The sequence below is a fragment of the Granulicella aggregans genome (assembly GCF_025685565.1).
Lineage (GTDB): Bacteria > Acidobacteriota > Terriglobia > Terriglobales > Acidobacteriaceae > Edaphobacter > Edaphobacter aggregans_B.
This window is the reverse complement of the sequence record NZ_JAGSYE010000005.1, coordinates 115,343-203,004: the sequence shown is the minus strand read 5'-3', so window position 1 is coordinate 203,004 and position 87,662 is coordinate 115,343. Positions and strand designations below refer to the sequence as shown.

The following is an 87,662-nucleotide window of genomic DNA, read 5'->3' as shown; positions in this document are numbered from 1 at the left end:
ATGTTCTTGATGTAGTCGGCGTGGCCTGGGCAGTCAACGTGCGCGTAGTGGCGGTTCGGGGTCTCGTACTCGACGTGCGAGGTCGAGATCGTGATACCGCGCTCGCGCTCTTCCGGAGCGTTGTCGATCGTGTCGAACGAGCGGAAGATGTTGTGCGGGTTGTGCTTGGACAACACCTTCGTGATCGCCGCCGTCAGCGTCGTCTTGCCGTGGTCGATGTGACCCACCGTTCCAATGTTTACGTGAGGCTTAGACCGGTCAAACTTTTCCTTACCCATGATTCTCTCCGTATATCGCTACTTCTAATTCGTTATTACTGCTATCTCGTTTCGCTCAACCAGAGCGGCCTACTTGTCGTCCGAATCCTTGCCCTGAACCTTGGCGATAATCTCTTCCGAGACCGACCGAGGCGCTTCCTCATACTGCTTGAACTGCATCGAGTAGTTCGCGCGGCCCTGGGTCGCTCCACGCATGTGCGTCGCATAGCCGAACATCGTCGACAGCGGCACGCTGGCACGAATCGCCTGCGTATTGCCCACCATCTCCATGCCCTCAATGCGGCCACGGCGAGAGTTCAGGTCTCCGATGATCGTTCCCATGTAATCCTCGGGAACGGTCACTTCGACAGCCATAATCGGCTCCAGCAGAACCGGCTTCGCCTTCTTCGCGGCTTCCTTGAACGCCATCGATCCGGCGATCTTGAATGCCATTTCGTTCGAGTCGACATCGTGGTAGCTGCCGTCGTACACCGAAACCTTGATGTCCACCATCTCGTAGCCAGCCAGAATGCCGCGCTGCATCGCATCCTGAATGCCCTGGTCGATCGGCTTGATGTACTCCTTCGGAATCGCGCCACCCTTGGTGTCGTTCGTGAACTCGTATCCCTTGCCCGGTTCGTTCGGCGAGATGCGGATCTTGCAATGTCCGTAGTTACCCGAACCACCCGTCTGCCGGATGTACTTGCCTTCCGCCTCGGCGTTCGAGCGGATCGTCTCGCGGTAGTTCACCTGAGGCTTACCGACGTTCGCCTCAACCTTGTACTCGCGCATCATGCGGTCGACGATGATCTCAAGGTGAAGCTCACCCATACCGGCGATGATCGTCTGGCCCGAGTCCACGTCAGTACGCACGTTGAAGGTAGGATCTTCCTGCGCCAGCTTGGCGAGGGCCATGCCCATCTTCTCCTGGTCAGCCTTGGTCTTCGGCTCTACAGCAACCTCGATAACCGGCTTCGGGAAGTCGATCGACTCAAGCACTACAGGCGCCTTGTCAGTGCAGATCGTGTCGCCGGTGATCAGGTTCTTCAAACCAACCGCCGCGCAGATATCGCCAGCAAGGATCTCGGTGATCTCTTCACGCTTATTCGCGTGCATCTTCAACAGACGGCCAATGCGCTCCGTCTTGCCGGTACGCGGATTGAGCACCGAGTCGCCGGTCTTCAATACACCCGAGTAGACACGGATAAAGATCAGCTGACCGACGAAGGGGTCGGTCATGATCTTGAAGCCGAGCGCCGAGAACGGCTCGTTGTCATCAGCCTTGCGAATGATCTTCTCTTCCGGGTTGTCGATGCTCGAACCAATCATCGGAGGAATATCGAGCGGGCTTGGAAGGTAGTCGACCACTGCGTCGAGTAGCGTCTGCACACCTTTATTCTTGAACGAAGAACCGCACAGCACCGGGAAGATATTCATCGCGATCGTCGCCTTGCGGATACCCGCCTTCAGCTCTTCGACCGTCGGCTCTTCGCCTTCGAGGTACTTGTTCATGATGACGTCGTCAGAGTCCGCGACCGCCTCGATCAGCACGGTACGTGCCTTCTGGGCCGTTTCGAGCAGGTTCGCCGGAATCTCTTCCACCGAGTACTCAGCGCCCATCGTCTCGTCATGCCACAGGATCGCCTTCATGGTGACCAGGTCGATCACACCAAGGAACTTCGCCTCTGCGCCAATCTGAATGTTGATCGGAATCGCACGCGCGCCCAGGCGATCGACGATCGTCGAGGTCGCATAGACAGCGTCCGCTCCGGCCTTGTCCATCTTGTTGATGAAGCAGACCCGGGGAACCTTGTACTTGTCGGCCTGACGCCACACCGTCTCCGACTGAGGCTGCACGCCGGCAACTGCGTCAAAGCAGGCCACCGCGCCGTCGAGCACGCGAAGCGAGCGCTCTACCTCAGCGGTAAAGTCCACGTGGCCCGGTGTATCGATGATGTTGATGCGGATGTTTTTCCAGGTGCAAGTCGTCGCAGCCGACGTAATCGTGATGCCGCGCTCCTGCTCCTGCTCCATCCAGTCCATGGTCGCAGTTCCTTCGTGCACTTCTCCAATACGGTGCGTGATGCCCGTATAGAAGAGAATGCGCTCGGTCGTCGTCGTCTTGCCGGCGTCGATGTGCGCCATGATTCCGATATTCCGGCAACGATTCAGAGGTATAGTGCGTGCCACAGTCTTATCTCTCACTCTGCGGACTTCCGTCCGCGGTTACTTACATTGATCCCAAACTTGCGGGAGCAGGGAATGTCTTTCTATTCCCTGCTCCCTTATCCCCGCACTTACCAGCGATAATGCGCAAACGCCTTATTCGCTTCAGCCATACGATGAACGTCTTCCTTCTTCTTCATAGCGGCACCACGGCCATTCGCGGCATCGAGCAGCTCAGCGGTCAACTTATCGACCATGCCCTTTTCGCCGCGAGCGCGGCCATACGTCACCAGCCAGCGGATCGCGAGCGAAGTACGGCGCTCCGGCAGAACTTCGATCGGCACCTGGTAGTTCGCTCCACCAACGCGGCGGCTCTTCACTTCCAGAAGAGGCTTGCAGTTCTCAATCGCCTTCTTGAACAGCTTCAGGGCCTCGTCGCCACCCTTCTGCTCGAGGTTCGTCATGGCGGTGTAGAAGATGCCCTGCGCGGTCGACTTCTTGCCGCCCCACATCATGCTGTTCACAAACTTCGTCACCAGGGTCGAGTTATAAACCGGGTCCGGTGAAACTTCACGCTTAGCGATGTAGCCTTTTCTTGGCATTGCTCTCTCTTCTCGTCTTCCTTCAGGGCCGTTGACTTCTCAAGACCTGAACCTGTTGTTACTTCACTGAAAACCTAGAACTACTTACCCGCAGCAGCCTTCGGACGCTTCGCGCCGTACTTTGAGCGGCTCTGCTTCCGGTTCGCCACGCCAACCGAGTCCAGCGTTCCACGCACAACGTGGTAGCGAACCCCCGGCAGGTCCTTCACACGGCCACCGCGGATCAGCACAATCGAGTGCTCCTGCAGGTTGTGGCCGATGCCCGGGATGTAGGTCGTAACTTCAATTCCGTTGGTGAGGCGGACACGCGCAACCTTGCGGAGAGCCGAGTTCGGCTTCTTCGGGGTCTGCGTGTAAACGCGGGTGCAGACGCCACGGCGCTGGGGCGAACCCTGAAGCGCGGGGCTGGCGGTCTTATAACGTGTCGGCGTGCGGCCTTGCTTGACGAGCTGATGGAACGTAGGCACTGAAGCTCCTTCGAAAAAACCGTGAAACAAAACTTGTTTTCAAACGTGCAGAAGGGTGAGGGCTTCGCTCTTCGGCGGCGCATTTGCGCGCACACGCGAAAAAATGAGAACGCTGATGCGTCTCTTACGAAGATCTTCCCTGCTTCACGCCTGTACATCGGTACAACAAACCAGACGAAAACAGTCGACGGTGGTCGAGCGTCTTCCATTTGAAGGCTTTCTCAAGCCCGACTGCCGGAAGAGCCGACTCCGTTTCGCTGTCCCGGCCCGCATAGCCCATCCAAGGTGGAGGGTGGTCGCAGGCACGATTGCGATAGGCCCCGAACATTTGGCGTGCTTACGCACACCTTGCCGGGGTGAATCTCTTGTATCCAGTGTAAAGGAAGTGCTGATCGAAGGCTATTCGCCGTCCAGATCAAGATTCACTTTCAGGCCAACTTTCAGCCCACCACGCTGCGGGAACACCCGACGGCGCGCTCCGGATACTCGCGGAACCTTCTAACAATATCAAGCCGTACCCGCAGAGTCAATAAATTTGGTGGAAATTGTCTCCCACCTGAGCCAGATCTCCGCATTTTCACTCATCTGACTAAAAATTCGCGGGTCGGCCATTGAAAATTAGCCAGTCAGTGATTGAAAGCGCCGTCGCCCCCGACTCGTCATTCCCTGGGAGCGATCATCGTCTCGACCGAAGTCCGCGCCTTTGCGGACGCAGTCGATAGCCCCAGCATTTCGCTTTTCCATGAGGATAAAGCGCGTCACTCACATCCGTGCCCCATTCATCGCGCCTCTGTTTCACGCGATGAGTGGGACCGCCACCAAACCCCATGCCGGCTGCCCCATCCATTCAGTTTCATCGCATGGGTGCCCCCCCCCCGCGCCCCAGATGCCCATGCTAGCCTTTTCCTCATGTCCGCACGTCTCCCTTGCCTGGCCGCCCTAGCCCTCCTCGCCGTCGCCACCACCGCCCTCTCCCAGAGCGGCACTCCCGCCCCGATGGTTCCGCTCGCCAAGCACGATCCCCGCCTCGAAAAGGTGACCGAGGCCATGCACGCCTCAAAGTCCCCGACCTACGTCGCCCTCTCCCCCGACGGCGCAACCGTAGCCTGGACCCTCCGCCGCTCCGAAGGTACGCAGATTCATCTGGTCCCGGTCGCCGACCCCGCAAAGGACACCGTCCTCAAAGTCGAGGGCCGTGAAGACTGCGCCAGCGAAGCCCCCGTCTGGTCACCCGACGGCACCACTTTCGCCTTCACCTCCACCTGCACTCCTAAATCCGAGAAGGCCGGACAAGAACAGATCTTCCTCTGGACTAAATCCACCGGCAAGTTCAAGCAGCTCACCCACCTCACCGGCAACATACAGTCGCTCGCCTTCTCGCCGGACGGCAAGTCCCTTGCCTTCCTCTTTGTCGAAAACGCCACCCGCTCCGCCGGAGCCCTCGCCGCCATGAAGCCCTGGTCCGGCGTCATCGGCGAAGACGGCATCGAAATCCAGCGGATCTACGGTATCAATGTCAGCGACGGCGGAGGCGAATTCCTTACTCCCAGCAGTCTCCATGTGTATGAATTCGACTGGTCTCCTAACTCGAAGCAGCTTGCATTCATCGGCGCTAACCCACCAGGGGAAAATAATTGGTGGGTAGCAAAGCTTTACACGATCCCGGCGGATCGAGACGATAAGGGGAGGATTTTTGACAGTTCGCGCGCCCTTGACAGCAGGATGTGGTCTCCGCCGCCAGTAGTTCTCGACCCCACCACCGTCTCCGGCCCGCTCCACGGCCTCCAGATCGCCGTCCCACGCTTTTCCCCTGACGGCTCGCAGATCGCTTTCATCGGCGGCATCATGTCCGATCAAGGTTCCACCGGCGGAGACATCTACACAATCCCCTCCACCGGCGGCGAGCCCAAAGACATCACCCCCAACCGCGAAGCCACCCCCGCCTGGTTCTCCTGGGTCAACTCCGACACGCTCGGCGTATCCGAGTCCGCCCGCGGCAACACCCACCTCTTCGCCTACGACATCAGCTCCCAAAAAGACATCCCGCAATACGACCTCAGCGTACCCGAGACGCTCCGCGCCGGCGGCCTCTCCATGCGCGTCTCCCTCTCCGCTGACAGCCAATCCATCGCTTACATCCGCAGCTCCTTCAGCACCCCGCCCGAGGTCTACGCAGGCCCCTTCGGCTCCGTCAAACAGATCACCCACCTCAACGACAACGTCAAACCGGTCTGGGGTAAATCCGAATCCGTCGAGTGGGACAACGAAGGCTTCCATGTTCAGGGCTGGCTCCTCTACCCCGCCGATTACGATCCCGCGAAGAAGTATCCCCTCATCGTCAGCGTGCATGGCGGCCCATCCGCCGCCACGGCCAACTCCTGGGCAGGCGGCGGAGCGCTCTTCTCTGCCATGGGCTACTTCGTCTTCTCGCCTAACCCCCGCGGCAGCTACGGCCAGGGCGAGCGCTTCACCCAGGCCAACGTCAAGGACTTCGGCTACGGTGACCTCCGCGACATCCTCAAGGGCATGGATACCCTCGAAGCCACCCTCCCCATCGACAAAAATCGCGAAGGCATCACCGGCTGGAGCTACGGCGGCTTCATGACCATGTTTGCCGTCACCCAGACCAACCGCTTCCACGCCGCCGTCGCCGGGGCAGGAATCTCCGACTGGAAGAGCTACTACGGGGAAAACTCCATCGACCAGTGGATGGTCCCCTTCTTCGGCAAGACCGTCTACGACGACCCCGCCGTCTACGCTAAATCCTCCGCCATCGAGTACATCAAAAACGTCAAGACCCCCACCCTCGTCCTCGTCGGCGATCGCGACGGCGAATGCCCCGCCCCGCAGAGCTTCGAGTTCTGGCACGCCCTCCGCGCCGAAGGCGTCAAGACCCAGCTCGTCGTCTACCCCAACGAGGGCCACGGTTTCCGCGATCCCGCCCACATCCAGGACCGGGATGAGCGCATGTTGAACTGGTTCGCCACCGAAATGCCCTGAAGGCAAGGGTGTAGGGGATAGGGTTTAGGGTGTAGGGAAAACAACGGAGCGAAGCAATTCCTCCCAACCACTACGCCCTATATCGATCCGTCATCTCGACCGGAGCGAAGCGGAGTGGAAAGCCCCCTCATTGGTCTTAGCCATTGCATGTACTCGCCTACACCCCAACCCTACCCCCTATACCCTTCTACCTGCTCCACCCGTCTATCCCCTGTACGCCGTTTTCCATTACACTGAAGTCTCGGTAATTCAGCGTCTGCGGTAGCACCGTTCAGCTAGGGTTCCGGTTGGACGGGGAGGTTCAATGCGTCGGTTTGTCTCGGTATTCGCTCTACTCTTTTTCGCCATCCCTTTTGGCATCTCCATCAATGGCTGCGGCAAAAAAACGGCCATCACGTATTGCTCTGGCGACTCCGGCGTCTCCGTCGGGCAGGTAGTCTCGATCACTCTCCAGCCGAAGATCTACGGCATCTCGATCAATCAGGCTGAGATCTCGCAGACGTCGTCGCCCTCAGGCATCGACTGCAAAGGCACTGCCGTCTCCTCCGCCAGCTACACCTACGCCTCGAGCGACACCACGCGCACCCTGCTCGACATCCAGCCCACCACCGGCAAGCTCTGCGGCGGCACATGGAACCGCAACAGCGGCGGCGGCATTCCCGACTACACCACCTGCACCTCAACGGGCATGACAGGCATCGCCTACGTCACCGCAACCGCGAACGGAGTCACCAGCAACCCGCTGCCCGTCTACGTCCACCCTGTCGTGACGAGTGTGGTGCTCGGAGCCCCCTCCACCGACTGCCTCAACGACCCCGCCACCAACTGCAGCCCCGCCGCCACAAACGCAGACAGCTCTTCCACCTCCGCGATCGCCTGCCCGGTCGCCTACTCGAACGGGTGCTGCAATATCGCCACCGTCGTCGTTCCCAATCCCGCGCCCGCAAACTACGACCAGAAGAGCTGTGTCTCGCAGACCTACAATGCGCAGCTTGCCGCCCGCGTCTACGCCGGGACCGGCACAAACCGGACCAACGTCAGCTGCCAGGTCGGCCACGTCACCTACGCCGCCCAGTCTGCCGGCATTGTCACCATCGACCAGAACGGTCTCGCCACGGCAGAGCAGCCCGGCGCTACCATCGTGACCGCGACCGTCGCCCTGACCGGAAGCTCGGCCGGCTTCTTCTCCACCTGCCCGCCCGCCGACATCGCCCTCAGCTACCCCGGCAGCACCACGGGAACCACCAACATCGTCGTCAACCAGAACAACACCCAGCCCATCTCGGCCACTGTCACCGATACCCTCGGCAAGCCGATGACCGGCCTCGCCCTCGAGTACGTCTCGACCACGCCCATCACCATCCCTGCCTCGTCGAACGGAACCGTCACCCCGGTCTTCCCTGGCCAGGCCGCCATCACCGCCATCTGCCAGCCCCCCACCTGCAACACCGCCCCGCAGAGCGAACTCGGCGTCTTCGGCAACGGCAAGTCCGTCACCTCGAAGCCCGTCAACATCACGACCCCGGGAACCAACAGCACCGTCCTCTACATCGCCAGCACTGACTCGCAGTACATCGTCCCTGTGGACTTCACCCAGACCCAGCTCGGCGCTCCCGTCCGCCTGCCCTTCGTTCCCAACTCCATCGCCCTCAGCAACGACCTCACCAGCATCTATCTGGGCAGCGACACCGAGTTGATGGTCGTCAACGCCACCTCGCTCGCCATCACCAAGCAGGACACCACCGTCCACGGCGTCGTCCTCTCCGTCTCCCCGGACAACAGCACCGTCGTCATCAGCGACCCGGTCCGCCAGCAGATCTATCTCTATAACTCCAGCGGCACCGTCTCCACCACCTACGGCGGAGTAGGAACCCACGCCGCATGGAGCCCGGACTCGCAGACCGTCTACATCGCGGCAGGAAACCAGATCCTTGTCCACTCCTCCTTCAGCGGATGGAAGCAGCTCTCGCCCGCAACCTCGGGCGGCACCGCGGTCAACGACGTCACGGTCACCGTTCCCGCCGTCGGCGCTTACTTCTCAGGCCCCGTCACCACCGCCCGCGGATACTGCTCGGCCACGACCTCCGACACCTCCACCGCGCCGCCCACCGTCAGCAACATCTTCTACCCCACTGCCGACTCGGTCGCTGCTCTCACCGATCGTCTGGCGGCCACCAACGACGGCTTCCATATCCTCGGCGCAAACGCCTCCGCCGCGACCCTCAACGACATCCAGGTCAACCTCGCTCCCGTCGCCGCCACCACCAACGGCCCAGGATCGCTCACCGCCTCAGGCGGGATCACCTGCCCCACCAACGGCGCCGGCCTTACCTTCTCGAGCGTCGTAGCTCCCATCGCGCTCACCGGCATCGTACCGACCGCCATCACCGGCGTCCTTCCCACCTCGGACTCGAAGGTAGCCTTCGTCACCTACACCGGCACCGGCGGAGTTCTTCCCTACTACGTCCCGCCCACCTTCGGGTCAGGCGGCAACACCTCAGGCGTCGGCATCCCCGGAACCTACAACACCATCCCGCTCACCGCTCCGGCCATCGCTCCAGTTGCCGGAATCATCAGCGCCGACAATACCACTCTCTACGTCGGCACCTCGGGCGACGCTCTCGTCCACCTGATCAATACCGGCACCTTCACCGACACCAAGACCATCGCCCCGAACCTGCCCAGCGCCACCGGCGCAACCGGCACCTTCGCCATCCCCAACCTGCTGGTCCAGAGGCCCCGCAAGACGACCTAAAGACACGGTGTAGGGTACAGGGTTTAGCGTGCAGTGAGAACCAAGGCCCGAGCCACAATAAAGCAGAAACGGAAAAAGCCCCTCGCAAGAGGGGCTTTGCTATTGCCGTTCTACTCCCTAAACCCTGTCCCTTACACCCTGCTTCTACGAAAGCCTCTGCTTCAACAGGTCCCGCGCAATCGCATCCAAAACGCCATTCAAGAAGTGAATCGACTCCGGCGCGGCATACCGCTTCGCCACCTCCAGCGACTCGTTAATGATGATCGGCCCCGGCGTGTTCGGATAAGCCAGCATCTCCGCAATCGCCGTCCTCAGCAGATTGCGATCGACCACCGGCATCCGCTCAATCCGCCAGTTCTGCGAGTGGTCCTCGATGATCTTGTCGATCTCCGCCTGCCTTGAGGTCGCAACACGGTGCAGGTCCTCGGCGAACCCTCGTGTCTCTTCATCCACATCGTCGCGCGAAGGCCAAAACAGCTTCCGTACCTCCTCCGGCGTCTGCTTCCCAAGATCCCCTTGGAACAGCATCTGCATCGTCAGCTCGCGAGACTTACGCCGCGTGCCCACTATGCCTTCACCGCAATCTTCCGCTGGATCGAAACCATCTCGATCGCTGCAATCGCCGACTCAAATCCCTTATTCCCGGCCTTCACGCCCGCGCGATCGAGAGCCTGCTCCAGCGTCTCGCAAGTCAGTACGCCGAACGCATGCGGCACGCCGGTCTCCTGCTGCGACTGCCCAATCCCGCGTGCGACTTCGGTATAGATCGCCTCGTAGTGAGCCGTCTCTCCGCGCAGCAAACATCCCAGCGTAATCACCGCGTCAAACCGCTTCGACTCAGCCAAGGTCCGAGCTGCGGAGGGAACCTCCCACGCACCCGGCACCCGAACAATCTCAATGTCCGCCATCTTCGCGCCGCTCCGCGTCAGCCCATCAAGAGAGCCCTGCAGCAGCCGGTCCGTGATCACCGCATTCCATCGCGCCGTCACGATCGCAAATCGCATCCCTGCCGCGGAAAGATCGCCTTCAATCGCCACCGGCTTGCCATGCAGCGGATTCTCTGACTCCCAGAACCCAACCTCCAGCCCATCGCCCAGATCGACCCTCACCAGCCGCGAGTTCCAGTGCGTGGCCGCAGCTTCACTCAGCTTCGCCGCGACATCCTCGCTGCGAAAGTTCGCGATCATCCAAGAGTGAATCGCCGCCCGAACAGCATCGAGCTGTGTCACCTCGACCAGCAGCTTCGGCACGCCGGGCATCCTGCCGGCCACCAGCTCGATGTTCCCCACCGGCGCAAGAAACGCCGCGCCCTTGCCATCCTTGTCTTCCCAACCCTTACCCGGCTCGAATCCCAACGCCGCAAACAAGCCACCCAGCTTGCCGAACGCTTCCTCGGATCCAACTGCCTGCACCAACGTAATTCCCTTGATCATCCCTTCATTGTATCCAGTCCGTTGTTCGTTCTACGCTCTACGTTGTTCGTTAAACGTACTCCGTCATCCTGAGCGAAGGTTGGCGCGCTTTTTGCGCCAACCGGAGTCGAAGGACCCCGATGCCGCTTACGTCGGCACAGCCGCTTGCACCTTTCTGCCAAGAATCGCTCAGCCGCGACTGCAGAACCGTCCATTGAGGCAAGACACCGGTCAAGCCGTCCTGCTCACTGCTCCCTGTTCCCTACCCCTTTCACCCTGCCCTTGCGCTCTCCCCCGTCCCGGTCTACCGTCTCCATGGGAGACCACCATGCACTTTGAAACCCTGCTCTACGACTGCCAGCATCACGTCGCCACCGTCACCCTGAACCGCCCCAAGGTCCTCAACGCCCTCAACGCCAAGGTCCTCAACGAACTCGAAGAACTCTTCGCCCAGATCTCCGAAAACTCCTCCATCCGCGCCGTGCTCATCACCGGCTCCGGCGATCGTGCCTTCGCCGCCGGTGCCGACATCAACGAGCTCGCCAAAGCCGGCAAAGCCCCCAACTCCCCCACCGGCGAGCAACTCGCTCTCCGCGGCCAGAACGTCTTCTCCCTCATCGAAACCTGCGGCAAGCCCGTCATCGCCCTTATCAACGGCTTCGCCCTGGGAGGCGGCTGCGAACTCGCCCTCGCCTGCACCATGCGCCTGGCCGCCGACACCGCCAAGCTCGGCCAGCCCGAGATCAAGCTGGGCATCATGCCCGGCTACGGAGGCACCCAGCGCCTCCCACGCCTCATAGGCACCTCCCGCGCCCTCCGCCTCATCCTCACCGGCGACACTATCGACGCCACCGAGGCCCTCCGCATCGGCCTAGTCGATGAGGTCCACCCCGCCGCCGACCTTCTCGCCAAGGGCCACGCCCTCGCGACTCAGATCGCCTCCGCCGCCCCACTCTCCATCACCGGCTCGCTCGAAGCCGTCCGCCGCGGCAGCCACCTCGACCTCCACGACGCTCTGCGCGTCGAAGCCGAGATCTTCGGCGAACTCTGCAACTCCCAGGACAAGACCGAGGGCACCGCCGCCTTCCTCGAAAAGCGCAACCCCCGCTGGCACGGCCACTAAACCGTCGCTATCAGCCATCTCTCGCTACGGATACGTCATCTCGACTGAAGCATCGCAGTATCATCGCGATGCGCAGTGGAGAGATCCGAGCATTTGTCTTTGACGTTGCATTTGCCGGGTGCCCCATATCTGGCAGCTTCACGACCAGATGTGGGATCCTGCTGCGACAAAATCCATCATCCCGAGCTCCACGCCCCAAAACCACCCCGGCGAACCCACTCCCCTTTCCCATTTCTGCAACCACCTCCCATCCCCATACCCACAATTCCGTGCAAACCTGCATCAAACCCATAAGCTGGAAAAGACGCAAAAGGGCCCGATGACGACCCAACAAACAACATCTCAAGCGTTCTTCCCCGGGACGCTCGTCCTGGTCCTTGCCCTGTGCCTCATCGGCTGCGGCTCCGGCACCAACGCCACCAGCCCTCCGCAGGACGTCATACCCGACTTCAGCCTCACCGTCACCCCCACCGCGCTCACCGTCACCACCGGCACCAGCGGAGCCGCAATCGTCATCCGCGCCACCGGCACCACCACCTTCTCCGGCTCCGTCGCCCTGGCCATGGACGGCCTCCCCTCCGGTGTCACCGCCTCCCCAGCCTCCATCTCGCTCACCCCCGGCAGCGACCAGACCGTAACCCTTCAAGCCTCCGCGCAGGCTCCCACCGGCACAGCAAACGTCACCCTGACCGGAACCTCCGGCACGCTCAAACACACCGCGATGGTCGCGCTTACCGTAGCCGCCCCGGCCACCACCCCGCCTCCCACGACCACCGGCATCGACGTCACCACCTACCACTACGACAACGCCCGCGACGGCCTCAACGCGCAGGAGACCACCCTCACCCCGGCAAACGTCAACTCCTCCTCCTTCGGCCTCGTCGGCCTCTTCCCCGTCGACGGCAAAGTCGACGCACAGCCCCTCCTCGTCAGCAACCTCACCCTCCCCAGCTCCACCACCGCCAACATCCTCTACGTCGCCACTGAGCACGACTCCGTCTACGCCCTCGACGCCGCCACCGGCGCGCAAATCTGGAAGACCTCCATCCTCAGCTCCGGCGAGACCACCAGCGACATCCACAGTTGCAGCCAGATCACCCCTGAGATCGGCATCACCGCCACGCCCGTCATCGACCGCGACCTCGGCCCCAACGGCACAATCTTCGTCGTCGGCATGTCGAAAGACAACGCCGGCAACTACCACCATCGCCTCCACGCCCTCGACCTCGCCACCGGCGCCGAACTCTCCGGCAGCCCCACAGAGATCGCCGCCACATATCCCGGGACCGGCGCGGGCAGCGCCAACGGCACCCTCACCTTCGACCCTGGCCAATACGCCGAACGAGTCGGCCTTCTTCTCCTCAACGGCAACCTCTACACGACTTGGACCAGCCACTGCGACATCGCTCCCTACACGGGCTGGGTCATCGGCTACAACGAGACCACCCTCCAGCAATCGAGCGTCCTCAACCTCACCCCCAACGGCAGCGACGGCGCCGTCTGGATGAGCGGCTTCGGCCTTGCCGCCGACGCCTCCAACATCTACCTCCTCGACGCCAACGGCACCTTTGACCCCGGCTACACCCCCGACGGCTTTCCCAGCAAATCCGACTACGGCAACGCCATGCTGAAGATCGCCACCACCCCGAAGCTCACCGTCACCGACTTCTTCGAGCCCTGGAACACGACCGCCGAATCGGCCATCGACCAGGACCTCGGCTCTGGCGGAGCCATGCTCCTGCCCGACACGCAGGACAGCACCGGCAAGACCCGCCACCTCGTCGTCGGAGCTGGAAAAGACGGCAATATCTATCTCGCCGACCGCGACGACATGGGCAAGATCAACCTCTCCTCGCCCGACAACTCCAACGTCTACCAGCAGATCCCCAACGGCGTCGCCAGCGGAGCATGGTCCGGCCCGGCCTTCTTCAACAACACCCTCTACTACGGCGGCCGCGGCGACAACCTTCGCGCCTACCCGGTCGCCAACGCCCTCATAGCCACCGCGCCATCCAGCAAGTCCGCTGTCACCTTCCCCTATCCCGGCACCACGCCCGCGATCTCCGCCAACGGCACCAGGAACGGCATCGTCTGGGCAGTCGAGAGCTCACAGAACTCCGCCGGCGTACTCCACGCCTACGACGCCTCCAATCTCGCCACGGAGCTCTACAACAGCAACCAGGCCGCCAACAGCCGCGACTCCTTCGGCAACGGCAACAAGTTCATCACCCCCATGGTCGCCAACGGTCGCGTCTACATCGGCACACAGAAGGCGGTAGCCGTCTTCGGCCTCCTCACCCAGTAGAACGATTACTCCGTCGTTCTGAGCGAAGCGAAGAATCCCCGCATTTATCCGGCCACCGACTCCACATGCACCGCGTCTTTGTCTCGTGGGTGGGACATTACTGTAAAGCACGAACCGTTCTCCTTTCCCTACACCTAATTCAACAAAATCCCACCCCCATCCGTCCCTCGATAAGTTGATATGCTTACCTCTGTGCGCCTCACCCGCCGTCTCCCAACCTCTCTCTCTGCGATGCCGCTCTTGCTCTGTCTCGCCCTCGCGGCGGGCTGCAACCGCTCCGCCGTCGTCCCCGACTCCGACGCCCGCGTCAACGCCTCCGAAAAACAAGCCCAGACCGAACTCATCCGCCAGCAACTCGACCTCATCCCCCCGCCCTCGAAGTCGCGCTACATGGCCGTCCACGCCCTCACCTCGTGGGAGAACCCCTACCTCACCGTCCAGGGCAACATGCTCACCCTCCACGTAACGGTCGCCGACGCCAACACCAGCGACCTAGGCGTAGGCGGCATCCTTCGCCCTGTCGGAGCCCGCCGCCAGGACCTCAACATTCGTACCTCCGACCTTCCCGGAGCCCTCAACGCCGTCCCCCAGACCGCCTGGCCCTACGGTCGCGTCGTCGCCGTCGAAGAGGCCCACGACACCCCCGCCAAGGCACGCCCCCAGGTCCGCCGCAACATGGAGACCGCCATGCAGCTCCTCAACGACCTCGGCATCGTCGTCTACGAGTGGAACGAATCCGGCAACCCGATCAAGTAGCGTCGCCTTATCCAGCGCACAAGAACCACGTCATCCCCAGACTTGGTCATAAACTTCAACCTTGTCATCCTTCGCGAACCGGGGCATCTGCTTTTGTTCTTGCACTTGCCGTCATTCTGAGCGAAGCGAAGAATCCCCGCATTTGCCGTTGCAGTTGCATTTGCTCTTGCCTCTAGGTAAGCCGAGGCTTCAGCCTCGGCAATCAATCCAGCCAAGGAATCGGGGCTTCAGCTCCTGGGGTATGTCTTCCTCAATCCCGCCCCTCCCGCCTGGAAACCAAATACCGCACAAAGCTCCCAAGCCCCGCAAACCGATACCCCGGATCGACCCACCTCTCGATCACATAAAACGCAAAATAGTACAGCCGACAAGAACACCACACCGCCACCGCCAACAAAAATGCGCACTTCAGCGTGGGGCGATCCGTCAAGATCAACCCACATGCCGTGCAGCCAGCAACCAGAAACATCACCGCCTTCACGCGGTACAACAATGGAATATGCGGCCGACTCTCCTCCATAATTTGCCTCCGTCTCCGTTCTTTGACCTCCACACAGAAAAATTGGCTTGTAAAATCCACCGCATGATCTCGATCCTTCACGAGAAAGACTACGAGTTGCTCGGCGACGTCGAGATTCGCTGTGAGGACTGGCAGAGGATCAGAAAGTTAGGGGCAGTCCGCTTTGCCACACAGTACTGTAGGGCCACTTTAGGAGTTAGACTTGGCGGATTATTGCTTCTGACAACGGCAGCGAGCCTCCATAACCTCCACGAAATCAGTACAGATTTATGGATATTTTTGGCGTATTTTCTCTTCGCCCTAGTTGCTGGCCTGGTCCACGCAGCCCGCGCATGGTTGAGGCTGGAACGTCGATTCAACCGCGACGCTCCTCAAGGGCCCTGATCTCTCCTCCGTTACACTCCTAGAAGTGCACCCCCTCACCAAGCTCGCCCTCACCGCCGCCCTGCTCAGCCTCACCGCCTGCCGCCGCTCCGACTTCCCCGACGTCCCCTCCGGCTACCGCGAGTTCGCCTACGTCTCGAACGGCGGTGCCAACACCGTATCCGTCCTCGACCTCGTCTACCTCCGCCCCGACCGCACCCTCCAAGTCGGCCCCAACCCCTCCGGCATGGCCGTCAACCCCGTCAAGAACGAGGTTTATGTCGTCAACGCCGGTCCGGCCAACGGCAACGGCTCCATCACAGTCATCGACGCCCGCACCAACAAGGTCGTCTACACCATCGGCCTCCATCGCCAGCCCTACTTCATCTCCGTCGACGCCGCCGGCCGCCGCGCCTACGTCGCCAACTCCGGCTCCAACACCGTCTCCGTCGTCGACCTCGACCTCCGCCGCGAGATCGCCGTCGCCGGCACCGGCGAAGCCCCCGGCCTCGCGCGCATCGCCCCTGACATGCGTTCGCTCGTCGTCACCAACCGCGCCAGCGGCAGCGTCTCCATCTTCGCCGTCGACCCCACCCCGGCCCTTGATCCGAACGCCCCCGCCAAACAGCAACCCCAGCCGCTGCACTTCCGCGCCTCCTTCGATCACTGTCCCGGAGCCACCGACGCCGTGATCCTCCCCGACTCCTCCAAGGCCTTCATCGCCTGCTCCGGCGGTCATCAGGTCATGTCGATCAACCTGGCCGCCGCACCCGACTCCTGGGCCGCCAAACAAAACCCCTCGTTGCTCAATGACTCCGTCCTCGCGTTCTTGGACGTCGGCGAAACCCCCGTCGACCTAGCCATGAAGCCCGATGGAGGTGAGGTCTTCTCCTCCAACTTCGCCTCCGGCTCTATCTCCGAGATCTCCACCTACACCAACGAGGTAGGCGGCACCTACCCCATCGGCAACCACCCCGTCCACGGCATCGTCACAGCGGACAACTCCGCCCTCTGGGTCTCGAACTTCGGTGCCGACTCCCTCTCGCTCTACAGCATCGACGACGGCAAACTCGTCAGCAGCCTCCGGACCGGCTCCGCACCCGACTTCCTCGCCTTCTCCGCCGACGAGCATCTTTTATTGGCAGCCGACGCCCACTCCGGCGACGTAGCCGTCATCCGCACCCTCGGCAAACTAGGCCCTAACCTCTTCACCATCCTGCCCGCGGGCCCCTCACCCAACGCCATCGTCGTGAAAGCCATCACCGCCAACAAATGATTCTTGCGACCAACGCGAAGCGGTATGAAAGTCACGTTGTGACCGCCCCACGCGCAGTGTGCCCGTCCGTCAGGACATCTATTCGCCCCGAACCAACGCCTTCATCCTCAGACTCTCTACCGTCCCAATGTCCTCAAGCGCACCGACCACCGCCGCCCTATCGCGTTCGCTCCGATTCTGGCTCACCTTCCACTTCCCCTCGAGCCTGCGAATCGGCAGCTCAAACCCCACAATCCCCCGCATCTGCGAAGCGATAAACTCCGCCGGAGCGTCCGTCACCTTCCAAGGCACCGCCGACGATGCCTCATGCGTATCCGTAAGGCTTGTGAGGTGTTCTAACAGCCATGCCGCATCCTTCACCACCCGCAGCGGCCCATAAGCATGTACCGTCACGTAGTTCCAAGTCGGCACCACCTTGCCATCCTCAGCCTTACCCGGATACCACCCTGCCGAAACATAATGCTGAGGCCCTGCAAAGATCGCCAGCGCATCCACACCCTCCGCTAGGTCCTTCCACTGCGAATTGGCCCGCGAAACATGCCCCTTCAGAACGCCAAACTCTGATCCTTCAACTTCCTCATAGACCAGCGGAATATGCGAAGCCACCAGCCCCTCCGCACCCATCGTCACCACCGCCGCCAGCGGGTGCGCCCGCATCATTGCCACAAGCACCGGCAGCCGCGTCTCCAGATTTGCCTTCGGAATATACATACGCTCTACACCTGCCGCGCCAGCACCAGCGTAATGTCATCCGGCTGCTCATCTGCCCCAATCCAGGCATCCAGCGCCAGCATCACCTGCGCCGAGATCACATGCAGCGGCTCATCCCGGTACCGCGCCACCACCTCCATCAGCCGGTCCTCGCCGAAGTCGCCAAAATCGTTCTCCGGCTCCGTCACGCCATCCGAATAAGCCACCATGATGTCCCCGGTCTGCATCTGGAAGCCATCCTCCTCGTAGCTCATCCCATCCATCAGCCCAACGACGGTCCCACCCTTGTCCAGCCTTCGGATGCTCCCATCCCGGCTCAACACCAGCGGAGGCAACTGCCCCGCATTCGAATAGGTCATCCAGGAACTCTTCGCGTCGTAGTGAGCCAGGAACAGCGTCGCGTACTTCTCCGGCTGCGTGCTCCGATAAAGATGCCGGTTCAGCAGCGACATGATCCTACCGGGCGACTGAAACAGCTCCCCAGCATCCTCGCCCACCTCCTCGCGGCTCACCGTCAGCCCCGACACCGCGTCTTTCGCGTACAGCACCTCTTCGCTCGCGAACCGGTATGCCCGCACCGCCGAATGCAACGTCGCCATCAGCAGCGCCGCCGAAATCCCCTTCCCGCTGATGTCCCCCAGCGCGATGCCCACGCCCGTCTCCGTCCGCAGCTTGCCCGTCAGGTTCGCCTCGCTGTGGAACAGGATGAAGTCGTAGTAGTCTCCGCTCACCGACCGCGCCGGGCGGCACACACCGTGCAACTGCAGATTCGCCAGATCGCAGTCCGCATGAGGAAACAGATTCGCCTGCACCTCCTGCGCAATCGACAACTCATTCTGCAGCCTTTCCTTCTCCTTCTGCTCTACCAGCAGCCGCTGCAGCGATCCCGTCATCGCATTGAACGACCGCCCCAGCTCCGACAATTGGTCGACACCCTTCACCGTGATCCGATGGCTAAAGTCCCCGCGGTCAATCGCCTGCGTCGCCTCGTACAAATTCGCCACCGACCCCGTAATCGTCCGCCCCAACCTCACCGCAAGGTACAGCGCCAGCATCTCGAGCAGCCCGAACACCACGATCAGCACTCCTAATGCGATCCGATAGGCGCTTGTGATCGCCCCCGAAAGCGACCCTCCGAACAACTGCCGATACAGCAGAGATGGTCGCGAATCCACCCACATGGGAATGCTATCCAGTTCCCCTGTGTCCCAGTTTGTTACCGCCATGGTCGATAAGAATCGGACCTGAAGATCTGCGATATTCACCGGCGAAGGCGACGTTCCGCCAGAGACCGAGGGTGGTCGTTTCCGGTTCTTCGAGCTCGTCAATTCCTCAAACAGCTCGGCTCTGCCTAAGCCCTCGGCCACCAGATCCATCAGGCGTTCGTCCACCTCCACGCTGGTCAGCAGGCTCAAAATGCGATTGTCCGCCATCTTCTCCTGGTTGATCGCTACCAGATAAAGATCGTTCCCATCCAGCACGAGCCCCGCGAACCGGCCGTCCGGCAGCGTCGCCGCCCAGGGCGGCAGCCCCAGCGGCGTCCGCACAGAACTCGCATCCGCCGAATTCTGACTGAACCCCACCGGCACTCCATCCAGAAAGAGCCTGCTCTGCCGATGCAGCAGCGTCGTCCGCACCTCATCCAGCGAGCTTCCCGTATTGTCATCCGGCAGCGACGCCACCAGGTCTTGCCCCTTAACTCCTCCCGGCTGCAATCCCGCCGCCTGCAGCATCCGCCCAAAACGGTTGCCATTCTGGCCCGCCAGCCGGTCGTGTACCCCCAGCAGACGCGTATCCACCAGGTGAATCGCGAACTGTCCTGCGGCAAAGTACGCGAACACGCCCACCAGCGTCACGCCGAGCACCACCGGCGTCAGCCCAAACAGCAGGTAGGTCAGCACCAGCCGCCGGCGCAGACTCCATAGCAGCCGCGCCCGGATAAACCGCAGCGCCAGCGGAATCCCCACGCCAAAGAATGTGATCGCCGTAAGCACCTGCAGCACCGCGAACAGCCCGTTCCACTCGCTGTTGCCCAGCCGGAAGAGCCCCAGCAGAAAGAACTGCACTGCCATCCAGAACGCAGCGCCCTCTAGTCCCTTGGGAGGCCGTTTGATCCTATCTATCAACCGCTGCAGCGGTTCCATCGCCATCCCCGCCTAACCCTCCCGCTCGGCTTCACGTGCCAGCGCCAGAGTATATCGAGTCGCCGAAAAGTGCGCTCCCGCCAGCAGCATCAGCCCCGACAGAAACGCCCACATCATCAATCCCACCGAGATGTAAAACGGCCCATACACCGACTGAAAGTCCAGCCACGGCAGCGCCAGGATATACAGAAACTTCGCCACCTCCCACATCAGTCCCACCACGATCGCCGTCGGTATCACCGCCCGCGCCGGCACCTGCCGGTTCGGAAGCACCCAATAGATCAGGAAGAACAGCAGGATGCTTACCAGCCCGCCCACCACATGCAGAAACGAGCCCGCCACAAACCGGAACACCACATTGTCCGTATGCCCGAAGAACATCCACCCCACCACCGACTGCTGTCCCGCCGACAATGCCACCGAGATCATCGAAAGCGCCCCCACCGCAAACGCCAGCCCCAGCGAAACCGCCTGGTTGTGCAGATAGTTCCGGTTTTTCGTCACTCCCCAAACGTTATTCAGCGCCACCTCCAGCGGCAAAAACACACCCGTCGAGGTCACCAGCAACATCACCAGCGAGAACAACTGCGTTCCCTTCTTGGGATGGGCCAGTATCTGCATATTGCGAATGATAAAGTCCTGCCCCACAGGCAGGAAGCTTCGCATCATGTCCCCCACCACGCCCTCCATCGCCTGCGAATGGAAGATCTGTCGCGTGATCGTCAGCAGCAGCACGATGAACGGAAACAGCGACAGAATTACATTCGCCGCCACGCTGAACGCATAGGTATGGACCTCCGTCCGAGCCATATACCGCGCCAGCTCGACTACCTGCCGCCAGCCGCCGCTCGGCACCTTCGGCCGCAGCGTCTCCATCGGCTCTGGCTCCTTCTCTCCCTTCAGCGCATCACCCGGATCGAGACGCACCCCCTCAGGCATGATAACCTCCGCCCCGCGCCGCCGGTCCTCCGGATCTTCCGTCTTCATAGGCAAAATCGATGGCATCTCTTTAGATCATTCCCGCTGCTTCGTCATTTGCTTCGTCATTCCCGGAGGGAATCTCTGCGTTTGCTTCTGCCGTTGTTCTTGTTCCTGCCGTCAGCCCAACCCTGAGCAAGCGAAGGGAAGGGCCCCAACGAACCCGTACCACACCCAAACCACCCGAACCCTTCACCCCAAACTGCTGGCCCTTCTTCCTTTTCACTTCTCCCTATCCTGTCCTACACCCTACACGCTACCTCCTACACCCTGCTGCAACGCCCAAAGCGCCGCTTCGGCCAGCGCCTCATCCTCCCCATCCGCCCATTCAACGAGCTTCGGTCTAAACTCCTCTAACCCACTGTTTCCCATCGCGATCGCCACGTTCCGCTGCAGCCGCTTCCGTCCCGTCCGCTCCAGTGGCGACCCCTTGAACCACCGCTTGAACTCCTTGTTGTCCATCCCGCCGAGCCACGACAATGAAGGATTAACCAGCTCCCGCCGCACCTCCATCCCCGGAGTTACGGCAACCACCCCGCCCCCGTTCCTCGCTTTCGCATTCCACGGACAAACATCCTGGCAGATATCGCACCCAAATACCTGTCTTCCCATCCCTTCCCGCAGCTCCTCCGCAATCACGCCCTTTTTCTCAATGGTCAGATAGGCGATACACCGCGAAGCGTCCATCTCACGCGGAGCGACCAACGCGTCCGTAGGACAAGCCTCAATACACCGGGTACAGCTCCCACATCGGTCCGCCGCCGCAACCGCGAGCCTACCCTCCGCCGGCATCTCCAGCGAAGTCACCACCACCCCAAGCAGCAGCCACGACCCCACCCCCTGGTTGATGACACACGTATTCTTTCCCACCCACCCCACACCCGCCCGCGCCGCCAAACCCCGCTCCACGAGCGGCCCCGTGTCCACATAGCACCGCGTCTCGCACTCGATTCGCCCCCGAATCGCCGATTCCACCACCCTTAGCCCCGTCAGCATCTCCGAGTGATAATCCGTAGCCGTCAACTCAGGAGCCTCATCCACACCCTGAACCCTACCCCCTACACCCTGTTCTGGCTGCCGTCCCGACCACGCATACCTCCCGATCCACCCCGCCCCCTCCGGCGCGTCCTCCACCGAAAACACCTCCTCCGACGCATAATTCAGCGCACATACCACCACCGACCGCGCCCACGGAATCGCCACCCGCACTCCCTCTCGGATCAGGGTGCCCGCCTCGTCCCGCCGCTTCAGATACTCCATCTCCCCGGCTCGTCCCGCCTCCACCCAGGCGGCAAACCGCTCCGCTTCAATCTCTGTCCCATCCGCCCCCGCAACTCCACAGAGATGAAACCCGGCCCCAAGCGCAGCTTCGCGGATATCCGCCTCCAACTCCACCGTCCATCGCGAGCCAACTTCGATTCTTGTCAAGCCCCTGAACCTTCGAAAAGCAAGATAACCTTCATGGAATCAGCCACTTGTGGAAGCAAAAAATCTGCCCAAAGGATGAATTCAACCTGCTATCCTTGTAACAGAAGTAAAAACTCGAAGAGACGGTAAATGTAGCTAACGCGCCCCGATACAAAGCAAGCCCTCCCTGTTTCCGATGGATCACCCCGCGCAAGCCTTTTCTTTACAGGAACTTACAAAACGGCCTCTCCAAAATTGATCCACCGAAGCCCTTATGAATCAGGAACTTGTCCCCTGAAGTAGGACTGAGATATACCCCCCCCCCGCGATTTTTATTTCGCCCGTCCGGCTAAAATGAGCGAAGCCATGCCCACCGACACCCGCTCCGCCCTGCTCGACCTCATCGCCACACACTCCTTCAAGCTCGGCGACTTCACCCTCGCCAGCGGAGCCAAGAGCGACTACTACATCGACTGCCGCGTCACCACCCTCCACGCCGAAGGCGGCCGCCTCTCCGGCCTCGTGCTCTACGAGATGATCCGCGAGCAAATCCCCAACGCCGACGCCATCGAAGCAGTAGGCGGCCTCACCATGGGTGCCGACCCTCTCGTCTCCAACATCGCCAGCGCCAGCGCCTGGGCCCTCGCCGACCACCGCGAGATCCTCGAACTCTCCCTCGCCATGGCCGACGACCCCGACTTCCCCTCCGAAGAAGACCCCGGCCCCGAACCCACCCTCATCCACGGCTTCCTCGTTCGCAAATCCGAAAAGGCCCACGGCACGGGCCGCAAAATAGAAGGCTTCCTCAAACCCGGCGCCCACGTCGTCATCGTCGACGACGTCTGCACCACCGGCGGCTCCACCATCACCGCCATCGAAGCTGCCCGCGAAGCCGGCATGATCGTCGCCGGCATCCTCTGCCTGGTCGACCGCGAACAAGGCGGCCGAGCCAAAATCGAAGCCGCCGCCCAGGGAGCACCCTTCCTCGCCGCCTTCACCGCGCAAGACGTCCGCAAGGCCCACATCGCCCTGCGCTGAGTCAGCCAGCCAGTACGGAGGATTCGCGAGCAGCGGGGGCGGATGGAGTACGCATCTGCGCTCTCCGTCTTCGCTGCAGCTTCAACTCTTGCATCCATCGCCGATTCCCAGTCACACCCTTGAGCAACCCCTCAACGGACAGATCAAGATCAAGCTGCGGCCAATGCAGCGCGGTCCCAAAGTTCTCGATCTCCACCTCCGCAACCTGCTTGCGCGGCGCACTAGCCAGAACCTGTATCTCTTCACGCGGAATCGCCACGCGCTGTCCACTCTTCATCACCATCAAGAGCAGGTCCGGCGATGGAAGATATCGCACTTCGACCGCGGTCGGAGCGTCGGGTTCATTTGCCGCGCGCTCGAGAGCGGCTGCGATCTCTGCGTCTGTCGTTCTTAGTCTGTCTCCCACGCGCTTCCTCCCAGAGGTTCCATAGCTCATCCACATGCCGTTCTGCCGCAAGCAATACCTTCTTGACATCGGCAGCCTTCATATTCGAAGGGACGATGGCCCTCTTTCGCCCCGACAGCCCTACTGTTCTGTCCCGAAAGATATCGATGATGATCGTCCCACTGCGATACTCGCCATGCACATGAGGCGGAGCTTGGTCATTGGGAAAGGCCGCGAATCGGACGCCGTCGACACGAATCGATCCCACGTCATCATCCTAACCCCAAGCATCCATCCCTTCGCGATAAACTAAAGACACATGATTCCCACCCTTGAATGGCTTCCCACCGGCGTCAACTTCCTCGACCAGACCAAGCTCCCGCTTGAAGAGACTTACGTCCTCGCAACCGACTACAAGCAGGTCGCCACCGTCATCCGCGACATGATTGTCCGCGGCGCTCCTGCCATCGGCGTCTCCGCCGCCATGGGCATGGCCATCGGCATCGAGCGCAGCACAGCCACCTCGCTCGACGAGCTGACCAAAGAGGTCGCCGAGATCGACGCCCACCTCGCCGCCACCCGGCCCACCGCCGTCAATCTCTTCTGGGGCATCGCCGAGATCCGCAATCTCTACAACGATCTCGCCGCCAAAAACACCCCCATCCCAGAGATCAAGTCGGCTGTAGTAGACCGCGCCCGCCAGATGTACGACGAAGATATCGCCGCATGCAAGCAGATGGGCGCAAACGGCGCCTCTTTGCTGCCGAAGCAAGGCACAGTCCTCACCCACTGCAACGCCGGCGCTCTAGCCACCTGCGGATACGGGTCCGCTCTCGGCGTCATCCGTGCCGCCATCGAGCGCGGCCACAAGATCGACGTCTTCGCCGACGAGACCCGTCCCTTCCTGCAAGGCGCGCGCCTCACCGCGTGGGAGCTCATGAAAGACGGCATCCCGACCACCGTCCTCTGCGACAACATGGCCGCCTCGCTCATGTATCAGGGCAAGATCCAGGCCGTCATCGTCGGTGCAGACCGAATCGCCGCAAACGGCGACGTCGCCAACAAGATCGGCACCTACGGCGTCGCAATTCTGGCTAAAGAGCACGGCATTCCCTTCTACGTCGCCGCTCCCTGGTCCACGATCGACATCGAAACCGCCCACGGCGGCCTCATCCCGATCGAACAGCGCTCGGCCCTCGAAGTCACCCACTCCAACGGTAAGCAGATGACCCCCGACGGCGTCGGCATCGAAAACCCCGCCTTCGACGTCACCCCAGCCAAATACGTCACCGCCATCATCACCGAGCGCGGGGTCCTCACCGCCCCCTACAATCAGTCCATCGAAGCCCTCGCCGAAGTCACGCAACCCGCGCTCGTCGAAGTCTAGCCTTGTGACCCTCTTACCTCCGACGGTGAGAGGGTCAAATCTGCCATCCCCAAAGTTCATCCTCCGCAACTCACCGCAGCAATCCAACCTAAGGCATCCACGCCGGGCGGATAATCAACGAGTGCTGCCCGAGATCTTCAATCCGCGCCACAAGTCCCTTGTCCGCGGAAACATCCTTGTGATCGCCAGCCTTCTAGCCGCCTTCCCACTCTCCGGCTTCCCGCACAATCGAGCCACCCTCTACCTCGTCATCCCTGCGCTCCTCGCCGTCGCCGGCACCGCAGACACGGTCCGCTGCATCCGCCGCCGCTGGAGCTTCTATCACGCCGGCGTGCTCCTTTGCATCTACATGGACCTGATGGCGGTGACGCTCATCCTCGTCTTCCTGCTTTACCCCTACGCTCTCTGGATGACCGGCACCCACTAAGACCACGCTGGCGAACGTCTACATCCCCGCCAAATCCGCGGGCCCGTTGCACCACGCTGCTATACTCAGCCGCATCATAGAGTGCATCAACCTCACCACCGGGAGATTCGCCAGTGCTCAAAGGTTTTCGTGACTTCATCCTTCGCGGCAACGTAGTCGACCTCGCCGTCGCCGTCATCATCGGTGCAGCCTTTGGCTCCGTCGTCACCGCGCTCACGACCGACATCATCACCCCCTTCATCGCCGCCATCGTCGGCAAGCCCAGCTTCGGCGACCTCTTCGTCTTCGTCCATGGCGGCAAGATCCTCTACGGCGACTTCCTCAACGCCATCATCGACTTCGTCCTGAAGGCCTCGGTCGTCTACTTCTTCATCGTCGTGCCGCTCGGCTATTTGCTCACCAAAGTGAAGGGCCCAGTGCCTGATGCGCCACCCGCCACCAAAGCCTGCCCCGAGTGCCTTTCCGACATCCCCGTTGCCGCCAAGCGCTGCAAGTTCTGCACCTCCGTCCTCGCCGCATAGTCATCCCGGGTGCCCCATCCATGACGGTTTCATCGTCATGGGTGGGACATCGAGCGAAGCTCGACCGCCTTCTTCCCCCATCCTCATCGATCAAACCGTCATTCTGAGCGGAGACGTGTGCAGCTTCATCGCACGCCTCGAAGTCGAAGGACCTGCACCGCCATCCCCTCACCACACTGCTCGAACCTTTCAGCCCGGAATCTCCCTGTAGAATTCAATCACTTCGAATCTCACCGCTATTACAAGGCCAAACTTGAACCTGACTCGATTTGCCTGCCTGCTCCCCTTTGCCGCCTCCGCGCTCCTATCCCAGCAACCGCAGCAGGTCTTCGGCTATCGCGACTTCACCCAGCAGGCGAAGTGGGATGCCGCCTTCCTCGCCGTCCCTGACGCCGCACTCGCCGGCCAGCACCTCAAGATCCTCACCGCCGAGCCCCACTGGGCAAGCTCGCCCGAGGACTACAAGACCGCGCAGTACGTCGCCGAAAAGTTCAAGACCGCCGGCCTCTCGACGAAGATCGTCCCCTACAGCGTCCTGATGAACAAGCCCATCAGCATCGCCATCGACGCCCACGACGCCTCCGGCAAGATCCTCATGTCCGGCCCATCGCCCGAACATGTAGACCCCACCAAGGACGGTGGCGATCCCTTCCAGGACGATCCCCGCGTCACCCCCGCCTTCAACGGCTCCAGCCCCTCCGGCGACATCACCGGCGAGGTCGTCTATGCCAACTTTGGCACCCTCGCCGACTTCAAGAAGCTCGCCTCCCTTGGCGTCAGCGTCAAGGACAAGATCGTCCTCGTCCGCTACGGCGGCAACTTCCGTGGCGTGAAGGTCTACATCGCTCAGCAGTACGGCACCAAGGGCGTCCTCATCTACTCCGACCCCGCGGACGACGGCTACGTGAAGGGCGACATGTACCCCAAGGGCCCCTACCGCCCGGAGTCCGGCGTCCAGCGCGGGTCGACCCAGTTTCTTCCCATCTATCCCGGCGACCCCGAGACCCCTGGCATCGCCTCCACCCCTGACCTGCCCGATTCGAAGCGCATTCCCGCCGACCAGCTCCAGAAGAATCAGCCCAGCATACCGGTCAACCCGCTGTCCTACAAGGACGCCGCCCCCATCCTTCAGGCCCTCGGCGGCCCGCAGACCCCGCATGAATGGCAGGGCGGCCTTCCCTTCACCTATCACCTCGGCGGAGCCTCCGGCGCGGCCGCGGTGACCGTCCACATGCACCTCGAGCAGGAGACCAAGCTCCGCACCATCTGGGATGTCATCGGCACCATCCCCGGTACCGATCCGCAGCAGAAGGACGACTGGGTCGTCGCCGGAAACCATCGCGACGCCTGGGTCTACGGCGCGGTCGACCCCAACAGCGGCACCGCCGCCATGCTCGAGACCGTCCACGGCCTCGGCGACCTCCTCAAGCAGGGTTGGAAGCCGAAGCGCACCATCGTCATCGGGTCATGGGACGCCGAAGAAGAAGGACTTATCGGCTCAACCGAGTGGGTTGAAGACAACGCCGAGCACCTGAAGCACGCCGTAGCCTACTTCAACACCGATGTCGGCGTCGCTGGCCCAGACTTCAACGCCTCCGCCGTCCCGTCCCTGAAACAGTTCGTCCGCGAGGTCACCCAGGGCGTCGCCAGCCCCCAGGGCGGAACCGTCTACGACACCTGGAAGAAGTCCCAGGAGGAGAGCCGCGGAAAACGCGGCCAGTCCGCATTCGGCGAAGGAGAGGAGAGCAAATCGCCCGAGGTCCGTGTCGGCAACCTCGGCTCCGGCTCCGACTTCACGCCTTTTATCCAACATATGGGCGTACCCTCCACCGACATCGGCTCCGAAGGCCCCTACGGCGTCTATCACTCCGTCTTCGATAACTACAACTGGTTCATCAAGTTCGCTGACCCCACCTTCGTCTACGAACAGCAGCAAGCCCGTGTCTTCGGCCTTGAGATCCTGCACATGGCCGACGCTGACGTCCTGCCCTACGACTACCGCCCCTACGCCAAGGAGATCGAGGGCTACATCCGCACCGCGCAGCATAAGTCCGAAGCCACAAAGCTGAACCTGGACTTCAGCGCCGCCACCAAGGCCGCAGCCCGCTTCTCCGCCTCAGCCCAGACCGCCTACGGGAGGCAGACCGTAGCTACGACCGACCTCGCCGCTCTGAATCACGCCCTGCGCAACGCCGAGTCCGCCCTGCTCGATCCGGATGGCCTTCCCCGCCGTAGCTGGTACAAGCACACCATCTATGCGCCGGGCGAGTTTACCGGTTACGCTGCAGTTGTCATACCGGGCGTGACTGAGGCGATCGATGAACCGGACGCCGCCCGCGCCCAGGCCCAACTCGCACGCCTCACCGAAGCCGTCAATCGGGCCGCCGCCTCGCTGGAGTTGGCGAAGTGAGAATTGACAAGAAGGGCACTTTGCACCACCCATGATGCAGATCGCCAGGGCGAACGCCTTGAAGCCTGTATTTGTGTGCAAATCTCGCACATTTCTGTTGATTTACCCGGCTACATGTACCAGAATCGATTTCATTGCAACCAACCAGTGACTGACCCATGTGCAACGTTCGCGGCATGGGATCGATCCCGGAAGTGTCATTCCCAAGTTGGGATGTGTCTTCCATCCTGTAAACGAATGCGGTCCCACTCTCCCAAGGAATTTGCCTCGCATGTTGATCAATGATCTGTTTCTTGCTCTCGCATTCGTCGTTACCGTTATCGGGCCAGTCTTTATACTGATGCGCGGACACGCTGCAAAAAGATAACGAACTCCCGCTGCCGTGAGCGCCTCAGTGCCCGTAGCAAACCGGCACGACTTTCTTCACTGTGGTCTCGAAGGTAGAGTTCTGCTTACAGCAACACCAGTGATGCCCGGAAAGAGTCCAGATACAGAAATGCGGACCGTACAACGGTCCGCATTTTCTTTGGTGGTCTGCCCACCTTCCCAAAATGTAAAAACGACTTAGCTCGGGGCGACTATCCCCGCAGGGCCATCTGCTCGGTCATAATTTGCGTCAGATCCTGCTTCTTCAAGCCAAACTCGCTCTCGTTGAACTTATCCACCTTGCTGGACCAGTTCATGCTGCAGAACTTCGGCCCGCACATGCTGCAAAACGCCGCTTCCTTGTAATAGTCGTCCGGCAGCGTCTCGTCGTGCATCGAGCGCGCCGTTTCCGGGTCAAGCGAGAGCGCGAACTGTTTGTCCCAGTCGAAGGTGTAGCGGGCGTGCGAGATCGCGTCGTCGCGATCGCGGGCACCGGGACGATGTCTTGCAACGTCCGCAGCATGGGCCGCAATCTTGTAGGCGATGATGCCGTCCTTCACGTCCTTCTCATTTGGCAGCCCTAGGTGCTCCTTCGGCGTGACGTAGCAGAGCATCGCCGCGCCGTGCCAGCCGATCATCGCCGCGCCGATAGCCGAAGTGATGTGATCGTAGCCCGGAGCGATGTCCGTAACCAGCGGCCCAAGAACGTAGAACGGAGCTCCATCGCAGAGCTCGACTTCCTTATCCACCTGCAGCTTGATCTGGTCCATCGGAATGTGGCCGGGGCCTTCGATCATGACCTGCACATCCGACTTCCAGGCGTGCCGCGTGAGTTCGCCAAGCGTCTTCAGTTCGGCGAACTGGGCCTCGTCGGACGCATCGGCAAGACAGCCGGGACGGAGGCCGTCGCCCAATGAATAGCTCACGTCATACTTCGCCATCACCTTGGTGATGCGGTCGAAGTTTTCGTAAAGGAAGTTTTGCTTGTGGTGCGAGGTCATCCACTGCGCAAGGATCGCTCCGCCGCGGCTGACGATGCCAGTGATGCGCTTCGCCACCAAGGGAACGTACTCGATCAGGACGCCGGCGTGGATGGTGAAGTAGTCGACACCCTGTTGCGCCTGCTCCTCGATGACTTCGAGATACAGATCGATGTTCAGGTCTTCGACCTTCTTCACACGCGAGAGCGCTTCATACAGCGGCACTGTGCCGATCGGAACAGGCGAGTGGCGCAGGATCGCCTCGCGGATCATGGGGATGTCGCCACCGGTCGAAAGATCCATGACGGTGTCCGCACCGAAGTGGACGGCGGTGTGCAGCTTGCGCAGCTCCTCATCCACATTCGACGACAGCGCCGAGTTGCCGATATTGGCATTGATCTTGCAAAGTGATTCGACGCCAATGGCCATGGGTTCAAGCTCGACGTGGTTGATGTTCGCCGGGATGATCATCGTCCCCTTGGCGACCTCAGACCGGATCAGCTCCGCGGAGATCTTCTCGCGCTGTGCGACATAGGCCATCTCTTCCGTGATGAGGCCCTTGCGCGCGAAGTGCATCTGCGACATATTCGTGTCGCCGGTGCGCTCAGCCTCGGCCTTGCGCTTGACGATCCACTCCGCACGTCCGGTAGGAACCTTGTAGCCATTGCCGTTTGAGGCCGTGGCATGGCCGTTTCCGTTGCCGTTCGAATGTCCGTTCGCGCCGTTCAAGCTCATGCAATTCCCCTGCCTTCGGTGTCGGTAATCTTGTTTTCAGAGTATACGCCGCTAACCTGCCGAATTCGGACCGGCGGAATCCGGGTTGGAAAAACCCGCCCGCCTTTTTTGCACGCGGGCGTTTTTGCTCATCCGGCCCAAACGACGCGGGCGTAAACTACAGAGAGCCATGGCCAGTAATCAGCGCAAACCGCTCGGAATCATCGTCGCCAGTGTCATCATCGTCGCGACCGTCGCCTATCTAGCGATCACCTCGATCGGCTCGACCAAGCAGTACTACGTCACCATCGCGGAGCTGCAGGGGCTTGGCGATAAGGCCTACACGCGCCACCTGCGCGTGGCCGGGAACGTTGCGCCGGGGTCGATCAAACGCCAGGGAATGATGGTCAACTTTGCATTGATGGAACAGGGCAAGACGCTTCAGGTCGCCTACCAGGGCTCCGAGCCACCGCCGGACACATTCAAGGACGACTCCCAAGCGCTGGCCGTGGGAACATACGGGCATGACGGCGTGTTTCACGCCACGGAACTCCAGGCCAAGTGCGCGTCGAAATACGCGCCAGTGGATAAGCAGCCCGGGACGGCCGTTCCGAAGACGACGGCTGCGGTGATGCCGGTGCGGTAGAAGTCCTACATCCCACCCATCGCAGAGGCGCAATGGATGGGGCACCCCGAGCATTCGAGCCAGTCATCGATGACAAACAAGAAAGACTGACAAACAGGCAAGATGGAGATTACTTGCCGCCCAACGCTTGCAAGTAGCGGTAGTAGAAATCCACTCCTCGGTCGTAAGAGAGGATGCGGACGCGTTCGTCGCGGGCGTGAGCGCGCTCGTCGCCGTTGTCGATGCCTACGCCGTTGATGCCGTAGCTGGGAATTCCCGCAGCCATGGTGTAGATGCTGTCTGAGGCTCCGGTCTCCATCTGCGGCAGAATGGGCAGGCCAGGGTACATCTCCGCCATCACCTTCTTCAACGGGTCGAAGATATCGGCGCGTAGCGGCGGTGGGGTAGGCGAGACGCGATCGGTTCCAACGGGAAAGAGCGTCCCGCCGTCGTCCTTATACTGCACCGTGACGCCCGGCTCCGCGAAGACCTTGATGAGCGTCTGGCGCGTCTCTTCCTGCGTGTGACCGGGCAGAATGCGGCAGTTTACGTTGGCGTTGGCAAACTGCGGCAGAGCGTTCGGAGCCTGTCCGGCGGAGAGCATCGTCGCCACGCAGGTCGTGCGCAGCGTTGAGTTGTAGCGCGGGCTCTCCGAGAGCCGCGCAACCGCCGCAGCATCCGGCGGCGACTTCAACACGGCGAGCATGTCGTCCGCCATCTGCGTGTTGCCGCGCTTTCTTTCAATCGCAGACATCTGCTCGAAGTAGGCACGGGTGACCGCGTTGATCTCGACCGGAAACTGGTACTTTTCGAGGCGATCCAGAGCCTTGGTCAACTCATAGATCGCGTTCGCCCTGGTCGGCAGAGAGCTGTGGCCGCCAGGATTCTTCGTCGAGAGTTCGAAGTCGCCGTAGAGCTTCTCCGTCGCTTCAAGCACCATGACGACGGGCTTTCCGCTCTCGGTGTCGATGCCTCCCGAGTCCGGATTGAGCGCAGCCTCCGCCTTGATCAGCTCGGGCCGGTTCTTCAGCAGCCAGTCCACGCCGTTCGACTTTCCACCCTCTTCATCCGCCGTAAGCGCGAGGATGAAGTCACGATTCGGCACGAAGCCCTGTTTCTTCAGCCGGATAAAGTTCGTCACCAGGATCGCGTCCGAGTCCTTCATGTCCTGCGTGCCGCGGCCATAGAAGAAGCCGTCCTTTTCGACCAGCTTGAAGGGATCGGTCGCCCACTCGGCCTGGGGAGCTTCGACGACGTCCTCGTGGCAGATGATGAGGATGGGCTTCAGCGTCGAGCCGGGCTTTCCACGGTAGCGCGCCACCAGGTTCATCTTGCGGTCGTTCGGCCCGGCGAGAACGAGGTCCTCCGCGGGAAATCCGGCATCGAGCAGCCGCTTGCGCATCGCCTCAGACGCTGCCGTGACGCTGCCTACCGAGTCAGTCGTGTTGGTCTCGACGAGCTGCTTGAAGATCTCGTGGGAGAGCTTTTCGGTCTCGGGATCGAGCGGGCTCTTGCCCTGGGCGAGGAGCGAGGCGGCGGGAACGGCGGCAAAAAGGGCGGCGGAGAGTAGCGCGGACTTCAGTCTCATGCTTGGAGTGACCTCTTGGTGCAAGTGTGTTGCGGCGGGCTTCGCTCTATACTCGCATAGGCGAAGTACCGGAATCGCCATGAACGAGATGGTTCTAGAGAAAGCCCAGGCCGCAGCGATCGCCAGCCAACCGCAGACAGCGGCGGCGGAGCTTCGCGAGGTCTCGAAGGTATACGGCGCGTTCGCCGCGCTGCGGAACGTTTCGACGAGCTTCAAAGCTGGAAGCTGCACCATGATCCTGGGCGAGAACGGCGCGGGCAAATCGACGCTGCTGCGCATGGTGGCGGGGCTGATCTCGCCGTCGCGCGGTTCGGTGGCTACCTTCGGTACGGAGCCGCAAGCCCAGCGCGGGCGGATCGCCTACATGAGCCACGCACCGATGTTGTACGACGAGCTCTCCGCAGGCGAAAACCTTCGCTACTTTGCCGGACTTCGCGGGGATGGCTGCGGCATGTGCGCGGGCAGCCCGGAGATGGCGCTGCGCGCGGTCGGGCTCGATCCGCACCTGAAGCGGCCGGTGGGGCAGTACTCGCAGGGAATGCGGCAGCGCACGTCGCTGGCCCGTGTGCTGCAGAGCGACCCCGAGCTGCTCCTGCTCGACGAACCCTTCTCGAACCTCGATGTGGAGTCGGCGGAGATGATGGTGACGCTGCTTGCGGACTTCAGGACGTGGCCCATTACGAGCGGTCCGCTGGCAGGGGTTGGTAAACGGACGATCATTCTGACCACGCACCAGGCGCATCTCGGCGCGCCGATCACGGACACGACGCTGACGATGCAGGCTGGAAAGATCGTCTCGATAACTTCATCGGGCCCGACAATGCAGGAGCCTGCGATTTGAGCACGGCCAAGATCGCCAAGACGAATGCAGCGAGGCTGTTGGATGGGCTGAAGATCAGCTATGAACTGCGGCCTTACGAGGTCGATCAGGATGATCTCACAGCAATTTCTGTAGCCAAAAAGATTGGCATGCCGCCGGAGCAGGTCTTCAAGACGCTGCTGGCGCACACCAACGCGGGCGAGCATGTCTTTGCGGTGATTCCCGGCGACGCCGAGCTCGACCTGAAGAAACTGGCCCATGCGGCCGGGGCGAAGAAGGCGGAGCTGGCATCACTAAAGGAAGTGGAACCGCTGACCGGATACATTCGCGGCGGCGTCACGGTGATGGCTGCGAAGAAGCCCTTCCCTGCCTTTGCGGACGAGACGATTGAGCTCTTCGACTTGATCTCGGTCTCAGCAGGGCAGCGCGGGCTGCAGTTGATCCTTTCGCCTGCGGACTACCTCCGGGCTTCCGAGTCGACGCTGGCCGACCTGACGAAGACAAACAGCCCTGGGGCGGCGTCGCACGGATGAACTACCTCCGCCAGGTTACGCGACATTTTATGAAGGACCTCCAGCTTGAGTGGCGCTCCCGCGACGCGATCAACGGGATGCTGTTCTTTTCGCTGCTGGTGGTGGTGGTCTTCAGCATCGCCTTCGACCCGACCGGAAATCCGACGACGACGCGGCAGATCTCCGGCGGGATTCTGTGGATCGCGTTGCTGTTTGCTTCGGTGACGACGCTGAACCAGAGCTGGGCGCGTGAGGTGCGGAACAGTGTGCTCGACGCGCAGAGGATGGCGCCCGCTCCGGCCTCGGCGCTGTTTCTGGGCAAGGCGCTGGCGAACCTGGTCTTCGTGACGGCTGTGGAACTGGTCATCGCGCCGCTTTTTGTCGTCTTCTTCAACGTCCACGCGCTGGGCAACGGCTGGATGTTGCTGGCGATTATGCCGCTGGGGACGTGGGCTCTGGTAGTAAATGGGACGTTCTTCGCGGCGCTCGGGCTGAGGGCAAAGAACCGCGAGCTCCTGCTTCCGCTGCTGTTGTTTCCCATATCGGTACCGGCGATCCTATCGATGGTGAACGCGACGGCCGACGTTCTGACCGGCGATGTCGACCCCATCCAGCCGTTTTTTTGGATCAAACTGCTCGCAGCCTACGATATTGTTTTCACCACGGTCTGCCTGCTGCTTTTCGAGACGATTCTCGGTGCAGAGTAGCGCGCGCGGCGTTAGAATTCTCCTCAGTGCAGCTTGAGAGTCCATCCCGGTCGGTCGTCCCGCGCGTCGCGTCTGCCTTGTGGTTTGCCGTGGCCGTCGTGGTGCTGGCAATCGGCTTCCGTCAGGCGATCTTCCTGGTGCCGACCGAAGCGACGATGGGCAACGTGCAGCGCATCTTCTACTACCACCTGCCGCATGCCATCCTCGGCATGGTCTTTCCGTATATCAACTGCGCTGCGTCGCTTGCGTTTCTCTACTGGCGGCGGCGCGATCCGTGGAAGGCTCTTGGGGCGGACGCTCTGGCAGTCGCCTCAGCCGAAGTCACCGTCATCTTCGTCACAATCGGTCTGCTGACCGGGTCACTGTGGGCGAAGCCGGCGTGGGGCATCTGGTGGGCCTGGGACGCGCGGACGACGACGTATCTTGTCCTGTGGATGCTGTATGTCAGCTACCTGATCGCGCGTAAGTTCTCTGGCGGCAACGATGAAGGCCACACGCTGGCGGCGGTGATCTCGATCTTTGCGGCGATCGATGTGCCGATCAGCTTCATGGCGATCCGCTGGTGGCGTACGCAGCATCCCGCGCCGGTGTTTGGTGGCAATGGCTCGCTCGATGCGAGTTTTTATCCGGCTGTCTGGTGGAATCTGGCTGGATGGGCGCTGTGGGGATTCCTGGTGATGGGGCTGCGGTACAGCCTGGAGCGGCGGCGGCAGCGCATCCAGGAAGAGGCAGCGCTTGAGGCGATCGAAGCCTCTTTGGAGATCACCCAGTGACCTGGCAAAAATTCTTCGACCTCGGTCCTTTGAGCAGCCATCCGCATAACTTGTTCTATGCGTACGCCGCCGTTTGGATTCTCCAAGGTGGGTATGTGGCCTGGATCGCTAAGAACTGGCTGGCTACGTCGAAGACCCGCCGATAGGTCCGAGGTGATCCCATCCCACCCATGCGATAAAGCCGCATGGATGGGGCACCCGGCATAGGTTCCTCTGCTGCTACCATCGTTGAATCAACGCGATGACGACCCTGCACCCGACAGCCCTGACGGTCTTTTGCCTCATTTTTCTCCTCGTCACGCTGGCGGGTTTCTGGGCAGTGCGGTGGCGGCGGCCCGAGGGCGGGATTGATTCGCTCGAAGAGTGGGGACTCGCCGGGCGCAGCTTCGGGACGTGGATCACCTGGTTCCTGATCGGCGGCGACCTGTACACCGCCTACACGGTCATCGCGGTTCCGGCGGCGCTCTATGGTGCGGGGGCGATGGGCTTCTTCGCGCTGCCGTACGTCATCATCGCCTACCCCTACATGATGCTGGTGCTGCCTCGGCTTTGGACGGTCTGCCACCGGCATGGATACATCACCTTTGCTGACTTCGTCTCGGGGCGCTACGGCAATCGCTGGCTCACGGTTGCAATTGCGCTGACAGGAATCCTCGCGCTGATGCCGTATATCGCGCTGCAGCTTGTCGGCATGAAGGTGGTCATCGCGGCGCTGGGCGTGACCGGCGAGTGGCCGCTGGGTGCTGCGTTCGTGATCCTGGCGGCGTACACGTACTCAAGCGGGCTACGGGCTCCGGCGATCATCGCCATCGTCAAGGACTTCATGCTGTACATCATGGTGCTGGCGGCGCTCATCATTCTGCCGTGGAAGCTGGGCGGATATGCGAAGGTCTTCTCGCTGGCGAGCGCGGCGCTGGCGGCGCACAACCCTCCGGGGTCGATCCTGTTGCGGCCAAGCCAATATCTGGGCTATTCCACTCTGGCGATCGGGTCGGCGATTGCGCTGATGCTCTATCCGCATACGGCGACGGCGGTGCTAAGCGCAAGCTCTGCCAAAACCGTGCGCCGTAATGCTGCGATGCTTCCTGCGTACAGCTTCATGCTGGGCCTGATCGCGCTGCTGGGCTTCATCGCGCTGGCTGCGGGCGTGGTCACGAAGGACCCGAACCAGGCGGTACCACTGCTCTTTTTAAAGATGTTTCCGGAGTGGTTCGCGGGCTTCTGCCTGGGCGCGGTCGCGATAGGAGCGCTGGTGCCCGCGTCGATCATGTCGATCGCTGCGTCCAACCTCTTCACGCGCAACCTGTACGGAGCGTTCGCGAGGACCAAAGCAACGCCTATGCAGGAGTCGCAGATGGCGAAGCTCGTCTCGCTGGCGGTGAAGTTCGGGGCTCTGGTCTTCGTGCTGTACCTGCCCGCGCCCTATGCGATCGAGATGCAGTTGCTGGGTGGTATCTGGATGACGCAGCTCTTCCCTTCCGTCGTTGTCGGCGCGTTTACGCGATGGATGAATCCGTGGGCGCTGCTTGCGGGCTGGGTCGCAGGTATGTCTACCGGGACGTACATGGCGGTGTCGCTGGGCCTTAAGTCGTCGGTGTATCCGCTGCATCTCTTTGGCCAGACCTATGCGATGTACGCGGCAATCCCTGCTCTTCTGCTGAACCTTGCTGTTTCCTGCTGCATCACGCTGGCACTACGGGTGGCAGGAGTTGCGAAGCGACCAGCGGTGTATGGTTCGGACAGAACAGCACCCGAAGCCTACGCCGACTGACACAAACCAGCTTTACGGCATCATAATGTTGAGAGCAGAAAACAGGACCATAAGAGCAACGACTGGAGCGGGAATGAGTGAGGCTTTGCAAGTGACGGAGAAGTCCCTGATGAAGGGTCTGGTTGCAGGATTGATCGCCGGTGCGGTGGCGACGGCGGCGAAGTCGCTGGCGGAGAGGGTCTATCCTCCGCGTACTCATGGCGAACCTGAGCCGCCGGATGTATTGGTCGAGAAGATCGCTGGCCGTGAGCTTAGCGGGCCCGCGAGGGCGTTGGCCGCAGGAACAATCCACTGGGGATTCGGTGTTGCGACGGGCGCGGCGTATGGGGCTCTGGCTGAGTACTTCCCTGCGGCTACGGCCAAGGACGGCGCGAGCTTCGGGCTGACGCTTGCCGCGCTGACGCATGAGACGGCGCTTCCAGCGCTGGGGCTTGGAGCCGAGGCAGAAGATCAGACTCCGCGCGAACACACCAGCGAGATGGCTTCGCACCTGGTCTTTGGCGTGGTGACGGAGACCGTGCGGCGATTTGTGCGGAAGCATCTGTAAAGACCGTCACAAAGCCGGCGTTGTAAGACGGCTCTCTGCGAGCCATGCGGGGTTGGCCCAGATTCGTTCTCCACCCCCGTAGCGCGTCGCGAAGTTACTGATGATCTGCATCGTCGGCTCATCGATCTGCGAGGCATAGACAGAGACCATCTTCAGCTTTCGCTTGATGCTTGTCTCGTCGCTATTTGTAAGAACCGCAGGAGCGAAGCTTCCGCCCAGCGTCGCGAGCTCGGCTTCGATGGCTGGGTCGATATCACGATCAGCGTCGAACAATTCGCCGTCGCGCAGAGCGTCGGGCAGGTCTTCGTAGAAGGCGTAGGCGCGGGTGGCGCTGAAGTCGAGCGCTGCGTTGCGGACTACGACGTGATCGACATGGTGACCGAGGCCAAGCGGCAGGACGACGGCATCGATCTTCATCTCCGCGTCGAGCTTCGCGAGAGACTTCTGGATCTTCGCAACGGCGCTGTCGTCCGCAGCAGGAAAGGTTGTGAATTCTTCACCAAGTCCGCAGCGCAGGCGAATCGGTGCGTCTTTCAGGTTCAAGTCTTCCATGCGAAGTTTGGGCAGCAACTTGAGCAGCTCCGCATCCTCTTTACGGCGCATGCCGGAGACGTAGCTGAGCAGGTCGTTCGGGTGGACCGTGTCGGCGTCCGAAAACGGGGCAGTTGCGCTGCGGGTGAAGACGCCGAGGACGGTGACGCGGTGCTTGGCAGCGAGCCAGCCTTCGATGGCAAGGCCAAGGGAAAAGGCAGCGTCGTTGCGGTGCGGCGATAGGACGAGAATGTGCAGTGACTTGCTCCCAGGAACCTGCGGCAAGTGGCACCGCATCCCTGACAAGTATAGTGAAGCGGCAAGGTTGAGAGCTCCGGACAGAGATTCGGCAGTAGGATGGATGGCATTGCAGTGGCATAAAGATGAAGGCCGCAATTCTTGATCGCACTTGAAGAGCGATTGGAGCGGTCGCGTCGCGGGCCCGGGACTAGCGTCTACTCAAAGAATAGAACGCAGCGAACAAAGCAGCGGCAGAATCATATGATCGTTTCGAAACAGGGGCGCGCTACCGCATGAAGAAGGAATCCCGAAGTGCAGTGATCGTTGGGGCAGGGCCCGGAGGGCTGGCGGCGGCGTTGCTGCTGGCCAAGTCGGGCGTGAAGGTTACGATCGTCGAGAAGCGCAGCCAGGTGGGCGGGCGCACGTCGACCATCGAGCAGGACGGCTTCAAGTTCGATGCCGGGCCGACGTTCTTTCTCTATCCGCAGGTGCTCAAGGAGATCTTTTCGGCGGCGGGATACGATCTTGCGGCCGAGGTGCCGATGACGCGGCTTGACCCGCAATACCGGCTGGTCTTCGGCGCGGGCGGTGAGTTGCTGGCCACACCGAACGTTGAACGCATGGAGAAGGCGATCGCCGCGATCTCACCCGAAGATGCGAGACGTTTCCATGAGTTCCTCACGCATAACCGGACGAAGCTGGCGAAATTTCTACCGTTTCTGCAGTCGCCGTTTGAGAGCTGGCGCGACCTGATGAAGCCGGAGATGTTGAAGCTGCTGCCGTTGCTGGCTCCGTGGAGGTCGCTCGATGGCGACCTGCAGTCGCACTTCAAGGATGAGCGCATACGGCTAGGATTTAGCTTCCAGTCGAAGTATCTGGGGATGAGCCCGTTCCGTTGTCCCAGCCTGTTTTCGATCCTGTCGTTCCTTGAGTACGAGCATGGCGTCTTTCATCCGACCGGCGGATGCGGCGCGGTGACGCGCGTGATGGCGCGGATGTGTCGCGAGATGGGTGTCGAGATTCTGCTGAACGAACAGGTGGAACGCGTGCTGATCGAGAAAGGCAAGGCAATCGGCGTGAAGACGGCGAACCATAGCCTTCCCGCCGATGCGGTAGTGGTGAACGCGGACTTTGCCGGCGCGATGAAGCGCCTGGTGCCGAACCGGCTTCGCAACAAATGGACCGACGAGAAGCTGGCGAAGAAGCGGTACTCGTGCTCGACGTTCATGATGTATCTCGGCATCGATGGCCGGTATGATGACGTGTCGCATCACACGATCTATCTGGAGAAGAACTACAAGCAGAACCTGCGCGATATTGAGAGCCTGCATCGGCTCTCGGAGGCGCCGTCGTTCTATGTGCAGAACGCTTGCGTAACCGATGCGACACTTGCACCTGATGGGCAGAGCACCTTATATGTGCTGCTGCCGGTTACACATGATGCCGGCATGATCGATTGGGCTGAAGAGACGCCGCGCTATCGCGAGATTGCGATCGATCAGATGGAGAAGATCGGCATCACGGGGCTGCGTGAGCGCATCCGCACGGAGAAGATTGTGACGCCAAGCGGATGGGCTAGCGAGTTCGACCTGTACAAGGGGGCGACGTTTTCGATGGCGCACTCGCTGGACCAGATGCTGCATTTGCGTCCGCATAACCGGTTTGAGGACATCGACCAAATGTACCTTGTGGGCGGCGGAACGCACCCGGGCAGCGGTCTGCCGGTGATCTTTGAGTCGGCGCGGATTACTTCGCGTCTGCTGCTCGAAGACCTGAAGATGGAACCGCAATGGGGTGCTTCGACTACCGTAGGCGAGGCGATCGCTCGCGATAACCTCGTCGGAGTGGCGTCGTAGCCATGCCGATCTCCGAGTTGAAGGAGTGTGAAGCTCCGCAGGATCGTGATATGGTCACGGCCATGGTGGAGAGGTCATCGCAGAAGGAATGGGCTTCGCGGGCTATCGCGGATCGATTGGCTGTGCTGAAGCGGGCACGGCACATCCTTGCGGAATCGATGGTCGATCTATGCGATGCGATCTCTCCGGAGCTGGCGCGGAATGTGGCGGACACACGTGTTGCGGAGGTGTTGCCGCTGCTTGAAGCGTGCCGTTTTCTTGAGCGCGAGGCTGCACGGACCCTTGCGCCGAAGAAGCTTGGCCGGAAGGGACTTCCCTTTTGGCTTGCGGGTATTTCAAGCGAAGTGCGCCGCGCTCCCATGGGGCATGTGTTGGTGATTGCCCCTTCGAATTATCCCCTATTTCTTCCCGGTGTACAGGTGCTACAGGCGCTGGCCGCCGGGAACTCTGTGACATGGAAGCCGGGGCGGGGCGGACGACCGGTGGCTTCCATCTTTGCCGCGGCGATGCGAGAGGCAGGTCTGCCTGCGGGGCTGCTTGCGGTTACGGACGAGTCGGTCGCTGCGGCACAACAGGCGATCGCAGCGGGTGTAGACAAGGTCTTCTTCACCGGTTCAGCAGCGAGTGGACGGGCTCTCCTGAAGCAACTTGCTGAGACGCTGACACCCTGCGTCGCGGAGCTTTCGGGATGCGATGCGGTGTTCGTGCTGCCATCGGCCGACCTCTCGCGCGTGGTCAAGGCGCTCGCCTTCGGCATGAGGTTGAATGGCTCGGCTACGTGCATGGCACCGCGCCGAGTGATCCTCGTTGGCACGGACGAGCAGCGGCGGAAGAGATTCATAGAGATGCTGCTGTCGGCACTCGACTGGATCAAGGGAGTTCCGCTCTCCGAAAGTGTCCAGCGCGAACTACATATGCTGCTTGAAGACGCCAGGCTCTTCGGTGGACGCGTTCATGGCAAAGTCGAAGCGGCACAGCAGCCCATCGTCATCGCCGATGCCACGCCTGAGATGCTGGCGACACGGGCGGACATCTTCGCCCCGGTCCTCACAATAATGGAAGCACGCGACACGCCGGAGGCGATTGCGCTGCATGAAGCGTGCCCTTATGCCCTGACGGCATCGATCTTCGGCGATGAGGATGAGGCGCGTGGGATTGCTGCGGAGGTCACCACAGGGACGGTAACGATCAACGATCTTATTGTGCCTACCGTGGATCCACGAGTTCCTTTTTGTGGCCGCAAAGGGAGCGGCTTTGGAGCTACGCGCGGCGCCGAAGGCCTGCTGGAGATGACAGCTGCAAAGGTGATCTCGGTGCGACTCGGCAAGAGCACGCGGCACTTCGACGCAACGACGGCAGATCACGAAGAACTCTTCGACGGTGTGATCGCCGCATCCCATCGAGCGCGATGGCGCGAACGCATTGCAGGATTCAGACAGATCGTATCCGCCGCACGAAGATTCAGCGGCAAGTAATACGTAACCCTCGAAGGAGCAATATGGCTTTGGGCAACAGCAGCAACGGCGTACATCAGGAGACGAGCAAGCGCGTTGGCGTCATAGGCTCCGGGCTTGCGGGATTGGCAGCGGCGTGTACGCTGGCCGCGCGCGGGCATCGCGTGGAGGTCTTCGAAAAGAATGCGTGGCTTGGCGGCAAGGCCGCACAGCTTTGCGAGAAGGGCTTCCGCTTCGATATGGGGCCAACGATTTTGATTCAGCCGTCGGTGCTGCGCAAGATCTTCGATGAAGCTGGACGAAAGATGGAAGATTATGTGCCGATGGTGCGTCTCGATCCGCAGTGGCGGTGCTTCTTCGAGGACGGCACACGTCTGGACCTGAAGGACAACGCCGAGGAGATGGCGGCGCAGCTTGAGGCCGTCTGGCCCTCGATGGGCAAGGGTTATGTAAAGTTCCTTGAGATGTCCGAGCAGTTGCACTCCATCAGCGACCGGTTTTTCTTCTGGCGATCGATTGGGTCGATGCGCGACACGATGGATGTGGGTGGAGCGTTCGACCTGAATGTGCTGCGCGATGTGATGCGGATGCGGCTGGGCAAGACGGTTGCAGGCACGATCCGCGAGTTCATCCCCGACGCGAATACGGCGCAGATGCTCGACCACTTCGTGCAGTATGTGGGCAGCTCACCGGATGCGTCGCCGGCGATCTTATGTTCGATCGGCCACATGCAGATGGAAGAAGGCATCTGGTACCCGATGGGCGGGACGCGCGCGATTCCGGAAGGAATGGTGAAGCTGGCGACTGAGCTTGGCGTTGTCTTCCATCCTGAGACCGATGTTGCGAAGATCCTCACGAATGGCCATGCCGTCGAAGGGTTGGTGACGACGAAGGGCATTGTGCATCGCTTCGACGCGGTCGTGTCGAACTCTGACGCTGTGCGGACACATCGCGAGCTAATTGGCGGCGAGGTGAAGCGGCACTTCGATGCGAAGCGCACGTATGAGCCTGCGTGCTCCGGCGTGGTGCTGTACCTCGGACTGAACAAGCGGTACGAGCACCTCGCGCATCACGACTTCGTCTTCTCGCGCGACCCGCATGAGGAGTTCCACCACATTTACGATCTCGGCGAGCCTGCTCCTGATCCGACCTGCTACCTTGCGGCGACATCGTTCAGCGACCCGGCCAGCGCGCCTCCGGGAGGCGAAGCGCTGTACGTGCTGGTGCATACGCCGTATCTGCGACCGCATCATGACTGGACGAAGATGTTTCCAGCGTATCGGCAGGTGATCCTGGACAAGCTGAAGCGGACGGCTGGCATGGAAGACATCGAAGAGCGGATCGTCTACGAGTCTGCGCTTACGCCGCAGGATATTCACGATCGCTATCGCGTGCTGAACGGAGCGATCTATGGCATCTCGAGCCATGGTGTCTTCAATGGAGCATTCAAGCCGGCGAACAAAAGCCGCGAAGTGGATGGGCTGTATCTTGCAGGCGGCGCGGCGCATCCGGGGCCGGGAATGCCGATGGTGATGATGTCGGGATGGATCGCGGCCGATACGCTGGACCAGACGGCTCGCGCATGAGGATTCAACCAAGTGAAGACGCGATAGGCTAAGCTACCTGCATGATTCTCCCGACCATCTCGACGCCGATCCTGCTGTTCTTCCGGCGCATTGTGCGGGGATACTTTCGTCGCCATTTCCACGCTGTGCGCATCGCACATGCGGAGCGTTTCAAGGGCATCGACGGGCCGCTGATCGTGTACGCAAATCACAGTTCGTGGTGGGACCCCATGGTTTCGGTGCTGCTGGCGGCGGAGCTGATGCCGGAACGCAGACACTACGCGCCGATGGATGCTGCAGCTCTTGAAAAGTATGGGATTTTGAAGTGGCTCGGCATCTTTCCCGTGGAGATGGCGTCGGCTCGAGGAGCGGTGCAGTTCCTGCGGACGGGTGAGGCGGTGCTTGAATCGGGCGGAGTCTTGTGGGTGACGCCGCAGGGGCGCTTCGCTGATCCGCGCGAGCGGCCTCTGGAGTTCAAGGCGGGCATGGCCGCACTGGCAGCACGCGTAGCGGCGCAGTGCGGAAGCTGCACTCTACTACCCCTTGCCATTGAATACCCCTTCTGGGATGAGCGGCTGCCTGAGACGCTGCTCTGCTTCGCCGATCCCGTGATCGTTCATGCGGGTGAGGCGGTCGAGACTGTGCAGCGACGCTCGATTGGGGCGCTGGAACAGGCGCTCGAGGCGTTGAAGAGCAAGGCGGTGGCCCGGGATCCGGCTGCGTTTGAGCTGCTGACGCGAGGCAGCCTCGGGACGGGCGGCTTCTATGCACTTGGAAAGCGAGTGAAGGCCTTCGTGACGCGTCGGCCTTACGTCCCGGAGCACACACCGATGCAGGAGATGCCCAAATGAGCTCGGTGATGTTCTACACACTTTCTGTAGCATCCATGCTGTGCGCGCTTACACCTGCTGTGTTGTTTGTGATGAACCTTCGCAGATACGAGGCTCCTGCTCTTCTGATTCCAGATTCGGATGAAAGACGGCCCGGAGTTTCGGTGCTCATCCCCGCGCGCGATGAGGCGCATGGCATCGAGGCTGCGGTCTCCTCCGTATTCACGAGCCTTGGAGTGCAGTTTGAGGTGGTGGTGATGGACGACCACTCAACGGACGGCACCGGCGCAATTGTCGCTGCCATGGCGGCTCGGGATGCTCGCGTGCGGCTGGAGCTTGCACCGAAGCTTCCGCCCGGATGGAACGGGAAGCAGCATACGTGCTGGTCGCTGGCGCATGTCGCCAAGTACGACACGTTCTGCTTCGTCGATGCGGACGTAAGGCTTGAGCCAGACGCGCTCGTCCGGATGGTTGCGTTCATGGAGTTAACGCAAGCTCCGCTGGTCAGCGGCTTCCCGCGGCAGGAGACGGGGACCTTTCTGGAGTGGTTGCTACTGCCGCTGATTCACTTCGTGCTGCTGGGGTTCCTTCCACTCGACAGGATGAGACGGAGCACCGATCCGGCGTTCGCAGCAGGCTGCGGGCAGTTCATGATGGTGGATCGCGGAAGCTACTTCGCCGCCGGGGGCCATGCAGCGATCAAGGCCACGATGCACGATGGGCTTCTGCTGCCGAAGCTCTTTCGCCAACACGGCATGAAGACCGACCTCGCAGACATCACGGACTACGCCCGTTGCAGGATGTACCGGAACGCAGGGCAGGTGTGGCAGGGGCTTGCCAAGAACGCGACCGAAGGAATCGCAGCGCCGGTGCGGATTCTGCCCATCTCGCTGGTGCTGGTGTTAGGGCAGATCGTGCCGTATCTGTTAGCGATTTCGCTGCTGGCGGGCCATGAGGTGAAGCCCGAGGTCGCAGTCTACATTGCCGTGGCGGTCGCGGCGGCGTGGTTTCCGCGAGTGCTTGCGGCCCGCGCTTTCAGACAGGATTGGCGCGGGGCTTTACTGCATCCATTAGGGATAGCTGTGCTGCTGGCGATCCAGTGGTACTCGCTGACGCGGAAGCTAACCGGCGGAGCGGTGAGTTGGAAAAGCAGGGCTTACGCGGGGGAGTGATCGTCGTCTGACACGCCGTCTACAGAGATTTCCGGTAGACATCTATGATGTTTTCTATGCAACGCAGATCTCTGCTCAGATACCTCGCAGCCACGGCGACGATGTCACTCAGCCGCGGCTTCAGTCTCGCCGAAACGCGTCCACCGCAGGGCGTGTACTTCAATCAACTTGGCTTTCAGCCGACACGAACGAAGATTGCCACCATCGTCAGTTCGAGCGAAACAATCTTTCGCATCCACGATGACGTGACCGGTAAGGTCGCCTTCAAGGGCAACCTTACCCCGCCGGTAAAGGACGAAGCTTCTGGGGACACGGTTCGGCTGGCAGACTTCTCTGCGCTTAGGACATCCGGTGTCTACCGCTTCGAGATTGGGAACGCATTAAGCGCCCCCTTTCCAATCCGCGACGACGTATATGCGAATGCGCTCTACCTGACGATGCGGTCGTATTATGGGCAGCGCTGCGGCTGCGCCGTTGACCTCGGCGGCGGCTACCGTCACGCTGCCTGCCACCTCGATGGCGCTTATCACGTTTCCTCGGGCAAGACCGGCAAGCTAGCCAGCCACGGCGGCTGGCACGATGCCGGCGACTACGGCCGCTACGTCGTGAACTCCGGCATCACCTGCGGCACGCTGCTATGGGCGTGGGAGATGTATCCCGATGCGCTGCGCACGCTGAAGCTCGACATACCGGAGTCCGGCAAGGGAACGCCCGATCACCTCGCCGAGATTCGCTGGAACCTGGAATGGATGCTCACTCTTCAGGACATCGACGGTGGTGTCTTTCACAAGCAGACCAGCGAGCACTTCTGCGGCTTCATCATGCCGGAGGACGATCATCTCACGAGCTATGTCATCGGCACCGGGAGTGCGCCCTACAAGAGCACCTGCGCCACCGCCGATCTGGCAGCCGTCATGGCCATCGCCTCGCGCTGCTACCGCCCGTTCGACGCGAACTTCGCCGAGCTTTGCCTTAAGGCATCGCGGGCCGCGTGGACATGGGCGAAAGCCAATCCTGATGTCGAGTTCACCAACCCTGCTGGCGTTTCGACGGGAGGCTATGGCGATAGGGACTGTAGCGATGAGATCGAGTGGGCGTCAGCCGAACTCTGGCGCACGACGGGCGAAGAGCAGTACGAAAAGGCATTTCTGCAGGCGCTGGCGAAGGGTCTCAGGATCGACGCGCCCGGATGGGGCGGCGTGATGCCAATGGCCTGCTGGACGTATCTGATGAGCGAGCGAGGTGGCTCGGTCGAGGCCAAACAAAGGATTCGCGAGGCCACACTCCGCGCTGCGGATGATCTCGTGCTGCGCAGCAAGGCCAACGGCTACGGCAACACGATGTCTCTGCGTGACTATAACTGGGGGTCTAACTCGGTTGCCGCAAACCAGTCGCTGCTGTTGTTTGTCGCACACCGCATTGCCAGGAAGAGCGATCACGTCGACTGCGCGTTGAGCAACCTCGACTACCTCGTCGGTCGCAATTGTCTTGGCGTCTCCTGGGTTACGCAGTTGGGAATACGTCCGTTTATGCACCCACATCACCGTCCCAGCGCCGCCGACAAGATCGAAAAGCCCTGGCCCGGCCTGCTCTCCGGCGGCCCCAACTCCGGCCGCAGCGATTCAGTCGCGAAGGAGCTTCCGCAGCTTCCACCCATGCGCATGTGGGCCGACGACGAACGCGCTTACTCGCTCAACGAGATCGCGATCAACTGGAACGCGCCGCTGGTCTTTCTACTGGCTGCGGCCAATTCGGCAGCGGCCTAGGCCCTATTCGTAGTAGCGGGCGAAGCTGGTGTCGGTCTCGTAGATGGTAGAGTCCTTGACGCGGACGCGACCACCAGTCATGTCGCTGAGCTGCTGCGCGGTCTGCTGGTAGAAGTAGCGAGCGAGGTTTTCAGCGGATGGGTTGATCTCGTCGAACGGCTTGAGGTCGTTGATCATCTGGTGATCGAGATAGTCGACGACGGGACGCAACAGGTTCTTGAGCAGCTTGAAGTCGAGAAGAAGGCCCGTCTCATCGAGCTGATCGCCGATCAGCGTTACGAAGATTTTGTAGTTATGGCCATGCGGATTCTCGCACTTGCCCTGGTAGTTGCGCAGGTAGTGGCCGGAGGAGAAGCCGGCTTCTACGGTGACTTCAAACATTGCTTTCGTCGATCCCTTCGTGCATCGCGGCCGGATAAAACGGAGAACAGCCACAGCATTGATTGTATCGGTTTACGGAGTGAATCAGCGCGAACGCTTGCGGCGGCGCTCTTCTTCGGCGCGGCGCTCCGCCTGCTCGAAGAGCGAGGAAAAGATGCCTCCGAGGGTCACTAACAACGAGATGACGAAGAGCCCGAGGCCCATGGTGCGCCAGAGTGAGGTGTCACCGGGCGAGCCGGGCTGCTGCGCGATGTTGGTGAACGAGACGCCGCAGGAGACCAGAGCGAAGAGGAAAAGCGTGGCGGCGAGGATGTAGAGGTTGCGTCCCATGGGGCTTAGACAAGGATACTTGAGGAAGTTCCTGCGATTGAAGTACGACCGCCGCACGAGAGGAGTTCGTGAAGGCAGATCGACAGCCCTTTGAAAGGATTCAAGGCTGCGTGGTGGGGTTCCAGTCCGGACCGAAGCCGGTGGCGATGAAGGTCCACGAAGAGCCCGCAAGGTTGGTGAGGGTGACGCCGACGTGCTGCATATCGCTGGGGCAGAAGAGGAAGACGAGGATCTGAGTGCCGTCGGGCGAGCCTTTGGGGACGCCGACGGTGCAGTCGGGTTTGGTGGCGATGCTGAGGTCGTTCTCTACCTTGCCGGGGGTGTAGGCGGCGCTTGAGTAGGCGTAGAGATGGCGAAGCGTTTGGGTGTGGTCGGCGGGCAGGGGCGAGAGTCCGCGCGAGCTGTAGACGGTCTGGCCGTCGGCGCTGACGCCGGGATCGGCGTCGCCGTAGGGCTCCATGTTGGGCGGGGTGCAGTGGGGGCCGCCATCGGTGACCTGGGTACGGGAGGTGCCGTCCGGACGGATCTTGTCGAGGCGGACCTTGAGGCAGCTGTTGGTGGTCTGTTCGACGACGAAGTAGATCCAGTTGTCGCCAGACTTGTCCCCAGCCCAGGCGAAGTCGTGCCAGACGAGGTCGTCAATGGCTCCGGTGGGTTGGCCGACGAGGTGCTGGCCGGTGCCGTCGGGATTCATGATGTAGAGGCCGGTGCCGTCGTAGGTGCCGAAGGCGATGTGCTGGCCATCGGGCGACCAGGTGGCCATGATGGCGGTGCCGGTGGTGGTCAGGCGGGTCTCCGTGGAGGTGGCGAGGTTGTAGATGAAGATGTCGCAGGTAGGAGCGACGTCGCCGAACTTGCCGGCTAGGAACTTGGTGTAGAGGAGGCGGGTGCCATCGGGCGAGAAGTGGGAGAGGAACTTGTTGAGTGTGTCCTGCTTGATCTCGACGGTGTTGGAGCCGTCGAGGTTCGCAGTGTAGAGCTCCTGGACAGCGACCTGGCCGGGGACTCCGGGGCCGGTGTAGGCGATCTGGGGCTTCGCGGCGGGAACGGGAGCAGGCAAAGGACTACCGCCGCCACCGCAGGCGATGAGAGCGAAGAGCGCCAGCAACAACATGAGCGGAAGAATGCGGGCTTGTTTCTTTTGCCGCAGTGCTGGAAGGGATGGGGACACAAGGTAGAGGTCGCCGATCATGTTGCGCCTCCTGCGAGACAACGTCGTTATCTTACCGAAGTTTGCTATGACAGCGTTAGAGTGGGTGAGATGGGTGGTCTGGCAGGACGGGTCTTGGACCTGGTGGGTAGGGTTGGGGATGGCGGTCCCAAGGGAAACGGGGTCAGGTCTCTGTAGCCAGCGTACTGCCAGGTCAGATAATGAGACGTAATTTCCTTTACTGGGCCAAGGACAGATGATTCAATTGCGGATCGGGGAAAGAGCCTTGCTGTAATACATTGCCCCGCCTGAGGGGGCTCGAGCCGCTATGACTAGTTTCCACCAACAGTTACTTCTGACGCTTCTTGACAAGGGGGCTCTTGCTCTCATAGCACTGCTGCTCGGCTATTGGATAAGCAGGAGACTAGAGGACTATAGAAATGCTCAGAAAAAAATGTCTGATCTCGAAAGAGACAAAGTCGTCCTCCAAAATGAGATTGAAAAAAACAAACGCACACGTGAGATCGAATTTCGAGAGAAGCAGCTTTCTTCGTTTTATTGGCCGGTTTACTTTCGCTTCGTGAAGGATAGCGCGCTTTGGAGGATCATTCCTCAGTTATCGGACACTGCAACACGGATTCCGGATCGCATCGGGCGTGAGATCGAGCTGAACTACTTGATCAAGAATCAAGAGGAGATCGTCTCTCTCATCGAATCGAACATCTATCTTGCGGGAGCAGACGAAGAACTAGCGGAAGGCTTTGCGGCCTACATCCGGCACGTCGCAGTCTATCGGGCACTTAGGGCCACGAACACCTACGATCTCAATCCGATCGACGTGGGTGAGCCGTTTCCTGACGGCATTATCCCAGCGATTGAAGGGCGTCTGAAGAAGCTCCAAAGCGATTACGAGAGGCTAGTCAACAGCAACATCGGAAAATCCCAAGAGAAAGACTGACTCATGAAAGACGTCGACGCTAGGTATTCCCGTCGAAAATAGAAGGATCGGCCCTTGAAGACCCGCTGCTGGGCATCGGTCTTGATATGTGCCTATTTGCAGTGGGGCCGAGAGACGATTGGCTGAGCCACCGAGGCTCAGCGCTGGTCGTTGAAGAAAGCTTCCACATCCCCAATCTCCTGCGTGACGCGATACGGGGGCAGCGAGTCGAGGAAAATCTTTCCGTAGCGCTGGCGCTGGATGCGGGGGTCGAGCAGCATCAGCACTCCCCGGTCATCGAGTGAGCGAATCAGCCGTCCGAAGCCCTGCTTCAGCGTGATGACGGCGGCGGGGACCTGGTAGTCGAAGAAGGGCTTGCCGCCCTCGGCTTCGATGGCGTCCATGCGGGCTTTAACGACGGGGTCGGAAGGTACGGCGAAGGGGAGGCGGTCGATGATGACGCAGGAGAGTTGCTCGCCCTGCACGTCGACACCCTGCCAGAAACTCGAAGTACCGAAGAGAACGGCGTTGGGTGTGTCCCGGAACTGTTGCAGCAGGACGTGGCGTGGGGCGGTGCCGTGGAGTAGCAGCGGGTAAGGCAGTTGGGCGGAGATGCGCTCGTGCATGTCGCGCATGGCGGTGTAGCTGGTGAAGAGGCAGAAGGCACGCCCCTGCGTGATCTCGAGGACTCTCCGGATGCGTTCGGCGGCGCGTGGTGCAAAGTCGGGGTCGCTGGGGATGGGCAGGTTGGGCGGAAGGTACAGCAGCGCCTGCTTCTGGTAGTTGAAGTGGCTGGGCACGACGAGTTCGCGCGCCGAGACAAGGCCGAGGCGCTTGCGGATGTGGTCGAAGCCAGCGCCGGTGCTCTCCTGCGGTTGCTGATTGGCGCTGGGCGTGGAAGCTACAGTGAGGGTCGCCGAGGTGAGGACGACGGAGCTGTAAGCATCGAAGAGCGAGGTAGCGAGTAGCTCCGAGACGTCGATGGGCGTCGCCTGCAGGTGCGTGTTGAAAGCGGGAGCGTGTGGGGCGCGGGCCAGGTTCTTCACTCCTCCGACAGCTCGGCGCTCGATCCAGAAGACAGTGTTGCGGTCGGTCGATTCGAGCAGGAAGTTCAGACTGCGACGGATGTCCGAGGCGCGGTTGCGCAGTCCGGGAATCTCGTCGACGTTCTTCACGCGCTCGAGTTCGCCTTCGAGCCGGGTGAGCGCGTTGAGCGTGGCCGTGTAGGAGTCGCCGCTCTCTTCGAGGAAGTCCACGCGGCGGTCGAAGGGCATGCGACCGATGTTCGCGTTGCTATCAGAAGGCAGGGCGGCAAAGAAGAGACGGGCGCGGTCGTGCAGGCTAGTGCAGGCGCTGGTGATGGAGCTGGAGAGCGCGTCCTTGGACTTGAGCATCAGCTCGATGTCTCGGGTGAGTTCGTCGAAGCGCTGTGTAGAGAGGCCGATGCCAAAGTAGTTGCTGGCGACCGCTTCGAGCTCGTGGGCCTCGTCGAAGATGACGGCTGCGGCTTCGGGCAGGATGCCGGCGTCCTGCGCTCCGGCAGCCTGCTGCTTGATGGCGAGGTCGGCGAAGAAGAGATGGTGGTTGACAATGACGATGTCGGACTCAAGCGCCTTGCGCCGCATGCCGGTGACGAAGCAGCGCTCCCAGTCCGGGCAGGACTGGCCAAGACAGGCCTCGGTGCGAGCGTCGAGCTTGTGCCAGAGTGGGGAGTTCTCGGGGAGCTCGTCAATCTCGGCGCGGTCGCCGGTGGGGGTGTCGCGCTCCCAGGAATTGATGGCGTTGAACTGCGAGATCTCTTCGAGGCCGTTCAGTAACGGCGTTGCGCGCAGGGCGTAGAGCTTGTGGCGGCAAAGATAATTGCCGCGGCCCTTCATGTAGCAGACCTTCAGCGGCCCGAGCAGCGATTCGAGGAATGGGACGTCCTTGAAGTAGAGCTGCTCCTGTAGGTTCTTGGTGCCGGTGGAGATGATGATGCGCTGCTGGCGCTCGCGGGCGATGCGAAGGGCGGGCAGAAGGTAGGCAAGGGTCTTCCCTGTTCCCGTTCCCGCTTCGACGATGAGGTGTCGCTTGTCGGTCAAGGCGGATTCTACGGCTTTGGCCATCTCGAACTGGCCGGGGCGGTGCTCGAAGGCGAGGGTAGATTCCGCGAGGATGCCGCCGGGAGAGAAGAACTCCTTGAGCGTGGGCAGGCGGCCGGAAGGATTAGGGTTCGCGGGCGGCGCAGGCACGATTTGAACGGGTGAAGACACAGTGGACTGTGTCGATGATATCTGCGGACTAGGCGGAGGAGAGGCGTTTGCCGGGCGAATATTTTACGAAGCTACTCCATAGCCAGAATTGGCCACAGATGTAGACGGCTGCCAAGGTCAGGAGGTACGGGGCCTCGTAGCGGACAATTTGCACGACGTTCCGGTACGGATCATTGAAGTCGTCATTCCAGTAGTGCGAGACATAGAGAACGGCAGAGACGTAGTGAATCGCAACAGCTACAGGAAATATCCATCTCCGGGATGTTTGAGTGAGGGCGGCTATTCCCGCCCAGAGCAATGGCGGCCCCAAAAGGCTGTAAGTAGAGACCAGCCCCACTGAAAGAGACATCGGAAAGCTTGCGGCAAACGGCAACGGAGCTTCCGAGATGACGACCGCGAGGTAAATTCCGTCGCCTCCTCCGGCTATGAGGACGCTCAAGGCGACAAGAGCGATCCCATAAGCTGCTCCAATCAGAGCCTTCTTTGCAGGTATTTTCACGATCGTTCCTATAATAGAGGGTGAGGTCTGCGCGCATTGATTCGCGTTGGGCAAGAAGGGTGAACAATGGCGCAAAAAGACGATCGGAAGAGATTAGGCAAGAAGCACCGGCAGGCAGCGACGCGGCCCAAGAAGGGGCGCGCGCCGAAGTCGACGCCGACGACCGGAGCGGTCGATCCGCGCAAGCGCAAGGTCATTTCAACGGCAGCCGCGAAGAAGGCTGCGGCAAAGAGGATCTCGCGGCGGTCGCCGGAGTTTGAGTCCAAGAAAACGATTGCGACGGGGGAAAAGCCCACCCATCGCACTAAAGCCGCGATGGATGGGGCACCCGGCCGTGGCGGTAAGGAAGCTCGGCCAGCCGACGGCATCGTTGGACGGCAGACGCCGCGTTCAGCGAATGTGGCTGGCCGCGAGCGCTTGATCGAGGACGACTGGCGCGACGTTGAGGCGATTGCTGCTGGATTCTCGGTGGAGACAGGCGTTGCGGCTGAGGCTGCGGACCTGCCGCTGATCGCGGTCTGCGGCCGACCCAATGTGGGCAAGAGCACGCTGTTCAATCGGTTGACGGGATCGCGGCGTTCGATCGTCGGCGACGAGCCGGGTATTACACGCGACCGCATCTACGGCGAAATCGAGTGGATGGGACGCGATGCGCGCATCGTCGATACCGGCGGCGTAATTCCCGATGACGAAGCGCTGATCCCAAGCGAGATCTTCCGCCAGGCGCAGGTTGCGCTGGAAGAGGCTGACGCGATTGTGATGGTCGTCGATGGACGGACGGAGCTTGCATCGCCTGATCTGGAGTTGGCGCGGCTACTGTTGCGCGGTGGCAAGCCGGTCTTCCTCGCCGTGAACAAGATGGACACGGATGCTCTTCTGGCGGGCGCGGAGAACTTCCGTCGGCTCGGCTTCCGCAACGTGATGCCGATCTCTGCTGAGCATGGATCGGGCATAGGCGATCTGCTCGATGCGGTCTTCGAGGTGCTTCCCGAAGAAGGTGAGCACGAGCCTGAAGCAGTGATGCTGACCACGGACAACGAGCTTGAAGAGGATGAGGACGGGCCGGACTTTTCGCCGGAGCCTTTGCAGCATGAGTCAGACGCAGCGCCGGTAAAGGTGCGCCGACTGCGCTCGCATGGCGAGTACGACAACAAGGAGACAAAAGTCGCCATTATCGGGCGGCCCAATGTGGGCAAGAGCACGCTGTTGAATGCGCTGACCGGCACCGATCGCGCGATTGTCTCGCCGATTGCGGGGACGACGCGCGATGCCGTCGATGAGGTGGTCGAGCGCGGCGGGCATAACTTCCGATTCGTCGACACAGCTGGCATCCGCCGCAAGGGCAAGACAAAGCTGATGGCCGAGAAGCTGTCGGTCATCATGGCGAGGAAGCACCTTGAAGCGGCGGACGTTTCGTTGCTGGTCATCGATGCGGGTGAAGGCGTTGCCGCTGCCGATGCGAACATTGGCGGCTACGCGCACGAGAGCGGACGCAGCGTCATCATCGTCATCAACAAGTGGGACCTGATGACGAAGGTCGGTCCCGACGGTATGCGGCTGTTCGACGGCAAACCTCCTGCCGACCAGAAGATCTACGAGCAGGATGTTCGCGACAAGCTGAAGTATCTGGACTACGCTCCGTTGCTATTCATCTCCGCGGCCGATGGAAAAAACATCGAGTCAGTCTTCAAGAAGGTGGAGCTGGTTTCGCGCGAGCGCCGCAAGCGCGTGACGACGGGCCAGATGAATCGCTTCCTTGAGAAGGTCGACTTCCAGAAAGCCAGCGTTCCGATGAACAAGCGTGTGCGGATCTATTACATGACGCAGGCTGCGGTGGCTCCGCCGACGTTTGTGTTGTTCACGGACAAGGATGTGAAGCTGCACTTCTCGTTTGAGCGGTTCCTGGGAAATCAGATTCGCGAGAACTTCGGGTTTATCGGAAGCCCGATCTGGTTCAAGGTGAAGGCGAGGAATAAGAAGAAGACGGAGTAAACCTGATATCGGTCGCCTTGCGAGCTCTCTCAGGCGCATCTAACCGGCTATGGCGACGACCTACGACGCGATTATTATCGGGACCGGTGCAGGTGGAGGAGCTCTTGCCCACCGTCTGGCTAAGGCGGGCAAGCATCTCCTGATCCTTGAACGCGGCGGGTTCATGCCGCAGGAGAAGCTCAACTGGGACACGTCCGCTGTCTTCATCGACAACCGGTACCACACCAAAGAGGAGTGGCAGGATAAAGACGGTAAGCCGCTGCATCCGCAGCAGGCCTACTTCGTTGGTGGCCAGACGAAGGTCTATGGGGCGGCGATGTTTCGCATGCGGGCCGAGGACTTTGGCGTGATCCAGCACAAGGGCGGCATCTCGCCCGCATGGCCTATCTCCTATGCGGACATCGAGCCTTACTACACCCAGGCGGAGGAATTGTTTCATGTCCATGGCAGCCTGGGTCCAGGTGGAAATGGCCCGGAAGTGGCGGATGGAATGGGCAGCAGCTTCGATCCCACCGAGCCCTTTCACTCGAAGCCTTATCCATATGCTGCCTTCGAGAATGAGCCCAGGATGCAGGCGATCGAAGACGACGTCCGCGGGCTCGGCGTCAACACCTTTCCTATTCCGCTGGGACTGAAACTCAATGCGGCTGATCCGGTGGCGAGCCAGTGCATCCGATGCGATACCTGCGATGGCTATCCCTGCCTGATGCATGCCAAGTCTGACTCCGACATCAACTGCATTCGCGAGATCATGCATCTGCCAAACGTGACCTTGATGACGAACGCGCGCGTGTTGCGGCTGTTGACGAATGCGTCGGGAACCGCCGTTCTCTCTGTAGAGGTTGACCATGGCAAGGACGGCATAGCGAGCTACGAGGCGGGCTTCTTCGCCGTCTGCGCGGGCGCGATCAACTCTGCCGTAATCCTTCTGGCATCGGGCAATGACAAGCATCCACGTGGTCTGGCGAATGGCTCTGACCAGGTGGGGCGCAACTTCATGTATCACCAGGCCGATGCGCTGCTTGCGCTCTCGACCCAGCCAAATCACGACAGCTATACCAAGACCTGGGGCACAAACGACTTCTACCTGCGGGACACGGACGATAACTATCCGTACCCGCTGGGGCAGGTGCAGCCGGTCGGCAGCTTTCATCACGAGATGATGAAAGGCGATGCCCCTCCGCTCACGCCGGGCTTCGTGCTGGAGACGATGAAGCAGCATGCGGTGCCGTGGTGGCTGACCACCGAAGACCTGCCTGATCCTGACAATCGCGTGACCCTTCACAACGCGACTCCGAACTCAGTCAGTACCGCTTCCCCCGGCGTTGCCGGGGCACATGGCGCCAGTGATACCGGAAGGGTGAACGAAGCTACCGCGGGACAGATCGCCGCGCCAGGAAGGATCCAGCTATCCTACACGCCGAACAATGTTGAGAGCTTCAATCGTCTCAAGGATCGCTGGGTCGATGTGCTGAAGCGAGCGGGACACGCGCAGACTTCTGTGCCTCTACATGCATACTTCAAGAAGCGGATTCCGCTGGAAGGTGTCGGCCACCAGAATGGAACATGCCGCATGGGACATGATCCGGCGACGAGCGTTCTGGACGCCAACTGCAAGGCGCATGAGTTGGACAACCTCTATGTTGTCGACGCGAGTTGCTTCGTATCAGCGAGCGCCGTGAACCCGAGCCTCACGATCATCGCCAACGCTCTGCGGGTCGCCGATCACCTGCTCGCTGAAAGGCTTAATTGAGGCTGTGAATTGACTCCAGGCTTAGACTGGATTTATCTGTAACTGCGACAGGCACAATTTCTTCGAGTCGTCGCGTGTCTTGAAGTTCGGGCCTCAGCGCCTCGGATTCGAAGACAAGCAGGGTGATGTCATCTGGCTGCGGGGTTCCGTCGGCGAAGAGGTGAAGCGCTTTGAAGACATCCTCCACGATCACATCCGCTCCCTTGCGGCGATGCTGCATCGCGGCGATCAATCCCTCTTCGCACCACTCATCCCCAGCAGCATTGATCGACTCGGTAACGCCGTCGCTGTAGACCAACAGGAGGTCGCTGGGCTCGATTTCGATCGTCTCCTGTTCATAGGTGCAGTCGGGGAAGAGACCCAGCACTGGGCCGCCGCGTTCGAGCCGGAGGACATCCTTACCGCGCAGCAGCAGCGGTGCATTGTGGCCCGCATTGACGTAAGTCAAAGAGCGCGTCTGCGGCTTGTAGAAGAAAACAGCGAAGGTGGCGAATCGGTTCTGCGCCGAGGCCTCGTGGATGAGCCGGTTAAGTTTGAAGACAAGCTGCGTGGGGCTGAGGTCGTTGTCGAGTATGAGCGTACGCAAGGAAGCGCGAAGTGTCGCCATCAGTAAGGCCGAAGAGATGCCTTTGCCGCTGACGTCGCCAAGGGCGAAGCAGATGTCGCCATCGACGGTGAGGAAGATGTCGTAGTAATCGCCACCAACGGCCTGTGCGGAGACACAACGACCGGCAATGGTCGCACCCGGGATGCTCGGCACTCGCTGCGGAAACATGCGCTCCTGCACCTCGCGTGCGAGTTCGAGTTCACGGTTGGCGCTGGCTCGGTGAGCAGACTCTTTGCTGAGGACTTCAAGCGTCATGGCGGCTTCGAGCGCGAGACCGACGTGTTTGCCAAGCTGGCGAAAAAGATAGAGATCGTAGAGTGAGAAGCCCTTGTTGCCGCGCTGGGCAAGCGCCGCGAAGCCAACCAATCCGGTGCGACCGACCAACGGCAGCAGCATCTGGGCATGCAGCCTGTCGAGCACCGCGATCTCGTCGTTCGAGGCCAGAAGACGCCATGCGTCGGTGCGCCCCTTATCGAGAATCGTGGGCCGCGAGTTTCGTTTCAGATGCGAGATGGTGGAGGAGTTCGTGGCGAACGGCACGCCCGAGACGTTGACGTTGCCTGAAGTCCGCACGACCTCAAACGAGTTGTCACACTTGATAAGGATGGTCAGTGAAGAGAGATCCAGCCCTGTTACCAATGTCTGCGTGAGATAGTTCAGCAGGTCATCGAGACGAAAGATCTTGGCGACCCGGGCGAATATCTCTTCGAAGAGTATCCGGCGATCGAAGACGCGGAGGACGAGGTGCCTTCTCAGCCAGCTTCCGGCTGTCGTTCGCGGATTGGCGCGTCTTGTATCCATTCCCGGTGTCGTCAAAGGATACGCGAAGCGCACCGGGATGGTTCAGTGGTCAGTTAGCGAGTGCAGCCACGCGCCCCAGGCTGCAAGGGCGCGTTCGCACTGCAGCTTATGGCGCTCCTTCTTGTCGCGCATCTTCTTACGGAGTTCTGCCTCTAGCGGTGGAAGGAGGTCGAAGGTGATGTTCGCCGGGGTGAATTTTTTCGTCTCGGCGTGGGTGATGTAGTGGGTGAGGCTGCCGTTGGCGGAGGCTCGCGGCGCGGGCGTGGGCGTCTTGCCGCTCGCGATGGCTGCGGCGTAGCGGCCAACCAACATGCCGCTGGCGATGGACTCGGTGTAGCCTTCGACGCCGGAGAGCTGGCCGGCGATCATGATGTTTGGGTGGGCCTTGAGTTGCAGCGTCTCGGTGAGCAGGCTGGGAGCGTGGATGTAGGTATTGCGATGGATCTGGCCGTAGCGCAGGAACTTCGCGTTCTCGAGGCCGGGGATGAGGCGGAGAACGCGTGCCTGCTCGCCGTACTTGAGGTGGTTCTGGAAGCCGACGAGGTTGTAGCTGTCGGCGCGGAGGTTCTCCTGGCGAAGCTGGACGACGGCATAGGGCCAGCGGCCGGTCTTCGGGTTGGTAAGACCCGCGGGCTTCATGGGGCCGAAGCGTAGCGTATCGCGGCCGCGGCGGGCGGTCTCTTCGATGGGCAGGCAGCCTTCGAAGTACTGGAGCTTGTTGGCAGTGCCGTCGACAGGGAATTTTTCCCAGTCCTTCGCTTCGACGTTCTCGGCGGTGGTCAAGGCGTCGAGGAAGGTCTCGTACTCCTCTTTAGTGAAGGGGCAGTTGATGTAGTCGGCGGTGCCCTTGTCCCAGCGGGCGGCGAAGTAGACCTTGTCCATATCGATGGTGGTGGCGTCGACGATGGGTGAGATGGAGTCGTAGAAGGCGAGGTGATCGGCGCCGGTGAGGCGCTGGAGTTCTTTCGTAAGCGCCGGACTGGTAAGCGGGCCGCTGGCGAGAATTGTAACTATTTCAGGATCATTCTCGTGGAGTTCGGTGACCTCTTCGCGATAGACGGTGATGCGAGGCTCGGCGGAGATGCGGGCTGCGACTCGCGCGGAGAAGAGTTCGCGGTCGACTGCGAGGGCGTGGCCGGCGGGGACGGCTGTCGCGTCAGCCTCTTCGAGAAGAGGCGATCCGGCGCGGCGCATCTCCTGCTTGAGCAGCCAGGGCGCGGAGTTTTCGCTTTCGGACTTGAGCGAGTTCGAGCAGACGAGCTCGGCGAAGTCGGAGGTTTGATGGGCTTCGGTAGAGCGGTGCGGGCGCATCTCGTAGAGAGAGACTTCGCAGCCGAGTCTGGCGGCAGTAAGTGCGGCTTCTGGGCCGGCGAGGCCACCGCCGATGATCTTGATCTTTTTCATTTTGTGGCGAGTCCGAAATACGGGGATTCTTCGCTACGCTCAGAATGACCGACTCCAAGCGTAGACGAGATTATTTTGCAACTTCTTCAGTTACATATTGTTTTGCGAGATTCCTGAGGGCTTCGCCATCGATCCGCATCCCGCGCCACTCGCTCTTCATGACTGCGCCCATGGCGTGGTAGAAGTCGATTGAAGGTTGGTTCCAGTCGAGAACGCTCCATTCGAAGCGAGCGCAGTCCTCTTCCACGGCGATGGCGGCGAGCTGGGTCAGTATGGACTTGCCGATTCCCTTCCCGCGCTGTGCGGGCTGGACGTAGAGATCTTCAAGATAGATGCCGGGTCGGCCTTCCCACGTGGAGTAGTTGTAGAAGTAGAGCGCGAAGCCTACGGGTGTTGCGTCCCACTCGGCTATGAGGCAGTGGAAGCGGCGAGGTTCAGTGAAACCGTCGCGGAGTAGGTCCGCCTCCGTGGTGAAGACGGCGTCGGGTTCGCGTTCGTAGAGAGCTAGTTCTCGGATGAAGCCAAGGATGGCTGGAATGTCAGAAGGAGTTGCGGGGCGGAGGGTCAGCATGGGTCGGAACTTCTCTTTCGTCGGCGTGTCCTCTCTATTGTAGGTTGTCTACAACGCTAAAAGGCCCGGCAGGATCAGTGCCGGGCCTCTTAGCGTTTGCTTCAATTGAATGACGTTAGAAGCGGACTCCAAAGGTAAGTGGAATGTAGGTGGTCTTTGCGCTGTTCTGCGGGAAGACGTTGAAGTAGGTGGCGCTAAGGCTGGTGCCGGTGGTGCCGTCGTAGTAGGGACGTGATGAGTTTGCGGTGTAGACGTAGCGCGCTTCGCCGTAGAACTTGAGGTCGCTGAAGCGCGACAGCTTATAGGTGAAGCCGACGCCGCCGTTCACACCAAACGCATTACTTGTGTAATCGTCGATGGTTGCGTTCGCTTGATACTCGTAGCATCCGTAATAGGGGTCGCAATACTCTCCGGTTTCAGGCGTCGTGAAGTCGGTGACCTTGTGGTAGAAGCCGACGCCGCCGATAACGTAGCTGCCGAACTTGTCGGCCTGAAAGAAGGTGTACTGCGGGCCGACGGTGAAAGACCAGATATGGGCGTGGCCGCCGACCTCGGGGAGACCAGCCTGCACGTTCTCGCCGTTATAGATGGCGAGAAGATTGTTCAGCGTGTTGGTCTGGATGCCGAAGTTGTGCCAGTCGAATTCGATCAGCGCGGCGAACTTCTTATTGAAGTTGCGGCCGCCACCGACCTGGAAGTCATAGCTGGGCGAGAAGTACGCGTGCGTGCCGCCCGTAGGAAGGGTAACTCCAGCGCCGCCAAAGAAGGTGTATTTCGCGGAGCCGTCGGCGTTATGCGAAGAGTCTGCATAAACCGGGCGGCGGCCGTAGCGACGCGGAGGAGGCTGCGGCGTGGGATTGGCGATGTAGCCTACCGCGTCGGCTGTCTCTTCCGCACCGGCGCTGGTGCTGTAGCCGATCTCCGCGGGCGCGTCGTTGGCGGCGATCAGCGACTGAGTCGTCTGCGGCGCAACGAAAAAGATGGACTGTGCGGCAGATGTGGCTTGCTGGGCGTGAAGGCCGAGCGTGGCCGAGCCAGCGAAAACTGCTACGGCTGCGACCCGGGTGAAGATCTGGAGAGGGCGGGACGATATCTGCATCGATGGGACTCCGTAAAAAGGTTCTGCTTACTTGTTCCCGTTCAACCCGGCTTTTCGCCGGTTGTTGCGGGCTGTGTATGTATGACGCACGAAAGGTAGATTTGGACTACTGAGTTTCACCGACGGAAAAGTGAAAGGCGCGGCTGTGGCCGCGCCTTTTCACTGAGATCAACATCAGCAGTTCACCAGCGGTGAGTCTTAGTGGATGTCGAACTGCTCCGGGTGGAGGCTGGGATCGCTCTTTACGAGGATGGTCTTGCCGACCATCTCTTCCATCTCCTGCAGCCATTTTGCGGTGCCGGACTTCAACTGCTTGACCACCTCCGGGTGCACGCGGAGCATCACGTCGCCGCGGTCGAGATGCTTGTGCATCTTGCGCATCTCGATGTAGATGTCGTTGCAGACGGTGATGGGGGACTTGGTCATGCCGGTTCCCTGGCAGACGCCGCAGGTGGTGGAGAGTGTACGTTCGAGCGACTGCTTGACGCGCTTGCGAGTTATAGCGACGAGACCGAAATCGTTGAACTGGAGAACCTTTGAAGGGGCGCGGTCGGACTTGAGCTCTTCTTCAAGCGCGGCCATGACCTTGTTGCGGTTCTTGCGTTCATCCATGTCGATGAAGTCGATGATGATGATGCCGCCGAGATCGCGCAGACGGATCTGGCGAACGATCTCCGGGATGGCATCGAGGTTGGTCTTGACGATGGTGTCTTCGAGCCGTGCGGTCTTGCCGACGAACTTGCCGGTGTTGATGTCGATCGCGACGAGAGCCTCTGTCTGGTTGATGACAATCGAGCCGCCGGACTTGAGCCATACCTTCGAGCGGAGCGCCTTGTTGATCTCTTCGGTGATGCCGAACTGTTCGAAGAGCGGCGTCTCTTTGGTGTAGAGCTTGACGCGGCGAATGAGCTGCGGCTGGAAGCGCTGCAGGAAGCGCAGGACGCGCTCGTACTCGCTCTCGGTATCGACCCAGATGGCGGAGAAGTTGTCGGTGACCTGGTCGCGCAGGATGCGCTCCACCAGATTTAGGTCGTGGTAGATCAGCGCTGGCGACTTCGACGATTCCGACCGCTGCTTGATGTCGGCCCAGAGGTTGAGCAGGAAGCGGAGGTCGGAGCGGAGCTCGTCCTCGCTTGCGCCCGAGGCGGCAGTGCGGACGATGAAGCCGCCGGAGGCCTCGCCCTTCTCGGAGAGCAGAATCTCCTTGAGGCGGCGGCGTTCGCTGTCGGACTCGATCTTGCGCGAGACGCCGGTGTGGTTGACGGTCGGCATGAAGACCAGGAAGCGGCCGGGGAGAGCGATGTGCGAGGTGATGCGCGCACCCTTCTTGGCGATGGGCTCCTTGGCGATCTGAACGAGGATCTCCTGGCCGGGCTTCAGCAGGTCGCTGATGGCGGGGAGATTGGTCGCCTGCATGGACTGGCGCGAACGTCCGCCACCACCGCTGAAGCGGGTGCGGTCGCCTTCGCCACCGGTGTTCCGGGAGCGGTTGCGGTCACGGTCGCGGCCATCGCGACGTCCGTCACGGCGGCCATCGCGTCCGCCTTCGCGGCGGGGGCGGCGGTCGGAGTCGGTGCGGGAAACGGTGCCTTCAGTGTCGGGGCCGGGTTCGCGGAAGGTGTTGGCAAAGAACTCGGCGTCGGCGGCGGACTGCTCGGTGGGCTTGCCGTCTTCGGTGATGCCCTCCTCTTCAAACTCGGCAGAGCCTTCGGCGTCTTCCTCTTCGAAGTCTTCGTCCTCGTCTTCTTCGGACTCGCCGTCGACGGGGCGTGTGATCTGGTCGATGGACATCTCGCGAAGCATCGTGCCGAGGTCGGCTGCGCCTTCGAGGGTCTCCTCTTCGAGATCATCGAACTCTTCGTCGTAGTGGGCGTGGAGAGTAGTCGCCTCGTGCTCCTCGTCGTCCATCAGCTCTTCTTCTAGAGCGCCGGTTCCGGGGGCGAAGCTCTGGAGGCTGTTCGTGCTGACGACGCTAGACTCATGCAGAATAGGCTCGGTCGGAGCGGCAGCGTGCTCGGCCACGGGAGCGACGGACAGTTGCTCGGAACGCATCTCGCCCGTTGACGCAATGGTGGTGATCTCAGTTGCGGCGGTCTCGGCGGGAGCGAAAAACGGCGGCGGAGGCGGAGGGACGCCGGTGGTGTCGAGATGCGGCACGGGCTCGTGGTGAACGACCGGTTCGACAGGCTCAGCTGCGGCGTGGAGTTCTACGGCGTGCGGCTCAACCTCGGCGTTATCTTCGTCGAGACGGTTGAAGGGGTGGGAGTGGTCGACGTGGATGGCCGGCTCTTCAGGGACGGACAGCTCTTCAGGAGCGTGGCCGTCGGCCGCATCGACAGCGTCTGCGACCTGTGGTGTCTCCTCTTCGAGAAACTCTTCCTCGAAGACTTCTTCTTCGATTACGGGTGCGCTTTGGCGAAACTCGCTGGGAGCGACGGGGTCGACGCGGTAGGAGGCAGAGGCCTCGCTGGGCTCGTACTCGGTTTCGATGTGAGCGATGGGTTCCGTTTCGACCGCTTCCACCGGTTCGGGGGTGCCGGGCTCGGGGATGGCGGCGATGGGATCGAGAGCGGCGGGGATGGTCTCCACGAAGGGCGATTCCGGCTCGTGGTGCGCAACTGCTGCGATCTCGTGCTGCTCGTCGACCGGCGAGACGACGCTGAGGCCCTCGGCATCGTGGATGACCTGCGGAGTTGCAACTGGAGCTGGGAACTCCTCGTTGCGGAAGTTCTGGCGAGTGTCCTGACGGAACTCGGAGCGGCCTTCACGGCGACCGTCGCGACGCGAATCACGGCTACCTTCGCGGGGTGCATCGCTGCGATTGCGGCGAGAGAGGGTCTCGCCCGGCAGAACTGCGCCGCCATCCCACGCGGTCGCGACAAAGTCGTCGATGACGGTCGTTGGCTTGGGGATGATGACGTTGGCGGGAACGCTGCTGGCCGGTGCGTGAGCTGCCTCGGCGAGTGCGCCGTCGCTGTCGCGGCGGTACTTCCCGAGCGACTCGCCGGGAAGGATGATCGGCTCTACCGGTGCGGAGGATTCTTCTTCGGTGGAGGCGGAGTCTACGCCGTGCAGTCCAAGGGAGGGAGCGAAGCCGCGAGGAACGCGCGGGGCGCGGTCGCCACGGTCGTTGCGGCCATTGCGATCGCCACGGCCACCACGATCATTCCGACCGCCGCGGTCGTTTCGGCCACCTTCGCGACGCTGGCCGTCGCGAGGCGGAGCAGAGCGGGCGGGTTCGTCTTCGCCGGTGTACGTCTCCTGGACGGGAGCGGCTGCAAATGTCTCAGGGATCTCTTCGTGGTGCTCCACAAAGTTTGCGTTCTCGGAGGCGAAGGGAGCGGAGTCTTCGGATTCTCCAGAATCGGATGCGGCTACACCGTTGGTCTCGGGCGTCGATTCACCAGGCTGACCTGAGACTCCACGGCCACGGCGGCGGCCACGACGGCCACGCCAGCGGCGGCTACCGTCTGCACCGGGAGCGCCTTCGCCGATGGTTTCGACGTCTGTCGAAGAAGGAATGAAAGATGGAGAATCAACAGCCGCGAGCGGAGCCTCTTCGTCGAAGGGGCGGTCGGCGGCAGGAGTACGATCGCCATTGTTTGGGGTGCGGTCGCCATTCTGGCTGCGGTCGCCGTTGCGATTACCGCGTCCACGGCGATTGCGGCCACGACCGTTGCGGTCGCGATTTCCTTCCGAGCGGCCTTCGCCGTTGCTCTCTACAGGAGCGCTGACGCTGGCTTCGATGGTGAGCGGAGCTGGACGCTCGCCACGGTCTCCGCGATCATTGCGGTTACCACGGTCGCCGTTCCTGTTGTCGGAACGAGGGCCGCGGGCTTCGCCGCTGCCGCCATGGGTGGCTTCGAAGTCAGCCGAGTCGCCGGCTTCTTCCATGAAGTCGGTGATGTAAAGGAAGGCGTCGCGCTCCAGGCCGATATCCACAAAGGACGACTGCATGCCGGGAAGAACGCGGGTGACGCGACCGTTATAGATGGAGCCGGCGAGCGTGTACTCGTTTTCGCGCTCGTAGTAGATCTCTGCGAGTTCGTCGTTCTCGACGATGGCGAGACGGGTCTCGTGGGGGGTGCTGGAGATGTAAATTTCCTTCGACATGGCTCTGCTTTCTGCCCGGACGGGTTAGGTCGCGAGCGGCAGGCAGACGAAGGATCGGGAGCTTGCGCCTTGCTTGGAAGCTAGGCGGCGCTCACCTCTGGTGAGGACAGGAGGCGGAATGCTGAAGCTGCGAGGGCGACTACCGGCTGGAGATCTGCCTGGGCACACTTGGAGGAGCGGCCTGAGACGGCGCGGCGTGTGTCGGAACCACGGGGATATGCTTCTTGCGGCGATCGGCATGCGGAGGTGACCAAGACAGCCTCTTTAAGAGGCGGGGCCGTTTGCCTTCCGGATACGATCATTCCAAAATCCTGTCCGGCCATCGGAGTCGATCCTCAGCCTGGCCGGCCTTTTTCTAAAGTCTTGTTGCCGCTGCCGGCGCCTTGCGCCAGAGGGAGCGGGTTGTTGCGCTGCACGGCGTCTGACCGTACAGGTGTTGCGCGTAGCATTGCACCAAATCTGCTGCATCTACTGCGATCCCTGCAGTTTCTATACGACCGGCGAGTAAGTCAACCGTGACTGAGAGAGGGGTTGCCCAAGGCGATCCGGGGTAATCCCGGGGTCCGCCGAGGTTCGGGCTGCCTAAGATATTTCTACCACTTTACCGGTCGTTCACAAAGCGGGTGGTCTTCCGCAGATGCATCCGGCCCCGGACAGGGATATTGAGATCAAACTGTGGGGCCCGATTGAAGCACCTCCAGCAGGGTTGGCTTTGCCATACCGCTCATACGCTTCCACTGCTCGATGGGCACCACGGCGACCTCGTCGACGCCACGCCGAGTGATGATCTGCGGCCCATCGCGTTTTGCCGTATCGATCAACTCGGTAAACTTAGCCTTTGCATCTTGCAGCGCCTTGGAATTCATAGATGAATAGTCCTCGCTGTATAGGTACCAAGCCAGTCAATCGTACCTTTTCCATCCGTTTACCGAGGGCGAGGCGTGCGCAAATTTGGCCCATTTCCCAGCAGTCGCTGCTCAAACGATGTTAGAGTCCGCTCACTCACTCCAAGAAGCATCGCGATTCCAAGGACAAGAAGCATGTTGGTAATGGGACAAGGTACAACTCCATACGCTGTACATGCTGCAAGTGCGTCAGCAAACCCCAAGTCTTTGATTGTTAGAGGCAACACGCCCCAACCCAGGAGAGCAACACCAATCAAACTTCCGATTGTGCCAGTTGATATACGACTTCTAATTCTCCTGCCATAGGCGTTCAACTCCCCCGACAAACTCACATCGAGCGATGGCATCTTTGCCATGACACTCACCGAACTTCCGACGGCACCTGCAGCGATCAGGCCCAGCCACATTGCAAAAGGAAACAAATGAGCGATATAGAAGCACAAGCCTGCAATCAAGAGCAACGCGGCGCTTGAACCGAACAGCCAACGGGTATATCGGCGCATTGTTTCCTCGTACTCGTCGATGTAGTCGGTCCACTCATCTAATTCGATGAAAACTGCGTGGAGAGCAGCGCGTGCAGCGTATGGTGACACATCAGGCCGATCGACAACCTTGGCAAAACTATCGCGGAGCTTTTTGATGGATGGTCTGGGAATGCCCCAAAGTTCCATGTTGTCGATCACGCGATTTCCTTCGTCTCGGGCCTCTCCCATTGGACAGAAGTAGGCGCTCGCAATACCTTGCGATTCGCCATCCGCAATCAGGTCTTGTAGTTCGGTGAAAGAGGTCGAGGTTTTCACTGCTGCTTCGATGGCAGTAAATTTACTCAGCACGATCTTCAGTAGATCGTTGTCTATTGGGTCATCAGCAGGGCGAGCCCGTTGCGCCATCAACTCGACGTTGATCCTGTCGCCGGTGACGCTGGACAGAGCTTCTTCACGCCTCTTTTCTAATTTCCCCTCTTGCGAACCGCGCATTTATCGCTCCATCAACGAGTATCTCAGGACGTTTGCTCGAACGTTATCGAATTTGGCGGACCATTTCTTCACAATTCGTCCGAGGCTTGAAGTAGCGAATCAATTCACAAACCGCCGTATGCGGATGTTCATCACGATTCCCAGCGCCAGAAATGTGAACAGAATCGACGATCCGCCGTAGCTCATCAGCGGCAGCGGAATCCCGGTGACCGGCATCAGCCCGACAACCATGCCTATATTGACGGCGATCTGAAAGACGATGACCGCCACTATCCCCATGATAATAAAGGCTCCGGGGAGGTCGGAGGCGGTCTGGGCGTTCTGGATTAGGCGCATCAGGATGAGGAAGTAGAGGACGAGGACGCCGACCGCGCCGACAAATCCGTGCTCTTCCGAGAAGGCGGCAAAGATGAAGTCGGTGTAGGGGATGGGGAGGAAGTCGCCCTGGGTCTGGGTGCCCTTGTTGGCTCCCTTGCCCCAGATTCCGCCTGAGCCAACGGCGATGAGCGACTGGCGAATCTGGTAGCCGGAGCCCTTGGGGTCGTTGTCGGGGTCCATGAAGGCTGTAAGGCGGGCCTTCTGGTAGGGCTTGAGGAGCTTGCCAGACTTCCACGCGATTCCGCCGATGAGGGCGAAGACGAGCAGCAGAATCGCCGCCTGCTTGATGCGCAGACCGCCAAGGAAGAGGCCGCAGACCAGGATCGGCACGTAGGTCAACGAGGTGCCAAGATCCGGCTGGAGCAGCACCATCGCCATGGGGACGCAGACCAGGGCGAAGACCTTGCCAATGTCCTTCCAACTCAAATCTCGTCCGGCTAGCCCCCAGAAGTAGCGGGCAACGGCGACAATCAGGACGAGTTTGACCCACTCCGACGGCTGGAAGTGGAAGCTGCCGAGCTTGATCCAGCGGCGGGCTCCGAGGACCTTGCTGCCAACTAATCGGACAGCTACGAGCGAGACCAGGCTGATGCCGTAGGCCCAGGGGGCGATGTCGATGAGCGTGTGGTAGTCGACGATGGAGATGATGAACATCAGGACGAGGCCGACGAGGAGGAACTCCACCTGCTTGGTCTCGAAGCCGCGGAACTTGGTCTGGAGCGTCGCGGACTTGATCTCGAGTACGCTGATGACCGAGAGCAACAGAACGAAGCCGAGCAGCACCCAGTCGAAGTCGCGGAAGTAGGTGGAGTTGAAACGACGCATGGGTTAAGCATCTTCTAAAAGCAGCCGGATGGCTACAGGCGCGGGGTGTTCGTGCCGATTCCTGCCGAACGGGGCAGGACGGTAAGATGGCTGGCATGACTTGGACTCTTCCTTTTCCCGTTACGGTGCTCCGCATGGCGGTCGCGCTTGGATTCGTTGTTCTGGCACCGTTTGCGGCATCTGCGCAGGCACCGACGGCTGGTGAAATGTGGCTGAGGATCCAGCATCTGTACGCGGCGGCACCTCCGGCGGACACTGTGGATACGCTTAAGGGTGGAGATCCGTCGACCCCGGTAACAGGCATCGCAACTACTTTTCTGGACACGATGGACGTTCTGCGCGAGGCGGTGAAGCGCGGCGACAACCTGATCATCACGCATGAGCCCACGTTCTATAACCATCGCGACGAGACCAAAGACTTCGTGAATGACCCGGTCTACAGGGAGAAGATGGCCTATATCGTAGAGCACCATCTTGTGGTGTACCGGCTGCATGACGAGATCCATGCTGCTCCTAAGGGCGATCACATCCTTGAAGGCGTCTATAAGGCCTTTGGCTGGGAGAAGCTGCCGCACCCTGCGTTTCCGCATGGCGAATACTTCGTCACGATTCCGACAACGACACTGGGGGAGCTGGCCAGGTCGCTGAAGGAGCGGTTCCATGCGGAGACGATGCGGGTCGAGGGCGATCCCAGCCTGGTCATCTCTCATGTTGCGCTGGTTCCGGGCGCGGCGGGTCTACAGAAGCAGGTAGCCGCACTCAATGCTCCGGATGTGGAGTTGCTGATTGCGGGCGAGGCGAGCGAATGGGAGACGGTCGAGTACGTGAGGGATGCGATTGCGCAGGGCAGGCACAAGGCGATGATTCTGCTTGGGCACGAGGTTTCGGAGGAGCCGGGAATGGAGCAGTGCGCGATTGAATTACGCGAGCTATTTCCGGGGATGCGGGTGGATCATATTGTGGCGGGGCAGCCGATGTGGAACCCGGATCATCCGCCTGTGCCAAAGTCGAAGTGAGTTTTCGATTTGATTGTGCGGGGTGAAAGATGAAATGTGGGGGTCTCTCCACTCCCGTTCGACAGCTCAGGGGCCGGTCGAGATGACGGTTTTTTAGGTCCGAACTATTCGGCTGCTGGTGAGGACGGCTTGATCGCTGCTGGCTGCGGATCGGTCGCGGTAGTGGCTGGCGCGGGCGCAGCAGGCTTCGGCACCTCGGCGATGTACAGGTTGTTCTCCTGCTTACGCTTCTTGAGCACGAAGGCGTTGACGACCTGGGCTGCCAGAGGCGCGGAGGCCGCGCCGCCAAAGCCGCCGTGCTCGACCAGCACGGCGACGACGATGTCCGGGTTCCGGCGTGGGGCCATGCCAACAAACCAGGCGTTGGCGCGGTTCGCTCCGCTGCCCATGCCCTTCGCACCGAAGTTCTGGCTGACGAGCTGCGCGGTGCCGGTCTTGCCGGCGAAGTCGATGTTCGCCATATGCACCGCAGCAGCAGTACCAGTGATGGTGGTCTGCGCCATGGCGTCGGTGATGAGCTGCCAGTTCGATGTCGAGAGCTGGACCGTCTTCTCACCGGAGCCAGGGAAGTTCTCCGAGATGGCCTGCCGCAGCTCGGCGGGGACCTCATCCGGGAAGACGACATGAGGCCGCCGCAGTACCCCACCGGAGGCGACGCCGCTAAGCGCGCGGGCGAGCTGGATAGGCGTGACGGTGACCGCGCCCTGACCGATGCCAACCGAGATGGTCTCCCCAACGTACCAGGGCTGGTGCTGCGTCTTCAGCTTCCAGGCGGTCGAGGGCATCGTGCCGCTCGCCTCGTTGGGCAGGTCGATGCCGGTCTTCTGGGAGATACCGAGTTCGGTGGCGTACTTGGCAATGGTATCGATGCCGAGACGGTTAGCGAGCGTGTAGTAAAAGGTGTCGCAGGAGAGCGGGATGGCGTTGTGGATGTCGACGCCGCCATGGCGCGCATCGCAGGCGTAGAAGTGGCCGTAGAAGGTCGCTCCGCCGGCGCAGTTGACGCGCATGTCCTGGGCGACGTTCTCCTCAAGGCCGGCAACCGACATGATGATCTTGAAGGTCGAGCCGGGGGCGAGCTGGGCCTGGATGGCCTTGTTTAGCAGCGGGTGGTCGGGGTCGTTGATGATCTGCGTCCAGTAGGACTTGGTGAGGCGGACGGCGAAGGCGTTGGGGTCGAAGGTCGGCCGCGAGACCAGAGCGAGGATCTCGCCCGTATGGGGGTCCATGGCGACGATGGCGCCATTTCTGCCCTGCAAGGCGCGTTCGGCGGCCATCTGGATATCGAGATCAATGGTGAGCTTGATGTCCTGGCCAGGCACGGCAAGCTGCTGGCCGAGCTGGCCAACCTCTTTGCCGTGGCTGTTGACGATGATGTTGCGGTAGCCGTCGGTGCCGCGGAGGACGGCGTCGTAAGTCTGTTCGACACCAGAGCGGCCGACGACGTCGCCGGCGGAGTAGGCGGCGTATCGCTCGTCGTCGAGCATCTGCTCGGAGACCTCGCCGACGTAGCCGATGAGGTGGGCAGCGAAGCCGTCGCTGGGGTAGAGCCGGCGTTGTTCGTCCTGGGTTTCGAGCTCAGGGAGTTCATCGCGGTGGGCGGCGATGAAGGCCTGCTCGTCGGGGGTGATGTCCTTCTTGAGCGGGATGGGCTCGTACTTGGGGGCAAGCTGATAGTGGCGCAGGATGCTCTGGACCTGGTCGACCGTCAGATTGAGGCCGCGGGCGATCAGCGCAAGCTCGGGGCTGTCTTTGCCCGCGTCGCGGATCTGTTCGCGGAGGATGTAACACGTGACCGATGGGTAGTTGTCGACGAGGATGCGGCCTTCGCGGTCGAAGATCTTGCCGCGAGGAGCGAGCACGGGGACCTTGCGGATGCGGTTGGCTTCGGCGAGGACGCGGTAGTTGCTTGCGCCGATGACCTGAAGACGCCACAGACCACCGAGGAGCACGACAAGGATCAGCGCGATGATGTACTGCGCGGCGTGGAGCTTGCCGGGCGCGAGCTTCTCTTCGTTGCCTGCGCGAACGACTTCGGCTTGGGGGGTGTTCTCCATAGATTGTTCTTCTTCAGTTTAGACGGGCTTCTAATGGAAGTGGGGTTTGTCGATCAACCTTGCACACAAACGGTCATCCTGAGCGGAGTCCGGCGCTCTTGCCGGACGGAGTCGAAGGACCCCGAGAGTGCTTACGTTGCGTGGGCCGATCGGAGCTCTCCGCCTCGGAACGCGGCGGGCCGCAGTGGCGGAAAGATTCGGGCGATATGGGTGATGTCAGCGCCCTCGGGGTCCTTCGACTACGCAGTTCGCGATAAAGCGGCGAACTGCTCCGCTCAGGATGACGGATCTGTGGGGGAGCGACAAAGGCGCAGGTGCGACGCCTATTCATCGGATCTTGTGCGGTCGAGCAGGAAGAAGATGGGTATAGCAACCAGGGTGTTCACCACTGCGCGGATGAGCTCGTGCAGCCAGAGGACGGGTACGCCAAGATGGCCGAGGAGATGATTCTGAATGAGATAGAGCAGGCCGCTCTGCGCGAGGCAGAAGGCGAAGCACATCAGGGCGCGGGTGGAGAGGTTGTCGACGTCGACCTTGAAGCCGATGCTGGCAGCGGTGTATCCGATGATGGACTTGGTGATGCCGTTGATGCCGATGTACTGGTTGGTGAGCGCGTCCTGGAGCAGACCGATGACCATTCCGGTGAAGGTTCCGGCGATAGGGTTGCGGCGGCTGACGGCGAAGAAGATGGTCGCGATCAAGGGGAGATCGAGGATCGCGAGCTTCGGGAACGGCTTCGGCAGCAGCGCCTGAAGGATGATGAAGGCGACGGGCACAAGCAGAGCGACGGCTGGGTGAAAGGTGTGCTCGTCGAGCTCGCGGCGGGAGGTGTAACTGCGGGTGGCCATGGTCGCGCCTAGCGCTGTGGCTCCTTGGGTGTTGGGGCCGGCGTGACCGGCTTCTTGCGTGGGGCAGGAGGTGGCGTGGTCGCTGCGGAATCGCCGGAGGTCTCAGCCGGTGCGGTCGAAACGACCGCCGGGTCCGAACTTTTGCCACCGGGCGTCAGGGTTGAGGCGGGTGGCGTCTGTCCTGGGGAGTAACGGTCCGGATGGAGGACAGGGATCGCTTTGGGGACGATGGCGATGGGCTTCGGCGGGTCGCCGGGCTTGGCTGCGCCTGGGGCGGTTGGATCGGTGGCGGGAGTGCCGTCGGCGTTGGGCGGAGGTGTAAGGCTCGGCAGGCGCTCGGCGGCGAGATCGGCGGCGCGCTTGGCGTCGGCCTTGATCTGCTCGCCAGAAGCTTCGCCCTGGGCAAGATCCTGTTGCGCCTGCGCGGTCAGGTCAGCCTGTGTTGCGGTGATGATGAGCACTTCCTCTAGTTGCGAGAGGTTCACCGCTGGCTTGACGTTGATGAGGGTGTAGATCTGGCGGTCTTTGTCGGGGGCTACAGCATCGATGGTGCCGACCTTGAGGCCTCGGGGGAAGACCTGGTCGCCGCCCGAGGTGAGGACGATCTCGCCGGGCTTGATACGGCTGTCGGCGGTCAGATTGCCGATCTGGACCTTCCCGTCGGGGCCGCCGTGGATGATGGCCCGGATGCGGGTGCTGGCAAGGATGACGCCTGCGCCAGAGGATGGGTCGTCGATTTCAAGAACCTGCGCGGTGTGGGGGAAGACGTCGCGCAGCTTGCCGACGATTCCGTCGGGAGTAATGACGGCCATGTCAGGCTTGAGGCCGTAGTCGGCACCTTTGTCGATGAGCAGGACACGGGAGGAGTCGACGCCGCTGGTGCCGATGACCTGCGCGGCGACGGTCGAGGTGACGTACTGGCGGCGGAAGTCGAGCAGCGCCTGCAGGCGGCGGCCCTGGATGGCGTCTTCGGCGAACTGGGCCTGTTCGAGGCGAAGACGGGCGACCTCCTTTTCGAGGTCCGCGTTCTGCTGGCGGGTATGGCGGAGGTCGATGTAGTCGGCCCAGCTTCCGCGGGCGCTGCGGCCTATGAAGCTGGTTGCGCGCTCGAAGGGTGCCACGGCGGCAACGGCCCAGGAGCGAAGAAGCGTGACTTTGCGGCCGTCCGGCTGGCTGGGGCCTCGAAGATCGCGCACCTGCACCGCCAGCAGGATCGTCTGCAACAGCAAGACCGTTACCAGCACCAGTGCATTTCTGAATCGGACAAAGAAAGATTCCATCAGCTAGAAACGACCACCCTTTTCTATTATCCAGCAGATTCGCGGGTTTTCTCGCTGTGCGAGAGTGGCAAGGTTGGGACTTTTCTGGATAAGTGGGGAACTCATCGCACTCCGAGGGCGTACTCTTTCCTGAAATCACTCAACAACGAAGAAGGTAGACCCGTGCTGATCCGACCGTTGCTCTCTCTTGCTGTGGCATCGACGATGCTGCTTGGTGTTCTTTCTCCGCAAGCTGTCGCTCCTGTTGCAGCTTCGGACGGCCCGGTGATCGCCGCGAACAAGGAGCTTCAGTTCCCGGCCCAGTATCGCGAGTGGGTCTATCTGGGCTCCGGCGTGGATATGAGCTACAACCCCAAGGAAGAGGCGTCGGACCACTCGATGTTCAATACCGTCTTCGTGAATCCGTCGAGCTACCGGGCGTTTCTGAAGACCGGGACGTGGCCCGACGGGACGGCGCTGGTGCTGGAGAACAGCGGAGCGGTGCATGGCGGGGAGAAGCAGGCTTCCCTGAACAAACATGGGCTGACGCAGACGGGCGAGATCATGGGACTGGAGGTCCATGTGAAGGACGCTTCCCTGCCTGGGGGCTGGGGATTTTATTCGTTCGACAATATGAAATCGGCGAGGATTATTCCGCAGGCTGCCCCTTGCTATTCCTGCCATCAGCAGCATGCGGCTGTGGATACGACGTTCGTGCAGTTCTACCCAACGCTGCTCGCGGTGGCGAAGGACAAAGGGACGTTGAGTAAGGCTTATGTGAGCGAGATGGGTTCCTCGACCAAGTAAAGCTTGAATCCTCACAATTCCGTCATCCTGAGCGAAGTCCGGTGCGTTCTTTGCGCCGGACGAAGTCGAAGGACCCCGAGGGTGCTGGTCGTGCCTCTGGCGATCGGAGCTTTCCACCTATAGTTCGAGACGAGCGATCTCGGCAGAAAGATCCGAGCAGTATGGGGAACATAAGCGGCCTCGGGGTCCTTCGACTCCGCAGTTCGCGGTGAAGCCGCGAACTGCTTCGCTCAGGATGACGGGTTAGTAAGTGGACGATGCAGGATAACTACTTCGTTTGGAAGAGCAGAGGCGCGAAGTTGGTGAGGTTGTCGCGCCAAACGGGCCAGGTGTGCAGGCCGGGCGTCTCGATTGCGGTCACTGCAAGGTTATCGCTCTTCAGGAAGGCGACGAGTTTGCGATTGGGCTCGATGAGGCCGTCGCCGGTTCCGCAGGAGACCCAGAGGAGCTTCAGGTTGGCATCCTTCGGAGTTAAGAGCGGGAGGCTTTTGATAAAGGCAGGACGATGGACAGCAGAGGAGAATCCGCCGATGTAGGCGAACTTGTCCGTGTTGTGCAGGCCGATGGAGAGCGCTTCTAGGCCGCCCATGGAGAGACCAGCAATCGCGCGGCCGTTGCGATCCTTTGAGATGCGGTATTCACTCTCGACGCGCGGCATAATCTCGGTCAGCAATACCTGGCTGTAGAGGCTGAGATTGTGCTCGATCGGCTCGTCGTGGCCCCAGACGCCCCAGTCGCTGACGAAGGCGGTATCACCGTAGCCGAGCGGCATCACGACGACCATAGGCTTCGCCTTACCCTGTGCGATCAGGTTGTCGAGGATGAAGTTTGCGCGGCCCTTGTCGGTCCAGCCGATGGCCATGTCACCCCAGCCGTGCAGCAGGTAGAGGACGGGATAGACCTGCTTGGCGGATGGGTTGTATCCGGGCGGAGTGTAGACGATGTAGTCGCTCTGGTTGCGCGAGAGGCCCTGGGCGATGTGGGTCGTGTAGATGTGGCGGTGGAGTTCGCCATGCGGGACATCGGTGGCGTCCCAGGGCAGCGGCCCGTCCCCGGGAACGTTGATGAAGTTGGTCAGCGGGAAGTAGGTGCTGCCGGTGACGGCGAGGGTGGTGGGGTCGCGGCGGGTCTGGCCGTCGGCGAGGAAGTGGTACTCGTAGATCTCAGGGACGAGCGGCTGAGTGGTGACACTCCAAAGGCCGTCGGCGTCCTTGGTCATGGGGATGGGCTCTTTGATGTTGTCGACGACGACCGAGACGGAGGCTGAGGTGGTGTCGATGTAGCGGAAGGTCACGCTGTGGTCGGGATTGACGGTCTGCGAGGTGTGGGGCGGGATTGGGGGTTGCGCTTGGACGGTAGCAATGGACGCGGCGAGGAGGGTCGCCAGGAGGGTGAGCTTGAAGGGAACTTGCATGGCGGAGAGTCTACCAGCGGAGAGGTGCCGCTGGCAGACTGCACGGAGATGCGCCATTCACATGATGGAAATTAGTCGATGGAGATCTTGCGGAGGAGCTTGAAGTCTGAGAGCATCTTGCCTGTTCCGAGCACCACCGAGGCAAGCGGGTCATCGGCAATCGAGACCGGGAGGCCCGTCTCTTCGCGGATGCGCTTGTCGAGGTTCTTGATGAGCGCTCCGCCGCCGGTGAGGACGATGCCACGGTCGGAGATGTCCGCCGAAAGTTCCGGCGGGGTGCGCTCCAGGGCGACGCGGATGGCGTTGATGATGGTCGCAATGCACTCACCGAGCGCTTCGCGGATCTCAGAGTCTTCGATGGTGATGGTCTTTGGAACGCCCTCGATGAGATTGCGGCCTTTGACTTCCATCGTGATCGGCTTGTCGAGCGGGTAGGCTGAACCGAGCTCGATCTTGATCTGTTCCGCGGTGCGCTCGCCGATGAGCAGGTTGTACTTGCGCTTCAGGTAGGTCATCACGGCTTCGTCCATCTGGTTGCCAGCCATCCGAACGGAGCGCGAGTAGACGATGCCAGCGAGCGAGATGACAGCGATGTCTGTTGTACCGCCGCCGATGTCGACGACCATGTTGCCACCGGGCTCGGTGATGGGGAGACCGGCGCCGATGGCGGCCACCATGGCCTGTTCGACCAGATGCACTTCGGAGGCCTTGGCGCGGTAGGCGGAGTCCATGACGGCGCGCTTTTCTACTTGGGTGATCTCAGAAGGGACGCCGATGACGATGCGCGGATGCACCATCATCTTGCGGTTATGGGCCTTTTGAATGAAGTAGTTGAGCATCTTTTCTGTGTGGCGGAAGTCGGCGATGACGCCGTCCTTCATGGGCTTGATGGCGACGATGTTGCCGGGGGTGCGGCCGAGCATGTCTTTGGCTTCCCTGCCGACGGCCTCGACCTCGTTGGTGATCTTGTTGACCGCGATGATAGACGGCTCATTCACAATGATTCCCTTGTTATGGGCGAAGACGAGCGTATTGGCGGTTCCCAGGTCGATGGCCAGGTCGCTTGAAAAAAGGCTGAAGAGGGAGCGCATGTTGTGGATGCGCGAGTACCGCATTTGGTAACCGTTCGATGGCATTGGGCGTGAGTCGTTTCCTGTTTCGGATCTTCTTCCATTGTAAGCCCTCAGACGGGGCGAGGCCTGCAGGTGCCGGAGAGTGCTAGTGGCGTAGGCGGCTCTCAATCCAGCGGCGGACGCGGTCGGTGTGGAACTCCGTCACCGAGGCGACGAACCAGGCATAGGCCAGGGTGACGGCGGCGATGCCCAACCCCTTGAGGATATGGACCGAGTCTGGGGTCCAGCGCTGGTCGCCCAGGATGATCGCGGTCAGGAATAGGGCAAAGGGGAAGTGCACGACATACAGGGTGTAGGAGAACTTCGCGATCGAGCGCGAGAACGAGGTGAAGATGCGTTTCGGGTGAGCTTGTCCGGTGGCCGAGAGGACGATCCATAGAAAGAGGAAGGTTGCAGCTCCGAAGAGGTAGTCGGAGAGCATGTCGGGGAGGCTATGGAGCTTGGCGAAGACGAATGGCAGCGGAGCGTACGCCACTGCGGCGAGGATGCGGATTCGGGAACTGAGTCTCGGTGGGGGCATGAGCGCGAGCGCGGTTCCTGCCAGCCAGATAGGGAAGAGCGGGAGAATGCCATGGCGCAGGACCGAGGCCATCGCGAGGAAGAGCGCACCGCACAGGAGACGCTGCGGCGTGGAGGTCTGCCTTCGCAAGGTGATTAGGCCGAGGGGAAAGAGTAGGTAGTACCAGAACTCGTTGGCGAGCGACCAGAGCGGGCCGTCCGAGCCGAAGACCGGGACGAGGAGGTTCTGAAGGAAGAAGAGATTGCCGAAGAAGACCTTCGGAGTCAGCCGGGCCGGGATGTTGCCGATGAAACCTTCGCGGAGATGTCCGTTGTGCAGAGCCGGAGCGAGATGGAAAGCCAGGCCAGCCGAGTCCCATAACAGGCACAGAAGTAATCCGGGCACGAGAACGACCCAGAGCCGGACGAGGCGGTGGGTGAGATATTCGATCCATGTCCACCGGTTACGGGAGAAGGAACGAAAGACGCTGCCGCTAATCAGATAGCCGCTGAGGACGAAGAAGATGACAACGGCCTGGTGTCCGGCGGATGTAAGAGCATAGGGCAGGGCAAGGATGAGACGATGCGCGGCGACGCTGGGATAATCGACGAAGACCAGGTTGCGCCAGTGTCCGAAGAGGACGATCAAGGCCGCAAGGCCGCGGATGAGATCGAACAGGACGGAGGCGCTCGTGTCCTTGAAAGAAATCTTGCCGGTCTGATCGATGGAGCTTGTACCGCTGGTTAAGCCCATGGGATTCGAGTGAGGATAGCATGGGGATGGGCTATCGCAGGCGGGGCGAAGAGTTTTGAAGTTGCCTCTATACAATCGGAAAAGTAGACGGAGGAAACCGTGATTATTGGCGTGCCGAAGGAAGTGAAAGACCACGAGACTCGCGTCGGGATAACCCCGGCGGGCGTGAAGGCGTTGACCGAGGCCGGTCACAAGGTTCTGGTGGAGCAGAATGCGGGCGCACTATCGGCCTTCGCGGACGATGACTTCCAGAATGCTGGCGCGGAGATCGTTGGCGGAGCGCCCGATGTGTGGGGGCTTGCCGACATGGTGGTCAAGGTCAAGGAGCCTGTCGAAAAGGAGTACCGGAACTTTCGCGATGGGCTGGTGCTGTTTACGTATCTGCACCTTGCTCCGCTGCGCGGACTGACCGACGCTCTTCTGGAGAAGAAGGTCACGGGCATCGCCTATGAGACGGTGCGCGACAAGGCGGGCACGCTGCCACTGCTGACGCCGATGAGCGAAGTCGCGGGCAGGATGAGCGTCCAAGTGGGTGCGGCGTATCTCGAGAAAGAGCACGGCGGACGCGGCGTTCTGCTCGGCGGAGTTCCAGGAGTAGCCCCGGGGAACGTGTGCATCATCGGCGGCGGCATCGTGGGCACGAATGCCGCGAAGATCGCGCTGGGCATGGGAGCGAAGGTCACGCTCGTCGATGTGAACCTGAACCGGCTGCGCGAGCTGGACGACATCTTTGGCGGGCGGCTCTACACGGTCTCGTCGAACAGCTACAACGTGGAGGCTGCGGTGCGCGAGGCTGACCTCGTGATCGGCGGCGTACTGATTCCGGGCGCGGCGGCACCGAAGATCGTCACCAAGGCGATGGTCGAAAAGATGAAGAAGGGCGCGGTGATCGTGGACGTAGCGATCGACCAGGGCGGCTGCATCGAGACCGCCCGTCCGACGACGCACAGCGATCCTTCGTATGAGGTAAACGGCGTGGTCCACTACTGCGTGACCAACATGCCAGCTGCGGTTCCCTACACCTCCACGCTGGCGCTGACCAACGCCACCTTCCGCTATGTGATGAAGCTGGCGAACCTTGGTGCCAGGGCCGCGATTCATCAAGACTCCGGAATCGCCGAGGGTGTGAACACTTACCATGGCGTGCTGACCTACGAGGCTGTGGCCAAGGCGCAGGACCGGGAGTGGAAGCCGGTGGCTGGAGTGGATGTCTGGGATTAGACTGGACAAATGAATCAGCGATAGGGCTGATTCCCCGGGGTGAAGACCAGCGATGGCGACAGGCAATGTCCGGCGCAAGGCCGTCAGTATTGTGCTGGGCAGCGTCCTCCTGCTGCTGATTGCGATACTGGCGACGCTGAACAACAATCTCAAGTTCCTGAACCCGTCGACGACCGAGGAGATATTTGTCTTCACCGGTCTGTCGGCGGTAGTGTTTTTGGTCTTCGTATTTGTCCTGCTGCTGCTGGGGCGCAATGTTCTGAAGCTCTACGCGGACCAGCGCAGCCGGGTGATGGGGAGCCGGCTGCGGACAAGAATGCTGTGGGGAGCCGTGTTGGTAAGCCTGCTGCCGATGGCGTTTATGTCGTTGTTCAACTTTGTGCTGATGAATCGCGCCGTCGACCACTGGTTTTCAAAGCCGGTGACGGAGATGCGCGACGACAGCAACCAGATGGCACTGGAGCTTTCGCGCTATACGGCGGCGAACGCGCGGGCGGAGGCGGACTCGATTGCGGCGTCGATTGGGGCCCCGCCATCTGGCGCCACGAGAGGTCGGTCGCTGCAAGGCGCGGAGATTCGGCCCCTGCTAAGCCAGCACGAGATCACGCTGCAGGGCGGGTTCGCGATCGTCTACCGTGATGGCCGGGCGCTGGCTTCGTTCCATGTTCCGGCAGAGAAGGGCGAAGCGACTCAGGCGGCCGTGAAGCCATGGCCTTCCGGGCCAATCGACGACGACGAACAAGCTCATCCCGCGAGTGGCGCAGAACGCACTGCCGGTGATGCGACGCCTAAGCCTGCGACACCAACGGCGACTGAGGCAACGATTCTTGCGGCAGCTCAGCGGACGGATCTTCCGCTCTTCAGCATGGGGAGTACGGACTACGCTCTCGGCCTGGCGGGCATGAAGGAGGGTGGCCTGATTGTAGTGGGTCTGCCGATGCCCTACGGCCTGGCGGCGACGGTGTCGCGGCTGCGCGCGGATGCCGACAGCTACTGGACACTCTTCCGTGCGCGGCGGCAGATTCGCGCCGTGTACATGCAGTTGCTGCTGATGATTACGAGCCTCGCGCTCTTTGCGTCGAGCTGGCTGGCGCTGCATCTCTCGAAGCAGGTGACCCGGCCTGTCGAGGCCTTGGCTGATGCGATGGACCAGATTGCCGCCGGTGACTACGCCCATCGGGTGCAGGAGAGCGCGACGGAAGAGCTTGGCGACCTGGTGCATAGCTTCAACCGGATGGTGGGGGATCTCGAGAGCAGCCGGGCGCAGGTGCAGGAGTCGACGATCCAGATCAGCGCGGCGAACGCGGCGCTGGAGGCTCGACGGAGCGAGCTCGAGACGATGCTGGAGACGATTCCAAACGGCGTGGCGACGCTCGATGCGGAACGAAGGATTGTGCTGGCGAACCGGGCGCTGAGCGAACTGGTCGACCCCGGCGGCCAGCGGCCGTTTCTCGGTTTGCCGATCGAGGAGGTCTTCCCTGCCGAGGTGCTGGAGGTACTGGACCGGCTGCTGCGAAGGAGCCATCGGATGGGCTCGGCTTCGAGCGAACTGGAGATGACGGCCGCCAACCACGACCGCAGCAATGGCAAGCTGAACCTGCTGGCGACGGTGGCGCTGCTGGAGGATGTAAGCGGCGGAGAGCGCTCGGTTCGCGGCTATGTCGTTGTGCTGGAAGATGCGACGGAGCTGCTTAACGCGCAGAAACAATCGGCATGGAAAGAAGTGGCAAGGCGGGTGGCGCACGAGATCAAGAATCCTCTGACGCCGATCTCTCTTTCGGCCGAGCAGATTCATCGGCACATTGGGCGGCTAGGCGAGACGCTTGCCGGGCATCAGATTGTTTCGCCGTCAACGGATGTCATCAAGCGGTGCAGTGAGGTGATTACCTCATCGGTAGAGAGCATGCGTTCGCTGGTCGACCAGTTCGCGGCACTCGCAGAGTTTCCTACCGCACGGCCTCGGCCTGCGGACCTGAACACCATCGTCGAGAATGCCCTGGCGATGTTTGCAGGAAGGATGCAGAACATCCGGCTGACACAGCGCATGGGCAAGAATCTGCCGCTTGTGATGGCCGATCCGGAGGCTCTGAAGCGAGCGCTGGGCAACCTCATCGACAATGCGGCGGAGGCGATGCAGGCGAGCCTGCTGCGCGAGATGCGGGTGACCACCACTCTGCTGGAGAGCGGCATGGTCGAGCTGACGATTGCCGATACAGGCAGCGGACTGACCGACGAGATGCGGGAGCGGCTGTTTCTACCGTACTTCTCGACCAAGCAGCGCGGTACAGGTCTTGGTCTCGCGATTGCGGCGAAGATCGTGCAGGAGCATCAAGGGAGCATTCGCGCGGAGAAGAACATCCCGGCGGGAGCCAAGTTCATCGTCGAGTTGCGACCGGCTACGGCGGGTGACGGCGATAGTTCTCAGTTCTCCGTGATCAGTTCCCAAGTTGATCCAGCTTTAGAAGATACGAAGCCCGTGCTTGAACTAAGCGGCGATTGAAGACCTACCACTTAGGATGAACCGGCCGGAGGGCAAATCTTGAACCATATATTGATCGTCGACGACGAGCTAGAGATTCGCGAGTCGCTCGAGAGCATTCTGCGCGAAGAAGAGTACCTGGTGACCACCGCGGCGACAGCGACGGAGGCGATGGCGCTGTTGCGCGACGCTGCGTACGACGTCGTGCTGCTGGATGTGTGGCTGCCCGACCGCGATGGGCTGGATGCGCTGGGGGAGATTCGTCAGTTGGAGCATCCGCCTGAAGTGGTCATCATCAGCGGGCATGGCACGATCGAGGCTGCTGTCAAGGCGACCAAGCTGGGAGCCTATGACTTTCTCGAGAAGCCGCTTTCACTCGAACGCACTCTTGTAGTCCTTAAGAATGCGACACAGGCGCGGAAGCTGCGCGAGGACAACGCAGAGTTCGCGCGACAGCTTGCCGTAAAAGGTACGGTGACCGGGCAGAGCGTGCCGATGAAGGCGCTGCGGCAGCAGATCAAACTGATGGCTCCGACAAATGGGCGGGTGCTGATCTTTGGCGAGAGCGGGACGGGCAAAGAGCTGATCGGGCGGGCGATGCATGCAGAGAGTCTGCGCAAAGACCGCGTCTTCGTGGAGTTGAACTGCGCGGCGATTCCCGAGGACTACATCGAGACGGAACTGTTCGGCTATCGCAATGGCGCGGGGCCAGGGGGCGGCGCTCCCGGGAATGGAAGACCTACAGAGAAGCGCGGGACGTTTGAGAGAGCCGATGGTGGGACGCTGTTTCTCGACGAGGTCGGCGACATGAGCCTCAAGACGCAGGCGAAGGTGCTGCGGGCGCTCGATGAACAGAGATTTCTGCCGGTTGGAGCTTCTCATCCCGTGCACGTCGATGTACGTGTGATTGCGGCGACGAACAAGGACCTGGAAGAGGAGATCGCGCGTGGGAACTTTCGCGAAGACCTGTTCTATCGGCTGAATGTCATCCCGTTTTATGTTCCTCCGCTGCGCGACCGCAAAGAAGACATTCCGCTGCTGGTGAAGGAGTTCCTGCTCGAGTTTGGGCAGCAGTATGGGCGGGCGCGGGTAGAGATGAGCGACGACGCTCTGGCGACATTGAAGCAGTATCACTGGCCCGGGAATGTTCGCGAGCTACGCAATCTGGTCGAACGGGTGTTGATCCTGAACCCGAAGATTCAGCGCATCGACCGTAAGCACCTGCCGGCGCTGGTGTATCGCGAGGCAGGAAAGACGGCGAACGGCAACGGACGCGGCGAGGAGTTTGCCACGCTGCTCGAAGCGCGCGAGGCGTATGAGCGGGACTACATCCTGAAGAAGCTGGATGAATGCCACGGCAATGTGAGCCGCGCGGCTGAAGGGCTGGGGCTGGAGCGGAGTCATCTCTACCGGAAGATGAAGGCGCTGGGCGTGACTGTGAAGGAGTAACTTCCTTCACAGCGTTGCGATGCAGATCTATTCCGTGACGATGAGGGTCACAGTAGCGGTGTGGGAGATATGTGTGGTGGTTCCCTTGCCGGTGACAGTGAAGGTGTAGGTTCCGGGCGGGGTGTGTCCCGGGTAGTGGGCGCTGCATCCGGTGAACATCCATGCCATCGAACCGATTACCAGACCGACGCAGAGTCCCGTAATCCGGGGCAACTTACGACGCCGGCGCATGATTGCGATCAGAGTTACTGGAAGCAGGAGGCCGTAAGCGATACCGCTGCACGACCGGGATTGCGGACCGCTTGCTGGGGCGTTGCTGGAGATGTAGTTCAGAAGCGCGTCGGTGTCTACGTGGACCGAGCTCGCCTGGGTGGCTCCGGCAACGAGGTTCTGGGTGTTACTGGGAAAGGTGCAGGTGGCATAGGCGGGTAGGTTGGCGCAGTTGAGCGCGACGGTGTCGGTGAAGTCGCCGATGGAGGCTACGGTCAGGTTGAGGTCTCTGTGGTGCTCTGTCTGGATGGTGATGGTGGGGTCGGTAGTAAGGGTGAAGTCGCGCGGGAGGATCGCCAGGGGATAGGTGATCGAAGTTGCAGGGAGGAAGTTGGGGGTGCCAAGATAGTTCGCGCTAAGCTGATGGTTGCCGACGGTGAAGGCATTGGTGGAGAAGGTCGCCTGTCCCCGGGCATCGAGATTCGCAGTGCCGATCAAAGTGCCGGAGTCGAAGAACGCGACGGTCCCGACGGGGATGGGAGGTGTGGCACTCGAGGCGAAGAGCGTTCCTACGGAGGCGGTCAGAGTTTCATTTCCGCCCTGATAGCCGGGGTTGGGCTGGGCGAAGAGCGCGACCGTAGTGGGGTTGGGATTGACGATCTCGGTGAGGGAAGGAGAGTTGGCTGCGGAGACGCCCGGCGCTCCGGCAAAGGCGGCCATCAGCGTATAGGTGCCGGATGGAAGCGCCGCAGTGAAGGTCGCAACACCTTGCGCGGAGGTCTGCGCGGTGCCTATTGCGCCGCCGTTTGCGAGGAAGGTGATGGTGCTTCCGGATGCCCCAGCCGGGAGGCCTGTAAGCTTCGCGGAGAGCGCTATCGGTTGAAGAGCGAAAGCGGGGTTCGGTGTGGCGGAGAACGAAAGCGTCGCTGCGGCAGCTCCGTTGATCACCTGAGTCAGTGCGGCGCTGCTTTGGTTGAAGGAAGCGTCGGGCGGGAAGTAGGTCGCCTTAATCTGGTGGCTGCCTATGGCCAGCGAGGTCGTTGCGAAGGTGGCAATCCCCTGGTTGAGCGGAACGACGCTCAGGTCCGTCGTTCCATCATCGAAGAGGACTTGTCCGGGCGCAGGCGTGGACGCGATATCCACGAACGAGGTGACGTTGGCGGTGAAGGTGACAGTCTGCCCTGCGTTGGCCGGGTTGAGAGAGGATGCGATGGTAGTCCTCGTATTGATGCCGTTAACGACTTGCGCGAGCGTCGCGCTGCTGGCGCTGAAGGTGGTGCCGGTGGGGCTGAAGGCGGCGGTGATCTGATGCGTTCCGGGCGTAAGTGCGCTGGTGGTGAAGTTAGCACCGTTGACGAGGGTCTGGGTGCCGAGGGTATAGCTGGCGAGGGTCGTGTTGCCGTCGGTGAAGGTGATAAGTCCGGTGGGGTTATTACCACCGCTGGAGGCAGTAACGGTGGCGGTAAAGGTGACGGACTGGCCAGGGTTGGAGGGGTTGAGAGAGGAGAGGAGGCTGGTCGTAGTCGGGATGCCGGTCTGCTGGATCACCTGAGTCAAAGTGGCACTGCTAGTGAGATAGTTGGCGCTGTCGGGGGTATAAGTCGCCAGAATGTGATGCATACCCGCAGCGAGGGTACTGGTGCTGTAGGTGGCGATGCCGCCGGCAAGAGTCTGAGTGCCGAGGCTTGTTCCTCCGTCGGTGAAAGTGACCGTGCCGGTGGGGACGCCGCTATCTGCGGTGAGGGTTGCGGTGAAGGTTACGGACTGTCCTGCATTCGCGGGATTGAGCGAAGAAGCGAGTGACATGGTGGAGGGATTCCCGCCCTGGACGACGACTTCGAGCTTGATCGAAGTGGCAGGGGTGAATGCGCCCTGTTCCAGGTACTTCGCTACGTATGTGTGGACTCCAGGTATATCGGTACCGATGAGATAGTTCTGAGCTCCCGAAGAGTCCAGCATTCCCGGAAGGAATTCGATTCCGTCCTGCAGCAGTGTCACCGGTCCAGAGGGGATTCCGTTGTTTGAGGTGAAGAGAGCTTTCGGGCGGAAGTCCTCATCAGACCCTACGAAATATAGGTCTGTCGTCATTGTGGCGAGCGTGGGAGTTGCATCGACGGTGCCGGGAAACTCATAGGCTCCCATGTCGACGATGGGATAGCCGACGTTGGTGGCGTCGGTCTGGCGCGCCAAGGTGTCGATGTCAAAGTCCGGGAATAGTTCGACAGCCGCATTATTGCCGGTGTCGATGGCGCAAGAGCCGTCGCGAAGAAGATGGGGCACCCGGATCGTGAGTAGCGGAGAGCTTCAGCCCATACTTCCGGGCGGCGGAGGGCCGCCTTCGCGCTGGGCCGGTGCTGGTGTCGCGGTTGGGTCGGCGGCTACTACGAGGTGAGCCTCCATGCCAGATTGCGGGTTTCCTGGTTCGAGGAACTTCAGGGTGGAGACGGAGGTTTCGCCGTGCTGGCCGTTGTAGACGCCGTCTTCGGCGATGGTTGTGCGATGGATCTTGTGGCTGGCGTAGGGCTCCTGCTTCATCAGGCCTACGGACACTTCTTCCGGGAAGAAGACCTGGCCAATGTGCGAGGTGTGGCCGACGAGATAGGTACGGTGGCCGTCGGCGAGGCCGGTGTGGCCACCTAGGCGGACCTTGAAGTGAATGTGGTTCGTGCGGCCTTGATAGTAGCCGGGGAAGACGGTCTGGAAGCTGACGCGGCCCTGCGCGTCGGTGAACTGGATGCCGCGGAGGAAGGTGAGCTTGTCGGTGGGCGGTGGGCCTTGCATGCCGCCCATTCCGCTAGGAGGAGGGCCGCCGGGGCCGTGATCGCCAGGATGAGGGCCGGGCTGGTCGGGATCAAAGCCAGGGGGAGGGCCGCCGGGGCCGCCAAAAGCACCGGGGCCACCGCCATCCAGGGGGTTGTTCTTCGTGTAGCCTGCGTAGAGTCCGAGGGCGTCGCAGTGCCAGACGTCGATGGCGGCGTGCGGCAGCGGCTTGCAGGTGCGGCTGTCCAGAACGATCAGATTCAGCGCGAGTGGGAAGCCCGCCTTGCTCTCGCGGATGTCCTGCCGGATCATCTCGTTGGCGACGTAGTAGGGGCCGACCTCCTGCTCGGCTTCAAGGGTGCAGACGTCAGGTGTGGAGGCGAAGCCCAGGGCGCGGGCGGCACGCTGCAATTGAAAAGTGGAAGCGAGGCCCACGGCTCCGCGGACGAAGAGGCGGCGAGATAGTTCGTTCAAAAAGGCACCCTCGGCCGGCTTTGCCGGTTGTGATGATTAGACGGGATCGGACGAAGGGAAGGTTACGGCGATGGAGGGGTCGCACAGGGTACGGTGGTGATGGGGAGCCGGGGCTGAAGCGCCGCTCATGTGGCGGGATGGGGACCGCGGGCTGAAGCCCGCTGCTACTCCATGGAACACCCGATTTGTGGCGGTCGAAACAGCAGATCCTCCGACTTCGTCGAAGGATGCCAAGTTCGAGAGCTGCGGTGAAGCCGGAACTCCCGGACGCAGATTCCCTTCGGCGATGACAACAAAAGTCAGGCTGGCTACTCTTCGGCGGCTTGTTTTGCGGCGATCTGTTCCAGTTGGCGGCGCCAGTCGAGGTCTTCTACGAAAGACTGCTTGCTGCGCCAGTCGTCCTGGACTTTGACGAAGAGTTCAAGGAAGACGCGGGTGCCGAGGAGGGATTCGATGTCCTTGCGGGCGGCGGTACCGATCTCTTTCAACATGCTTCCCTGCTTGCCGATCAGGATGGCTTTTTGCCCGGTGCGCTCGCAGAAGATGGCGGCGGCGATCTTGGTGACTGGCAGTTTCGCTCCGGCGGGGCGCTTCTTGATCTTGCCGGTTTCGGTCAGTTCGGGAACCGGCTCTTCGAACTTTTCGACGACTACGGCGGTGGCGTAGGGTACCTCTTCGCCTGTCAGCAGCAATATTTTTTCCCGGATCAGCTCGGCGACGAGGAAGCGCTCGGGCTGGTCGGTGAGCTGGTGCTTGGGGAAGTAGCGCTGGCCTTCGGGAAGCTGGGCGACGACCTTGTCGAGGAGGAGATCGAGGTTGATCTTCTTGCGGGCGGAGATGGGGATGACCTCCGCGAAGTCATAGAGAGCCGACCAGTGCGCGATGAGCGGCATCACTTCGCCGGGGGAGATGGCGTCGATCTTGTTGAGGAGTAGCAGGACCGGGCAGACCTTCGTTTCTTTGCTCAGGCGCTGGATCAGTGAGAGAGCGAAGTTGTCCTCGGCGGCGGACTCAGCCATGCGGTTCGCGGTGAAGGGCTTCGGCGTTCCCTGCCCTTCTTTCTTTTCAGGCTGGGGCAGGCG

69 protein-coding genes (1 of these 69 cut by a window edge) are annotated in these 87,662 nt (G+C 61.2%); 32 read left to right on the top strand and 37 right to left on the bottom strand.

Annotated elements, in window-relative coordinates; all coding sequences use genetic code 11:
• From OHL18_RS21420 to rpsL, 4 genes are all read right to left on the bottom strand, one after another.
• The coding region (locus tag OHL18_RS21420; RefSeq protein ID WP_263376921.1) for a GTP-binding protein at positions 1 to 278 on the bottom strand (278 nt) is incomplete at its 3' end.
• Positions 279 to 347: 69 nt separating this feature from the next.
• The gene (gene fusA, locus OHL18_RS21415; RefSeq protein ID WP_263376920.1) at positions 348 to 2,447 is read right to left on the bottom strand and encodes an elongation factor G; all 2,100 of its coding nucleotides are present in this window, start codon (positions 2,445 to 2,447) and stop codon (positions 348 to 350) included.
• A 107-nt stretch (positions 2,448 to 2,554) separates the two neighbouring features.
• Entirely contained in the window at positions 2,555 to 3,025 is a 471-nt protein-coding gene (gene rpsG / locus OHL18_RS21410) for a 30S ribosomal protein S7 (protein ID WP_089842869.1), read from the bottom strand.
• Positions 3,026 to 3,105: 80 nt separating this feature from the next.
• Positions 3,106 to 3,492, bottom strand: coding sequence for a 30S ribosomal protein S12 (gene rpsL, locus OHL18_RS21405; RefSeq protein WP_174336420.1), 387 nt, complete (start codon positions 3,490 to 3,492; stop codon positions 3,106 to 3,108).
• A gap of 909 nt (positions 3,493 to 4,401) precedes the next feature.
• On the opposite strand from rpsL, the gene OHL18_RS21400 reads away from it, so the two are divergent.
• Together OHL18_RS21400 and OHL18_RS21395 are read left to right on the top strand one after the other, a co-directional pair.
• The gene (locus OHL18_RS21400; protein WP_263376919.1) at positions 4,402 to 6,492 is read left to right on the top strand and encodes a S9 family peptidase; all 2,091 of its coding nucleotides are present in this window, start codon (positions 4,402 to 4,404) and stop codon (positions 6,490 to 6,492) included.
• A gap of 304 nt (positions 6,493 to 6,796) precedes the next feature.
• Positions 6,797 to 9,247 carry a hypothetical protein gene (locus tag OHL18_RS21395; RefSeq protein WP_263376918.1) on the top strand — a complete coding sequence of 817 codons (2,451 nt, stop codon included), beginning with the start codon at positions 6,797 to 6,799 and terminating at the stop codon, positions 9,245 to 9,247.
• Between the two features lie 144 nt (positions 9,248 to 9,391).
• On the opposite strand, the gene nusB is transcribed toward OHL18_RS21395, so the two are convergent.
• Positions 9,392 to 9,814 carry a transcription antitermination factor NusB gene (gene nusB, locus OHL18_RS21390; RefSeq protein WP_263376917.1) on the bottom strand — a complete coding sequence of 141 codons (423 nt, stop codon included), beginning with the start codon at positions 9,812 to 9,814 and terminating at the stop codon, positions 9,392 to 9,394.
• The gene (gene ribH / locus OHL18_RS21385) at positions 9,814 to 10,680 is read right to left on the bottom strand and encodes a 6,7-dimethyl-8-ribityllumazine synthase (RefSeq protein WP_263376916.1); all 867 of its coding nucleotides are present in this window, start codon (positions 10,678 to 10,680) and stop codon (positions 9,814 to 9,816) included. The genes nusB and ribH overlap by 1 nt, the downstream gene beginning before the upstream one ends.
• 307 nt (positions 10,681 to 10,987) lie before the next feature.
• Between ribH and OHL18_RS21380 the strand changes: the two genes are divergently transcribed.
• From OHL18_RS21380 to OHL18_RS21365, 4 genes are all read left to right on the top strand, one after another.
• The gene (locus OHL18_RS21380; RefSeq protein ID WP_263376915.1) at positions 10,988 to 11,782 is read left to right on the top strand and encodes an enoyl-CoA hydratase/isomerase family protein; all 795 of its coding nucleotides are present in this window, start codon (positions 10,988 to 10,990) and stop codon (positions 11,780 to 11,782) included.
• A gap of 319 nt (positions 11,783 to 12,101) precedes the next feature.
• Positions 12,102 to 14,087: an outer membrane protein assembly factor BamB family protein gene (locus tag OHL18_RS21375; RefSeq protein WP_263376914.1), complete on the top strand. Its 1,986-nt coding sequence runs from the start codon at positions 12,102 to 12,104 to the stop codon at positions 14,085 to 14,087.
• 180 nt (positions 14,088 to 14,267) lie between these two features.
• On the top strand, positions 14,268 to 14,843 hold the full coding sequence (locus OHL18_RS21370; protein ID WP_263376913.1) for a hypothetical protein: 576 nt from the start codon (positions 14,268 to 14,270) through the stop codon (positions 14,841 to 14,843).
• A 929-nt stretch (positions 14,844 to 15,772) separates the two neighbouring features.
• Positions 15,773 to 17,002 carry a YncE family protein gene (locus tag OHL18_RS21365; RefSeq protein WP_263376912.1) on the top strand — a complete coding sequence of 410 codons (1,230 nt, stop codon included), beginning with the start codon at positions 15,773 to 15,775 and terminating at the stop codon, positions 17,000 to 17,002.
• A gap of 78 nt (positions 17,003 to 17,080) precedes the next feature.
• On the opposite strand, the gene OHL18_RS21360 is transcribed toward OHL18_RS21365, so the two are convergent.
• The 4 genes from OHL18_RS21360 to queG form a co-directional block, all read right to left on the bottom strand.
• A complete protein-coding gene (locus OHL18_RS21360) occupies positions 17,081 to 17,713 on the bottom strand; it encodes an FMN-binding negative transcriptional regulator (protein WP_263376911.1) in 633 nt (210 codons plus the stop codon).
• 5 nt (positions 17,714 to 17,718) lie between these two features.
• Entirely contained in the window at positions 17,719 to 19,785 is a 2,067-nt protein-coding gene (locus OHL18_RS21355) for a PP2C family protein-serine/threonine phosphatase (protein WP_263376910.1), read from the bottom strand.
• Between the two features lie 84 nt (positions 19,786 to 19,869).
• Positions 19,870 to 20,796: a YihY/virulence factor BrkB family protein gene (locus tag OHL18_RS21350; RefSeq protein ID WP_263376909.1), complete on the bottom strand. Its 927-nt coding sequence runs from the start codon at positions 20,794 to 20,796 to the stop codon at positions 19,870 to 19,872.
• Positions 20,797 to 21,084: 288 nt separating this feature from the next.
• Positions 21,085 to 22,263, bottom strand: a complete 1,179-nt coding sequence (queG, locus tag OHL18_RS21345; protein WP_263376908.1) for a tRNA epoxyqueuosine(34) reductase QueG — start codon at positions 22,261 to 22,263, stop codon at positions 21,085 to 21,087.
• A 345-nt stretch (positions 22,264 to 22,608) separates the two neighbouring features.
• On the opposite strand from queG, the gene OHL18_RS21340 reads away from it, so the two are divergent.
• The gene (locus OHL18_RS21340) at positions 22,609 to 23,280 is read left to right on the top strand and encodes an orotate phosphoribosyltransferase (RefSeq protein WP_263376907.1); all 672 of its coding nucleotides are present in this window, start codon (positions 22,609 to 22,611) and stop codon (positions 23,278 to 23,280) included.
• A gap of 1 nt (position 23,281) precedes the next feature.
• On the opposite strand, the gene OHL18_RS21335 is transcribed toward OHL18_RS21340, so the two are convergent.
• Together OHL18_RS21335 and OHL18_RS23405 are read right to left on the bottom strand one after the other, a co-directional pair.
• Positions 23,282 to 23,686 (bottom strand): DUF2442 domain-containing protein, encoded by a 405-nt coding sequence (locus OHL18_RS21335; protein ID WP_263376906.1) that lies wholly within the window; start codon positions 23,684 to 23,686, stop codon positions 23,282 to 23,284.
• Positions 23,622 to 23,933 (bottom strand): DUF4160 domain-containing protein, encoded by a 312-nt coding sequence (locus tag OHL18_RS23405; RefSeq protein WP_396275036.1) that lies wholly within the window; start codon positions 23,931 to 23,933, stop codon positions 23,622 to 23,624. The genes OHL18_RS21335 and OHL18_RS23405 overlap by 65 nt, the downstream gene beginning before the upstream one ends.
• Before the next feature lie 51 nt (positions 23,934 to 23,984).
• Here OHL18_RS23405 and mtnA point away from each other — a divergent pair, with 51 nt between their 5' ends.
• The 4 genes from mtnA (at position 23,985) to OHL18_RS21315 (ending at position 28,410) form a co-directional block, all read left to right on the top strand.
• On the top strand, positions 23,985 to 25,052 hold the full coding sequence (gene mtnA, locus OHL18_RS21330; RefSeq protein ID WP_263376905.1) for an S-methyl-5-thioribose-1-phosphate isomerase: 1,068 nt from the start codon (positions 23,985 to 23,987) through the stop codon (positions 25,050 to 25,052).
• A 121-nt stretch (positions 25,053 to 25,173) separates the two neighbouring features.
• A complete protein-coding gene (locus OHL18_RS21325; protein WP_263376904.1) occupies positions 25,174 to 25,479 on the top strand; it encodes a permease in 306 nt (101 codons plus the stop codon).
• A gap of 113 nt (positions 25,480 to 25,592) precedes the next feature.
• Entirely contained in the window at positions 25,593 to 26,000 is a 408-nt protein-coding gene (gene mscL / locus OHL18_RS21320) for a large conductance mechanosensitive channel protein MscL (RefSeq protein WP_263376903.1), read from the top strand.
• 259 nt (positions 26,001 to 26,259) lie between these two features.
• Positions 26,260 to 28,410: a M28 family metallopeptidase gene (locus tag OHL18_RS21315; protein WP_396275045.1), complete on the top strand. Its 2,151-nt coding sequence runs from the start codon at positions 26,260 to 26,262 to the stop codon at positions 28,408 to 28,410.
• 578 nt (positions 28,411 to 28,988) lie between these two features.
• Here OHL18_RS21315 and thiC read toward each other — a convergent pair.
• On the bottom strand, positions 28,989 to 30,491 hold the full coding sequence (gene thiC, locus OHL18_RS21310) for a phosphomethylpyrimidine synthase ThiC (protein WP_263376901.1): 1,503 nt from the start codon (positions 30,489 to 30,491) through the stop codon (positions 28,989 to 28,991).
• Between the two features lie 169 nt (positions 30,492 to 30,660).
• On the opposite strand from thiC, the gene OHL18_RS21305 reads away from it, so the two are divergent.
• Positions 30,661 to 31,116 (top strand): cytochrome c maturation protein CcmE, encoded by a 456-nt coding sequence (locus OHL18_RS21305; RefSeq protein ID WP_263376900.1) that lies wholly within the window; start codon positions 30,661 to 30,663, stop codon positions 31,114 to 31,116.
• 109 nt (positions 31,117 to 31,225) lie between these two features.
• Here the strand turns inward: OHL18_RS21305 and OHL18_RS21300 are convergent, their stop codons facing one another.
• On the bottom strand, positions 31,226 to 32,683 hold the full coding sequence (locus OHL18_RS21300; protein WP_263376899.1) for a M20/M25/M40 family metallo-hydrolase: 1,458 nt from the start codon (positions 32,681 to 32,683) through the stop codon (positions 31,226 to 31,228).
• Between the two features lie 79 nt (positions 32,684 to 32,762).
• Here OHL18_RS21300 and OHL18_RS21295 point away from each other — a divergent pair, with 79 nt between their 5' ends.
• From OHL18_RS21295 to OHL18_RS21270, 6 genes are all read left to right on the top strand, one after another.
• Positions 32,763 to 33,524, top strand: a complete 762-nt coding sequence (locus OHL18_RS21295) for an ABC transporter ATP-binding protein (protein ID WP_317890519.1) — start codon at positions 32,763 to 32,765, stop codon at positions 33,522 to 33,524.
• Complete coding sequence (ybaK, locus tag OHL18_RS21290) at positions 33,521 to 34,036, top strand: Cys-tRNA(Pro) deacylase (RefSeq protein ID WP_263376898.1); 516 nt, start codon at positions 33,521 to 33,523, stop codon at positions 34,034 to 34,036. Before OHL18_RS21295 ends, ybaK begins: the two co-directional genes overlap by 4 nt.
• A complete protein-coding gene (locus tag OHL18_RS21285; protein WP_263376897.1) occupies positions 34,033 to 34,722 on the top strand; it encodes a heme exporter protein CcmB in 690 nt (229 codons plus the stop codon). The genes ybaK and OHL18_RS21285 overlap by 4 nt, the downstream gene beginning before the upstream one ends.
• Before the next feature lie 26 nt (positions 34,723 to 34,748).
• Positions 34,749 to 35,495, top strand: a complete 747-nt coding sequence (locus OHL18_RS21280) for a cytochrome c biogenesis protein (protein ID WP_263376896.1) — start codon at positions 34,749 to 34,751, stop codon at positions 35,493 to 35,495.
• A gap of 241 nt (positions 35,496 to 35,736) precedes the next feature.
• On the top strand, positions 35,737 to 37,266 hold the full coding sequence (gene mctP, locus OHL18_RS21275; RefSeq protein ID WP_263376895.1) for a monocarboxylate uptake permease MctP: 1,530 nt from the start codon (positions 35,737 to 35,739) through the stop codon (positions 37,264 to 37,266).
• Between the two features lie 73 nt (positions 37,267 to 37,339).
• Positions 37,340 to 37,813, top strand: a complete 474-nt coding sequence (locus OHL18_RS21270; protein WP_263376894.1) for a DUF1440 domain-containing protein — start codon at positions 37,340 to 37,342, stop codon at positions 37,811 to 37,813.
• Positions 37,814 to 37,819: 6 nt separating this feature from the next.
• Here the strand turns inward: OHL18_RS21270 and OHL18_RS21265 are convergent, their stop codons facing one another.
• Entirely contained in the window at positions 37,820 to 38,629 is an 810-nt protein-coding gene (locus tag OHL18_RS21265) for a PIG-L deacetylase family protein (RefSeq protein ID WP_263376893.1), read from the bottom strand.
• 248 nt (positions 38,630 to 38,877) lie between these two features.
• Here OHL18_RS21265 and crtI point away from each other — a divergent pair, with 248 nt between their 5' ends.
• From crtI to OHL18_RS21235, 6 genes are read left to right on the top strand one after another with little or no spacing between them, the layout of a single operon-like run.
• Positions 38,878 to 40,440, top strand: a complete 1,563-nt coding sequence (gene crtI, locus OHL18_RS21260; RefSeq protein ID WP_263376892.1) for a phytoene desaturase family protein — start codon at positions 38,878 to 38,880, stop codon at positions 40,438 to 40,440.
• Between the two features lie 2 nt (positions 40,441 to 40,442).
• Positions 40,443 to 41,915 (top strand): aldehyde dehydrogenase family protein, encoded by a 1,473-nt coding sequence (locus OHL18_RS21255; protein ID WP_263376891.1) that lies wholly within the window; start codon positions 40,443 to 40,445, stop codon positions 41,913 to 41,915.
• 23 nt (positions 41,916 to 41,938) lie between these two features.
• On the top strand, positions 41,939 to 43,480 hold the full coding sequence (locus OHL18_RS21250; protein ID WP_263376890.1) for a phytoene desaturase family protein: 1,542 nt from the start codon (positions 41,939 to 41,941) through the stop codon (positions 43,478 to 43,480).
• Positions 43,481 to 43,521: 41 nt separating this feature from the next.
• Positions 43,522 to 44,310, top strand: a complete 789-nt coding sequence (locus tag OHL18_RS21245; protein ID WP_263376889.1) for a lysophospholipid acyltransferase family protein — start codon at positions 43,522 to 43,524, stop codon at positions 44,308 to 44,310.
• Positions 44,307 to 45,461, top strand: coding sequence for a glycosyltransferase family 2 protein (locus OHL18_RS21240; protein WP_263376888.1), 1,155 nt, complete (start codon positions 44,307 to 44,309; stop codon positions 45,459 to 45,461). Before OHL18_RS21245 ends, OHL18_RS21240 begins: the two co-directional genes overlap by 4 nt.
• A 56-nt stretch (positions 45,462 to 45,517) precedes the next feature.
• On the top strand, positions 45,518 to 47,227 hold the full coding sequence (locus tag OHL18_RS21235; protein WP_263376887.1) for a glycoside hydrolase family 9 protein: 1,710 nt from the start codon (positions 45,518 to 45,520) through the stop codon (positions 47,225 to 47,227).
• Positions 47,228 to 47,230: 3 nt separating this feature from the next.
• On the opposite strand, the gene queD is transcribed toward OHL18_RS21235, so the two are convergent.
• The 3 genes from queD to OHL18_RS21220 form a co-directional block, all read right to left on the bottom strand.
• Complete coding sequence (gene queD / locus OHL18_RS21230; protein WP_263376886.1) at positions 47,231 to 47,608, bottom strand: 6-carboxytetrahydropterin synthase QueD; 378 nt, start codon at positions 47,606 to 47,608, stop codon at positions 47,231 to 47,233.
• Positions 47,609 to 47,692: 84 nt separating this feature from the next.
• Positions 47,693 to 47,938: a hypothetical protein gene (locus OHL18_RS21225; RefSeq protein WP_263376885.1), complete on the bottom strand. Its 246-nt coding sequence runs from the start codon at positions 47,936 to 47,938 to the stop codon at positions 47,693 to 47,695.
• A 100-nt stretch (positions 47,939 to 48,038) separates the two neighbouring features.
• Positions 48,039 to 49,130: a TolB family protein gene (locus OHL18_RS21220; protein ID WP_263376884.1), complete on the bottom strand. Its 1,092-nt coding sequence runs from the start codon at positions 49,128 to 49,130 to the stop codon at positions 48,039 to 48,041.
• A 412-nt stretch (positions 49,131 to 49,542) separates the two neighbouring features.
• On the opposite strand from OHL18_RS21220, the gene OHL18_RS21215 reads away from it, so the two are divergent.
• The gene (locus OHL18_RS21215; protein ID WP_263376883.1) at positions 49,543 to 50,046 is read left to right on the top strand and encodes a hypothetical protein; all 504 of its coding nucleotides are present in this window, start codon (positions 49,543 to 49,545) and stop codon (positions 50,044 to 50,046) included.
• Positions 50,047 to 50,183: 137 nt separating this feature from the next.
• On the opposite strand, the gene OHL18_RS21210 is transcribed toward OHL18_RS21215, so the two are convergent.
• Together OHL18_RS21210 and OHL18_RS21205 are read right to left on the bottom strand one after the other, a co-directional pair.
• The gene (locus tag OHL18_RS21210) at positions 50,184 to 52,277 is read right to left on the bottom strand and encodes an ATP-dependent DNA helicase (protein WP_263376882.1); all 2,094 of its coding nucleotides are present in this window, start codon (positions 52,275 to 52,277) and stop codon (positions 50,184 to 50,186) included.
• 28 nt (positions 52,278 to 52,305) lie between these two features.
• On the bottom strand, positions 52,306 to 52,776 hold the full coding sequence (locus OHL18_RS21205; protein WP_263376881.1) for a hypothetical protein: 471 nt from the start codon (positions 52,774 to 52,776) through the stop codon (positions 52,306 to 52,308).
• 66 nt (positions 52,777 to 52,842) lie between these two features.
• Here OHL18_RS21205 and der point away from each other — a divergent pair, with 66 nt between their 5' ends.
• Both der and OHL18_RS21195 read left to right on the top strand, forming a co-directional pair.
• Positions 52,843 to 54,768 carry a ribosome biogenesis GTPase Der gene (gene der, locus OHL18_RS21200; RefSeq protein WP_263376880.1) on the top strand — a complete coding sequence of 642 codons (1,926 nt, stop codon included), beginning with the start codon at positions 52,843 to 52,845 and terminating at the stop codon, positions 54,766 to 54,768.
• 49 nt (positions 54,769 to 54,817) lie between these two features.
• Positions 54,818 to 56,521, top strand: a complete 1,704-nt coding sequence (locus OHL18_RS21195) for a GMC oxidoreductase (protein ID WP_263376879.1) — start codon at positions 54,818 to 54,820, stop codon at positions 56,519 to 56,521.
• Here the strand turns inward: OHL18_RS21195 and OHL18_RS21190 are convergent.
• The 8 genes from OHL18_RS21190 to rodA all read right to left on the bottom strand — a co-directional run bounded on the left by OHL18_RS21190 (position 56,514) and on the right by rodA (position 68,201).
• On the bottom strand, positions 56,514 to 57,929 hold the full coding sequence (locus tag OHL18_RS21190) for a PP2C family protein-serine/threonine phosphatase (RefSeq protein ID WP_263376878.1): 1,416 nt from the start codon (positions 57,927 to 57,929) through the stop codon (positions 56,514 to 56,516). The two genes, OHL18_RS21195 and OHL18_RS21190, sit on opposite strands and share 8 nt — an antisense overlap.
• Before the next feature lie 42 nt (positions 57,930 to 57,971).
• A complete protein-coding gene (trmFO, locus tag OHL18_RS21185) occupies positions 57,972 to 59,333 on the bottom strand; it encodes a methylenetetrahydrofolate--tRNA-(uracil(54)-C(5))-methyltransferase (FADH(2)-oxidizing) TrmFO (RefSeq protein WP_263376877.1) in 1,362 nt (453 codons plus the stop codon).
• Between the two features lie 70 nt (positions 59,334 to 59,403).
• On the bottom strand, positions 59,404 to 59,904 hold the full coding sequence (locus OHL18_RS21180; RefSeq protein WP_263376876.1) for a GNAT family N-acetyltransferase: 501 nt from the start codon (positions 59,902 to 59,904) through the stop codon (positions 59,404 to 59,406).
• 115 nt (positions 59,905 to 60,019) lie between these two features.
• Positions 60,020 to 61,003 carry a hypothetical protein gene (locus tag OHL18_RS21175; RefSeq protein WP_263376875.1) on the bottom strand — a complete coding sequence of 328 codons (984 nt, stop codon included), beginning with the start codon at positions 61,001 to 61,003 and terminating at the stop codon, positions 60,020 to 60,022.
• A gap of 198 nt (positions 61,004 to 61,201) precedes the next feature.
• Entirely contained in the window at positions 61,202 to 65,116 is a 3,915-nt protein-coding gene (locus OHL18_RS21170; protein WP_263376874.1) for an Rne/Rng family ribonuclease, read from the bottom strand.
• Positions 65,117 to 65,784: 668 nt separating this feature from the next.
• Positions 65,785 to 65,982, bottom strand: a complete 198-nt coding sequence (locus OHL18_RS21165) for a type II toxin-antitoxin system Phd/YefM family antitoxin (RefSeq protein WP_263376873.1) — start codon at positions 65,980 to 65,982, stop codon at positions 65,785 to 65,787.
• Positions 65,983 to 66,041: 59 nt separating this feature from the next.
• Positions 66,042 to 66,998 (bottom strand): hypothetical protein, encoded by a 957-nt coding sequence (locus OHL18_RS21160; RefSeq protein ID WP_263376872.1) that lies wholly within the window; start codon positions 66,996 to 66,998, stop codon positions 66,042 to 66,044.
• A 99-nt stretch (positions 66,999 to 67,097) separates the two neighbouring features.
• On the bottom strand, positions 67,098 to 68,201 hold the full coding sequence (rodA, locus tag OHL18_RS21155) for a rod shape-determining protein RodA (RefSeq protein WP_263376871.1): 1,104 nt from the start codon (positions 68,199 to 68,201) through the stop codon (positions 67,098 to 67,100).
• An 86-nt stretch (positions 68,202 to 68,287) separates the two neighbouring features.
• On the opposite strand from rodA, the gene OHL18_RS21150 reads away from it, so the two are divergent.
• Positions 68,288 to 69,217 (top strand): Nif3-like dinuclear metal center hexameric protein, encoded by a 930-nt coding sequence (locus tag OHL18_RS21150; RefSeq protein ID WP_263376870.1) that lies wholly within the window; start codon positions 68,288 to 68,290, stop codon positions 69,215 to 69,217.
• A gap of 104 nt (positions 69,218 to 69,321) precedes the next feature.
• On the opposite strand, the gene mrdA is transcribed toward OHL18_RS21150, so the two are convergent.
• From mrdA to OHL18_RS21135, 3 genes are all read right to left on the bottom strand, one after another.
• Positions 69,322 to 71,274: a penicillin-binding protein 2 gene (mrdA, locus tag OHL18_RS21145; RefSeq protein ID WP_263376869.1), complete on the bottom strand. Its 1,953-nt coding sequence runs from the start codon at positions 71,272 to 71,274 to the stop codon at positions 69,322 to 69,324.
• A 323-nt stretch (positions 71,275 to 71,597) separates the two neighbouring features.
• On the bottom strand, positions 71,598 to 72,122 hold the full coding sequence (gene mreD / locus OHL18_RS21140) for a rod shape-determining protein MreD (RefSeq protein ID WP_263376868.1): 525 nt from the start codon (positions 72,120 to 72,122) through the stop codon (positions 71,598 to 71,600).
• An 8-nt stretch (positions 72,123 to 72,130) separates the two neighbouring features.
• Entirely contained in the window at positions 72,131 to 73,366 is a 1,236-nt protein-coding gene (locus OHL18_RS21135) for a rod shape-determining protein MreC (protein ID WP_263376867.1), read from the bottom strand.
• 198 nt (positions 73,367 to 73,564) lie between these two features.
• On the opposite strand from OHL18_RS21135, the gene OHL18_RS21130 reads away from it, so the two are divergent.
• Complete coding sequence (locus OHL18_RS21130) at positions 73,565 to 74,188, top strand: cytochrome P460 family protein (RefSeq protein WP_263376866.1); 624 nt, start codon at positions 73,565 to 73,567, stop codon at positions 74,186 to 74,188.
• 268 nt (positions 74,189 to 74,456) lie between these two features.
• On the opposite strand, the gene OHL18_RS21125 is transcribed toward OHL18_RS21130, so the two are convergent.
• From OHL18_RS21125 to OHL18_RS21115, 3 genes are all read right to left on the bottom strand, one after another.
• Positions 74,457 to 75,602: an alpha/beta hydrolase-fold protein gene (locus tag OHL18_RS21125; protein ID WP_263376865.1), complete on the bottom strand. Its 1,146-nt coding sequence runs from the start codon at positions 75,600 to 75,602 to the stop codon at positions 74,457 to 74,459.
• Between the two features lie 71 nt (positions 75,603 to 75,673).
• On the bottom strand, positions 75,674 to 76,738 hold the full coding sequence (locus OHL18_RS21120) for a rod shape-determining protein (RefSeq protein WP_317890518.1): 1,065 nt from the start codon (positions 76,736 to 76,738) through the stop codon (positions 75,674 to 75,676).
• A gap of 82 nt (positions 76,739 to 76,820) precedes the next feature.
• Complete coding sequence (locus OHL18_RS21115) at positions 76,821 to 77,987, bottom strand: acyltransferase family protein (protein WP_263376864.1); 1,167 nt, start codon at positions 77,985 to 77,987, stop codon at positions 76,821 to 76,823.
• Between the two features lie 99 nt (positions 77,988 to 78,086).
• Between OHL18_RS21115 and ald the strand changes: the two genes are divergently transcribed.
• Genes ald through OHL18_RS21100 form a run of 3 tightly spaced genes read left to right on the top strand, consistent with a single transcriptional unit; the run spans position 78,087 to position 83,136 of the window.
• A complete protein-coding gene (gene ald, locus OHL18_RS21110; protein WP_263376863.1) occupies positions 78,087 to 79,208 on the top strand; it encodes an alanine dehydrogenase in 1,122 nt (373 codons plus the stop codon).
• A gap of 52 nt (positions 79,209 to 79,260) precedes the next feature.
• Positions 79,261 to 81,708: a sensor histidine kinase gene (locus tag OHL18_RS21105; RefSeq protein ID WP_263376862.1), complete on the top strand. Its 2,448-nt coding sequence runs from the start codon at positions 79,261 to 79,263 to the stop codon at positions 81,706 to 81,708.
• Positions 81,709 to 81,747: 39 nt separating this feature from the next.
• Positions 81,748 to 83,136 carry a sigma-54-dependent transcriptional regulator gene (locus OHL18_RS21100; protein WP_263376861.1) on the top strand — a complete coding sequence of 463 codons (1,389 nt, stop codon included), beginning with the start codon at positions 81,748 to 81,750 and terminating at the stop codon, positions 83,134 to 83,136.
• Positions 83,137 to 83,163: 27 nt separating this feature from the next.
• Here OHL18_RS21100 and OHL18_RS21095 read toward each other — a convergent pair whose 3' ends face one another.
• From OHL18_RS21095 to era, 3 genes are all read right to left on the bottom strand, one after another.
• Positions 83,164 to 85,626, bottom strand: a complete 2,463-nt coding sequence (locus OHL18_RS21095) for an Ig-like domain-containing protein (protein ID WP_263376860.1) — start codon at positions 85,624 to 85,626, stop codon at positions 83,164 to 83,166.
• Positions 85,627 to 85,650: 24 nt separating this feature from the next.
• Positions 85,651 to 86,580: an intradiol ring-cleavage dioxygenase gene (locus OHL18_RS21090; RefSeq protein ID WP_263376859.1), complete on the bottom strand. Its 930-nt coding sequence runs from the start codon at positions 86,578 to 86,580 to the stop codon at positions 85,651 to 85,653.
• 308 nt (positions 86,581 to 86,888) lie between these two features.
• Positions 86,889 to 87,662, bottom strand: partial view of a GTPase Era gene (era, locus tag OHL18_RS21085; protein WP_263376858.1) — the 3' portion only. The gene runs 324 nt beyond the window's last position; 774 of the gene's 1,098 nt are visible here — the last part of the coding sequence; the start codon falls outside the window, past its right edge; it ends in the stop codon at positions 86,889 to 86,891.

Bases quoted from the DNA above. Each gene is read 5' to 3' on its own strand.
- rpsG (WP_089842869.1), bottom strand. From the start codon at position 3,025: ATGCCAAGAAAAGGCTACATCGCTAAGCGTGAAGTTTCACCGGACCCG.
- OHL18_RS21400 (WP_263376919.1), top strand. From the start codon at position 4,402: ATGTCCGCACGTCTCCCTTGCCTGGCCGCCCTAGCCCTCCTCGCCGTC.
- OHL18_RS21395 (WP_263376918.1), top strand. From the start codon at position 6,797: ATGCGTCGGTTTGTCTCGGTATTCGCTCTACTCTTTTTCGCCATCCCT.
- ribH (WP_263376916.1), bottom strand. From the start codon at position 10,680: ATGATCAAGGGAATTACGTTGGTGCAGGCAGTTGGATCCGAGGAAGCG.
- OHL18_RS21380 (WP_263376915.1), top strand. From the start codon at position 10,988: ATGCACTTTGAAACCCTGCTCTACGACTGCCAGCATCACGTCGCCACC.
- OHL18_RS21375 (WP_263376914.1), top strand. From the start codon at position 12,102: ATGACGACCCAACAAACAACATCTCAAGCGTTCTTCCCCGGGACGCTC.
- OHL18_RS21370 (WP_263376913.1), top strand. From the start codon at position 14,268: ATGCTTACCTCTGTGCGCCTCACCCGCCGTCTCCCAACCTCTCTCTCT.
- OHL18_RS21360 (WP_263376911.1), bottom strand. From the start codon at position 17,713: ATGTATATTCCGAAGGCAAATCTGGAGACGCGGCTGCCGGTGCTTGTG.
- OHL18_RS21355 (WP_263376910.1), bottom strand. From the start codon at position 19,785: ATGGCAGTGCAGTTCTTTCTGCTGGGGCTCTTCCGGCTGGGCAACAGC.
- OHL18_RS21350 (WP_263376909.1), bottom strand. From the start codon at position 20,796: ATGCCTGAGGGGGTGCGTCTCGATCCGGGTGATGCGCTGAAGGGAGAG.
- OHL18_RS21340 (WP_263376907.1), top strand. From the start codon at position 22,609: ATGCCCACCGACACCCGCTCCGCCCTGCTCGACCTCATCGCCACACAC.
- mtnA (WP_263376905.1), top strand. From the start codon at position 23,985: ATGATTCCCACCCTTGAATGGCTTCCCACCGGCGTCAACTTCCTCGAC.
- thiC (WP_263376901.1), bottom strand. From the start codon at position 30,491: ATGAGCTTGAACGGCGCGAACGGACATTCGAACGGCAACGGAAACGGC.
- OHL18_RS21305 (WP_263376900.1), top strand. From the start codon at position 30,661: ATGGCCAGTAATCAGCGCAAACCGCTCGGAATCATCGTCGCCAGTGTC.
- OHL18_RS21300 (WP_263376899.1), bottom strand. From the start codon at position 32,683: ATGAGACTGAAGTCCGCGCTACTCTCCGCCGCCCTTTTTGCCGCCGTT.
- OHL18_RS21295 (WP_317890519.1), top strand. From the start codon at position 32,763: ATGAACGAGATGGTTCTAGAGAAAGCCCAGGCCGCAGCGATCGCCAGC.
- OHL18_RS21285 (WP_263376897.1), top strand. From the start codon at position 34,033: ATGAACTACCTCCGCCAGGTTACGCGACATTTTATGAAGGACCTCCAG.
- mctP (WP_263376895.1), top strand. From the start codon at position 35,737: ATGACGACCCTGCACCCGACAGCCCTGACGGTCTTTTGCCTCATTTTT.
- OHL18_RS21270 (WP_263376894.1), top strand. From the start codon at position 37,340: ATGAGTGAGGCTTTGCAAGTGACGGAGAAGTCCCTGATGAAGGGTCTG.
- crtI (WP_263376892.1), top strand. From the start codon at position 38,878: ATGAAGAAGGAATCCCGAAGTGCAGTGATCGTTGGGGCAGGGCCCGGA.
- OHL18_RS21255 (WP_263376891.1), top strand. From the start codon at position 40,443: ATGCCGATCTCCGAGTTGAAGGAGTGTGAAGCTCCGCAGGATCGTGAT.
- OHL18_RS21250 (WP_263376890.1), top strand. From the start codon at position 41,939: ATGGCTTTGGGCAACAGCAGCAACGGCGTACATCAGGAGACGAGCAAG.
- OHL18_RS21245 (WP_263376889.1), top strand. From the start codon at position 43,522: ATGATTCTCCCGACCATCTCGACGCCGATCCTGCTGTTCTTCCGGCGC.
- OHL18_RS21240 (WP_263376888.1), top strand. From the start codon at position 44,307: ATGAGCTCGGTGATGTTCTACACACTTTCTGTAGCATCCATGCTGTGC.
- OHL18_RS21235 (WP_263376887.1), top strand. From the start codon at position 45,518: ATGCAACGCAGATCTCTGCTCAGATACCTCGCAGCCACGGCGACGATG.
- queD (WP_263376886.1), bottom strand. From the start codon at position 47,608: ATGTTTGAAGTCACCGTAGAAGCCGGCTTCTCCTCCGGCCACTACCTG.
- OHL18_RS21225 (WP_263376885.1), bottom strand. From the start codon at position 47,938: ATGGGACGCAACCTCTACATCCTCGCCGCCACGCTTTTCCTCTTCGCT.
- OHL18_RS21220 (WP_263376884.1), bottom strand. From the start codon at position 49,130: ATGATCGGCGACCTCTACCTTGTGTCCCCATCCCTTCCAGCACTGCGG.
- OHL18_RS21215 (WP_263376883.1), top strand. From the start codon at position 49,543: ATGTCTGATCTCGAAAGAGACAAAGTCGTCCTCCAAAATGAGATTGAA.
- der (WP_263376880.1), top strand. From the start codon at position 52,843: ATGGCGCAAAAAGACGATCGGAAGAGATTAGGCAAGAAGCACCGGCAG.
- OHL18_RS21195 (WP_263376879.1), top strand. From the start codon at position 54,818: ATGGCGACGACCTACGACGCGATTATTATCGGGACCGGTGCAGGTGGA.
- OHL18_RS21190 (WP_263376878.1), bottom strand. From the start codon at position 57,929: ATGGATACAAGACGCGCCAATCCGCGAACGACAGCCGGAAGCTGGCTG.
- trmFO (WP_263376877.1), bottom strand. From the start codon at position 59,333: ATGAAAAAGATCAAGATCATCGGCGGTGGCCTCGCCGGCCCAGAAGCC.
- OHL18_RS21180 (WP_263376876.1), bottom strand. From the start codon at position 59,904: ATGCTGACCCTCCGCCCCGCAACTCCTTCTGACATTCCAGCCATCCTT.
- OHL18_RS21175 (WP_263376875.1), bottom strand. From the start codon at position 61,003: ATGCAGATATCGTCCCGCCCTCTCCAGATCTTCACCCGGGTCGCAGCC.
- OHL18_RS21170 (WP_263376874.1), bottom strand. From the start codon at position 65,116: ATGTCGAAGGAAATTTACATCTCCAGCACCCCCCACGAGACCCGTCTC.
- OHL18_RS21165 (WP_263376873.1), bottom strand. From the start codon at position 65,982: ATGAATTCCAAGGCGCTGCAAGATGCAAAGGCTAAGTTTACCGAGTTG.
- OHL18_RS21160 (WP_263376872.1), bottom strand. From the start codon at position 66,998: ATGCGCGGTTCGCAAGAGGGGAAATTAGAAAAGAGGCGTGAAGAAGCT.
- rodA (WP_263376871.1), bottom strand. From the start codon at position 68,201: ATGCGTCGTTTCAACTCCACCTACTTCCGCGACTTCGACTGGGTGCTG.
- OHL18_RS21150 (WP_263376870.1), top strand. From the start codon at position 68,288: ATGGCTGGCATGACTTGGACTCTTCCTTTTCCCGTTACGGTGCTCCGC.
- mrdA (WP_263376869.1), bottom strand. From the start codon at position 71,274: ATGGAGAACACCCCCCAAGCCGAAGTCGTTCGCGCAGGCAACGAAGAG.
- mreD (WP_263376868.1), bottom strand. From the start codon at position 72,122: ATGGCCACCCGCAGTTACACCTCCCGCCGCGAGCTCGACGAGCACACC.
- OHL18_RS21125 (WP_263376865.1), bottom strand. From the start codon at position 75,602: ATGCAAGTTCCCTTCAAGCTCACCCTCCTGGCGACCCTCCTCGCCGCG.
- OHL18_RS21120 (WP_317890518.1), bottom strand. From the start codon at position 76,738: ATGCCATCGAACGGTTACCAAATGCGGTACTCGCGCATCCACAACATG.
- OHL18_RS21115 (WP_263376864.1), bottom strand. From the start codon at position 77,987: ATGGGCTTAACCAGCGGTACAAGCTCCATCGATCAGACCGGCAAGATT.
- OHL18_RS21105 (WP_263376862.1), top strand. From the start codon at position 79,261: ATGGCGACAGGCAATGTCCGGCGCAAGGCCGTCAGTATTGTGCTGGGC.